Origin of the sequence: Kutzneria sp. NPDC052558 (assembly GCF_044547355.1) — a bacterium.
Classification (GTDB): domain Bacteria; phylum Actinomycetota; class Actinomycetes; order Mycobacteriales; family Pseudonocardiaceae; genus Kutzneria.
In genome coordinates this window covers 30,340-142,606 of the sequence record NZ_JBIUAG010000008.1, presented here as the reverse complement: position 1 = coordinate 142,606, position 112,267 = coordinate 30,340, and the positions used below count along the sequence as shown (strand labels likewise).

The window sequence follows — 112,267 nt, the reverse complement described above, 5'->3', positions numbered from 1 at the left end:
CGGCGGGTTCAAGCTGGCGACCGCTCCCAATCCGGTGCGCCGGGCGATGCTGGTCGCGTTGGGTCTGTTCACAGCCGCGGACGCGGTGGCGTTCATCGGCGGCGTGGCGGACTCGCGGATCTCGGGTGCGGACCGCGGCGCACTGCTGTTCGTGCTCGCGATGGGTGCGGCGTTGCTCGTGTGCGACGGAATCAGCAGCACCCGTGCGTTGCGAGCCGTCTTCGCCGGCGCGGTCGTCGGATTCACGTGCTCATCGATCGCGGCGATCCTCCAGTTCACCAGCGGCACCGACCTCCGCCAGCTGACCGTGCTGCCGGGGCTGGTCACCCAGCCGCTCGCCGGGCTGATCCTGCCCCGAGGCGGCCTCGCTCGTTCGCTCGGCTTCGCGAGTCACCCGATCGAGCTGGCGGCGACCACGGTGGCGATGTTGCCGCTCGCCCTGCACCTCGCACGGTACGGGCGGTTCAAGCTCTTCTGGTGGGCGTGCGCCGTGCTGCTGGTCGGCGGCCCATTGGTGTCGATCTCACGTACCGGCCTGCTCGGCCTGGTCGTGGTCGCGATCTTCATGTTGCCCAGGTACGGCCTGGTGCGGTGGCTGCTCGCCGGGGGGCTGATCACCAGCGCGGTGTTCGGCGCCGGAGTCGTCGAGCCCAAGCTGATCGACGTCCTGGTCAACACGGTCGCCGGGTCGAGCAAGGACAGCAGCATCTGGTCACGGCTGACCAAGTACGAGTACGTGTGGACGCATTTCCTGGCGAAGCCGATCGGCGGTCAGGGCTTCGGCACCTATGTGGCTCCGATCCAGCCGTACCTCGACAACCAGTACCTGCTCACCGCGGTCGAGTCGGGGCTGCCGGGGGTGGTCGGCTTCGTCCTGCTCCTGGTGGTGCCGATGTGGTGGGCCTTCCGGTTCTGGGCGTCCAAGAAGATCGAATGCCCGCCGCAGGTGCGGGACGCGGCCTGGGCGGTCGCGGTGGCCATGCTGGTGTGCACGCTCAGCTTCGGCACCTACGACGGACTTGCCTTCCCGCAGTTCGCCGGCGTCGCACTGCTGCTCGCCGGCTGTGCTGGCGCCTTGTTCAGGATCGCCCATCGAACGGAGGTGCCCGGATGAGTCGGGTGTTGGTCGCGGTCGTGACCTACAACTCCGCCGCCGATCTGCCGCAGCTCGTCGCGAGTCTGCCGGCTGGCCTGGCGGACGTCGATTGGCGCCTCGTCGTGGCCGACAACTGCTCCAGTGACGACACCGTCGAGGTGATCCGACGCATTGCTCCAACGGCGACGGTTGTCGAGACCGGCGCGAACCTGGGGTATGCGGCCGGCATCAACGCCTGCGCCGAGCTGGCCGAGCCTGACGAGGCGCTGCTCGTCCTGAATGCCGACGTCATGCTCGAACGCGGTTGCGTTCGAGCATTGCTGCGGACTTGCTCGAACGGCGAGGTGGGCGTCGCCGTCCCGCGTGTCACCCGATCGGATGGAACTGTCGAGCCGACCTTGCGTCGGCGGCCCACGGCAACGCGAGTGCTGGCTGATGCGGTGCTTGGCGCGCGCTCCGGTCCGTGGGGGGAGCGCGTCGCCGTGCCGGTGCCGCCGCGGACGATCGACGTGGACTGGGCGAACGGCGCTGTGCTGCTGATCCCCGCGGAAGTGCGGTCGCGGGTCGGCAAGTGGCAGGAGGACCTGTTCCTCTACTCGGAGGAGGTCGACTACTGCCGGCGGGTCGTCGACGCCGGTTGGCGGGTGCGGCAATGCTCGAATGCGCGCGCAATGCACCGGGGCGGCGACGTTGCCGCATCGCCGGCGCTCTGGGCTCAGCTCGTCACCAACAAGGTCGTGCACGTCGCCCGGTGGGAGGGGCGCACCGCGGCCGAGGTTGTATGGGCCACCCTGCTGGCGGCCCAGCTCATCCGACTACCGTTGCGCCGGCGCACCCACCGTCGCGCATTGCTCGAGCTGTGGCGCGGACGGCGGGCGCTCGTCACCGGCGTGCCGACCAACCCGGCCGCACCGCCGGAGTTCCGCCGCCGCATCCCGGTGACCGGGGCGATTGGAGGCCGTGCTTGAAGGACTACGCCCTGCTGCCGAGGCCGGTGAAGGACCTGCTCCGGCAGTCGGTCGGCCGGAACGTCGTCGGCGAGAACTGGTGGCGGGTTCGCTTCGCGGCCGAGCGGTTCGACGCCGGACGGGCCGAACACGCCGAAGTGTCGGCGCTGGCGGCCGGACTGGACCGAGTGCCGTCCGCGGCGGTCACCGTCGTCACCCCGACCTACCGCCGGCCGGACCGACTGGTCGCGGCGGTGACCAGCGCGCTCAACCAGACGGAGCGTGACGTCGCGGTGATCGTGGTCGACGACGGAGGCGGCGAAGTCGACGGCCTGCCGGACGACCCGCGGCTGACGGTGCTCCGGCTGTCGCGGAACCACGGAAGCCCGGGGCTTGCGCGCAACGTTGCCCTCAGGCTGAGCCGGTCACCGTACGTAGCCTTCCTCGACGACGACAACACCTGGCGTCCGGACCATCTGGAGCGGTCGCTGGCCGAGCTCCACGCCGGTGCGGGCATGGTCTACACGGCCCTCCGGCGGCTCCGCGAGGACGGCAGCGAGCTCGACGTGCTCAGCCGGCCGTTCGACCGGGCGGCCCACCGCGACGGCGAGTGGGTCGACATCAACGCGGTGGTGCTGCGCCGTTTCGCCGGCATCCGGTTCGATCCGTGGGCCCGGCCCCGTTGGGTTCACCCTCGCGAGGACTGGGAGTTCGTTCACCGCGTTTCCGCCAGGTTACGCGTCCGGCACGTTCCAGTGGCCACTGTGGACTATTCGGTGCACAGTGGCAGCTACTTCACCGACTGGGATGCGACGGCGATCGGAGTCTCCACGTGAGCGAGGTCGTCGAGGACTCGCCGGAATCCGACGGCGCGCTGTCGGGACGGTTCAAGGACGGCCTGCGGTTCAGCCTGATCAACACGGTGTTCTCCAGGCTGGCGACGTTCGCCGTCGGCGTGCTGCTGGCCCGCCTGCTCGTGCCCGAGCAGTTCGGTCTCTACACGACTGCCCTCGTCGTGCAGACGCTTCTGCTGACGTTCAACGACTTCGGCACCGCGACCGCGCTCGTCCGCCACAAGGGCGACGTGCGGCCGATGCTGCCGACGGTGTGGACGATCTCCGTCGGCGGCGCGAGCCTGGTCTACCTGCTGTGCCTGTTCACGGCGCCGGCGCTGGCGACCGGGCTGGGCTCGCCGCAGGCCGCTGATCTGGTCCGGGCCTTGTCGATCAACGTCCTGCTCGACGGGTTCGCGGCCGTGCCGGGCGCGCTGCTGACCAGGAACCTGCGGCAGGCCAGGCGTCTTGTCGCCGACGCGGCCGGGCTGGTGGTCAACCTCGCGCTGACCGCGACGCTCGCGGTGACCGGATTCGGCGCGTGGGCGTTGGTGATCGGCCACGTCAGTGGCACGGCGGTCGTCACCCTGCTACTGCTGATCCTGACAAAGCAGCTGCCGAGATTTGGCATCAATCGGCAGCATGTCAACGAGGTCGTTCGGTACGGCGGCGCCGTTGTGGTGTCATCGGTGGTGATGGTGCTGCTCCAGTACGCCCCGCAGACGATCACCGGGCGGATGCTCGGCGCCACCGCGCTGGGCTTCTTCTACCTCGCGTCGAACGTGTCGAGCTGGCCGGCCTCGGTCATCACAACCACCGTCGAAAGGGTTGGCCTGGCGACGTTCTCGCGCGCCCGGGACGCCGGTGTCGATCTCGACCGCGCTGCTTCGGCGGTGATCGGCATGGTCGCGATGGCCGTGCTGCCGGGAGGTGCGGCCCTGGCGCTACTCGCCCCGCAGATCGTCGAACTGGTCTACGGGGACAAGTGGGCGCCGGCCGCGCCGGTGCTGGCGGGTTTGGCCGTCGCCACCATCGCGCGGGTGCTGGCCGACCTCGTCTTCAACCTCATGATCACCGCCGGCTCGGCGCTGTCGTCGGTGCTGGTTCAGGTGATCTGGCTGGTCGCGCTGGTGCCGACGGCGATCTTCGCGACGGCGAGGTGGGGATTGGTCGGCATGGGCTGGGCGGTTGCCGCGGTGGCCTGTCTGGTCGCGCTTCCCGTGCACGCCTGGGGTTTGTGGCGGGCCGGCGTGCACGTTCCGGCTCTGCTGCGCGGTCTGGCGGTGCCCCTGCTGGCGACCGTGGTGGTCGTGGCCGCGCTGTTGGCCACCGCGCTGGTGCTCAGCCATTCGTTGCTGTACCTGGTGACCGGCTTGCTCATCACGGCCGCCACCGTGGCGGCGGGATGGTTCGGTGGTCGGGACCGGCTGTCTGCGGCGCTCGACACACGTGCGGAGGCCTAGCTTCGTACCAAGTGGACGGCACGATAAGTTCGTGCCGTTACGACGATGTCGATGATCAACGGATAGGGTACGGGCCCATGCGTGCGGGTGTTCCCACCATCACCGTTCTCGGAGTGCCGATCGCCGCGCTCACTGTGCGCGAGGCCCTGGCCGAGGTGTCCCGGCTGCTCGCCGAGCCCGGGCCGCAGACCCTGGTCTACGTCAACGCGCACTCGGTGAACATGGCCAGGTCTCACGTTCGGTACCGCGCCTGCCTGGCCGACGCCGACCTGGTGCTCAACGACGGATCGGGCCTGGCGCTGGCGGCTCGCGTGCGCGGTCGGCGGTTCCCGGCCAACCTCAACGGCACGGACTTCACCCCCGAGGTGCTGAGGCTGGCCGCTCGGCGCGGACTGGGCGTCTACCTGCTCGGCGGCCGCCCGGGAGTGGCCGAGCGCGCCGCCCAACGGTTGACCGACATCGTGCCTGGGCTTCGCGTGGTGGGCCACCACCACGGCTACGTCGCCGACCACCAGGGACACGAGGTCGCCGAGAAGATCAAGCAGACCGGGGCCGATCTGGTGCTGGTGGCGATGGGCAATCCACGCCAGGAGCTGTGGCTGGCCGAGCACCTGCCGGCCACCGGGGCGGAGCTGGGCGTCGCGGTCGGGGCGTTCCTCGATTTCGCCGCCGAACGGGTTCCGCGCGCGCCGAAGTGGATGCGGGACGCCGGAATCGAGTGGCTGTACCGGCTCGGCCGGGAACCGGGGCGTCTGTTCGCCCGTTATGTCGTCGGCAACCCCTTGTTCGTGGCGCGGGTGCTGGCCGATCGCGTCCTGGCGACCAGTCGCTAGTCTGGCCGCCATGTCCGGTCCCAGAATCTGCTTCGTGACCAGCTATCCGTTGTCCCGCCAGGATCTCGGGGGGAGCGGCTGGGTGGACCGGCGGCTGCTCCCGGTGCTCACCGGACTGGCCGACGACATCGAGGTGGTGTGTGTCACCGGCCCCGAGGGGCACTGGTCGGAGCGGGTCGGCGAGCACGAGGTGTCAGCCCGGGCGGCCGGCGCGGTTCCGCTGGAGTTGCGAGGCGATCGTGGCGCCCTGGCTCGGGTCGCCGCGGGTATGTTGATCAGTCCAGAGCCTTATCTGGCTCGCAAGTTCTCGGTGTTTCCCGGCTGGCGCAAGGCGGTCGCGCTGCTGCGCGACCGCGCGGCCGGACGACGGGTGGTGACCAGCGGATGGCCGGGCCTGGTGCTCGGGGCCGCCGCCGGGGTTCCGGTCGCCGCGCACGTGGCGCACAACGTGGAGTCGACGATTGCCGTCGAGCACTCCCCCCGGGCGCTGAGGATGCTCGGCGAGATCCCCCGCCTGCGGCGGATGGAACGGCGGCTGCTCGAGATGCCCGACCACGTGTTCGCACTGTCCCGCCGGGATGCCGCCGAGCTGGACGTGCCTGCCACCGCGCTGCCGGTTCCGCTGTCCACTGCCTCGGCCGGTGTCTCGGCCGGCCGCACGGTCGGGTTCATCGGCAAGGCGAGCTGGCCGCCCAACGAACGAGCCCTGCATGTGCTGTTGGGGCCCGTGCACGATCGGCTGTCCGCCATGAATGTCGACGTGAACTTCGTGCTGGCCGGCAAGGGGACCGAGCAGTACGCCGACCATCCGAGGGTTGTCGCGGCCGGACCGGTGGCCGATGTCGCCGATTTCTACGCCCGGGTCGGCGTCGCGGTGGTGCCCAGGTTCGGCGCCAGCACCGGTGTCAGCGTGAAGGTCTTGGAGGCGGCCGAATTCGGCGTGCCGTCGGTGCTGCCCAGTTCGCTGGCCGAGGCGATCGATCCGGACGGTCCCTGGCTGGTCGCGGAGAGCACCGACGAGGTGTCCGAGGCGATTCGGCAGTGGAGCTCCGGCGAACGGGCGCCCGATGCCGTCGGCTGGGCACGCCGACAGGACGCGGCCCGTACCGCTGCCCTGCTGCGTAACGCCTTTGCCTGATCCCCGTGACGGTCACGTAACGAATTGCGGGGAGCGGAGCGATGCTCACCTCGATGCGTGCGCCGCCGGGAACGTCCGGGGATTTCCTTACGGAAAGTGTTAAACGATCACCCGTAAGGGTTATCTCAACTGTGGTTTGTCATACACGGGGTTGGCTGCGCGATCGGCCCGTATGAGGATGTGCGGCACGGAGGTCGTGTCGACGGTGAGGAGGTCCGGGTGCCCGGTCTGATCCGTCAGGCACTGCGTTTCCGTGTGGCATCACTGAGTTCGGGTGGGCTCGTCACGCTCGGTCCGGTCGTGACCAGGGGAAAGGTGGTCGAGCTGCGGCCCCCGGACGCCGCCGACGCCGTCGAGTGGTCCCGCCTGGTGCGTCCGGAGCGTGAGCGGCTGGAGCCTCGATGGGCGGACAGCGATCTCGATTGGGTGAATCGCACCAGCAAGGATGCCTGGCGCGACCGGTGCGCGCAGCTGCGCCGGTCGGCCAAGGACGGGACAGCACTGCCCTTCCTGATCACCGTCGACGGCAGCATCGCCGGTGAGCTGCTGCTTGACCGGGTCGACCGCGAACGCGGTTCCGCCGAGGTGGAGGTGTGGATCTCTGAGGCACGCGAGGGCGCCTCGATCACCGCCTCGGCGCTGCGGTTGTTGTTGCACCACGCCTTTGGCGAATACGAGCTGCGGCGGTTGACGGCTGCGATCCCCGTCGGCGACCGTAGCGCCGCCGTGCTCTTCAGCCGCGCGGGTTTTCGCCGCGAGGGCCTGCTGCGCGGATACCGGGCAACTGCCGACTACGAGCTGTGGTCGCTGCTGGGGACCGACCGGCCTGAAGAGTCCATTTCGGACTTACCTATAGTGTCGGCGATGGACGTTCCCAGCAGTAGTAGGGGTTTCGAGCGCTCCAGCGCCCTGCAACGGCGGCTGCACGAGTTGGTGCCCGGCGGTGCGCACACCTATGCGCGAGGCTCCGACCAGTATCCGGAAGACATGGCGCCGGTCCTCGTCCGCGGCGATGGCAGCCGGGTCTGGGACGCGGACGGCAACTGCTTCATCGAGTACGGCATGGGCCTCCGGTCGGTCACCCTCGGTCATGGCTACCGTCCGGTGCTGGACGCTGTGCAGCGGGCGCTGGCCGACGGCGTGAACTTCTCCCGGCCGACCCGGCTCGAGGTGGCCGCGGCCGAGGATTTCCTGAGCTTGGTGCCCGGCGCCGACATGGTGAAGTTCGCCAAGAACGGGTCGGACGCCACGACCGCGGCGATCCGACTGGCCCGCGCGGCCACCGGCCGTGACATGGTCGCGGTGTGCGACCAGCCGTTCTTCTCCGCGGACGACTGGTTCATCGGCGCCGTCGAGATGAACGCCGGGATCCCGGAGGCCACCCGCGGCCAGACCGTCCGGTTCCAGTTCAACGACCTCGACTCGTTGCGGCTGCGGTTCGCCGAGAGCGGCGGCCAGATCGCCTGCGTGGTGATGGAGGCGGCGACCGCGCTGGCCGAGCCGGAGCCGGGTTTCCTGGAAGGCGTCCGTGCGCTGTGCGACGCCCACGGGTCGCTGCTCGTCTTCGACGAGATGATCACGGGCTTCCGCTGGTCGGCGAGCGGCGCCCAGTCCGTGTACGGCGTGCGGCCGGATCTGTCCTGCTGGGGCAAGGCCATGGGCAACGGATTCCCGATCTCCGCGCTGGCCGGCCGCCGGGACCTGATGGAGCTGGGCGGCCTGCGGACGGATTCGCCCCGTGTGTTCCTGCTCTCGACGACCCACGGTCCCGAGACCGTGTCGTTGGCGGCGTTCCGTGCGGTGGTCAAGGCGTACACCGAGGGGGACCCGATCGGCGTGATGGAGCGTCGCGGCACGGCGCTGGCGGAGGGCGTGAACGCCGCCGCCCGTGAGCTGGGCCTAGCGGAGTACGTGGCCGCGATCGGCCGGCCGTCGTGCCTGGTGTTCGCCACCCGTGACGAGGACGGCCGCCCATCTCAGCCGTATCGGACGTTGTTCCTCCAGGAACTGCTCCGCCGAGGTGTGCTGGGGCAGTCGTTCGTCATCTCGGCCGCGCACACGGTCGCCGACGTCGAACACACCGTTCAGGCCGTTCGCGAGGCGCTGGCCGTCTACCGCCGCGCACTCGAGGACGGCGGTGTCGATCGCTTTCTCGTGGGACGGCCGGTAGCGCCTGCGCTGCGGTCGCTCGCGTCACCACGTCAGCTGTGATGGACGAACGCCTCGCCTCTGCTTGAGCGCCGAAGCTCTCCTCGAACGCTGCATCTCTGCGCGAGTGCCGCGGCGCTGCTCGAGTGGTGAAGCATTGCTCGAGTGGTGCAGCAATGCTCGAAGGCCGACGCATTGCTCCAAGGTTGACGCGGTGCTCGTACGCCGACGCGGTGCTCGGGTGCCGGTGCTGTGCTCGTGGGCCGACGCAGGGCTCGGTTGGTCGCGCACTCGACCGCGGACAGCAATGAGGGCGCTGATCGATGGCCGGAAGATCCGGTTACGACCAGCGCCCTCGGTTGACCACCGCTGACGGTCCTCCGGCGCTGCCCCTCGTAGTGCCGGAGGAGACGTTCACCGGTAGCCAGGTTTTGGGAGCCCCGACGCCACGGGGGCAACGCGACGCCGGGGCCGGCCCCCGACCTGACCGGGCGCGGTCGGCAGGTCGGGAAGATCCGGGACGTCGGGGGAGGGTCGTCGCCCGCGGCATGACACAACCGGGAGGACGTGCTCGACACGATCGCCATGCGCGGCGGTGACCCACTGTTTGGGGGCATCCCCGGGCCCGGATCAGCTCGGCACGGCCGCGAGAGGGCACAAGGGTGCCCTGCGGCCGTTGGCGCGGTCAGTCAGGTGACGTGCTGGGCAGGCCGGGAACGCCGTCGCTCACGCGCTTGGCGCTGTGCTCGTCGGTCGTGGAGCCGGGGCTGGGGCGGAAGCCGGTGCCCGGCGGTGTGATGTCGGCGATGCCGTTGGCGCTGCCGAGGTCATGGCTGGCGGTGCCGCCGGTGGACGGCGTGGAGACGGGCTGTGAGGCCGGCTGCTGAAGCGGCAGCTCGATGGGATTGCGCGGCAGGTCGGGAACGACACCGGTGGGCGAGCCCATGGACGGCTCGGTCGACTTCGAGGCCTGCTGACCGCCGTCGCGGCTCACCGGCGTCGGGGCCGACTGGGCGACATGGACCGGCGCCGGCGGGACTGCCGGCGGCGGCTCGGGCGCCTGAGGTGTGGTCTTGGTCGGGACGGTGACAGTCGTCGAGCCCGTCCAGGTGTTGTCGCCACCGGAGTCGGAACCGGTACCGGACGCACCCTGCCCGATGGAGACAGAGCTGCCGTCGCCGGACGAGGATGACTGTGGCGGCCCGCCCGGATTCGCGGTGCCGGCGGCGGAGCCGCCGTCGTCCGCGGGCGGCTGGATGACCGAGACGCCGCCCGGCAAACCGACGTGGTGGTGGCCGCCGAGCCCCTGGAGCAGGCTGGTGACCAGGTCGGACATGTCCGTTTGGAGCGTGTTGGCGATCGTGTTCGCCGATGGCGCGTCCGACGAGGTGGCCGCGTTGGCGACGGCGGAGCCGAACACGATCGCCAGCAGCGTCAGACCGCCGGTGACGGCGGCGCGGATGACGGCAGCGCGCAGCGCGGAGCCGGTGCACCGCACCGCACTCGTGCTGGCCACTGTCACCACCACCGTCCGCCCTGTCGGCCGAAAACGTTCACGTTGTCGGACTCGGCGATGAGACATGTTTAGCACCGCGATCTCGATTTGCACATGTGCTCGTCGCCGACCACCCGGTTAGGCGGCAGGTCCGTCGCTGTCCGGGTTCAGTCTCGCACAACGTGGCAACTGTGTGTCGCCATCTGCGGGCCGCCACTCGTTTGAGGGTTTTCGGCCATGCGGTGGATCCGATCCGGCCGCCGCCGCTTCTAACCCTCGACCAACTCGCCTACGGGGAGGACCGAGTGCAAGTCAACACATCGTCGGGGACGTCCGAGGCCGATCTGCTCGCCGCCGCCGAACAAGGGGATCGGGCGGCGTGGAGCGAACTCGTGGCCAGGCACACGCCAACCGTCTGGGCTGTTGCCAGAGCGCATCGGCTGAGTCGCACTGATGCGGCGGACGTCGTGCAGAACACCTGGCTGACATTGATCGAGAATATGAAAGGAATTCACAATCCGGCCCGGCTGTCGGCCTGGTTGTCCACCACCGCTCGTCGGCACTCGCTGCGCGCGCTCGCGGCACGGCGCCGCGAGATACCGGTTGACGAGCCACGATCGGACAGTCTGGTCACCGAGGCGGCCGACGTCGACGTCGTGCAGGAAGGCTGGAACGCCGCGCTGTGGAAGGCGTTCGGTCAGTTGTCCGACCACTGCCAGCGGGTGCTGAGGGTCTTGGTGCACTCGCCGGAACTGTCGTACGAGCAGGTGGCCGCCTCGGTCGGCATTGCGCCGGGCAGCGTCGGTCCGACAAGGGGGAGGTGCCTGAGCGAACTGCGGCGAAAGGCGGCGTTGGCGGGTCTGTTCGAGGAGGGTGTGCGATGAAGCATGTGCATGTGCATGTGTCGGTGTGGGGACTGCTCGGGCAAGCGGATCGCGCCGTGCTGAACCAACTCCGTGTGCTGCTGAGCGGAATCGACCCTGTTCCGCGAGAGGTACTAACGGCCGCTGCTTCACTCGGTCAGCGCATTGCGCCGTGTCGGAGGGTAATGGCGGACGTGAGTTGATCGGCTAACACGGCAATGGGGTCTCGAAACGTGTCGAGACCCCATTGTTACGTGCTGTGCACTCAACCGAGCTTGCGGAGCCGTGCGATCGCCTCGTCGATTACCTCGTCGCGCTTGCAGAACGCAAAGCGCACGAGGTGCTGCCACTGCTCGGGATGATCGGTGAACACCTGCACCGGCACGCCGGCCACGCCGATGCGCTCCGGCAGCTGCCGGCACAGCTCGGCGCCGTCGGCGAAGCCGAGCGGGCGCACGTCCGCGCACACGAAGTAGGTGCCGGCGGCCGACCGGACCTCGAAGCCGGCGTCGGCCAGGCCGGCGGACAGCCGGTCGCGCTTGCGCTGGAGGTCGTCGCGCAGCTGGTTCACCCATGCCATCTCGTTGCGCAGCGCGTACGCGACCGCGGGCTGGAACGGCGCGCCGCCGACGAACGTCAGGAACTGCTTGGCCGCCCGCACGGCCGCGACCAGCTCGGCCGGCCCGCACACCCAGCCGATCTTCCAGCCGGTGCTGTTGAACGTCTTGCCCGAGCTGGAGATGGCCAGGGTGCGCTCGTACATGCCGGGCAGCGCCGACAGCGTGACGTGCTCGCGGCCGTCGAAGATGAGGTGCTCGTACACCTCGTCGGTGATCGCGATGAGGTCGTGCTCCTGGCAGAGCCGGGCGACCTCCTCCATCTCCTGCCTGGTGAACACCGTGCCGGACGGGTTGTGCGGCGAGTTGAGCAGCAGGGCTTTCGTGCGTGGCGTCACCGCTGCTCGAAGGGCGTCGACATCGAGCGCGAAGCGGCCGCCGTCCTCGACCAGCGACACCACCTTGCGGGTCGCGCCGGCCAGCGCGACCGACGCCGCGTACGAGTCGTAGTACGGCTCGACGAGCAACACCTCGTCTCCGGGCTCGACCAGCGCGAGCAGCGACGCGGCAATCGCCTCGGTGGCGCCGACCGTGACGAGCACCTGGCTGTCCGGGTCGTACTCGGTGCCGTAGCGCGTGCGGTGCTCGGCGATCGCCTGCCGCAGCTCCGGCCGGCCGGGGCCGGGCGGGTACTGGTTGACGCCGTCGGCAATGGCGCGCTGGGCGGTCGCGAGCATCTCGGCGGGCCCGTCGGTGTCCGGGAAGCCCTGGCCGAGGTTGACGGCGCCGGTGCGGGTGGCCAGCGCGGTCATCTCCGCGAAGATCGTCGAGGTGAACGGCCGCAGTCGGGGCACGAGAGCAGGTGTACGCACATCCGGATCCTTGCCGATACGTCCCCGAAATGTCACCCGGCCGGTCCCGGATCTCCGCCGTCGCGCAGGGCGTCGACGCTCATGCGCAGGGAGAATGGAGTTGTGGAACGACTCACCGCGGCGGAGGCGGTCAAGCGCCGTGCGCTGCGCCGGATGAAGATGGTGGCCGCCGGGTTCCTCGTCCTGGCGACCGTGGTCTACGTGCTCTCCGGCATCTTCGCGGGACCGGTGTGGCTCGGTTACGTGCACGCTGCCGCCGAGGCCAGCATGGTCGGCGCCCTGGCCGACTGGTTCGCCGTCACGGCCCTGTTCCGGCGACCGCTCGGGCTGCCGATCCCGCACACCGCGCTGATCCCGAACCGGAAGAACCTGCTCGGAGCCAGTCTCGGCGACTTCGTCGGCAACAACTTCCTGTCCGAACAAGTCGTGCGGGGCAGGCTGCGGCGGGCCGAGATCAGCAAGCGGGTCGGGGCGTGGCTGTCGCAGCGGGACAACGCCCTGCGGATCACGTCCGAGCTGGCGAACGTGGCCCGTGGTGTGGTGACCGTACTGCGGGACGAGGACGTGCAGGCCGTGGTCGAGCACGCCGTCGTGCAGCGGCTGATGGCCATTCCGTGGGGGCCTCCGCTGGGCAAACTGCTGGGTCAGGTGCTGACCGACGGTTCGCACCACAAGCTGGTCGACATGCTGTGCGACCGGGCCTACGAGTGGGTCCGCGACAACCATGAGGCCGTGCAGCGGGTCGTGTCGGACCGGTCGCCGTCCTGGTCGCCGAAGTTCGTCGACTCGCTGCTGGCCGACCGTGTCTACAACGAGATCCTCGGGTTCGCCTGGTCGGTCAAGACCGACGTGAACCATCCGATGCGGGAGGCGGTGGACCGCTTCCTGATCGACTTCGCCAGCGACCTCCAGACCGATCCGATCACCATGGAGCGGGCCGAGCAGGTCAAGCACCAGGTGCTGACCCACCCCGAGGTGCAGCACCTGATCGGCACCACGTGGGAGAACGCCAAGCGCATGCTGCTGGACGCCGCCGAGGACCCGTCGAGCGAGCTGCGCAAACGGGTGCTGGAGGGTCTGCTCTCGCTCGGCCGGCGGCTGGAGACCGACGAGGCGACGCAGGACAAGGTGGAAGGCTGGCTGGAGGGTGGGGCGGCCTACGTCGTCACGCACTACCGGGCGGAGATCCTGACCTTGATCACCGACACCGTGGAGCGGTGGGACGCCGAGGAGACGTCCCGGAAGATCGAACTCCAGGTGGGCCGGGACCTCCAGTTCATCCGCATCAACGGCACCGTGGTCGGCGCCCTGGCCGGGCTGGTCATCTACGCCTGCTCCCAGCTTCTGTTCTAGGTATGGCAAGCGTTTGTCCACAGGGTGGTGGGGTTATCCACAGGCTGGTGATCGACGCGATCACCAGCGGTCGGCACCGATAAAATGGAGCTGGGCGCGCCCCCTGAGGTGGGCGGGGCTGTCTAAGTGGGCGGGCGCTGGTCATTCCTCGTAGGCCTGGCGGCTGGGTGTGGCTGTGGCTCGTGCGCCCCGCGGACTAGCCCGCGCTGGACCTTGTCGGAACCCCGCCCGAGGTGAGCTGAGCCGACACGTGAGGGTGCCCCGGGGCTCCGGCGATCAGGTCGGGGTGTCAGGAGGCGGTGCTGCGGGCGCGTTCCCGCCAGTTGCGGGCCTTCTCGCGGTTGCCGCAGACCCGCATCGAACACCAGGTGCGGGAGCGGTTGCGGGAGCGGTCGTAGAACGCCAAGCGGCAGTCGTCGGCGGGGCAGATCTTGATCCGTTCCCAGTAGCCGAGCACGGCGAGGCGGGCGGCGGCGGCGAGTACGGCGCCGAGGGCGTCGCCGGCGGTGAGGACGGGGACGCCGGCGCTGAGCTCGATGCGGATGGAGCCGTGGGGCATGCCCTCGGGGGGCGACATCGCGGCCTGAACACCGTGGTGGGCGAGCGCGACGGCCCGCAATGCGTCTCTGCTCGCCCGTGCCTTGTGAGTCGCCCCGGCGGCGCCCAGTCCACGCTCGGCGGCCCACTGTCGCCAGGTGCGCTCGTCGTCGAGCACGTCGATGGCTTCGGTCATGTTCACGGTGTTCAGGAAGGCGAGCAGCAGTTCGACGTCCCGCTCGGCGTCCCAACCGGTTTCCTGCACGGCGCGAGCGCCGGCGGCCATACCAGTCACCACTCCACTGTATGCGGCAAAGCGGTCGAGGGGGCCGAGCTTGTGTCGGAGATGGCACCTGGAGGAGACAAACGTGGCGATATGTGCAGGTCATGACGTATAACTGCGATGTATAGACCGCAGGTATACACCCGGGGTAGAGTTATCGCATGTCGATCGGACTCACCCTGCTGGGCCTCTTGGAGACGGGGCCGCGGCACGGCTACGACCTCAAGCGGGCCTACGACGAGCACTTCGGGCAGGACCGCCCGCTGCACTACGGCCAGGTGTACTCGACCCTGGCCCGGCTGCTGCGCGACGGACTCGTCGAGGTGGACGGGGTCGAGGCCGGGGAAGGGCCCGAGCGCAAGCGCTACGCGATCACGACGGCCGGCGTCACCGACGTCAACGAGTGGCTGGTCACGCCGGAACGGCCCGAGCCGTACCTGCACAGCAACCTGTACACGAAGGTGGTGCTGGCCCTGATGTCCGGTCGCAGCGCGGCCGAGGTGCTCGACGTGCAGCGGGCCTCACACCTGGAGACGATGCGCGCCCTGACCCGCCGGAAGCTGGCCGGTGATCTCGCGGATCAGCTCATCTGCGATCACGCTTTGTTCCACCTGGAGGCCGACCTGCGCTGGCTCGAGCTCACCGCGGCCCGGCTCGACCAGCTGGCGGAGGAGGTTCGGTGACGGACGCGGGGCTGTTGCTGGAGGCGACGGATCTGCACAAGTCCTTCGGGCCGACGCCGGCGCTGGACGGCGCCGGCATGCGGTTGTGGGCGGGCGAGGTGGTCGCCGTGATGGGCCCGTCCGGCTCGGGCAAGTCGACGCTGCTGCACTGCCTGGCCGGCATCATCCGGCCGGACAGCGGCACCGTGTCCTACCGGGGCGAGGAGTTGAGCTCGTTGCCCGATGTCGCCCGGAGCGAGCTGCGGCGTACGGACTTCGGCTTCGTCTTCCAGTTCGGTCAGCTCGTCCCGGAGCTGACCTGCCTGGAGAACGTGGCGTTGCCGCTGAGGCTGGGCGGAATGCGCCGCCGCGAGGCCGAGCGGTCCGCGACCGAGTGGCTGGCCCGCCTTGAGGTCGCCGAGGTCGCGGACAAGCGACCGGGCGAGACCTCGGGCGGTCAGGGGCAGCGCGTGGCGGTGGCCCGGGCACTGGTCACGGGGCCGAAGGTGGTCTTCGCGGACGAGCCGACGGGCGCCCTCGACTCGCTCAACGGCGAACGTGTGATGAGGCTGCTGGTCAACGCGGCCAAGGAGACGAACGCGGCGGTTGTGCTCGTGACGCATGAGGCCCGCGTCGCCGCCTATTCGGACCGTGAAGTCGTCGTGCGCGACGGCAAGACCCGTCAGGTGGAGCTGGCTCAGTGACCCGACCGCGGTCGCGTCGGAGTCTGCCCAGTCGAATACGCCAGTGGTGGAGCGACCTGATGTTGGGGGCGCGCCTCGCGATCGGCGGGGGCAGGGCAGGGTGGGGCCGGCTGGCGCTGACGGCGGTCGGTGTCGGCCTGGGCGCGGCCGTGCTGCTGGCCGCGACCTCAGTGAGCCACATGCTGCAGGCGCGTGACGATCGTGGCTACGCGAGGGGCATCCCCTCAGGCGAGCTGAAATCGCCGGCTCTCTTGGGCGTCGATCCGGTCTATGCAGCCATGCGGCAAAGCCAGTTCGACGGTCGCAACCTCACCGGGCTCATCGTGCAGAAGACCGGCCCGAACGCGCCGTTGCCGCCTGGGGTCGACCGGCTGCCGGATGCCGGGGAGGTCGTGCTTTCCCCGGCGTTGAAGGAGTTGTTGAGCTCGCCGACCGGCGAGCTGTTGCGGCCGAGGTTCGCCGATCGCGTCGTCGGAACCATCGATCCGGTCGGGTTGGCCGGACCGCACGAGCTGTTCTTCTACGTCGGCGTGCCCACGGTGTCGGGGCAGTTCGGTGCGACCGAGGTGTACCGGTTCGGCGTTCCCAGCTCGCCGAGAACCCTGGATGGGTTGCTGTGGCTGCTGATCGTGCTCGGCACGGCGGCACTGCTCCTGCCAGTGATCGTGTTCGTCGCGACCAGCACCAGACTCGCTGCTGCGGCAAGGGATCGGCGGCTGGCGGCCCTGCGGCTGGTTGGCGCGGACGGGGAACAGGTACGGCGGATCGCCGCCGGCGAGGCCTTCGTTGGCGCAGTTGTCGGGCTGGTCATCGGCATGGCGCTTTTCCTGGCCGGTCGAACGGTTGTGCCCAGCATCGACGTCACCGCGTTGCAGGGTGGCATCTTCGTCGAAGACATTCGTCCTGAATGGACGCTCGTGGCGCTGATCGTCATCGCGGTGCCGTTGCTCGCGGTCGGGATCGCGGTGTTCTCGTTGCGGCGAGTCATGATCGAGCCGTTGGGGGTCGTGCGGCGCGCCCGCGATCAGCGGCGCAAGCTGTGGTGGCGGTTGGCGCCGCCGGTGCTGGGGATCGCATTGCTGGCCACTCAGGGCGGCCGGCTCGGCGGAGGCCTCGAAGGCAGCTCGCAGCTGCCGGTCTCGGCCGGCATCGTGTTGCTTCTGTCTTCGGTGCCGTTGGTGCTGCCGTGGATCGTGGAACGGTTCGTGTCGAAGCTGGGCGGCGGATCGCCCGCTTGGCAGCTCGCGGTCCGACGGCTGCAACTGGATAGCGGAACGCCGGCGCGGGTGGCTGGCGGGGTGGCGGTGGTGCTGGCCGGCGCGATCGCGCTGCAGACGGTGTTCATCCCGGCCGAGAGTCGTTACCAGCCCGCCGACGCACGGCCGCCGTCGGTGTCGGTGAACATGGCCAACGCCGGCCTCGAACAAGCGCTGGCGCTTGGAGCCACGTTGCGCAAGATGCCGGGAGCGGAGACGGTCACCGTCTCCGTCACGGTCCAGTTGGTCAGCGCCGACGGTCGCGACGGGATCGCGATGCAAGTCGGAACCTGTGACGAGCTGGCGCGGCTGACCGCGATCGAGCAGTGTCGTGACGGCGATCTGTTCACCGCCGCCAAGCCGGAGAACGGCGAGTTCGTGCCGACCAGCGGTGAACGTGTCCTGGTCGCCGCCGACGCGCCGGGGCGGAAGCAGTCGAAGTTGGTGGAATGGACGGTGCCGGCCTCCGTCCGACCGACCCACGCGCTCACGAGCGAGACCGGTGCCGTCTACGCCACGCCGGCCGCGCTCGCCGGCATCACGGAGCCCGCGGCCAATGCGTTCGCACACGTGCAGCCGAAGTCGAACGACGCCAACTTCGTGGAGTACGTGCGCAATGCTCTGGTGCCGTTCGGGTGGAGCGCGTACGCGTTCGCGGTCACGGACGGGATCGACAGCACGTTCACGTTGATCGGGCGTGTGCTCATGATCGGCTCGGTGATCACGCTGCTGCTCGCGGCGGCGAGCCTGCTGGTGGTGGCGTTGGAGCAGATCCGTGAACGACGACGAGCGCTCGCGGTCCTCGCGGCGAACGGCGTCCCGCGGATCGTGCTGGCGAGGTCGCTGCTGTGGCAGACGGCAGTGCCGATCGCGATCGCCGTGGTCGTCGCCGTGGCGTCGGGCCTGGTGTTGGCCGGCCTGCTCCTGTACGTCACCGGGCAGCGGCTCGCATTCGACTGGACCACCATCGCGGTCTTCGTGGCCGCCGCGATCGTCGCGGTCCTGGCCAGCGCCGGCTGCACCCTGCCGTCGCTTTGGCAGGCGGCCGCCGCGGAAGGACTGCGCGACGAGTGACGCGGTGGTGGTGCGCCGACGCACTGCACCACCGCGCGATCACCTCACCAGAGCGCGATCGCTGTACGAGCGAGCAATCACTGCGCCACTACGCGAGCAATGCAGCAGCGAGTCACCAGTGGACCAGTGCGCGATCCCTCGAGCATCGCGCAAGCGCTGCTGCATCGCGCAAGCTGTGCAGCAGTGTGCGATCACTCCAGCAGTGCACAAGCGGTGCAGCAATGCGTGAGCATTGGAGCAGTGCGCAAACAATGCACTTTGCGTTCAGCGAAGTGCATTGTTGCGGCTCTGCTCGAGCGCGGAATCCTTGGCGAGGTGATCCTGGATTCGAGCGTGGCGGAACTGGTAGCGAGCGCCGACCTGGCGCAGGACGCCCAGCTTGTGGGCGTCCTCCAGGAACTCCAGCAGCCGGTACGGCAGTCGGCCGCGCATCGCCAGCCACGCCCGCGCCACGGTGAACCACCACCAGTTGCGAGACATCACCGCGAGCACGAACCCGAGCAGTGCGCCGGCGCTGAAGCCGAGCCACACCATTCCGGTACGGCCGGCGCCGAACAGCAGCGCCGCGGCGGAACCGACGCCGACGCCGAACACGAGGCAGACCAGACCGACCAGCGCGCGATCCCGGGACATCGTCGCCTCCGGACTCGGCGGCCGGCTCAGCTCCACCGGGCTGCCGAGCGAGAACCGCAGCGCCGTCGCGATCGCCACGCTGAGCCCGGAGATCAGACCCGGGTCCGCGCCGAACATCGCGCCGAACACCAGGCCGACGGCGGTGCCGCTGACCAGGCTCACCACCAGCATGCTCCGGGCCGCGCCGAACCGGACCGAGGCCGAGGCATTGCGCCCCTTGGATGTCGCGTTCACCAAGGTCCCGACGCTGACCAGGCAGCCGGCGCTGGCCCCGGTCCACGAGGCGACGTCCAGCACCGTCAACTTGTTCACCAGCGCGACCATCATGCCGACGCTCAGGGCCGTGAGCAGTCCCAGCGAGACGGCGCCGAGCACGGTCAGCCAGTAGCGGTGCACCAGCCGACGGAGCTCCCACCACGGGAGTTCACGTTGCTGCATCCGTGCGGCGAGGAACTCCAGCCACATCTTCGCCTGCTCCGGCCGCCAGTGATCGGACGTCATCGGCAGGTGCTCGGCGTCCTCCTCCGGGAACAGCGACGGCACCAGTTCGTCGAGCAGGAACTCCTCGATCGTCGCGCGGTCGGGGAAGCGGTTGGGGTCGAGCAGTTCCGTGGGGTTGGTGGCAACCTCCGCGTACTTGGTCCTGGTGAGCCACACCATCAGCGGACTGCCCAGGGCCGCGGCCAACGGGCCGTTCGGGTCGTGCCGGAGTTGGAGCAGCAGCGGTTCCCAGCGGGACGCCGCGACCCGGCTCGAACTGCCGCGCAGCACCTCGGCGAGCGCTTCCTCGGCGACGGACTCCAACTCGACGACGTGGGCGTTGCGCAGGGGGCCGGTCTTCGCCACGGTCGAGGTGTACGCGCGCCGTCGGGACGTCAGCACCACTGGTGTGGCCGGCGGCATAGCGCGGTCGATGCCTTGCAGTGCCGAGATCCTCAGGTTGGCGGGGACCTCGTCGAAGGCGTCCAGGATCGGCAGGATGCGGCGCTGCTCGATGAGCAGGTCGGCGGCGTAGCTGCCGTACAGCTCGATGTTGCGCAGCGCCGGGTAGTCGTCGCGCAACCGCTGGGTCATCCAGGTGCGCAGGTCGACTCGCGGGTTCCACGCGCCCAACGGCAGCACGAGCGGCAGCGGGTCGTTCGGCGCGGCGTCCTCGAGCAGACCGAGCGCGAGCAGCGTCGCGAACGAGCTCTTGCCCGAGCCCGCCGGACCGAGCACCACCAGCCGCCGGCTCGGTAGACGCCGGTACCACGGAACGAGCTCGTCGATCGAGCCGCTCAACGACGCCGGCTGGCACTTCGGGTCGGCGAGCTCGGACGCCGCCGCCGACCACGTCACGTTCAGCTGGCACGGCCGCAGCAGCTCCCGCAGCTCCGCCTCGACCCGGAGCTGGCTGATGGTCGCGGTGGCGAGCGCGCGGGTGGCGGTCGCGAGCTGGTCGGTCGTGCTCGGCGCGGTCGCGCCGGAATGCCGCAGCCACGGGTCGAGCAGTCCGATCAACACGATGAACAGCACCACCACCGCGCCCAGCCAGGTGGTCGGGTTCACGCCGTCCTGCGTCCACACCAGGCCGACCGTCGCCAGCAGGGCGATCAGCACACAGGCGACGACGACGGCACGCTGCCGGTAGATGGACACGACAGCATCATGACCGACCTGCCGTTACCCCGTGTCCGGATCTGGTGGCGCGTCGTCACCTCTCATGCTGAATTGTTAGGCACTCACGGTGATTTCGGCCCTCGTGTGATCAGCTCCGCCCGATCTCCGCGACGTGGTCGATGCTGGCCAGGTCGTCCTCGTCGTCGGTGACGTCGGCGGCGAACCACGCGTCGAGAATCTCGTCGAGCAGCGGCAGCGAAGTCGTGCGCAGGCTCAGCGCCAGCACGTTGGCGTCGTTCCAGCGGCGGGCGCCCTGCGCTGTGTACGAGTCGGTGCACAGCGCCGCGCGCACGCCGGCGACTTTGTTCGCGGCGATCGACGCGCCGGTGCCGGTCCAGCAGCACACCACGCCCTGATCAGCGCGGCCCTCGGCCACGTCGCGGGCCGCCGCCTCGCTGGCGCGGGCCCAGTCGTTGGACTCGTCGTCGTTGAGCGCGCCGTGCACGAGCACCTCGTGGCCACGCTTGCGCAGTTCCTCGGCGATGTCGGCGCCGATCCCGTCGAGCATGTCCGCGGAAACCGAGATCTTCACCGGGCACACGCTACTCACCCCGCCACACGCCGGGAACGTGTCCCGCTAGTCCAACGGCCACCGGTGCGGAGAGTCGGGACGGTCCAGCCAGAACTCCTGCCCCTCCGGGCCGACGGTCAACCCGAAGCGCTCGCGCGGCGGCTGGTCGAGAGCGCGCCACTGTTCGTGCGCTGCTTCCGCAATGCTCCAAAGTTCACGCGGTCCTCCTTCGCGCACGCTGTGCCGCGAGTAGCACGCCCACGAGCCGTCGGGATGCGCCAGCCAGGTGTCGCCGTGCGCGCCCGACCATGCGATGACGTGCGGCAGCATCAGTCCGGCGAAGAACTCGAACTGTTCGGCGGACCGCAACAGCCGGGTCGCCGTCAGGTCGGTCGGCCGTTGCGGCGCTTGGGCACCGCGCACCCGGTCGACGAGATCGTTCACGTTCGGGCCGCGATGCGCGCGCAGTGGCATGAAGCGACCGTCCTCGGCGAGCACCCGGCCGGTGGCGTGGCGTTCGCCGTCCGGCACGAGTTTGATCAGCCCGGCGCCGATCTGCCGGTTGAGCGTTGTCACGATGTGCCCGCCGGGCGCCGTCTGTTCCACCCACGCCAGCGGAATCGTCGACACCGAGCAGGTGCCCAGAACCCGGTCGTAGGGGGCGTTGGCCGGGTAGCCGCGCGCGCCGTCGGCGGCCGCGCAGGTCGGGTGGAATCCGCATGCCGCAAGGTGTTTCGCCGCGCGGGCGGCAATCGCCGGGTCGACGTCGATGGTCGTGACGCGGTGCTCGCCGAGCCGGTGGCACATCAGCGCGGCGTTGTAGCCGGTGCCGGCGCCGATCTCCAGCACGCTGTCGCCGGTGCGGACGTCCAGCGCGTCCAGCATGATCGCCATGATCGCCGGCATGCTGGACGAGCAGGTCGGGGTGCCGACGACAGGGCCGGCCCGAGCGGATTCCCGCCGCGACTCGTCGCCGTCGAGCTGGGTGACCGCGACCCGATTGCGGTAGACGGTCCGCAGCCATTCCGGGTCGTCCTCGGTGATCAGCGTCCACCTGCCGTTGGTCAGCTGCTCGAACAGCCAGGGCAGGAACGCGTGTCGCGGCACGTCCTCGAACGCGGCGCGCCAGCCGGGATCGAGCGGCAGACCGTCGTCGACCAGCTGGTCCACCAGGCGGCCGCGAAGCCTGCGCGCCTCGCGTTCGAGGTCGGCACGCACAGGTCGACACGGTAGTCGGGTGTGACAGCAAGCACGCGGCAACTGCAAGCACTGCGCTTGCAGTAGCTAGCACTCGGGCGTAGCGTTGGTCGTGCAGGGAGGCGGGATGGACAAGAAGAGCAGCGTCGACCAGGCCGTGGAAGCGGTCGCCGACCTGGGACGGGACATCGGCGACTACATCCGCGAGCAACGCAACAACGCACAGATCTCGTTGCGCCAGTTGGCCAAGCTCGCCGGCGTGTCCAACCCCTACCTGAGCCAGATCGAACGGGGCCTGCGCAAGCCCAGCGCGGAGATCCTGCAACAGATCGCCAAGGGGCTGCGGATCTCGGCCGAGGCACTGTACGTGCAGGCCGGAATCCTTGAGCAGCGCGTCGGCGGCGCGGTGGTGGACGCCGTGCTCGCCGATGCCGAGCTCACCGAGCGGCAGAAGCAGGTGCTGCTCGACGTCTACGAGACCTTCCGGCGGGAGAACGCCAGCAGGCGAGCCGCCGACGTAACCGAGGACACCGAGGAGTGATCCAGATGCCGACCCTTCCCACTACCGAGGACGTCCGCAAGGCGGGCGAGCAGGTTTCCGCCGCCCTCACCGCCGTCCTGGAGCAGGCCAAGACGCCGCTGCTGGCCGCGCTCGGCGCCGGCGACCTCGCCGGCAAGGCGCTGACCGAGGCCCTGGCCAAGGCCCGCACCCAGGTCAACGAGCGCGCCGAGGCCGCCCGCACCGCCGCTGACGACCTGTCGGGCCTGCGCGAGAAGCTGGACCCGTCCGAGCTGCGCAAGCTGGTGGAGACCTACACGACCGCCGCCTCGAACCTGTACACCTACCTGGCCGAGCACGGCGAGGAGACGCTGGAGAAGCTGCGCGAGCAGCCGCAGGTCAAGATCGTGCTGGACCAGGTCGGCGACCTGCAGAACCGCGCCGACGACGTGCTGGGCCAGATCGCCCGCCGCACCCGCTCGGTCGGCGAGAAGGCCGCCGAGGACGTGGAGCAGGCGGCCGAGGACATCGCCGAGGCCGTGGTCGAGGCCGGTGGCGACGTCGCCGCCGAGACCCGCAGCGTGACCCGCAAGGCCGCCAACAAGGTGTCCGCGCCGCGCAAGCCCGCCGCCGAGAAGGCCGAGAAGCCGGCCGACGAGACGCCCGAGGCCTGATTCGACACCGTAGCCGGGCACGTCCGACCGGGCGTGACCCGGCTACGTCATTCCCGAGGATCCCCTCCGGGACGTAGGGTGGCAGCGTGACGCACGGGCTCGACTTCTGGATCCTGTTCGCGATCTGGTGCGCAGGCATGCCGGTCGGCGCCTTCGCATTCCTGCATGCGCTGGTCCAGCGCGCGGACGCCTACACGGCAGCGGATCGCATGACCAAGCTCGCCTGGTCGCTGATCACCGGCGGCGGCCTGGCTGCGCTTTACCTGTTCCAGCCGCAGGGCAGCACCTTCATCCTGTGGATGGCGGCGCTGGTCGCGGTGCTGGTCTACATCGTGGACGTGCGGCCGAAGCTGAACGAGGTCCAGCGCGGCAACCGGTGGTGACCGGCTCGCTGCCTAGCGGCCTGCGCTGGCAGGGCTACGGCAGTGGGACCCCGGTCACACTCGTGGCGCCCGGTCTGGGTGCCACTCCCGGCGAGGCCCGCATCCCGGCGTCAGGTTTGTCCGGTACGAGGGTGGTTGTCACGTTTCCCTCGCACGGCGAGGCGGCGGATGCGCCGGCCGGCTACTGGACGTATCCCACCATCAGCGCCGACCTGGAGCGTGTCGCCGACGAGGTCGGCGCCCGCCGAGCGGTGGGTGTGTCGATGGGCGCCGGCGGTCTCACCGCGTTGTTGACACGGCGACCTGACCGCTTCGACCGCATCGCCCTGCTGCTGCCAGCGGCCCTCGACAAGCCGAGGGCGACGCCGGCGATGTGGGCGTTCGAGCAGCTCGCCGACGCCGTGGAGGCCGGCGACGTGGACGGCTTGCGTGAACTCGTCGCCGCCGAGATGCCCGCCGGCTTTGGCGTGGGGGAGCACATTTCGAGCAGAGCTGACGCATTGCTCCGGCTCGGCGGCGCCCTGCGAACCCTCCCGGAGCAGACGCCGACGAATGATGCGGCATTGCTCCATCGCGTCAGCGCTGCGGCATTGGTCATCGGCGCCGTCGGCGATCCGATGCATCCCGAGCAGGTCGCCCGCGATGTCGCGGCGGCGCTGCCGAACGGCCGGCTGGAACTCATCGACTCGCCCGCGCCGCTGATCACGCACCGTCGCGAGGTGCGGTCGCTGCTCGCCGACTTCCTCGCTGACTAATGTGACGCCATGACGCAGTGGAGCATTGCCGGCACATTGCTCGTGGAGCCCGTCCTTGCTCGACCGGAGCTGCTCGCCGAGCCGGTACTGGCCGCGGTCCGGGCGATGGACGCCGCCGACGTCGAGCGCGTCGGCGTTACGGAAATCGATCCGGAGCTGGCCGACACTGCGGCGTTCTGCGAGCACTACGGCGCGTCCCTGGCGGCGTCGGCCAACTGCGTGGTCGTCGCCGGCAAACGGGCCGGGGAGCTCCGGTACGCCGCCTGCATGATCTTGGCGACGACGCGGGCCGACGTGAACGGCGTGGTCAAGCGCCGTCTCGACGTGCGCAAGGCATCGTTCGCGCCGATGGACGACGCCGTCGGTCTGACCGGCATGCAGTACGGCGGGATCACGCCGATCGGGCTGCCCTCCGACTGGCCACTGCTGGTGGACACCCGTGTGGCGGCCGCGCCGGAACTGATCATCGGTAGCGGCATCCGCGGCGGCAAGCTGCTCGTCCCGGGCGACCTGCTGGCCAAGCTCGCCGGCGCCGAGGTGATCGAGGATCTGGCCGGTTGACCCGGCGCTGCTCCTGATCAAGGGTCCGGCCGGCTGACGCGGCGTCCACCCCGGTCGGGGCCAGGCTGACCGACTCGGTGACGCTCCTGGTCGAGGGCGTGGCCGCCTGGTCCAGCGCCGCTTCTGATTGAAGGCGTGGCCGAGTGGTCCACGCCGTCCCCTGGTTCGGAGGGCTGATCGGTGCCGCTCAGAACACGACCGTGCGGTTGCCATGCACGAGGACCCGGTCCTCCAGATGCCAGCGCAGCCCGCGGGCCAGCACCACCTTCTCGATGTCCCGGCCCTTGCGGACCATGTCCCGGTCCGAGTCGCTGTGACTGACCCTGATCACGTCCTGCTCGATGATCGGCCCCGCGTCCAGCTCCGCGGTCACGTAGTGGCAGGTCGCGCCGACCAGCTTCACGCCGCGGGTGTGGGCCTGGTGGTAAGGCTTCGCGCCGACGAACGACGGCAGGAAGCTGTGGTGGATGTTCACCGCGCGGCCGGCCCAGGCCATGCACAGCTCGTGCGGCAGGACCTGCATGAACCGGGCCAGCACGATGGCGTGCGGCTGGTGGGTGTCGACCAGTTGGCGCAGCTGCGCGAACGCGCCGGCCTTGCTCTCCGGGTCGCCGACCGGGAAGGGCACGTGGTGGAACGGGATGCCGTGGGCCTCGGTGATGCCGGCGAGGTCCCGGTGGTTGCCGATCACCGAGGTGATGTTGACGTCCAGCTCGCCGGAGGCCACCCGGCCGAGCAGGTCGTACAGGCAGTGGCCCTCCTTCGACACCAGGACCACGGCCCGCTTGCGCTCGCCGGTGTCGGTGACCCGCCAGTCGACCCGCGGCCCTAGCTCGCGCGCCACCCCGGCGAACCGGGCACTGAGCTCCCGCACGTCGAACGGCATCGAGGAGGCCAGCACCTCCTGCCTGGTGAAGAACCAGTTCGTGCTCGGGTCCGTGTGGTAGGCGGCTTCCACGATCCAGCCGCCGAACTCGGCCAGGAAACCGGCGATCTTGGCGACGATGCCGGTGCGGTCGGGGCAGCCGAGGCTGATCACGTAGCGGCGTTCGGTGGAGGACACAACCGTTGATTCTGGCAGAGACCACGGGGAAACGACGGCGGCCGGAAATCGACGGGTCGATGGTGGCGACAACACTGGTCGTCGGTGACGACGGCGATGCCCGGCCGGTCCCGAACCGACAGGCACACGGCGTCGGCGGCACCGGCGACCGCGGCACGGGCTCGGTGCCCAGAGGCACTCAGCCCAGGTCATCGGCGTGCACATTGCTCAACGGTGTGTGCCTTGCTGGACGGTGTGTGCGTTACTCGACTGCGTGCGCTCTGCTGAAGGGCGTGCGCATTGCTCGACCGCTTGCGCTCTGCTCATCGGCGCGCGCCTTGCTCAACGGTGTGTGCCTTGCTGAACCGCGTGTGCCTTGCTCAAGCGCGTGCGCATTGCTCGACGGCGTGCGCACTGCTCGAGTGCGTGCGTTGCTGATCGGCGCGCGCCTTGCTCGGCCGTGTGTGCATTGCTCGTGTGCCAACGCGGTGGTCCAAAGATGCGTCCCCCCGCGATCGGCGACATCCGTCCATGCACTCGAGGAGGGCTCGAACGAGGGCGTCGCGCGCTAGCCCATCTCGGCCGGGGCCACCGCTGACCAGGGGAACGTGATCTCGCCGAGCCGCCAACGCCGCCGGCCGTCGAGCACCGGCCAGCCACGCTCGGCCATCAGTCGGCAGGTCTCGACCCAGCGAGCGCGCGGTCCGAAGGGCGCGTACGGAGCGGCGGTCGCCCAGTTGTCGTCCAGGGCGGTGAGCAGCTCGTACACCCGCTCACCGGGCACGTTGCGGTGGATCAAGGACTTGGGCAGCCGCTCGGCGACGTCCGAGGGGGTCGTGATGTCCGAGGGCTTGCACGCGATCGTGAACGTCAGCGGCCCGGTCTCGTCGAGCAGCACCCAGCAGCACCGGCGGCCGATCTCGTCGCAGGTGCCCTCGACGAGCAGCCCACCGGGCGCGAGCCGGCCGCGAAGGCCGTCCCACGCCTGGAGCGCGTCCGCCTCCGAGTACTGCCGCAGCACGTTGAACGCGCGCACCAGCACCGGACGGAGGCCGGCGAGCTCGAAGCCGCCGCGCCGAAACGTGAGCAGCGGCGGATCGGCGGCGTACTCGGCCGCCGCGACCCGCTCCGGATCCAGTTCGAGGCCGACCATCCGCAGGTCGGGGCGCACGACCCGGAGCCGTGCCGCCATCTCGACGGTCGTCACCGGCGTTGCTCCGTAGCCGAGGTCCACGAGCAATGCGTCAGCATTGCTGGAGAGCGCGCGCCGAACAGCAGCGCTGCCGACCATCCAGCGGTCGACGCGGCGCAGCCGGTTCGGGTTGGTCGTGCCGCGGGTCGGCAGCCCCAGCGCGCGGGCGCGGCCGGCCGCCAGCCGTGGTTGCTTGGCCATCTGACCGGTCAGCCCTCGTGCTCGGCCAGCCACTCCGTGATGTGCTCGAACTCCCGTGAGAGCAGCTTCACGATCTGGCCGGAGACGACCTCCTCGACCTTGCCGCCGACGAACGGGATGTTGACCGCCACCTCGCCGCGCATCAGCATCGTGCTGCCGCCGGCCGGCTCGTCGGACAGCCGCATCGCGCCCTTGATGTGACCCGGAACACCCGGGATGCCGGCCTGCACGCGGCCGAGCCAGCCACCGTCGCCGTTGCGGTCCCACTCCTCTGTGCGCTCGATCACGAGATCGCCCTTGAGGAAGGCGCGGACCGCCGAGGGCAGCTCGGTCGCCGGCACCCCGTGCCGCAGTCGCAGGTTCACCTTCTCCCCGTCGACCCGGTGCTCGAGCAGGGTGGCGTTGGTGCCGCCGAGCTTGCTCAAGCGGTCGCGCAGGTAGGTCGGATCCACCAGGGCAGCGTGGACCTGATCCGCGGCCCAACGGGTAGTCGCCTGGTGCTCAATGCGGCGTGCCATGTCGCGGAGGCTACCGTTGACGTCCGTGACCACCCCCCTGTCCAGCACCGAAGTGCGCACGTCCGTCCCGCTGCGCGGGCACACGACGCTGCGTCTGGGCGGTCCGGCTGCCCGTTTCCTGCCGGCCACCAGCGCATCCGACGTCGTCGACGCGGTGCGGGCCGCCGATCAGGCCGGCGAGCCGCTGCTGCTGCTCGGCGGCGGGTCCAACCTGGTCATCGCGGACGAGGGCTTCGACGGCCTGGTGGTGCGGGTCGCGACCGAGGGACGGTCGTTCGACCGGCTCGCCGACGGTCGGGTGGAGCTGACCATCGAGGCCGGCGAGGACTGGGACCGGACGGTCGCGTTCTCCGTCGAGCAGGGGCTGGGCGGCCTGGAGTGCCTGTCCGGCATTCCCGGTCAGGTCGGCGCGACGCCGGTGCAGAACGTCGGCGCGTACGGCGTGGAAATCGCCGACCTGCTGACCTCGGTCGACCTGCTCGACCGCCGCAGCGGCCGGGTGCACCAGGTGCAGGCCGAGGACCTCGGGCTGACCTACCGGTCGAGCATGCTCAAGGGGACCGACTCCGCGGTGGTGCTGCGGGCACGGTTCGGACTGCAGGACGGCGGCCAGTCCGCGCCGATCCGGTACGCGGAACTGGCTCGCCTGCTCGGTGTCGAGCTCGGCGCCCGGGTGCCGGTCGCGGCGGCTCGCGAGGGCGTGCTCGAACTGCGTCGCGGCAAGGGCATGGTGCTGGACGTCGACGACCACGACACGTGGAGCGCTGGTTCGTTCTTCACCAACCCGATCGTCGATGACGAACAGTTGCCGGGCGTGCTGGCCAAGGTCGCCGAGCGGGTCGGCGCGGACGCGACGGTGCCTCAGTACCCGGGCGGTCCGGGGCGGACCAAGTTGTCGGCGGCGTGGCTGATCGAGCGTGCCGGGTTCGGCCGGGGCTACCAGGCCGCCGACGGGCGGGTTTCGCTGTCCGGCAAGCACACGCTCGCGCTGACCAACCGAGGCGAGGCGACCACCGCGGACCTGTTGGAACTGGCCCGTGAGGTGCGGGACGGCGTGCTGACGGCGTTCGGCGTGCGGCTCGTCGCGGAACCGGTGATGGTCGGCTGCCGGCTCTGACCTGGAACAACCCGTTCGGCCGCAGCTGAACGAGTGACAATGAGTCATCTGACACTCACCCCGCGTGTTTTCATGAGTTGTAGGGCAATACGCGCGGAGGAGGTCGCCATGACCAGCGCGGACGAGTTGGTGCGGTCCGGGATCCGGCCGGTCAAGCGGCGTGTCGAGGTCGATCTGCTGTCCCGTCGCGGTGTTGTCGGCGTCGACATCGGTGAGAAGGTGACCGCCGGCCGGCGCACCGGACAGGTCGGGATCGTCGTGTACGTCCGGCAGAAGCACCCCGTCGGCCGGGTGCGGCCGGCGGACCTGGTGCCGTCGGAGATCGAGGGCATCGCCACGGACGTCGTCGCCGATGACGTTGTGCTGCACCGGGCTCTATTGGCCCGGGACGCGGAGTTCCCGCCGGCGCGCGGTGCTGAGCGACATCGCGACGTGCTTGGTGGCATCAGCATGGGCCCGTGGCGCACGGTGTTGCTCGCGCCGCCGGACGCGCCACGTCCCGGCGAGTACGCGATTGTCGGCACCCTGGGCGCCCTGGTCACCGATCGGACCGGCAACGGCCAGGTGATGGGGTTGACCACTTTTCACGCCGCGTGCGTCGACGACGCGTGGTCGGTCGGTGACGAGATGGTGCATCCGTCCCGTGTGGACAGTGGAGTTGGTCCGGATGATGTGGTCGGCGCCCTGTGTCGCGCGGCGCTGTCCGGTTCCGTCGATGGCGCCGCGGTGTTGTTGACGCCAAGGCGTTTACATCGACCATCCATTGTGGACATAGGAGCGGTGACCGGCGCCGCGGCCGCCAGGCGGGGAACCGTTGTGCGCAAACGCGGTCGTACCAGCGGGTTGACGACCGGGCGCGTCACGTCCGTCGACACCACAGTGCTGATGGACTACCGCGACGGCCTCGGCGTGCGCGTGCTGCGGGACCAGTTGCGTATCGAAGCCGTCGGCGGCGGGCTGATGGGCGACTACGGCGATTCCGGATCCGCCGTAGTCGATCCCGACAACCAGGTGATCGGCCTCTACGTGGCCGGCAATCCCTCGGGCACGGTCGCTTTCGCCAGTCCCATCGGCAAAGTGCTCGACGAGCTGGACGTCGACCTGATCACCGACTAGGCCGGTGCGTCAGTCGCGGTGGGCCCGCGTCGCCGAGGCCTGCGCCCGCGGCTTCATGACGATCTGGTCGAGGTTGACGTGCCACGGCCGGGTCACCGCGAAGGCGATGACGTCGGCGACGTCATCGGCCACCAACGGCTTCAGGCCCTGGTAGACGTTCGCCGCGCGCTCGGCGTCGCCCTCGAAGCGGACGACCGAGAACTCCGTCTCGACCATGCCCGGCAGTACCTCGGTGAACCGGACGGGCTGGCCCAGCTCCTCGGTGCGCAGGGTGCGGTGCAGCGCCGACTGCGCGTGCTTGGCCGAGGTGTAGCCGGCTCCGCCGTCGTAGAGCTCCTGCGCCGCGATCGACGTGACTGTCACCACGTGACCGTTGCCGGAGGCGATCAGCTTGGGCAGCAACGCCTTCGTCAGCCGCAGCGTGCCCAGCACGTTGGTCTCCCACATGCGGCGCCAGTTGTCCTCGTCCGCCGCGTCGACGCGCTCCAGGCCGAACGCTCCGCCCGCGTTGTTCACCAGGACGTTGGCCTCGGCGATGGCGTCGGTGAACGCTGCCACGGACTCGGCGTCGGTCACGTCCAGGGCGAGCGGCGTGCCGTCGATCTCGGCGGCGATCGCCTTGATCCGGTCGAACCGGCGTGCGCCGAGCACGACGTGGAAACCCTCGGTAGCGAGGCGGCGGGCGGTGGCCTCGCCGATGCCGGAGCTCGCGCCGGTGACGACGGCGATGGGGGACTGACTGATGGGGGCCTGGGTGCTCACGGCCCGATCCTCTCGCCTGTCCGCGCCCGGCCGCCACTGTTGGTCGGTGAGCAAGGTCACAGGCTTTGGCTGTTACCTCCTCACCGGGTTGGACGTCGTCAAGTAGAGGAGCAACGTCAGGAGGCGATGGTGGCAACGGGGACCCGCTTGAAGGCGGGGTTGGTGATCACGGCGGCGCTGGTGCTCGCCGGGTGTTCGGGCGGCGGCCTGACGCCCATCGGCGGCACTACGACGTCCGCCAAACCAGCGGCTCCCGCCGCCAAGCTGACCGGTGCCCCGATCAACGGCACCAAGGACGTGACCGTCAACATGCCGGTGACCCTCACCGCCGACGGCGGCACCATCAAGGACGTCGCCCTGGTGGACGGGACCGGCAAGCCCGTCGCCGGCAAGCCGGGGGCGGACGGCAAGACGTGGAGCAGCACCGGCCAGTTGGACTTCGGGCAGACGTACACCTACGACGCCAAGGCGCTCAACGCCGACGGCAAGGCCACCGACCTGCACGGCAGCTTCAGCACCGTCCCGCCGGGCACACTCGTCCGCGGCATGCTCAACATCGACGACGGCGGCGAGGTCGGTGTGGCCGCGCCGATCGTCCTCCAGTTCAGCGGGCACATCGATGAGAAGGCCCGGGCCGCGGTGGAAAAGGCGCTGTCCGTGCAGTCGGATCCGCCCAACACCGGTTCGTGGGGCTGGCTGCCCGACAGCGACCAGGGCTCGCGGATCCACTACCGGACGAAGGACTACTGGACGCCCGGCAGCAAGGTCAACGTGATCGCCAACCTGTACGGGGTGCCCTACGGCGGCACCGCCTACGGCAAGGCCAACTTGACGCTCGCGTTCACCATCGGCCGGTCGCAGATCGTCCGGGCCGACGTGAACACGCACAAGATGACCGTGCTGCGGGACGGCAAGGTGGTCGCCACCTACGACGCCAGCATGGGGTCCGGGGCCAGCCAGGACCGGGTGACCCGCTCGGGCACGCACGTGGTGACCGAGAAGTGGCAGGACAAGGACATGTCCAACCCGCCGTACTACGAGCACGCCCACGAGCGTTGGGCGGTGCGGATCTCCAACAACGGCGAGTTCATCCACGCCAACCCCAACACGGTCGGCGACCAGGGCAACAGCAACGTCACCCACGGCTGTATCAACCTGTCGACCGCGGACGCCCAGGCCTACTTCGGCACCGCCATGTACGGAGACCCGGTCGAGGTCACCGGCTCCGACGTGGCCCTGTCCTCCGCCGACGGCGACCTCTACGACTGGGCGATGGGCTGGGACCAGTGGCAGGCCCTCTCCGCACTGCACTGACCGTCGTCGACGGCGGCACCACTGTTTGACAGTCTTGGCCCGCATGTAAAGCGCCGACGCTGCCGGAGAGCTGTCGCCTTGCTTGACAGCATCGACCGTCGTGTAAAGCGGGAGCGCTGTTGGAGTGCGTCCGCATCGCTCGAATGCTGCCGCGCTGCTGGAGAGTCGCCGCATTGCTCGACTGCCGCAGCGCTGGTTGATCGCCACCGCGCTGCTGGAATGACGCCGCGTCGTTGCAATGCGGCGCTCTTCTGCAGTGCTGCGGCGTTGCTCGAATGCTGCTGCGTTGTTGGAGCGCCGGTGCGGTACGGGAGCGGTGTCGGGCTCGAGCAGAGTAGCGGCGGTGCTCGAATGCGGTAGCGGTGCAGGAGTGCTGAGGCGTTGTTCTGGTGTGGGGGTCGTGGCTGTTGGGGAACGCGCTGGTGGGGGGACTGGTCACTGGTGGCGGGAAGAGGCGCGGCCGGTGGGATGTTGACGACGTTGTGAGGGTGACGGCTGCGGACGGGACCGAGCTCGCCTGCCACGTGTCGGGACCGGAGGATGCGCCACCTGTGGCGCTGGTCCACGGCTGGGCGGCAGCGGCGAGTAGCTGGGGCGATGTCGGCGCCGGGCGGTTGCGAACGATTGCAGTCGACTTGAGGGGACATGGCGACTCCGGCCGGTCGGCCGAGGGGCACCGCTCCGGTCGGCCGGTGGGCGGTTACCGCGATTCGGAAACCTGGGCGGGGGACGTCGCGGCGGTGCTCGAGAGTGTCGGCGCACCGGTGGTGCTGGTGGGCTGGTCGTATGGCGGGCTGGTCATCACCGACTACCTGCGTCATTACGGGACTGCCGGGGTCGCCGGCATCGTGTTGGTCGGGGCGATCACGGAGATCGGACGCGGCCACCCGGGAGGGCGGGTTGGGCCGGCCATGCGGGCGGCCGTGCCGGCGGCGTTGTCGGAGGACGCGGACGTCGCCGTTCCGGCGTTGCTGGAGCTGACGAGGAGGATGACCGCCACGCCGATGGAGGGCGCAATGCTGCAATGCGCGCTCGCTGCTCCATTGCGTGTGCCGCCGAGCGTGCGGTCGGCGATGTTCCAGCGCGACGTCGACAGTGCCGAGGTGCTGCGCTCGATCGACGTGCCGACGCTGCTGGTCCACGGCACCGCCGACGCGGTGGTGGATCCGCGGGCCACCGAGTACGCCGCCGGCCTCATCGCCGGCGCCGAGGTGCGCTGGTACGAGGGCATCGGGCATATGCCCTTCCAGGAACGTGTCGAGGATTTCACCGTCGACCTGGTCACTTTCGCGCAGTCCGTGGCAACGACGAAGGCAGGATCCTGACGTGACCCCAGAGCGAGCACCGCGCAGGGTGGCAGTCCTCTCCGTGCACACGTCGCCGCTGGAGCAGCCGGGAACCGGCGACGCCGGCGGCATGAACGTCTACATCGCCCAGACGGCCAAGCGCATGGCCGACCGGGGCATCGCGGTCGAGGTGTTCACCCGGGCGACGTCCTCGGACCTGCCGCCGGTCGCCGAGCTGGCGCCGGGGGTCACCGTCCGGCACATCGGCGCCGGCCCCTTCGAGGGCCTGGCCAAGGACGAGTTGCCGGGCCAGCTCTGTGCGTTCACGGCGGGCGTGCTGCGGGCCGAGGCCCACCACGAGCCCGGCTACTACGACGTGGTCCACTCCCACTACTGGCTGTCCGGCCAGGTCGGCTGGCTGGCGCGGGAGCGCTGGGGCGTGCCGCTGGTGCACACGGCGCACACCCTGGCCAAGGTCAAGAATGCGGCGCTCGCGGAGGGCGACACCCCGGAGCCGCGGATGCGGGTCATCGGCGAGGAACAGGTGGTCGCCGAGGCGGACCGGCTGGTGGCCAACACCGATGTCGAGGCGGCCGAGCTGGTCTCTCTCTACGACGCCGACCCGACGAAGATCCTCACCGTCCCGCCGGGCGTCGACCTCGGCCGGTTCACACCCGGTAGCCAGGCCGCCGCCCGGGAGGCGCTGGGCCTGCCGCTCGACGCGGTGGTGCTGACCTTCGTCGGCCGGATTCAGCCGCTCAAGGCGCCGGACGTGCTGCTCCGCGCGGCCGCCGAGCTCCTGGTCGAGCACCCGGAGCTGCGCTCGAAGCTGGTGGTGGTCGTGGTCGGCGGCCCGTCCGGATCGGGCCTGGAGCAGCCCAAGGCGCTCCAGGAACTGGCGGTCGAGCTGGGCATTCTCGACGTCGTGCTGTTCATGCCGCCGCAGCGGGGCGAGGCGCTGGCGCGGGTGTACCGGGCGGCGGACGTGGTGGTGGTGCCGAGCCACAACGAGTCGTTCGGCCTGGTGGCGCTGGAGGCTCAGGCCTGCGGGACGCCGGTGGTGGCGGCAGCGGTCGGCGGGCTGCCGATCGCGGTGGTCGACAACGTGACCGGCCGGTTGGTGGGGGACCACAACCCGGCGAACTGGGCGCGCGTGCTCGGGGACGTGGCGCTGCATCCGTCGTTACGTGAGGAGCTCGCGCGCAATGCGGTCGGCCATGCTCGACGGTTCTCGTGGGACCGGACGACCGACGCCCTCCTGGACGGGTACGCCAATGCGTGGCGTGATTTCCTGTCGGAGGTGCGACGACGGGAGGTGACGGTGTGACCGCCACGCTGGACGAGCTGGATGGCCTGATCGCCGGGACGCTGCGGGACAACGAGATCTCCTACGACCGCCGCGGGCCGGGGCGCTACTTCCTGTCGTTGCCGGGCACGAAGAAGCTGCAGACCAACTGCTGGCTGATCGTCACCGAGCACGCGCTGCTGGTCGAGGCGTTCGTCTGCCGAAAGCCGGACGAGGCCTTCGAGGAGGTCTACCGCTTTCTGCTGCGGCGCAACGCCCGGCTCTACGGCGTGCACTACACCCTGGACGACCGCGGCGACATCTACCTCGTCGGCCGCATCGGCCTGCACGCCGTGACCCCGGACGAGCTGGACCGGCTGCTCGGGCAGGTGCTCGAGGCGGCGGACGGCGACTTCAACCCGCTGCTGGAGATCGGCTTCGCCGGCGCTATCCGCCGCGAGTGGGACTGGCGGGTCTCGCGGGGCGAGTCGCTGGCCAATCTCAGCGCCTTCCAGCATCTCGTCGGCTCTGCGGGCGATCGGCCGGCTGTCGCCGACGAGTCCTGATCGTGACGTTCTGACCGCAACGCCCGTCGCGTCCCCTCCCGTCCTTCGGACGAATCCGAGATGGGGAGGCGCGGGGATGACACGCTCACGCACACGAACAACGCTGACGCTCATCACCATTGCGTGCGCATTGCTCGCGGGGTGCTCCGCTGGTGCGAACAGCTCGTCCACGTCGGCGGTCGCGCCCGGTGCGCAGGGCAACGGCGTTGTGCCAGGGGCGGCGGGCGGCGCGAACGGGGCGGACCTGGGCAAGACGCCGCAGGTCAGCGGGGCCCCGGCGAACGGGCAGTCCGCGTCGACGCCCGCGGCCAACGGTCGGCAGATCGTGCGCACGGCGACGGTCAACCTCAAGGCAGCCGACGTTCCCGATGCGGTGACGAAAATCAGGAAGGCGGCGACCGACGTCGGCGGCTACTCCAGTGACGAGAACGCCGGCGACGACCATGGCGCGCTCACGCTGAAGGTGCCGGCCGACAAGCTGGAGCCGGTCCTCGACAAGATCGGCTCATACGGTCGGGTCGCATCGAGGGTCGAGCACGCCGAGGACGTCACCGACGAGATGGTCGACGTGACCAGCCGGCTGGCCACGCAGCGGGCCAGCGTCGACCGGGTGCGGGCGCTGATGGACAAGGCGTCGTCACTGGGCGAAGTCACCCAGATCGAGAGCGAGCTGACCAAGCGCGAGGCCGATCTCGAATCGCTCGAACAGCGCCACGACGCCCTGGCCGCTCAGATCGCGATGTCCACGATCACGGTCGACGTGAGCAAGACCGACGCCCCGCCGCCTCCGCAGGAGGAGCAGGCGAGCTTCCTCAGCGCCCTCGGCGCGGGCTGGCGGGCGCTGGTCGCCACGATCAACGGCATCGGGGTGGGCCTGGGCGCCGTGTTGCCGTTTGCGCTGGTCATCGGCATTCCGGCGGCTGCGGTGTATGTGCTGATCCGGCGGCGAAAGGCCCGACCGGAGACGCCCTGAGAGCGAACCGTGGGACGGTCCCGGGTCGAAGGGGAGTCGAGGCCCCGGGCCGTCCCACGTCGATTCGCCCGCCGCGGCGGTGGTCCTGGGCGAGGGGGTGCCGCAGGGGGCCGTAGCGGGACCGGCGGTTCGACGGGGGGACGAACCGCACTTGACTCGCCGGATCGGGGAGTGTGTGAGAGCCGATCCGGTGGGCGATGACAACTTCGCAGACCGATAATGCCCACCACAAGTAGATTCGATACTCCATAAGAGTGAATCACGATGGGGTGTCGTAACGACGGTCCTTGCCGGGACAACATCACGGTCGACTCGCGTGTGGGCTCGCTCGCCGGCGGTGTGGCGTGGCATCGTCCACTGGGTCGCAGGTACCGAAGCGAGCAAGGCAGGGTCGCCATGGTGTTTCGCAGTTCCTTCCCCGACGTCGACATCCCCGCGCTGCCGGCGCACGAGCTGATCTTCCGGGGACTGGCCGAGAAGGCGGACCGACCCGCCCTGATCGACGGCATCAGCGGCCTGACCATCACCTACGGCGAGTTCGCGGCCGCCGTCGACCGCCTCGCGGCGGCGCTGGCCGAGCGCGGCGTCGTCAAGGGCGACGTGATCGGCATCTTCGCCCCCAACACGCCCGCGTACGCCATCACCCTGCACGGCGTGCTCCGCGCCGGCGCGGTCGCCACCACCGCCAACGCCCTCTACACCGCCGAGGAAGTCGCGAGCCAGCTGACCGACGCCGGCGCGAAGATGCTGTTCACGGTGTCGGCGTTCCTCGACCGCGCGACCGCTGCGGCAAAGCTCGCGGGCATCTCGGACGTGTTCGTGTTCGACAAGGCCGACGGCCACACCAGCCTCTCCGACCTGCTGGCCAGCACCGCCCCGGCGCCGGAGATCGAGTTCGACACGGCCGAGGACCTGGCCGTGCTGCCGTACTCCTCGGGCACCACCGGGCGGGCCAAGGGCGTCATGCTCACGCACCGCGCGCTGGTGGCGAACATCGTGCAGACCGACTCGATGATGGACAGCGCGAACCTCAACCGCGTGCTGGCGGTGCTGCCGTTCTTCCACATCTACGGGATGCAGGTCACCCTCAACCACGCGCTGGCCCTGGGCGCGACCGTGGTCACCATGCCCAAGTTCGACCTGCCCGAGTTCCTGCGGATCATCGCCGAGCACCGCACCGACCGGGTCTACATCGCGCCGCCGATCGCCGTCGCGCTGGCCAAGCACCCGATCGTCGACTCCTACGACCTGTCCGCGCTGAAGGTGTTGTTCTCCGGGGCCGCGCCGCTGGACGAGGAGCTGGCCGAGGCCGTGCACAAGCGGCTGGGCTGCAAGGTCAAGCAGGGCTACGGCATGACCGAGATGAGCCCGGTCAGCCACACCATTCCCGACCATCGCGACGACATCGCCATCGGCACCGTCGGCCTGATCGTGCCGAACATGGAGAACAAGATCGTCGACCTCGCCACCGGCGAGGAGCTCGGCGTCGGCGAGCGCGGCGAGCTGTGGTGCAAGGGCCCCAACATGATGAAGGGCTACCTGAACAACCCCGAGGCCACCGCCGCCACCCTCGACGAGGACGGCTTCCTGCACACCGGCGACGTCGCCGTGATCGACGAGGACGGCGTGGTCAGCATCGTCGACCGGGTCAAGGAGCTGATCAAGTACAAGGGCTACCAGGTGCCGCCGGCCGAGCTGGAGGCGCTGCTGCTCACCCACCCGCGGATCGCCGACGCCGCCGTCATCGGCGTGCACGACGCCGAGGGCGAGGAGGTCCCGAAGGCGTTCGTCGTCCGCCAGGCCGGCGCCGACGACGTCACCGCGGACGACGTGATGACCTTCGTCGCCGAGCGGGTCGCCCCGCACAAGAAGGTCCGCGTGGTGGAATTCCTCGACGCGATCCCGAAATCCGCCTCCGGCAAGATCCTGCGCAAGGACCTGAGGGCCCGGGAGGCCGCCGCCAAGTAGCAGACCGACGCGCAGAACGGCCCCCGGCGCCATGCCGGGGGCCGTTCTGCGCGCGGACCGAGTCGCGCTGCCGACCCGGAGAAAGAGGACTGCCCCGGACCAGGGGGGTGGGTGCCGGGGCAGTCGGTGCACGCCTCCGTCAAGGGGGGAGAGACGGGGCGTACGCCACCAAGGGTACGACGTTCACCGGATCGGCGCGCGGTTGCCGGTATCGCTGCTGATCAACACGTTGTACGGTGCCGTGCATGGGCGGCGACGAGGACGAAGAGGAGCTGCCGGACTACCGCGAACCGCGCACGGTGTGCCACCTCTGTGGCGGCGTGGGCGAGATCGCGCACCCGGTGCTCGGAGTCCTCGGCGGCGTGCCGCGAACGGTGAACGCCGGCCGGGTCTGTTACCTGTGCGAGGGCGACTCGGCGCTGCCGGGGTTGTGCCCGCCCCTTTAGAAGACGTCGGCGGAGAACAGCCGGGGCGCGTGCTCGGGGATGGCGGAGCCGATCTTGGTCGGCTGACCGCTGCCCAGGTCCAGGGCCTGCAACTGGGTGGTCACGGGCTGGTGGATGCTGATCGGGTGGCTGTGCCGCAGCAGGTAGAGCCGCCCGGAGTGCCGCACGGAATAGGCGAGCCCGGCGACGGACGGCAGCGTGACGTCGAGCAGCGAGTAGGTCCGCCGGGCGCCGGAGGACAGGTCGACGGTGATCACCTGGGTCGGCACGGACGGCGAGGGCGCCGAGATGCCGAAGGCGAAGGAGCGGCCGCCGGGCGACAGGGCGCCGCCCGCGAGGCTGAGGCCGTCGAACCAGCCGTCGGGCAGCAGGGTGAACTGACCGCACTTGAGCAGCCAGTAGCCGGCGAAGGTGTGCACCAGGGCGACGCCGTCGGCGCTGAGCTGCATCCCGTCGGCGATGCTGCCGTCGGGGGCCTGCAACGGCGAGAACTGGCCGCCGCGAACAGCGGAGACGATGGTGCCGGACTCGGTCACGGAGTAGAGCCGGTCATCGCCGTAGGCCAGGGGGAACCCGATGTCGGAGGCGCCGAACCGCAGGGCACCCTCGTACTGGAGCGCCGGCAGGGAGCCGAGGCCGCCGAGGGCGGCGGGATAGGTGGCCAGGACGTGCGGCCGGGTGAAGGGCAACGCCGGGTAACCGCGGAGCACGAAGCCGACGCCGTCGACCTGCTCCATGGTGATGATCTCGGCGCCGGACGGGCTGAGGTCGACGGGCACCTCGGCGTGGTGCACGGTCAGCCGCAGCGGAGCCACCCAGGACGCCTCGGCCGCGCCGATGCCGAGGGTGAGAGTCCTTGTCCCGTCGGCATTGTCGACGTCCAGGTCGATCCCGTCGAACAGGAACCGGGAGCCGGCCCGGGAAGCGCCGCTGACCATGGTCGCCGTGCTGACCGCGGTCCCGAAGCGCAAGGTGCGGGGCACTCGGTTGTCCTCGACGGCGACGCTGCCGTCGGCGCCGTAGACACGGAGCGTGGTGCCGCCGACCTCGTAGTGCTCGGCGGTGCCGAGCACGTGTTCGTCGGCCACGGGAGTGCCCTGCGCGACGCCCGCACCCACCAGCAGCAGCGCCGCGACAACCGGCACAAGCCTCATGATTCCCCCGTCTCCCCGGATGTCCGAGGTGACCGTAGCGGATCATCGACAGGCGTCTGGCAGGCTTGCCGGCATGAGCCTTGTCCTGCTGCGTCACGGTGAGAGCGTCTGGAACGCCGAGAACCTGTTCACCGGTTGGGTGGACGTCCCCCTGTCCGAGAAGGGGCTCGCGGAGGCGAACAGGGGCGGTGAGCTGCTGAAGGACGCCGGCCTGCTGCCGGACGTGCTGCACACCTCGCTGCTGCGCCGCGCGATCTCCACCGCCAACATCGCGCTGGACGCCGCCGACCGGCACTGGATCCCGGTCCGCCGCGACTGGCGTCTCAACGAGCGCCACTACGGCGCGCTCCAGGGCAAGAACAAGAAGCAGACCCTGGAGCAGTACGGCGAGGAGCAGTTCATGCTCTGGCGCCGCTCGTACGACACCCCGCCGCCGGAGATCGAGCTGGGCAGCGAGTTCAGCCAGGACTCCGACCCGCGCTACGCCGACCTCGGCCCGACCGCGCCGCGCACGGAGTGCCTCAAGGACGTCGTCACCCGGCTGCTGCCGTACTGGGAGTCGGCGATCGTGCCGGACCTCAAGGCCGGCAAGACCGTGCTGGTCGCCGCGCACGGCAACTCGCTGCGCGCCCTGGTCAAGCACCTGGACGGCGTCTCGGACGAGGCGATCGCCAAGCTGAACATCCCGACCGGCATCCCGCTGCGCTACGACCTGGACGAGAACCTGAAGCCGATCACGCCCGGCGGCACCTACCTCGACCCGAACGCGGCCGCGGACGCCATCCAGGCCGTGGCCAACCAGGGACGCTGATCACCAAAGCTGATCGACACGGGCCGCCAACGGCGTCGGCCCCAACGCCCTACCGCACCCCCAGGTCACGGGCTCGCAGCCCGGCCTGGAACCGGGATTCGGCCGCCAGCAGCTCCATCAGCTCGGCCACCCGCCGCCGGTAGGTCCGCAGCGACAGGCCGAGCTTGCGCGCCGCGGCCTCGTCGGTCAGCCCGCTGCCCAGCATCCGCGCCACCTCGCGGTTGCGCTCGTCCAGCGACGGTCCGTCGAACTCCAGGAGATCGGTCGCGGCGTCCCAGCTGACCTCGAACAGCATGGCCAGCCCGGCCACGACGTCCGGCGCCTGCACGACCGTGTAGCTGCGCACGCCGTCGACCGGCGGACCGGCGGTGATCGCGGTCTTCCGGTCGATGATGATCGTCTCGGTCGGCAGCGGCGTGTGGCACAGCCGCACCCCGAGACCGAGCTCGGCCAGCGCGGTCAGCCGCCTGGCCGTCGCCGGGTCGTCGAGGATGCCGGCGTTGTAGACCTTGCGCACGCGCACGCCGGCCTCGATCCGGGCCCGCATCCGCTCGGCCATGCCCTCGGCCGCCTCGACGGCGGCCCAGGTCACGATGTCCGACGCGGCGCAGGTGAACTCGCGTTGCGGCACGAACAGGTGCAGCGCCCGGGCGCGAAGCTCACGCTCACCGCGAAGGACGACGACTTGCTCCACGGCGCAAAGTCTCCGCCATCGTGGACACTTCTGGCCAACCATGGGCGTTCGCCCGGCGCGAAGACGAGGCTGGGGTCATGACATCGAACATCTCCGCGGCGAAGTCGGGGCACTGGGACTTCGGCGGCCGCCAGGTGGCGCGCCTCGGCTACGGCACCATGCAGCTCACCGGCCCGGGGGTGATGGGTCCGCCGAAGGACCGCGCCGCGGCGGTCGCCGTGCTGCGCCGCGCCGTCGAGCTGGGCGTCAACCACATCGACACCAGCGACTACTACGGCCCGTACGTGGCCAACGAGATCCTCCGCGAGGCGCTGCACCCGTACGCCGACGACCTGGTGCTGGTCACCAAGGTCGGCGCGCGGCGCACTCCGGACGGCGGCTGGCCGGAGGCGCTGAGCCCGGACGAGCTGCGCGAGGCCGTGCACGACAACCTCACCCGGCTGGGGGTCGAGCAGATCGGCGTGGTCAACCTCCGCATGCCGGGCTTCGCCGCCCCGGAGGACCGCTCGGTCGAGGAGCCGTTCACCGTGCTGGCCGAGCTCCGCGAGCAGGGCCTGATCGGACAGCTCGGTGTGAGTAATGTCACAGCGGACATGCTCGACGAAGCGCAGAAGATCGCGCCCGTCGTCTGCGTACAGAACCTCTACAACATCGTCCACCGGGAGGACGAGGCGTTGGTCCGCATCTGCGCCGAGCAGGACATCGCCTACGTGCCGTTCTTCCCGCTCGGCGGCTTCGAGCTGGTGGACGACCCGCGCATCAAGGCGATCGCCGACCAGCACAACGCCACCGTGCCGCAGGTCGCGCTGGCCTGGCTGCTCCAGCGCTCGCCCAACCTGCTGGCCATCCCCGGCACGTCGTCGGTCGCGCACCTCGAGGAGAACGTCGCCGGAGCATCGCTGCGGCTTTCCTCGGAGGATGTCGCCGCCCTCGACGCCATCGCCTGACGTTCGTCCCCCGCCGGTGACCTCGTTGTCACATGCGCTCCGCACATCGCCACCCGTGGAGCGCATGTGGCACTCCAAGGACACGACTGGGTGAACGGGAGCTGACGCGGCGTGGAACAGTGCCCGGTGGAGGTGTCACCGGTGTCACGGTTGCCGGTCGAGGGGTAGGCCGGCAGGCCCCTGACCTGCTTACGATGCGTGGCGTGACCGCATCGGGCTATCTCGCCCTGTCGATCGGCCTACTGGTGATCGGCTTGCTGGTTGGTTCCCTGATCGGCCGGGCCACGGCCAGACGGGCCGCGTCGCAGCCGGTTGTCCTCACCGTTTCCGATCTCGTCCAGCGCGTGGTGCACTCCTCGCACAACGGCGTCGTCGTGCTCAACCACTTCGGCGACGTGGTGCTGCACAACCCGCGCGCCGCCGCCCTCGGCGTGGTGCGGGGCACGCAGGTCGACGACCGCGCGCGCAAGGCCGCCGAGCTGGTCGCCGCCTCCGGCGAGGTGATGGAGGTCGACCTCTCGCCGCTCCAGTCGCGCGGCGGCCGCCAGCCCGAGGCCGTGCGCGGCGAGGTGCGGCCGCTCGGCGACGGCTTCACCGTGGTCGACGCCAACGACGAGTCCGAGGCCGTCCGGCTGGAGGCGATCCGCCGCGACTTCGTGGCCAACGTCAGCCACGAGCTCAAGACCCCGGTCGGCGCGCTCGCGCTGCTGGCCGAGGCCGTCCTGGACGCCGCCGACGACCAGGTCGAGGTGCGCCGGTTCAGCAGCAAGATCCTGCACGAGGCGACCCGGCTGGGCCGGCTGGTCACCGAGCTGATCGCGCTGTCCCGGCTCCAGGGGGCCGAGCAGCTGCCGGAGATGACCCCGCTGGCCGTGGACGAGGTGGTGCGCGAGGCGCTGGGCCGCAGCCGGCTGGCCGCCGAGTCCGCCGGCATCGAGATCACCGTGGACGACACCAGCGACCTGGTCGTCGACGGCGACCGGACGCTGCTGGTCACGGCCCTGAGCAACCTGCTGGACAACGCCATCGCCTACTCGCAGCCGGGCAGCCCGGTGTCGGTCAGCCGCCGCACCGAGGACGGCTTCGTGGAGATCGCGGTGACCGACCGCGGCATGGGCATCGCCCCCGACCAGCAGCACCGCGTGTTCGAGCGGTTCTACCGGGCCGACCCGGCGCGCTCGCGCATGACCGGCGGCACCGGCCTGGGGCTGGCCATCGTCAAGCATGTCGCCGCCAACCACGGCGGCGAGGTGACGCTGTGGAGTCAGCCCGGCACCGGGTCGACCTTCACCCTGCGGATTCCGGCCCACGGCGCGCCCGCGCCGCGGTCGGGTGACGAACCGGAAGGGACGCGGCCCGAGGCCGTGACCGACAGGAACAACGGGCATGTCCCGACCGGAGACACCAGACTCGTCCCGACCGGGGCGGATGGTGCGGATGCCGTTGACGGCGATCATGGAGGAAAACTGTGACCGAGTTCGCGAGGGCGTCATTGGGCGCGGAGACCCGGGTCGCAGACACGCCGAGCGCCAGCGAGGTGGGTCGGTGACGAGGGTGCTGATCGTCGAGGACGAGGAGTCCTTCGCCGACCCGCTGGCCTTCCTGCTGCGCAAGGAGGGCTTCACCGCCGCGCTGGCCGGCACCGGCCAGGAGGCGCTCGAGGAGTTCGACCGCAACGGCGCCGACATCGTGCTGCTCGACCTGATGCTGCCCGGCATGAGCGGCACCGACGTGTGCAAGGCGCTGCGCCAGCGCTCGGCGGTGCCCGTGATCATGGTCACGGCCCGGGACAGCGAGATCGACAAGGTGGTCGGCCTGGAGCTGGGCGCCGACGACTACGTCACCAAGCCGTACTCGGCCCGCGAGCTGATCGCCCGCATCCGCGCCGTGTTGCGCCGCGGCGGCGAGTCCGAGGAGCTGTTGCCGCAGGTCCTGGAGGCCGGGCCGGTCCGCATGGACGTGGAGCGGCACGTGGTCACCGTGGACGGCGGCGAGGTGTCGCTGCCGCTCAAGGAGTTCGACCTGCTGGAGTACCTGCTGCGCAACGTGGGGCGGGTGCTGACCAGGGGCCAGCTCATCGACCGGGTGTGGGGCGCGGACTACGTCGGCGACACGAAGACGCTGGACGTGCACGTCAAGCGGCTGCGGTCCAAGATCGAGCCGGATCCGTCCGCCCCGCAGCACCTGGTGACCGTGCGCGGGCTCGGCTACAAGTTCGAGTCCTGAGCCCGACACGTGCCCCATCCGGTGGAAGCACTTCACCGGATGGGGGATTACGGGATTGTCACGCCCGCCAGGTACGGTGCTCCGCGTGCGCCTAGGGGTGCTTGACGTCGGGTCGAACACTGTCCACCTGTTGGTGGTGGACGCGCATCGTGGTGCCCATCCGACGCCGATGAGCTCGGAGAAGTCGGTGCTGCGACTGGCCGAGCAGCTCACCGGCAACGGCCAGCTGTCCAAGCACGGGTCCGACTCGCTGGTGCGGGCGGTCGCCGACGGCAAGGCCTCGGCCCAGCAGTTCGGCTGCGAGGACCTGATGGCCTTCGCCACCTCGGCGGTGCGCGAGGCGCGCAACTCGGCCGCGGTGCTCGAGCGCGTGCGCAAGGAGACCGGCGTCGAGCTGGACGTGCTCAGCGGCGAGGACGAGGCCCGGTACACCTTTCTCGCGGTGCGCCGCTGGTACGGCTGGTCGGCCGGCCGGCTGCTGAACCTGGACATCGGCGGCGGCTCGCTGGAGATCGCCGTCGGCCGGGACGAGAGCCCGGACCTGGCGTGTTCGATCCCGCTGGGCGCCGGCCGCGTCACCAGGACCCGGTTCAAGCACGACCCGCCGAGCCGGCACGAGCTGCGCGACACCGTGGAGTGGATCGACGAGCAGATCGCGCCGGTGGCCAAGCGGGTGCTGCGGCTGGGCGAGCCGGAACTGGTCGCCGCCACCTCCAAGACGTTCCGCACGCTGGCCCGGCTGACCGGCGCCGCCCCGTCCGGCCAGGGGCCGCGGGTGCGCCGGGTGCTCACCCACACCGGCCTGCGCCAGCTGATCGCGTTCATTTCCCGGATGTCCGCCGCGGACATCGCCGAACTGGAGGGCGTCAGCGCCGGCCGTTCGGCGCAACTGGTCGCCGGCGCACTCGTGGCGGAGGCCACCATGCGAGCGTTGTCACTCACAGAACTCGAGATCTGTCCCTGGGCGCTGCGCGAAGGTGTCATCCTTCGTCGACTGGACCACACGGACGGCGCTGCGCCGCCCGGCGAGACTGGACGGACGGCGCACTTCGGGGCACGGTGGAATCAATGAGTCGAGAAAGCGGTTCCGAGCGCAGTCAGCGCACGGTCGCGGAGTTGCTCGCCCAGTACGGGGCCAACTCCGAGGACAGTGCGCCCAGACGTCGTCGGCGCCGGGCCGACGAGCCGGCCGACACGTCGCCCCAGACGATCATCGACCGGGTGCTGTCGGACAGCGGCAGCATGCGGGCCATCCGGGACGACGCCGAGGAGACCACGGTCGGCGGCCAGCCGCCGGTGCGCCCGCAGCCTCCGACGCCGCAGCCTCCGACGCCGCCGGCCGCGACCTCTCAGCAGCTGCCCAAGCGTCCGGTGCAGCAGCCGCCGCAGGCCGGGCCCCAGGCGGGCCCGCAGCAGCCGCCGCCCGTGCCGCCGGCCGCCCCCCAGCCGCAGGGACCACAGCAACAGCCACCGCCGGTGCCGCCCGTGGCCGCCGCGCAGTCGACCGCCACGGGCATGCGCCCGCCGCCGGTGCGCCCCGGCGGGCCCGCCGCCGGCCGCACGCCGCCGCCCCCGCCGCGCATCGAGTCGTCCCGCACCAACCTGTCGCGGGCGGATCTGCCGCGGCCCACGCAGCAGCAGCCGCAGCCCACCGGCTACTTCCGTCCGGTGCCGCCCGGCACGCCGCCGCCCGTGGACGCCACCGCGGACACCACACACATGCGGCCGATCACCCCGGACACGCCGCCGCCCGGCAACCCGCTGACCAACCGCCTGGCCGGCGCGCCGCCGCAGGAGGGCGTCACCGAGCAGCTGCCGCGCATCCCGGCCGCCGTCGGTGAGAGCACGCAGGCGCACCCGGGTCCGCTGGTCGACGACGATGACGGCTTCGGGGGCCCGCGCACGGCCATGTCGGCGCCGGCCATCGAGAGCACCCAGGCCCATTCCGGCCCGTACGTCGACGATGACGACGACGAGTACGCGTACGACAACAACTTCTCGTACTCGGTGGACCACGACGCGGCGCCCGCCGGCGTCGGCGGCGCGCTCGAGGTCGATGAGGAGGACGCGGCCGAGGAGGTCGAGGGCTCCCCGGGCAAGCAGTGGCTGATGATGATCGCCCAGCTGGCGATCGGCGTCGTCGGCGGCGCCGCGCTCTGGCTGGGCTTCCAGTGGCTGTGGAACGCGCTGCCGGCGGCCGCGCTGGCCGCCGCGGTCGCGGTCATCGTCGCGCTGGTGATCGTCGTGCGGCGCATCCGCAAGGCCGACGACCTGCAGACCATGGTGCTCGCCGTGCTCGTCGGCCTGATCGTGACGGTGTCGCCTGCCGCGCTGCGGCTGATCGGGCACTAGTTGTCCACTCGACGCATCCCGGTCGGGTTGTCCACGGCCTCGGTGTACCCGGAACCCGTCGGCACGGCCTTCGAGCTGGCCGGCGAGCTCGGCTACGACGGCGTCGAGGTCATGGTCTGGGCCGACCCGGTCAGCCAGGACATGGACGCCCTGCTCGACCTGTCCGACCGGCACGGCGTGCCGGTGCTGGCCGTGCACGCGCCGTGCCTGCTGATCAGCCAGCGGGTGTGGTCGCCCGACCCGGTGATCCGCCTGCGCCGCGCCGTGACCGCCGCGCAGGTGCTGGACGCCCCGACCGTCGTGGTGCACCCGCCGTTCCGCTGGCAGCGCCGCTACGCCGAGCGCTTCACCGACCTCGTGGCCGAGCTGGACGCGGCCAGCGGCGTGGCGATCGCCGTGGAGAACATGTTTCCGGTGCGGCTGCGCGGCACCGAACTGTCGGCGTTCAAGCCGTCCGTGGACCCGACCGACGTCGGGCACTCCCACTACACGCTGGACCTGTCGCACACCGCCGCCGCGCAGATGGATCCGTTCGAGATGGCGCAGCGCATGGGCAAGGGGCTCACGCACATCCACCTGGCCGACGGCAGCGGCGCCGCGCGCGACGAACACCTCGTCCCCGGTCGGGGGACGCAGCCCTGCGCGAGGTTCTGCGAACAGCTCGCCGCCTCCGACTTCGCCGGGCAGGTCGTGCTCGAGGTGAACACCCGCCGTGCTCGTGGTCCGGGCGAGCGCGCGGCCGAACTGGCCGAGGCTCTGCTGTTCGCGCGGCTCAACCTTGGACAGAACTGATCGGTAACTTCGGTAACCGTGATCGTCCGCTGGGACGTAGAGTCACGCCGTGCATCCCCTGCGAACCCTGATCCTCGCGGCCGGCGCGAACGACGCCGTCCGCAGGCTCGTGGCGACCGCGCCGGTGAGCCGGGACGTGGTGCGCCGGTTCGTCGCGGGTGAGAGCACCGACGACGTCGTCGCCGTCACCTCCCGACTGGTGGGCGACGGGCTGTCCGTCTCGCTGGACTACCTGGGCGAGGACACCACCGACGAGCTGATCGCCGAGCAGACCGTGCAGGCCTACCTGCGCCTGCTCGACCGTCTGCACGCCGAGGGGCTGGCCGCGCACGCCGAAGCAAGTGTGAAGCTCTCCGCCATTGGTCAAGCACTCGACGAGCGCCTCGCACTCGACAACGCGTCGCGCATCGCCGCGGCGGCGGAGCAGTGCGGCACCACGATCACGTTGGACATGGAGGACCACACCACCACCGACTCCACGCTGCGGGTGCTCGCCGAACTGCGGCGGACCTGGCCGTGGGTCGGCGCCGTGCTCCAGGCCTACCTTCGCCGAACCCTCGACGACTGCGTGGCGCTGGCCGGCAGCGGGTCCCGGGTTCGGCTGTGCAAAGGGGCATACGCGGAGCCGTCGTCGGTGGCGTTCGCGTACCCGCACGAGGTCGATCTCAGCTACGTGCGCTGCGTGAACGCGCTGCTGGCCGGCCGCGGATACCCCATGTTCGCGACCCACGATCCGAGACTTGTGGCCGTGATCGCCGAACGCGCGCTGTGGTACGGCCGTAAACCAGGTAGCTACGAATATCAGATGCTGTACGGAATCCGACCCGACGAGCAGCTACGGCTCGTCAACTCAGGTGAGGCGGTGCGTGTCTACGTGCCCTACGGCGAACAGTGGTATGGCTACCTGATGCGGCGGCTGGCCGAACGCCCCGCGAACACGGCGTTCTTCCTCCGGTCCCTGGCCGGGCGGTCATGAGCGCCGGCCAGGCGGCGGCGATCCGGCTGTTCTCGGCCGCGTCCGCCGTGCGCCCGCTCGGCGACGGCACCGCCATCGCGGACCTGCCGTCCGACTGGACGGTCGGCACCAAACCCCACGGCGGCTTCCTGCTCGCGCTGCTGGCCAGAGCGGCCGTGCAGGTGCTCGAAGGCTCCGGCAGCGAACTGCTCGACCCGCTCGCCGTCAGCGCCCAGTTCCTGCGCGCGCCCTCGGTCGGGCCGGTCATGCTCAAGACCGAGGTCCGCAAGACCGGGCGCACCGTCGTGGTCGTTCGCGTCAGCCTCGAACAGCGGGGCTCGGCCTGCGTCGAGGCCATGGTCACCGTCGGCCGGCTGCCCGAGGAGCGGCCCGCCTGGCGCGACCTGCCCGAGCTGCCCGTGCTGCCGCCGGCCAACGCCATCGACCTCGGCTCCCTGCCCAACGCCGTCGGCGTGTTCAAGCTCGCCCGCGCCTGCGAGGTCCTCGTCGACCCCCAGGGCGCCGGCTTCCTCGAACGCCGCACCGGCGACCCCCTGCGCCTGCGCATGTGGGTCCGCCCCCGCGGCGGCGAGCAGCCCGACCCCTTCTTCGCCCTGGTCGCCGGTGACATCGCCATGCCCCTGACCTTCAACCTCGGCCGCTTCGGCTGGTCCCCCACCGTCCAGCTCACCGGCCTCGTCCGGGCCCGCCCCGAGCCCGGCTGGCTCCGCGCCCAGGTCGAGTCCCGCGCCGTGCACGGCCAGTGGTTCGACCAGGACGCCACCATCCTCGACGCCTCCGGCCGCCTCGTCTGCCAGGCCCGCCAGCTGGCCCTGAGCCCCCAGGAGACCAACAGCAGCTGAAGCAGTGCACTGCTACAGCTGGTACAGTCGCAAGTGATGCTGAGCGGTCTGCGGACGCGCTCGGAAGTGAGCCCGGGATCGTGCCCGCGTTGTCGTGGGACCCCGGGCTTCGCGCTATCTGGAGCATCTGAGCACGTCGATCGCGTGCGCCCGGTTCAGGATCTCCCACGCGGTCGGATCGTCGTGCAGCTCGGCGCAGACGTAGGCTCCGATCACGAAATCGGCGATCCAGGTCAACGGCGCCGCTGCTTTCGACGCGTGGTTCAGCCGTAGCCCACGGGTGATCTGATGGGAGCGCCGGAGCCGGTCCACGGTCCTGCGGTCATGCTTGTCGCCGCAGCCGCCCGCCGCCTTCGTCCAGGTGTGCGAAGAACTCCACTGGCCCTTTCCTTTGTGTCGGGAAAGGACAGAGTAAGTCGGCTAACCGATCGGGTGATGAGACGGCCCGGCTGAGCGCGGACCTGCTGTCGTGGTCACGGTGCCAACAGGTGCCGCACGCGGGCGGCCTCCCGGGTGAGGTGGTCGCGTTCCGGCACGCTGGTGGCGGCGCGGGCGGCGTCGGCGTAGAGGTCGGCGGCTTGCTTCAGGTCGCCGGCGCGTTCGTGGAGGTAGGCGGTGACGGCGGCGTAGCGGGGCAGGCCGGGGTCGAGGTCGGTCAGGGCCGCCAGCCCGGCCTGGGGACCGTCGGCCTCACCGACGGCCACGGCGCGGTTGAGCCGCACCACGGGGCTGTCGGTGATGAGCAGGAGCTCGTCGTACCACTCGACGATCTGCACCCAGTCGGTCTCGCCGGTGCTGGGGGCGTCGGCGTGCAGGGCGGCGATCGCGGCCTGGGCCTGGTACTCGCCGAGACGGTCGCGGGCCAGCGCGGCCTGCAGGATCGCGACTCCTTCGGCGATGACGGCGGTGTCCCAGCGCGAGCGGTCCTGCTCGGCCAGCGGGATCAGGCGGCCGCCGGGCCCGGTGCGAGACGCGCGGCGGGCGTGGTGCAGCAGCATGAGCGCGAGCAGGCCGGCGACCTCGGGCTCGTCGGTCAGGGCGGCGAGCTGGCGGGTCAGGCGGATCGCCTCGGCGGCCAGGTCCACGTCACCGCCGTAGCCCTCGTTGAAGACGAGATAGAGCACCCGCAGCACGGTGCCGAGGTCGCCGGGCTGGTCCAGCCGCTGCCCCTCGATCTTCTTCTTGGCCCGGCTGATGCGCTGCGCCATGGTCGCCTCGGGCACGAGGTACGCGCTGGCGATCTGCCGCGTGGTCAGACCGCCCACGGCGCGCAGCGTCAGGGCGACGGCCGCGGCCGGGGGCAAGGTCGGGTGGGAGCACAGGAAGTAGAGCCGGAGCGTGTCGTCCTCGGCCGGCGCCGGGCCGGCCGCCGGCTCGACGTCGACGGCCTGCTCCCGCTCCCGGCGGGCGGAGGCCGACCGCACGGCGTCGAGGAACTTCCGCCACGCGGCCGCGACGAGCCAGGCCTTCGGATCCCGCGGCGGATCGTCGGGCCAGGTCTCCAACGCCCTGATCAGGGCCTCCTGCACGGCGTCCTCGGCCGACGCGAAATCCGCCCCGCGCCGGACGAGGACGCCGATCACCGCGGGCACGAGCTCCCGCAGCAGCGACTCGTTCACTCGGTCACCGTGGTCGGCTCGCCCAGGAACGGCCGGACCTCCAGCCACTCGTTGATCGGCTCCCCGTTGGGGCCGGGCGCGGCCGACAGCTCCGCGGCCAGCTCCGCCGCCCGGTCCCACGACTCCACGTCGATGATCATCCAGCCGGCGATGAGGTCCTTGGTCTCGGCGAACGGCCCGTCGGTCACCGCCGGCTGCCCCTCGCCGCCGTGCCGCACCCACGAACCCTCCGGCGCCAGCGCCTGCCCGTCCACGTACTCGCCGGTCTTCTCCAGCTTCGCGGCGAAGTCCCGCATGTACTGGATGTGCGCGTCCACCTCGGCCGGCGTCCACTGGTCCATCGGCGCGCAGTCGAAGGTCGGCATCGTGGCGCTGCGGTAGTGCTTGAGCAGCAGGTACTTCATGGCGGTTCTCCTTCGTTCGGTCCGTCCTGTGCCCCTGGGACGGAGCCGACGGGCCGTTCTCGACAACCGGGGCGAGGAAATTTTCGTGGCGCGTGCTGGCAGGCTGTCAGCATGACGACGATCGCGGTACTGGGGGCAGGCAAGATCGGTGAGGCGCTGCTGTCCGGGCTGCTCGACGCCGGCTGGGCGCCGGGCGACCTGATGTTCACGGAGCGCTACGAGCAGCGCTGCCGGGAGCTGACGCAGCGGTACGGCGTGCGGGCGGTCCAGGTGGCCGAGGCGGCCGAGGGGGCCGATGTGCTGGTGGTGGCGGTCAAGCCGCAGGACATCGACCCGCTGCTGACCGAGCTGAGCCCGCTGCTCAAGCCGGAGGCCCTGATCGTCTCGCTGTGCGCGGGCCTGCCGACCGCCCTCTACGAACGCGAGCTGCCGGCCGGCACGGCCGTGGTGCGGGTGATGCCCAACACCCCGATGCTGGTCGGCCAGGCGATGAGCGCGATCTCCGCCGGCGCCCACGCCACGCCGGAGCACATGGACCTGGTGGAGAAGCTGCTCGGCAGCGTGGGCAAGGTGCTGCGGGTGCCGGAGTCGCAGCAGGATGCCGTCACGGCGCTGTCCGGCTCCGGGCCTGCGTACTTCTTCTTCCTGGTCGAGGCCATGATCGACGCCGGCATCCTGCTCGGCCTGCCCCGGGCCACGGCGGCGCAGCTGATCATCCAGTCGGCCGTCGGCGCGGCCACCATGCTGGCCGACTCCGGCGAGCACCCGGTGACGCTGCGTGAGGCCGTCACCTCCCCGGCCGGCACCACGATCATGGCGATCCGCGAACTGGAGAAGCACGGCGTGCGGGCCGCCCTGCTGGCCGCCATCGAGGCCGCCCGGGACCGGTCGGCCGAGCTCGGACGGGCCCACGACGCCTGACCAGCGGCCGGCCCGCGGCGCCACGCCGCCCGGTTCGCCGAGCTCAGGGCGCCCTGTGGGGTCGATCCGATCGGTGAGCGACCGCGTCGACCGGCCGAATGGTCGAACCGGGGCGGCGGCGTGGTGCCTTCGGGTGGATCCCGCCACCACTGGGCGCACAGGCCGGCTCGGACGTCGCAGCAGCCCCATGCGTCCCGCTACGCTCGGGTGAGCACGTGCGTGTCGATACCGCCGGTGGGGAAGCCGACGGCGCGACACGTGTTTAAGGACGCGGTGACGTATGCCGGCGCAGCAGAAGGAGACACATCCCGGACTCGCACAGGTCCAGTTCCTGACCATCGCCGAGGTGGCGAAGGTGATGCGGGTCTCGAAGATGACCGTGTACCGCCTCGTGCACTCGGGCGAACTGCCTGCCGTGAGGGTGGGCAAGTCGTTCCGGGTGACCGAGAACGCGGTGCAGGACTACCTGGAGAACGCGTACTACGACGCGGGATGACACGGCCGATCGAGCGCCCGGCTGGTACCTGTGCCAGCCGGGCTCGGCCATGCGGGTAAAGTGATAGGTCGTTCGTGCTCGGTGCCATGGCCGCGTCCCCTCGCGGCGGCAGGGGCTCGGCAGCCCTGCGCAGCACGAGGGCACACCAACGACCACACCGTCTACACCTAAGGATCCCGTATGGGCTCGGTCATCAAGAAGCGCCGCAAGCGCATGTCGAAGAAGAAGCACCGCAAGTTGCTCCGCAAGACCCGGGTGCAGCGACGCAAGCGCGGCAAGTGAGGCGCTCGGCCTGAAGCCCGTACGGCACCCGCCCGGTCGCCTCGCGATCGCGCGGGTGCCGTCGTGCGTTACGGGTGCGCCGCCAGATCCCGCCGATCGGGTGAGGCCGCTGTAAAACCCACGTGACCTGCGTCAATGCGGCGTGCCTGGCCCCTGTCGCGGGCCGTCACGACGAGTAGCATCGCTCGCGTCGCCGCCTTTGCAGGGAGTCGCATGGCGCCCAATGTCGTCCTTGTCACCGGAGTGAGCCGCTTCCTCGGCGGCCATCTCGCCGCGCGCCTGGCCGCCGACCCTTCGATCGAACGGGTGCTCGGCGTGGACACCGTGCCGCCGCCGCGCGACCTGCTCCGGCGGATGGGCCGGGCCGAGTTCGTCCGGGCCGACATCCGCAACCCGCTGATCACCAAGGTGATCGCGAGCGCCAAGGTGGACACCGTGGTGCACGCCTCCGTCACCGCCAACCCGGCCGGACCCACCGGCCGCACGGCGATGAAGGAGATGAACGTCATCGGCACCATGCAGCTGCTGGCCGCCTGCCAGCGGTCCGCCGTGGTGCGCAGGCTGGTGGTGAAGTCCACCAGCGCCGTGTACGGGGCCAGCTCGCGGGACCCGGCCATGTTCACCGAGGACATGGCGCCCAAGGAGCTGCCCTCCAGCGGCTACGCCAAGGACGCCGTCGAGGTCGAGGGCTACGTCCGCGGCTTCTCGCGACGCCGGCCCGACGTCGCGGTGACCACGCTCCGTTTCACCAACTTCATCGGCCCGCGCATCGACACCGTGCTGACCAGGTATTTCGCCCTGCCAGTGGTGCCGACCGTGCTCGGCTACGACGCCCGGATGCAGCTGCTGCACTCCGAGGACGCGCTGGCCGTGATGGAGCGGGCCACGCTGCACGACCTGCCCGGCGTGTTCAACGTCGGCGGCGACGGCGTGCTCATGCTGTCGCAGGCGATCCGGCGGGCCGGCCGGGTCGCGCTGCCCGTGCCGAGCGTGGCCGTGCCCACCGTGGGGCGGCTGGTGCGCAGCGCTCGTCTGGTCGACTTCTCGCCCGACCAGATGCGGTTCCTGAACTTCGGCCGCGTCGTGGACACCACGCTGCTCCAGCGCGACTTCGGGTTCACCCCGCGGTGGACCACCACGCAGGCGTTCGACGACTACGTCAGTGGGCGGGCGCTGCGCCCGACCATCGACGTGGACACCCTGGAGGCGGCGGAGCGGGGCATTCTCGGTCTCGCCGCCCGGATTCCGATCAGGTGAGTGAGGAGGTGGAACCCATGCCCGACGCACGCGTGATCCCGTTGCACGGCGCCGACCGACCAGCGCCCAGAACCGCGCCGCCGTCCCGCCCCCGGATGGAGCAGGTGCCGCCACCCGCGGACACGGCCGAGCCGTCGGCCGTCCCGGAATCCCCGCAGTGGGAGCGCCGGCTGGCCGACGCCCTGGCGTTCCTGCGTCGCCGCATCACCGGCGACTACCAGGTCGACGAGTTCGGCTTCGACAAGGAACTCACCGACAACGTGATGATGCCGCTGCTGCGGCCGCTGTACGAGAAGTGGTTCCGGGTGGAGACCATCGGCCTGCACAACGTGCCGTCCGACAGCGGCGCGCTGCTGGTCGCGAACCACTCGGGCACGCTGCCGATGGATTCGGTGATGACCGCCGTCGCGGTGCACGAGCACCACCCGGCCAACCGTCACCTGCGCATGCTCGGCGCCGATCTCGTGTTCCGCACGCCGATGCTCAGCTCCATCGCCCGCAAGACCGGGCAGACCCTGGCCTGCAACCCCGACGCCGAGCGGCTGCTGCGCGGCGGCGAGCTGGTCGGTGTGTGGCCGGAGGGCTTCAAGGGCGTCGGCAAGCCGTACAAGGACCGGTACAAGCTGCAGCGGTTCGGCCGCGGCGGCTTCGTGTCGGCGGCGCTGCGCACCCGGACGCCGATCATCCCGGTGTCGATCGTGGGGGCCGAGGAGATCTACCCCAAGATCGGCGAGATCAAGCTGATCGCCCGGCTGTTCGGGCTGCCGTACTTCCCGGTCACCCCGACCTGGCCGCTGCTCGGGCCGCTGGGGGCGGTGCCGCTGCCGTCCAAGTGGTACATCGAGTTCGGCGAGCCGATCCGGACCGACCAGTACGAGCCCGGGGCTGCCGAGGACCCGATGCTGGTGTTCAACCTCACCGACCAGGTGCGGGAGACCATTCAGCAGACCCTCTACCGGCTGCTCACCCAGCGTCGCAACGTCTGGCTCGGCTGACTCGCCTCACCCGAACGTGGGCTCTGACCTGCGTCGACGAGTCGCGGTGCTTACCGTGGTCGGATGGCGCTGTGGTCACGCAGATCCGCATTGCTCGCGGCGCCGGCGATGGCCGCCGGCGGGCTGGTCGTCGTCGGCGCCTCCCCCGCGTCGGCGACGACGGCGGACACCGTCACCTTCGTCGCCTCCCGGGCCACCAGCTCATCCCTTGACAACGCCGTCGTCGGCACCACCTTCGCCGCGCTGCTCACCCTGTTCGACTCCACCTCGGCCGCCGCCGGCGACGGCTCCATGATCGGCACCGTGGTCAACCTGACCGTGGACAACCCGGCCAAGCTCATCGTCCAGATGAAGCTGGTGCTGCGCCTCTCCGCGGCCGCCAAGGGCGAGCTGCATCTCAGCTCCATGCACGCCATGGTCGTGCCGTCCCCGGTGCAGAACCCCCTCGCCATCGTCGGCGGCACCGGCCAGTACGCCACCGCCCGCGGCGACGGCACGATCACCTACCCGACCCCCGACCGCATCAACCTCACCCTCAACATCAACACCTGAGCTCCGCCCCTCGCCCCCCGACGAGTGCCCTCGCGCCCGCCGACCGCGTCCGCACCCGACCAGCGCGCCCGCGCCCGCGAAATGCCGCGCCCCACGTGCAGCGCTTCACCCTTCGAGCAATGCTTCACCGTTCGAGCATTGCCGCCGCCCTGGAGCAATGCGCAAGCTTTGGAGCAATGCGCACGCACTGGAGCAGCGCGCGAGCACTGGAGCAATGCGCACGTGTTGGAGCGGCGCGTACGCGCTGGAGCATTGCGCGAGCTTTGGAGCATTGCGCGCGCGTTCGAGCAATGCTGTGGCGGTGGAGCAATGCGGCGGTGTTCGAGGGGCGCCGGGGATTTCGAGCGGAGCTCAGATCAGGTCGGCGGCCAGCTCAGCGGTCTCGCGGGCGCAGCCCCAGGAGAGGGTGACGCCGAGGCTGCCGTGGCCGTAGCAATGGACGATGGGGCGGCCGGCGACTTCGCGGGCTTCGAGACGGATGGGGGTGCGTTCGGGACGTAGGCCGACGCGGTGTTCGAGGATGGGCGCGCCGGCGAGGAGGGGTTCGACGGCGGCGCAGCGGTCGAGGATGCCTTCGGCGATGGCGGCGTCGGGTTCGAGACGCCAGTCGCCGACCACGGACACGCCGCCGAGCACGACCTGGTCGCCGTGGGGGAAGTAGCTGGTGGACTCCGCCTCGTTGGTGATCTCGACGAAGAACTCCTCGACACCGGGATTGGCCACGACGACGAGCTGGCCACGGGAGGCCCGCACGGTGAGGTCCGGCACGAGGCGGCGGGCGCCCATGCCGCTGCAGTTGACCAGCACGGGGGCCTCGTCGACGGTCTCGCTGAGGCGGGAGACGCTCCTGATGTCCAGGCGACCGCCGGCCGCGGTCAGGCGGCCGGTGAGGTAGCCGAGGTAGCGGGGCATGTCGACCAGCGGCACGCGGCCCCACTGACCGCTGGCGAAGCCGGGTGGCAGTTCGGCGCGGCCGCAGTTGACCAGGCCGGGGACCATGGTCACCTGGGGCGGCAGGTCGTTGAGGGGCAACGGGGTGCGGCTGGCCATCCGGCCCCGGGTGAGGCGGACGCCGGTGGCGGGGTCGCGGGCCAGGGCGGTGAACTCGTCGAGGCTCCGACGGCTCCAGCGCAGCACCTGCTCGGCGGGTTCGGCGAAGGCCGGGCCCCACATCGCGCCGGCCATCGCGGAGGTGGTCTGCCGCGGCAGGTCGGTGCTCATCACCCTGGTCCGCACGCCGGCTTCCGCCAGGCACACCGCGGTGGTCAGGCCGATCACGCCGGCCCCGATGACGAGCACGTCGTCACTCACGTTCGTCACGGTAGGGCATCGGGCACGGATTACCGAGTCCGAAAGGGACGGTGCGGCTACGATTCGCGGACATGTCCCAGCCAAGCGCACCCCCGCAGTTCCCCATCCTGATCTCGACCATGAACGACGTCCCCGGCTGCCGGGTCACGCACGTGTTCGGCGAGGTCTTCGGCCTGACCGTGCGCAGCCGCGCGATCGGCGTGAACTTCATGGCCGGCCTCAAGTCCCTGGGCGGCGGCGAGGTGACCCAGTACACCCAGATGCTCACCGACTCCCGCAACGAGGCGATCGGCCGGCTCTGCCAGATGGCCATGGGCTACGGCGCGAACGCCGTGCTGGCCATGCGCTTCGACTGCAACGAGATCGCGCAGACGATGAGCGAGGTCGCGGCCTACGGCACGGCCGTCTTCATCGTGCCGAACGACCAGCCGGCCCAGCAGCACGCGGCGCAGGCCCATCAGCCCCCTGCCCAGCAGCAGCAGTACGCCCCGCAGCAGCAGAGCCAACAGCAGCCGCAGCGCTGACGACCCCAACCGCCACCTGGTGAACGGACCATTCCTCGACGGAGTGGTCCGTTTTGCGTTGGACCGAGCGGGGCGGAGGTAAGGCAGCAGGTCGGGTAGGACGGGCCGACGGCAGGGGCTGAAGCCGGCGAGTCCGGAGGCGGCGCCTGGGGAGCAAGGGCTCGAAGAAGCAACGCCAGCGGGAGGGCCGGAAGCGGTGGAGCCGCGTACGGAGAGGCCGCGGAAGGGATCGGGCCGGAGAGATCGGGCTGGAGAGATCGGGCTGGAGAGATCGGGCTGAAGGGATCGGGCTGAAGGGATCGGGCTGAAGGGATCGGGCTGAAGGGATCGGGCTGGAGAGATCGGGCTGGGGCCGAAGGGAGAGGACCGGCAGGAGAGCGGAGCTGGTAAGGCCGAAGGCGGCGGGCAGGGACCCGGGAAGGCGGGGCCTTTCCAGGTGTCAGGAGGAGCGGCGGCGGTAGGCGATGCCGGCGGCGACGGCTCCGGCTAGGGCGCCGGCGCCGAGGACGGTGGGGACGCCGATGCGGGCGGCCTTGCGGCCGGTGCGGAAGTCGCGGATCTCCCAGCCGCGGCGACGGGCGAGGTCGCGGAGGGCAGGGTCGGGGTTGACGGCCACGGCGGTGCCGGCGGTGGAGAGCATGGGCACGTCGTTGATGGAGTCCGAGTAGGCCGTGCAGCGGCGGAGGTCGAGGCCTTCACGGGCGGCGAGGGCGCGGACGGCGTGGGCCTTGGCCTTGCCATGGAGCAGATCGCCGACGAGGCGGCCGGTGTAGACGCCGTCCTTGGACTCGGCGACGGTGCCGAGGGCGCCGGTCAGGCCGAGGCGGCGGGCGATGATGGAGGCGAGCTCGACGGGGGTGGCGGTGACGAGCCAGACCCGCTGCCCGGCGTCCTGGTGCATCTGGGCCAGGGCCCGGGTGCCGGACCAGATCTTGGCGGCCATCAGCTCGTCGTAGATCTCCTCGCCGAGGTCGACGAGCTCCTGCACGGACCGCCCGGCGACGAAGCCGAGGGCCTGTTCGCGGCTGGCCCGCACGCTCTCGGGGTTCTCCTTGCCCCCGAGCCGGAAGCGGAGCTGCTTCCAGGCGAAGCCGGCCAGGTCGGCGGTGGTGAAGTACTTCCGGCTGGCCAGGCCGCGGGCGAAGTGGAAGATCGACGCGCCCATCATCATCGTGTTGTCGACGTCGAAGAACGCGGCGGCGGTCAGGTCCGGCGGCACGGCGAGGGCGGCCTCGAGGTCGGCGGCGGCCGCCACGGCCGCGTCCGCCGACGCCTCGCCGGCCAGCTCGGCCATCCGGTCGAGTTCCGCGTGCTCCGCCCCGTCACGCCAGCGTGGCACCGCCGCGCCTCCCGATCCGCTCCAGCCCGGTCCTCATCGTGCAAGCGTAGCGATCAGCCACCAAGGACAATGCTAGGCAGTCCGGGCAGCAGCGGCGGCAGGCTGCCGAGCGGCACGGGCAGCGGCACGGTGACGCCGGCGGGCCGATCGCTGGTGGTGGTGGGCGACGACCCCTTGGAGCCGGTGGTGGCGGGCGGGGCGGCGGTCGGCGTGGTGAACGTGACGGTCGGCGTGCTGGTGGTGGGCGTCATCGCACCGCCACCGTTCGCGCCGCCGTTGGGTGCGGAGCCGTTGGAGCGTTGCGTCGGCGTTGGAGCAGTGCTGAAGCTTTGCTCGACGGGCGGACGCGTGGCGCAGGGCCCGGTCGCCGGCAGGGCGCCGACGTCGTCGGTGGTGCCGGCGGTGATCGTGTAGCAGTTGAGCCGTGAGATCAGGGCGTTGGCCCGGTCGGTGATGGCGGTGAGCAGTTCGGCGCTGGTGTCGGCCCGCGCGGGCAGCGACGGGCGCAGTGCCTTGAGCCGCTGGGCCTGGGATTTGGCCCAGTCCCGCAGGTAGGTCAGGCCGGAGCCGTCGCCGTTGGTGCTGAGCACGGTGAGCAGCCGCGAGCCGGCGGCGGCGTCGGCGTCGAAGTCGGTGAGCGCGGTGAGGTAGGAGCCGATCGGCGTGTTGCCGCGGGCCGCCATGCCGTCCATCTCGTCGATGCGGGCGGTGGCGAAGTCGAGGTGCTTGCGGGCCTTGGCGGCGTCGTCGAAGGCGAGGCCGAAGGAGGCGGATTCGGCGGTCCGCTTGATCGCGTAGAGCGGGTCGCCGGGCAGGGCGTCCCGGCTGAGCAGCAGGCTCATCGCGCCGAGGCTGAGGATCAGGCACAGGGCGGCGGCCAGGGCCACCATGAGGCGGCCGGGTGCGGTGGACCGGCCGGCTAAGTTCCGGACCGGGCCGCCCGGGCCAGGGGGCGCCTCGAAGTCCATGGCTTCGAACTCGGCGAGCACCCGCAGCCGCATGCGTTCCCGCTCACGGGGGGTCGGCCCCACCGCGTCGGCCGAGCGCCGCAGCAGATCCGCGACGCGTTCGTGCTCCATCCGGGTCTCCACCTCACCACCTGTCCGTTCCCATTCCAGGAAACGACGGCGGCACTGCATCGGTTACGCGTAAGAGCATTGCGTCAGCGATCGAGCACAGCTAGCGCAGTTCGGCCGGCAGCAGTTGGGCCAGCCGGCGTACGGCGCGATGCTGCAAAGCCTTGATCGCGCCCTCGTTCCGGCCCATCTGCTGCGCCGTCTCGGCCACCGACAGACCGTGCAGGAAGCGCAACACGATGCACTCCCGTTGGTCGTCGTTGAGCTCGCTCACGCAGCGCAACAACTCATGGCTGGTCGCCTCGTCCAGCACCGCCTGTTCGGGACCGGCCGTGACCTGGCGATTGTCGTCCAACTCGGCGGTGGTGACCTCCAGCCGGTACCGGCTCGACTTCACGTGGTCGAGCACGAGGTTGCGGGCGATGGTGACGAACCAGGCACCGACGTCACGCCCCTGGTAACTGACCGTGGTGATCCGGCGCAGCGCCCGCAGGAAGGTCTCGGACGTCACGTCCTCGGCCAGCGAGCGGTCGCCGACGCGGAACAGCACATACCGGAACACCTGGTCGACGTACCGGTCGTAGAGCAGGCCGAACGCCTCGATGTCGCCGCTCTGCGCCTTGTCCACGAGCTGCCACGCCTCGGCGTGCTCGTCGGGCGGCGGGGTGGGGCCACTGGGCTGTTTGGAGCGGGCAGGGCTGCTCATAGGTCCAGCAGCACCTCCCTTGGTCGGCGTAGCGGCAGCATACGTGTTGTTACTTGCAAGTAGGTAGCGCTCACGGGCGGACCTTGGTGAGACGGAGACACCAGGTCCTGCGTGACGCCGGACCACCGTGACAAAATCCTGCGATCGGCTCGATGGGGAGGTCTCGCATGACCGGTGTCAGCAACGTGGCGGATCTGGTCCGGACCGCCGCGGTCCGTGGGCCGGATCACCCCGCGTTCATCGACGCGGCCACCGGGGACACGCTGACCTGGGCCGAGGTGGACGCCGCGACCGACGTGGAGGCCCACCGGCTGCGCGAGGCCGGCCTCCAGCCGGGTGACCGGGTGGCCGTGCGGCTGCCCACGTCCGCCGAGTTCGCGGTGGCCGTGTTCGGCACGCTGCGCGCGGGCGGCGTGGTGGTGCCGGTGAGCAATGGCGGCCCGACCCGTGAGCTGACCCGCGTGCTCAACGACAGCGGTGCGGCGCTGATCGTCGGCGACGGCAGCGGCGCCGCGACGACGGCGCTGGCCGCGCCGAAGCTGCGGGTCGACGGCGGCCTCACCGGCGAGTCGGTGCGCGGCGGCGAGGACGTGGCGGTGCTCGCGTACACGTCGGGTACCTCCGGTGTGCCGCGCGGGGCGATGCTGTCGCACCGCGCGTTGCTGGCGAACGTGGCGCAGTGCGCGGCGCTGCGCCCGGCGCCGGTGACCGCCGCCGACCGCGTGCTGCTCGCCTTGCCGCTGTTCCACTCCTACGGGCTTGGACCAGGACTGTTCCAGGTCGCGGCCGCCGGCGCGACCGCTGTTCTGCTGCAACGTTTCGACGCCGAGGCAGCAGTTGACGCCATTGAGCAGCACAGGGTGACGACGTTGGTCGGCGTGCCCCCCATGTATCAGGCGCTGTTGCACGTGGACGCCGCGCGGCTGCGTGATGCGCTGGTGACGGTGCGGCTGCTCACCTCGGGCGCGGCGCCGCTGAGCCCCTCGCTGCTGGCAGCCGTGCAGCAGGCGACGAGCCTGCCGGTGTTCGAGGGCTACGGCCTCACCGAGACGGCCCCGGTGCTCACCTCCACGCTGGTGGGCGGCCAGGTCAAGCCGGGCTCGGTGGGCCGTCCGCTGCCGGGCGTCGAGCTGCGGCTGGTGGACACCGACGGGCAGCCCTTCGCCGACGACGAGGACTTCGTGCTGCCCGACGACGACGCCGGCCTGGTGTCGGTGCGCGGCGCGAACCTGTTCAGCGGCTACTGGCCGGACGGCGCGCACGGCCCCGACGCCGAGGGCTGGTTCCGCACCGGCGACGTGGGCTACCTGGACGACGAGGGCGACCTGCACCTGGTCGACCGCGCGGGCGACCTCATCATCGTGAACGGCTTCAACGTCTACCCGCACGAGGTGGAGCAGGTGATCGCCGAGCTGCCGCAGGTCGCCGAGGCGGCGGTGGTGGGGGTGCCGAGCGAGACCACGGGCGAGGGCGTGAAGGCGGTGCTGGTGCTGGGTCAGGGCGCCGAGCTCACGGAGGACGCCGTGGTGGCGCACTGCGCGGAGCGGCTGGCGAAGTTCAAGGTGCCGGTGACCGTGGAGTTCACGGACGTGCTGCCGCACTCCCCGACGGGCAAGCTGGTGCGCAGCCGGCTGCGCCTGCCGCAGGCGTAGGTTGACGCCGTGAGCCACACCGTGACCGTGATGACGAGGGTCGGCTGCGACCACTGCGTGCAGGCCGAGGCCGACGTCCGACGCATCTGCGACGAGTTGGGCGTGGCGTGGTCGGCCGAGGACGTGGACGCCGACGCGGAGCTGCGCGCGGAGTACGGCGACCGGGTGCCGGTGATCCTGGTCGACGGCCGCGAGCACGGCTACTGGACGGTCGAGGAGCCGCGCTTGCGGGCGGCCCTGGCGCGCTGACCGTCCGGCCTCCTCCTCGGGTGTGAGCAACTACCTTTTTGTGCGGCAGGCAAGCGCTGAGGGCCGATTCAGTGCTTACTTGGAACCATGACCCGCGAGATGTTCACGGCGCAGTACTTCGCGCACGTGCACGAGTTCATGGCGACGGCCCGTGCCGAGGAGCCGGTGTTCCTGACCCGGCAGTTGAGCGGCGTGCCGACCTGGGTCGTCACGCGCTACGACGACGTGCGCGCCCTGCTGACCGACGAGCGGCTGCGCAAGGACTCCGCGCAGCTGCGCGAGATCCTCAAGGTCAAGCTGGCCGAGGCCGGGCACCAGCCGCAGGTGGGCAGCCTGTTCGGCCCGAACATGCTCAACGCCGACCCGCCCGACCACTCCCGGCTGCGGCTGCTGCTGGCCAAGGAGTTCACCGTGCGGCGGGTGGCGCGCCTGCGGCCGTTCACCGAGCGCCTGACCGACGAGCTGCTGGCCGCCTACGAGGGCCAGGACGGCCCGGTGGACCTGGTCGACGGGTTCGCCGTCGCGCTGCCGGCGCTGGTGATCAGCGAGCTGCTGGGCGTGCCCGGGGCCGACCGGCACCAGTTCCAGGCCTGGACCGGGGATTTGCTCAGCGGTGACCTGGCGGTGTCGATGCCGGCCAACGACGCGATCGAGGCGTACTTCAAGGAGCTGATCAAGGCCAAGTCCGAGCGGCCCGGCGACGACCTGCTGTCGGCCATGACGCTGGCCAGCGAGCAGAGCGACCGGCTGTCGCCGGAGGAGTTGCTGGCGGCGGCGGTGCTGCTGCTGGTCGCCGGGCACGAGACCACGGCCAACCTGATCAGCGCGGGCATCCGGCGGCTGCTGACCGAGCCGGACCTGTCCGGCCGGCTGCTGGCCGACGCCCCGGCGGTGGTGGAGGAGCTGCTGCGCCTGGACTCGCCGGTGATGCTGGCGACCTCGCGGTTCGCCGCCGAGGACATCGAGGTCGGCGGGGTCACGATCCCCAAGGGCGAGCTCGTGCAGCTGTCGGTCGGCTCGGCCAACCGGGACGGTGAGCGGTTCGAGCACGGCGACGAGTTCGACCTCGACCGCGGCTCGCGCGGGCACATCGCGTTCGGGCACGGTATGCACCACTGCCTCGGCGCCCCGCTGGCCCGGCTGGAGGGCGAGGTGGCGCTGACCGCGCTGGCCCGGCAGTTCCCGGACGCGCGGCTGGCGACACCGGTCGACCAGCTGCCGCACCGCCGCGCGACGATCATGAACGGCTACGCGGAAATGCCCGTTTTCCTGGGCGAGCGGGCGGCCGTCACGAATTCGTAAGCCCCGGCGGCTTGAACCTTCGCCGCCCGCGGAACGAATCTGTGGTGTGGGTGCGCCAACGACTACCGCCACGCCCGGGTCCGCTCAGCACAGCGCCGGGGTGAGAATCCCGGACGGCATCGCGATGCTGATCGGGATTCTCGGCGTCGCCGCGGCGCTGGCCGCCGGCCATCTCGTCGCCGCGTTCATCGACCCGAACGCGTCGCCGTTCCTGGCCGTCGGCAACGCCGCGATCGACCTGACGCCCTCGTGGCTGAAGGAGTTCGCGGTCAGCGCCTTCGGCACCGCCGACAAGCTGGTGCTGCTCACCGTCATGGCGGTGTTCCTGCTCGTGGTCGCCGGCGTCGCCGGGTTGCTGTCGCGTCGCAGCCCGATCCCGGGCACGGTGCTCGCGGTGGTGCTCGGCGGCGCGGCGATCGGCGCCGTGTTCAGCCGCACCGACCTCGGCCAGCTGGCGACCCTCGCGCCGCTGGCCAGCCTGGTCGCCGGCGTGATGACCTTCCGCCGCCTGCACGCCGTCGCCCTGCGGGCCCAGGAGGCCGGCAACGCCCCGGACAGCCCCGAACGGCGGGTCTTCCTGCTCGGCTCGGTGGGCGTGGCGGCCGGGGCCGGCGTCGCCGGGTTGGCCGGCCAGCTCATCGGCAACCGCGTCGACGTCGAGGCATCCCGCGCGCTGGTGACGCAACGGCTGGCCAAGTACCGGGACCAGACCACGGCCCCCGGCGCCGACTTCGCCCAGGACGGCACACCGACGTACCTGACGTCCAACGAGAACTTCTACCGGATCGACACCGCGCTGTCGGTGCCCCGACTGCGGGCCGAGGACTGGACGCTGCGCATCCACGGACTGGTCGACCGGGAGCTCACGCTCACCTTCGACGACGTGATGGGCATGGACCTGATCACCCGGACGGTGACCATGACCTGCGTGTCCGACGACGTCGGCGGCCCGTACATCTCCACCGCGCCGTTCACCGGCGTGCTGCTGCGGGACCTGCTGGCCAAGGTCGGCGTCAAGCCCGGCGCCGATCAGGTGTTCTCCACCAGCGTCGACGGCTACACCGCGGGCAGCCCGCTCGGCGTGATCATGGACAAGGGCCGCAACGCCATGCTGGCCGTGGGCATGAACGGCGAGGCGCTGCCGCCCGAGCACGGCTTCCCGGCCCGGCTGGTCGTGCCCGGCCTGTACGGCTACGTCTCGGCGACCAAGTGGGTCGCCGACATCGAGCTGACCACGTTCGCCGCCAGGACCCAGTACTGGGTGCCCCGCGGCTACTCGGAGAAGGCCCCGATCAAGACCGAGTCCCGCATCGACAGCCCCCGGGGCCGGTCGTCGGTGCCGGCCGGCCAGGTCACCGTGGCCGGCATCGCCTGGGCGCAGACCAAGGGCATCGCCAAGGTCGAGCTCCAGCTGGACGGCGGCCCGTGGCAGGAGGCCGACCTGGCCGCCGAGCCGACCAAGGAGGCGTGGCGGATGTGGCGGCGCAGCTTCGACGTGCGGCCGGGCACCCACACCGTGGTGGTGCGGGCCACCGACACGACCGGCTACACGCAGACCGAGGACGTCGTCGGTCCGGTCCCGGACGGGGCCACCGGCCTGCACTCCGTGGTGTTCACCGCCGCCTGAGCCGAGCCGGGGCACCCGAACGGGCGAGGCGGCGCGGACGCCGACCGGCCGACTTTGTGCACACGTTCACAAGCGCTACGGTTGAGGCATCACACCAATCGAGGGAGCTACCAGCGTGGGTGCACGGCGGGGTGAGGACGTCGAGGTCGTGACCGCCCCTGGCCGGCTTCCCGGTGGCGACGAGCCGGCCGTGCGCGAGCGGGCCCGGGCCATTCCCGAGGCCGCCGTCGCCCGCCTCGCGGTCTACCTGCGGGTGCTGTCGGGACTGGCCGAGCAGGACGTGACCACCATCTCCAGCGAGGAGCTGTCCGCCGCCGCCGGGGTCAACTCGGCCAAGTTGCGCAAGGACCTGTCCTACATCGGCTCGTACGGCACCCGCGGCGTCGGGTACGAGGTGGAAGTCCTCGTCGACCAGATCGAGCGAATCCTCGGACTCACCCGGAAACACTCGGTCTGCGTGGTCGGGATCGGTAACCTTGGTCACGCCCTCGCCAACTACGCGGGCTTCCCCGGCCGGGGTTTCCCGGTGTCGGCGCTGTTCGACGTGGACGAGGACCTGATCGGCGTGCCGGTCGGAGGAATCCTGGTCAGCCATGTCGACGACATCCCCCGGGTGTGCGCCGAGCGGGAGGTGTCGATAGGGGTGATCGCCACGCCGCCACCCGCCGCGCAGGCGGTCTGCGACCGTTTGGTATCCGCGGGCGTGCAATGCATCCTGAACTTCGCACCCGTCGTGCTCCAGGTCCCCGACCACGTCGAGGTGCGCAAGGTCGACTTGGCGGTGGAGATGCAGATCTTGTCGTTCCACGTGGCGCGCCGCGCCGACGAGGCGGCGAACGCGGAGGACAGCGGAATGGTGGTGCCCGGGTGAACTCGAAGGCCGGGTCGACCGTTCTACCTGGGGGGTGGTCGGAATGAGCCTGCTCGCGGTAGGTGTGTCCCACCGCACGGCCGAGGTGCGCACGCTGGAGCGGCTGGCGGTGTCCTCGGACGGCGCCGCCAAGCTGCTCGACGAGCTGCTCGGCCAGGAGAACGTGACCGAGGCGCTGCTGCTGTCCACGTGCAACCGGATCGAGGTGTACGCGGTCGTCGACGCCTTCCACGGCGGTCTGGCCGACGTCACCTCGGTGCTCTCGCGGCACTCCGGCATCGAGGTCAACGAGCTGTGCGAGCACTTCTACGTGCACTACGCCGCGGCCGCGGTGGAGCACCTGTTCTCGGTGGCCGCCGGGCTGGACTCGATGGTCGTGGGCGAGGCCCAGATCCTCGGCCAGCTGCGCGGCGCGTACACCGACGCCGACCGGGCCGGCACCGTCGGCAAGACGCTGCACGAGCTGGCCCAGCAGGCGCTGCGGGTCGGCAAGCGGGTGCACAGCGAGACCGGCATCGACCACGCGGGCGCGTCGGTGGTGTCCGAGGCGCTGGCCGACGCCGAGCGCGTGCTCGACGGCCTGGCCGGGCGCCGGGCGCTGCTGGTCGGCGCCGGCTCGATGGGAGGCCTGGCCGCCGCGCACCTGCGCCGCGCCGGCATCGGCGAGATCGTCATCGCCAACCGCACCCCGGCCAACGGGGACCGTCTGGCCGCCTCGCTGGCCGCCGAGGGCGTGCCGGCTCGCGCGGTCGGCCTCGACCGGCTCGAGGATGAGATCTCCGCCACGGACGTGCTGCTCGCCTGCACCGGCGCGATGGACGCGGTAATCGGGGTGGATCGATTCAGCGAGGGCGCCCGGCGCGGCCCGCTGGTCGTCTGCGACCTCGGCCTGCCCCGCGACGTGGACCCCGCGGTCGGCGACATCGACGGCGTCACGCTGGTCGATCTGGAGACGTTGCAGCACCGCCTGGCGGCCACGCCGTCGGCGCTGGACACCGAGCGGGCCCGGCGCATCGTGGCCGACGGCGTGCGCGACTACCTGGCCGGCCAGCGCTCGGCCGCGGTCACCCCGACGGTCACCGCGCTGCGCCGCCGGGCCGCCGAGGTCGTGGACGCCGAACTGTTGCGATTGGACTCACGGCTCCCGGACCTGGATGATTCCATCCGTGCGGAGCTGGCCCGGACGGTCCGCAGGGTGGTGGACAAGCTGCTGCACACCCCGACCGTCCGCGTCAAGGAACTGGCTTCGTCGCCCGGCGGGGCCGGCTACGCGGACGCGTTGCGGGAGCTCTTCGAGCTCGACCCGCAGGCGCCGAGGGTGGTCAGCTCGCCACGCACAGTAGAGACCGAACACGGCGGTGGAGATCGGTGAACCGGACGTTGAGGATCGGCACCCGAGGCAGTGCCCTCGCACTGGCGCAGACCGGCATGATGGCCGAGCGGCTGGAGCGCGCGGGAGCCACGGTGGAGATCGTCACCGTGACCACCCCGGGCGACCGTTCGCACGCGCCCATCGCGGAGATCGGCGTCGGGGTCTTCACCTCGGCGCTGCGCGACGCGCTGGCCAACGACGAGGTGGACATCGCGGTCCACTCGTACAAGGACCTGCCCACGGCGCCCGACCCGCGGCTCGTGCTGGCGGCCGTGCCCACCCGCGAGGACCCCAGGGACGCCCTGGTCGCGCGGGACGGCATGGTGCTGGGCGAGCTGCCCGCCGGCTCCCGGGTCGGCACCGGCGCGGCCCGGCGGGTCGCCCAGCTCGAGGCCCTCGGCCTCGGGCTGGAGATGGTGCCGATCCGCGGCAACGTGGACACCCGCATCCGCAAGGTGCTCGACGGCGAGCTCGACGCCGTCGTGGTGGCCGCCGCGGGTCTGTCCCGGCTCGGTCGGCTCGACGTGGTGACCGAGTTGCTCGACCCGATCCAGATGCTGCCCGCCCCCGCGCAGGGGGCGCTGGCGGTGGAGTGCCGGGTCGACGACTTCGACACCGAACACCTGCTCCGCTCCTGCCTGGATGATCAGGCCAGTAGGGCCGCTGTCACCGCCGAGCGCGCGATGCTTGCCGCGCTGGAGGCCGGGTGCAGCGCGCCCGTCGGCGCACTGGCCGATGTGGTGGAAGACCTCGACGACGACGGAAGCACCGTGCTGCGGCTGTCGTTGCGCGGGGTCGCCGCGACGCCGCAGAACGAGCTGCTGCGCGCGTCGGCCACCGGTGACTTGACCACAGCAGAGCAGTTGGGCCGGGCGCTCGCGGCCGAACTGCTTGATCTCGGCGCCACCGTGCTCAGTGGGCCGGGGAGCAAGTGATGGGGAGTGCCCTGATGACGACCCGCGCACGTAAGACCCCCGGACGCGTCGCGTTCGTGGGTTCCGGCCCCGGCGACGCCGGGCTGCTGACCGTCCGGGCCACCGAGTTGCTAGCCAGGGCCGAGCTGGTGGTGACCGACCCGGACGTGCCGAGCGACGTTGTCGCCCTGGCCCAGGGCGCCGAGGTGCGACCGGCCGTCGGCGACGCCGGAGACGTGGCCAAGGACCTGGTGAACGAGGCGCGCAACGGCCGCAGCGTGGTCCGGCTGGTCGCCGGCGACCCGCTGACGCTGGACGCGGTCGTGAGCGAGGCTCAGTGCGTTGCCAAGTCCACTGTGGACTTCGACGTGGTGCCCGGCGTGGCCAGCGGCACCGCCGTGCCGGCCTATGCCGGCGTCGCGCTCGGCGCCGTGCACACCGAGGCCGACGTCCGGTCCACTGTGGACTGGGCCGGGCTGGCGTCCGCGCCCGGCACGCTCGTGTTGCACGCCACCGGTTCCCACCTCGCCGAGGCGGCGTCCTCGTTGGTGGAGAACGGTTTGGCCCCGCAGACCCCGGTCGCGGTGACCGCCGGCGGCACCGCCTTCGGGCAGCGCACCGTGGACACCTCGCTGGCCTCGCTGGCCGCCGACGCCGGTGACCTGGGCGGGCAGCTCGTGGTCACCGTGGGCAGCGCCGTCGCCGGCCGGTCCAAGCTGTCCTGGTGGGAGTCGCGGGCCCTGTACGGCTGGCGGGTGCTGGTGCCGCGGACCAAGGAGCAGGCCGGCGCGATGAGCGAGCGGCTGCGGGAGCACGGCGCGATCCCGGTCGAGGTGCCCACCATCTCGGTCGAGCCGCCGCGCAGCCCGGCCCAGATGGAGCGCTCGGTCAAGGGCCTGGTCGACGGCCGCTACCAGTGGGTCATCTTCACCTCCACCAACGCGGTGCGCGCGGTGTGGGAGAAGTTCCGCGAGTTCGGCCTGGACGCCCGCGCCTTCTCCGGCGTGAAGATCGCCTGCGTCGGCGAGAGCACCGCGGCCAAGGTGCGGTCCTTCGGCATCATTCCCGAGCTGATCCCGTCCGGGGAGCAGTCCAGCGAGGGCCTGCTGGCCGACTTCCCGCCCTACGACGACATCCTCGACCCGGTGGACCGGGTGCTGCTGCCGCGGGCCGACATCGCCACCGAGACCCTGGCGGCCGGGCTGCGCGAGCGCGGCTGGGAGATCGACGACGTGACGGCGTACCGCACCGTGCGGGCCGCGCCGCCGCCCGCCGACACCCGCGAGATGATCAAGTCCGGCGGCTTCGACGCGGTCTGCTTCACGTCCTCGTCCACCGTGCGCAACCTGGTCGGCATCGCCGGCAAGCCGCACACCCGGACCCTGGTGGCGTGCATCGGCCCGCAGACCGCCGAGACCGCCCGCGAGTTCGGCCTGCGCGTGGACGTGCAGCCCGAGTTCGCCACCGTGCCCGCCCTGGTGGACGCGCTGGCTCAGCACGCGGCCCGGCTCCGCGCCGAGGGCGCGCTGCCGCCGCCGCGCAAGACCAAGCGCCTGCGCCGGTCGTGATGTCTTAGTGCAGTGACAGGGGGCATCCCGGCTTCTCGGGGTGCCCCCTTATCGCTTTTCGGCCCACAAAAGGGAGTACTGGTCGTGTTCCCCACCCACCGTCCCCGTCGGCTGCGCCAGACGCCGGCGATGCGCCGACTGGTCAGCGAGACCAGCGTCGAGCCGCGACAGCTGATCCTGCCGATGTTCGTCAAGGAAGGCGCCGCCGAGCCGATCCCGATCGCCTCCATGCCCGGCGTCGTCCAGCACACCCGCGACACCCTGCGCAAGGCCGCGGTCGAGGCCGTGCAGGCCGGCGTCGGCGGGCTGATGGTGTTCGGCGTGCCGCTGACCCACGACGCCGTCGGCTCCGGCGCGACCGACCCCAACGGCATTCTCAACGTGGCCCTGCGGGACCTGCGCTCCGAGCTCGGCGACGACACCGTGCTGATGTCCGACCTGTGCCTGGACGAGTTCACCGACCACGGCCACTGCGGCGTGCTCGACTCCGACGGCGCCGTGGACAACGACGCCACCCTGCGGGTCTACGCCGACATGGCCATCGAGCAGGCCCGCTCCGGCGCCCACATGGTCGGCACCAGCGGCATGATGGACGGCCAGGTCGGCGTCGTGCGCGAGGCGTTGGACGAGGCCGGCTACCTGGACACCGCGATCCTGGCCTACACCGCCAAGTACGCGTCGTCCTTCTACGGTCCGTTCCGCGAGGCCGTCGGGTCCCAGCTCAAGGGCGACCGCAAGACCTACCAGCAGGACCCGGCCAACGCCCGCGAGGCGCTGCGCGAGCTGTCGCTCGACCTGGCCGAGGGCGCGGACATCGTGATGGTCAAGCCCGGGCTGCCCTACCTGGACGTCCTGCGGGTCGTCGCCGACAACTCCGAGGTGCCGGTCGCGGCCTACCAGGTGTCCGGCGAGTACGCGATGGTCGAGGCCGCCGCGGCCAACGGCTGGCTGGACCGGCAGCGCACCATCCTGGAGACGCTGACCTCGTTCCGCCGGGCCGGCGCCGACATGATCCTCACCTACTGGGCCGCCGAGGCCGCGCACTGGCTGTCCGCGTGACCCCTCCCCGGGCCGTCGACGTGGCGCGCTGGCTGTGGATCGCCAGCGCGCTGCTGTCGGCCGTGCGCACCTACTTCGTGCTCGCCGACCGGCAGGGCCTGCGCGACCAGGTCACCGCCATTGAGCCGAACCTGCCCCTCCAACAGGTCGAGGCCGTGGTCAACGGCGAGATCATCCTCGCGGTCCTGGTCAGCGCCGCCATCGTCGGCCTGTACGTGCTGGTGGCCAACAAGATGCTCGCCGGCCGGGCCTGGGCCCGAGTCCTGCTCACCTTCTTCGGGGTGATCTTCGTGCTGCTCGGCGGCCTCGGCATGCTCGGCGTCGCCGACGGCCTCGCCGCCAGCCAGGGCCTCACCGTCGACCCCACCGAGGTGGCCCTGTCCGCCCTCGGCCTCGTCGTCGACGTCGCCGCCCTGGTCGCGATGTGGCTGCCCCCGTCCAACGCCTACTTCCGCACCGCCGCCGCCCAGTTCGTGCTGCCCCCGCCCCGCCAGAACCAGTTCCCCCGCTGAGCTCGCGCCAGCCGTCAACGCAGCGGCGTGCCGTCGCGCGTGTACCGTGCCGCCCGTGACCATTGACGAATCGGACGAGCAGGACGTCGTCGTCCGACCAAGGCTCGTCACCATCTCCATCGTGTTGTGGGCGCTGGACGCGATCGCCTACCTGGCCGGCGCCGCTCTGGTGATGAGCACCCACAGCGCCATCGTCGACTCGCTGCTCAAGACCGCGCCGAAGGACATCACCCGAGACCAGATCAACGGGCAGCTCACCTTCGAGGAGTTCACCGCCCTGGGTGTCGGTGTGCTGACCGCGGTGATCGTGTACCTGCTGATGCGGGGCAACCGCTGGGCGCGGATCCTGCTCGTGGTGGTCGCGCTGATCCAGCTCGCCTGCCAGCTGGCGTTCGGCATCGGCATCGTGCCCGTCGCCGCCGGCACCCTGCTCGGGCTCGTCGGCTTGGCCTTGCTGTACCTGCCCTCCTCCAACGCGTACTTCGCCGGGCTCAAACGACAGGCGTGACTGTGCGCTACGCCGAGCCTGGGTCGTCGTTCTGGCCCGTTCTCTGGGCGCCCGGCTTCGCCTTGGTCGGTGGCGGCGTCGAGGCCTTGAGCGGTTCCGTCCACGTGCTCGGCTGGCTCCTCGCCGCCCTCGTCCTCGCCGCCATCTGGGCCTTGTGGGTGCTGGCCCGTCGGCGGCTGCGGTCCGTCCTGCTCACCGACGAGACCCTTCGCCTTGGTGAGGAGGAGCTGCCCGTCTCCAGCATCGCCGCCGTCGAGGACGACGAGCCCGATGCCGCCCGCGTCCTCGGTGGCGGCTGGACCACCCCCAAGGGCACCCGCGCCGTCCCCCTACGCCTGGCCGACGGCCACCTCGTCCTGGCCTGGGCCCGCCACCCCGACGCCCTGGCCTCCGCCCTCCGCGCCCTCCTCTCCACCTGACCTCCGCCGCCGCACCCGAGCAATGCGCGAACCTTGGAGCATTGCGCACGCACTCGAGCAGCGCCGCAACCTTCGAGCACCGATCGAGCTCCGGAGCAGCGCCGCAGCCCTGCTGGAGTGCGCGAGCTTTCGAGCATTGCGCGCGCGTTGGAGCAATGCGCACGCACTGGTGCAGCGCTGCCGCACTGGTGCAGCGCTGCCGCGCTGGAGCATTGCGCACGCGTTGCTCCACCGCTGGGGCGTTCGAGCATCCCGGAGGCATTGGAGCGGAGGCATTGGAGCAGTGCTGCGGCGTTGCTGGAGGGCGTGAGCATTGGAGCATTGCGCACGCGGTCGAGTGGGAGCGCGGCAGTCGAGCGAGGCTTCGGCGGTCGGGGTGGGGAGCGGCGGAGGTGGATAGGCGTCGGGTTGGGGGCGGTTGCCGACGGTGGAGGTGGGCGGCGTGAGAAGGTGGAGGGCATGAGCAGCCCCCGGTTGAACCAGCCGTGGCGGGCCGCGGTGGCGGGCGGCCTGGTGGTCGTCGCGGTGCTGGCGGTGTTCGCGGCGGTGTGGAGCTGGCAGCACGGCATCATCCGATACGACATCCCGGCCAGTGACGGCACGCCGGAGTTGGTGTCGACCCGGTTCGTGGGCAGCTGGATGGCCATCGCCATCGGCCTGGGCACGCTGGCGGCGCTGCTGCTCGTGGGGGCGGGCCGGCAGGTGCTGCTGGCGGTGCGCACCCGGGACAGCAACCCGCTGCCGCCGATCCAGACGGCCGAGCCGCCGCCCGCCGTCTGACCCTCGGGGCACCAGGCCGTCCGGGCCCCCGGGGGACCAGGCCGTCCCGGGCCGGCTAGAGCTGGGGGAGGGCGGGCCAGGTTGGCGGGGCGGCGGGATGGCCGGCCATGCGGAGGGCCAGCTCGATGTAGCGGCGGTGCATCTCGACGGGGGTGAGGGCGCCGTCGTCGCGGAACCACTCGCTGATGAGGCCGCACATGTCCAGGACGGCGCGGGCGGTGCCGGAGGGGGAGTCGCCGACGAGGTGGAAGGCGCCGGAGCGCTGGCCGCCGGCGAGGACGTCGGCCAGCTGGTCGCGGAGGCGGCGGCGGATGGCGAGGACGTGGGCCAGGCGCTCGCCGGTGAGGGAGCGGTATTCGTGGTTGCCGACGCGGGAGCGCTCCCGGAACTGGGAGTGCGCGGCGGCGTGCACGGCGACGAGGGCGGCGAACTGGGCGACGGGGTCGGGGCCGGCGGTGGAGCGGGCGTCGAGGGCGTGGCGTTCGAGCTCGGTGTGGATGTCGAGCACGAGTTCGTAGAGCAGCTCGTCCTTGGACGAGAAGTGGTTGTACAGCGCGCCCTGGGTGAAACCGCAGGCCTGGGTGATCTCTTTCACTGAGGTGGCGCGAAAGCCGCGTTCGTAGAACAGCGTGGTGGCCGCCGCCAGCAGTCTGTCCCGGGAACGGGCCTCGACGCTTGTCATCCGTCAATACTCGCCCACTTGACCGCGGCGGCCGACAGGCGGTAGGACACGCGGGGGTATATGAACGGTCATTTACCGTACGAACGTGAAAGGCCCGAGTTGTCCTCCTCCCGGCTCGCCGTCCTGACCGCCGTGCTCGCCCTCGCGCTGACCGCCTGCTCCGGACTGACCGGCACACCGGCGCCGACCAAGTCGGCGGTGGACTACAGCGCCCAGGCGATGCAAGCCACCCAGGCCGCGATCAGCGGCACCTACCACGAACCGGCGTTGCAGCCCCGGCCGGCGGCCCCGAACAAGAAGCTGGCGGTCATCTCGTCGGGCCAGAACGCGATCAGCTCGCTGGTGCCGGCGAACGCGGTGATGGAGGCGGCCAAGGCGATCGGCTGGGACGCCCAGCTCTACGACGGCAAGCTGGACCCGAAGGCCTGGCCGGCGCTGGTGTCCCAGGCGGTGGCGAGTGGGGCGGCGGGCATCGTGCTGGTGGCGGTGGACTGTCCGGCGGTGGCCCAGCCGCTGGCCGAGGCCAAGGCCAAGGGCATCAAGATCGTCGGGATCTTCGCGTTCGACTGCAACGACCCGCTGTTCGGCGGCAACGGCCCGGCGCTGTTCAGCTCCTACGTCGACTTCGGCCCGCCGGTGAACCGCAACATCGACGACTTCTCCGATCTCTACGGCGCCGACCAGGCCAACACGGTGGTGGCGCAGACCAATGGCAAGGCCAAGGTCATCCTGGTCACCGACAACGAGTTCACCTCGATCCGGCACGTGATCGAGGGCTTCCGGCAGACGATCGCCAAGTGCGCCACCTGCTCGATCGTCGGCGAGATCGACATCAAGGCGGCCGACCTGGCCACGTCGAACGCGGCGGCGCAGGTGGCGAAGGTGTTGCAGGAGCATCCGGAGGCCAATGCGGTGAAGAGCCCTTACACCGCGGCGACGCTGGCGGCGGTGAGCCCGGCGGTGATGAAGGCCAATCGGGCGGCCTCCCTCTATGTCATGGGTGGTGAGGGATACGAGCCGGAGCTGGACCTGATCCGCAAGCACCAGGGCGTCTCGGCGGTCACCATCATCCCGTCCGACTGGTACGGCTGGGCGGCGGTGGACACGGTGAACAGTCTGTTCATCGGCCAGGAGCCGGCCGATTCGGGACTGGGCTGGCAACTCATCGACGACGAGGTGAACCCGCCGTCGAACAACGCCTACAAACCGGCAATCGACTTCCGGACGGCATATCGGACGGCCTGGGGAAGGACCGGCTGATCCGCCTTCAGGTAACTCACAGGCTGCGTCCAGTGTGATGACAGGCTGACCACAGAGGATTCGGGGTGTACACAACCGCCCTGGGGCCTTGAGGCTGCCGCGCTCCCCCCAGGCCAGGGATGCGAGCAGAGTGAGGACCCTGTGTTGTCGAGAATTCGACTGCGCCTGACCAGACGGCGGGTGATCATCATCGCGGCCGCCGTGGTGGTGGCCACCGGTGGTGGTGTCGCCTGGGCGGCGACCCGCCCGGCCGCCGACGCCCAGACCACGTCGTTCGCCACGGCCACCACCGCGACGCTGAAGCAGACGGTCTCCTCGTCCGGCACGATCCAGCCGGCCCAGCAGGAGAACCTGAACTTCGCGGTGTCGGGCCAGGTCACCGGCGTCACGGCCACGGTGGGCCAGCAGGTCACCGCCGGCCAGGCGCTGGCCACGGTGAACTCGGCGGCCCTGGCCGCCAGCGTGGCGGAGGCGCAGGCCACGCTGTCCACGGACCAGGCCCGGCTGAGCTCGGACCAGACGGCGGGCGCCTCCAGCGCGCAGATCACCGCCGACCAGGCCGCGGTCACCGCGGCCCAGAACTCCCTGACCAACGCCCAGACGGCGTTGAGCGAGGCCACGCTGACCTCGCCGATCGACGGCACGGTGGCGTCGGTGAACCTGGCCGTGGGCCAGCAGGTGTCGGCCGGCAGCACGTCGACCAGCAGCGGCTCCAGCGGCGGCGGTGGCGGTGGCGGCGCGGGTGGCGGCGGTGGGGCCACCGGCGGCACGGGGTCGACCGGCTCGTCGAGCTCCTCCAGCACGTCCAGCACCGCGCAGGTGGTCGTGATCTCCACCAACACCTACGTCGTCAACGCCAGCGTGGACGACACCGAGGTGGGCCTGATCAAGAACGGCGAGCAGGCGACGATCACCGCGAACGGCAGCACCGAGCCGGCCTACGGCACGGTCACCTCGGTGGCGATGCTGGCCAGTTCCTCCTCCACGGTCCCGAGCTACCCGGTGACGATCGGCGTCACGGGCACGCCGACCGGCCTGCACCCGGGGGCCAGCGCGACGGTGGCGATCACGGTCAAGCAGGTCACCGACGCCGTGGTGGTGCCGACGGCGGCGATCCACTACGAGAACGGCAACGCGGTCGTCTACCAGATGTCGGACGGCAAGCAGGTCTCCAAGCCGGTCACCACCGGCATGACCTCGGGCGGCCAGACGCAGATCGTCAGCGGCCTGGCCGACGGCGACCAGGTGGTCATTCCCACCCGCAACACCGGCACCGGCACCGGCGGCACCGGAACGACCGGCCGCGGTGGCACCGGCGGCTTCGGTGGTGGCACAGGCGGGTTCGGCGGTGGAACCGGCGGCTTCGGTGGCGGCGCGGGCGGGTTCGGTGGCGGCGCCGGAGGAGGCGGCGGGGGCCGAACCGGTGGCGGGGCTTCCCCGGGCGGCACGGCGAACGGCGGCTGAGCGATGAGTCTCGACATGACCACGCCGATTCCCCCGGTGATCGGCGGCCCGCAGACGGTCATCGGCATCCAGGACGTCACCAAGATCTACAAGACCGGCTCGGTGGAGGTGGCCGCGCTCGGCGGCGTGTCGCTGCGCATCGACGAGGGCGAGTACGTGGCGATCATGGGTCCGTCCGGCTCGGGCAAGTCCACGCTGATGCACATCATCGGCTGCCTGGACGTGGCCACGGCCGGCAGCTACTTCCTGGCCGGCGACGACGTCAGCGGGCTGACCGAGAACGAGCTGGCGGTGATCCGCAACCAGCGGATCGGCTTCGTGTTCCAGCAGTTCAACCTGCTGACCTCGCTGACCGCGTGGCGCAACGTGGAGCTGCCGCTGTGCTACGCCGGCGTGGCCAGGGCGGAGCGCAAGCAGCGGGCGATCGAGGAGCTGGAGCGGGTCGGCCTCGGCGACCGCGTCGAGCACAAGCCCACGGAGCTGTCCGGCGGCCAGCAGTCCCGCGTGGCGCTGGCCCGGGCCCTGGTGAACAGGCCGGCGCTGATCCTGGCCGACGAGCCGACGGGCGCCCTGGACTCCAAGGCCACCGCGGACGTGCTGGGCGTCTTCGACGAACTGAACAAGGCGGGCCACACCATCGTGCTCATCACCCACGAGGAGGACGTCGCCGCGCACGCGCACCGCGTGGTGCGGCTGCGGGACGGGCTCATCGAGTCGGACACCGTGAATGTGGGGGTGGCGCGCGCGAGCGAGCTTGCGAGCTCGCCATCCAACACAGGGTTGCGCCAGCTCGTCGTGCCGACGAACCCTGGCGAGGAGGCACGATGAGCTGGCTCGAAACGCTTAGAACTTCTTGGGACGCAATCAGATCGCATCGCCTGCGGTCCGGCCTGACCATGCTCGGCATCCTGATCGGCATCGCGGCGGTCATCCTCACGGTCGGCCTCGGTGAGGGCGCCTCGCAGTCGGTCAGCAGCGCCATCAACGCCCTGGGCACGAACCTGCTCGTCGTCACGCCGGGCAGCACCACGACCGCGGGCGTGCGCGGCGGTTCCGGCACGGCGTCCTCGCTGACGGCGAGCGACGCGACGGCGTTGGGCGACAAGTCGGTCGCGCCGGACATCCAGGCGGTGGCCCCGAGCAACAGCCGCTCCGAGGCGCTGACCGCCGGCTCCACGAACTGGACGACCTCGGTGGTCGGCACCACCCCGGACTGGCTGGGAGTGCGGGCCCGCACCATCTCCGAGGGCCGCTTCCTGTCCAATCAGGACATCAGCGGTGAAGCAGCCAACGTGGTGCTGGGCACGACCACCGCGCAGGAGCTGTTCGGCGGGGCCGACCCGGTCGGCCGCACGGTGACGATCAGCAGCATCCCGTTCACCGTGGTCGGCGTGCTGGCCTCGGAGGGCACCTCCTCGGCGCAGAACCAGGACGACCAGGCGGTGGTGCCGATCAGCACGGCCTCCGACCGGCTGTTCGGCGGCACCACCCGCACCTCGGTGCAGTCGATCTACGTGGAGGCCACCTCGGCCGACACCCTGTCGGCCGCCTACCAGGAGGCCAACCAGGAACTGCTGACGCTGCACCACGTCACCGACCCGACGGCGGCCGACTTCACCATCGCCAGCCAGGAGTCGCTGCTGTCCACCGCGACCTCGGTCAGCCGCACGCTGACCATCCTGCTCGGCGGCGTCGCCGCGCTGTCGCTGCTGGTCGGCGGCATCGGCGTCATGAACATCATGCTGGTGTCGGTGACCGAGCGGATCCGGGAGATCGGCCTGCGCAAGGCCCTGGGCGCGAGCCCGACGGTGATCCGCCGGCAGTTCCTGGTGGAGGCGTCGGTGCTGGGACTGTCCGGAGGCATACTGGGCGCGCTGCTGGGGATCGTGGGCGCGCTGGTGCTGCCGGGGCTGATCTCGTCCACCATCACCGTGTCGCCGACGGCCACCGCCCTGGCCATCCTGACCTCGATCGCCATCGGCATGGCGTTCGGCGTGTACCCGGCCAGCCGGGCCGCCCGACTCGCCCCGATCGACGCTCTCCGAAGCGAATGAGCTGGAGCCCAACGATGTCCGTGCAGATCCGCAAAGCCGCCGCTCTCGGCCTGATGGCCGGCGGGCTGGCCTTCACGCTGGCCGCGTGCGGCGGCTCGACGCCCGCGCCGCCGGCCAACAACAGTGGCGGCGGCCAGACCAGCGGGACCAACCGGCCCGCCGGCGCCCCGCCCGGGGTGTTCGGCAGCATCGCCGCGATCTCCGGCCAGACGCTGCAGGTGCAGAACCCGCAGAGCGGCCAGACCGCGGTCAGCTACGACGGCTCGACGAAGATCACCAACTCGGTGGCCGGCACGCTCGCCGACGTCACCACCGGCGCGTGCGTGACGGTGAACGGCACCTCCACCGCCGAGGGGCAGCCGGTCAGCGCCACGGCCGTGACGATCACCCAGGCCGGCGCGAACGGGTGCAGCTTCGGCAACGGCGACACCCGGCCGTCCGGCTCGAACGCGCCGCGCCCGTCGGGCTCGAACCGGCCGCGGCCCAGCGGCAGCAACAGTCCCCGGCCCAGCACCGGCGCCAACCCGGCCGGCGGCCCGCGGGCCTTCGGCGCGGTGACGGCGGTGTCCGCCACCGGCTTCACCGTGCACTCGACGTTCGGCACGAACGCCTCCGACGTCACGGTGAACGTCACGTCGGCGACCACGTACACCAAGACCGTGCCGGCCGACGCGAGCGCGCTCGTGGTCGGCGCATGTGTTGCGGCGCAAGGCAAGGCCGATGACACGGGCGCGGTGGCGGCCACCTCGATCGCGGTCAGCAAGGCCGGCCCGAACGGCTGCACCGGCGGCTTCCGCGGCGGTCGCGGCGGCGGCTTCGGTGGCGGCACCGGCGGCGGGACCGGGAACGGCGGCGGCAATGGCTGAGCGCAGGAAAGACGCCCGTAGAAGGGGATTGCGCCGCTCCAGAGTGGTGATCGGCGTTGTGGTGCTGGTCCTGCTCGGCGGTGGGGCGGCGGCGTTCGCCGCGACCCAGAACACCAGTCCCTCGTACCGCACGGCGACCGCCGGCCCGGCCTCGGTGACCTCGGTGCTCAACGGCATCGGCACCGTGCAGCCGATCTCCCAGGCGACGGTCACCTTCCCGGTCGCCGGGCAGGTCGCGACGGTCACGGTGAAGCAGGGCGACCAGGTGACCGCCGGCCAGGTGCTGGCCGAGCTGAACACCACGGCCCTGGCCGGGCAGGTCAGCGCGGCCCAGTCCACGCTGGCCACGGCGCAGGCCAAGCTGGCCGCCGACCAGAGCAGCCAGACCTCCGCGGTCTCCACGCCCACGCAGACGTCCTCGTCGTCATCGTCGTCGAGCAGCGGCAGCAAGTCCTCGGCCAGCACGGCCAAGCTCACCGAGCTGCTGAAGTCCATCTCCGCCGGGCAGAACGCGGTGCGGGGCGCGCAGCAGAAGGTGGACGCCGACCTCCAGCTGGCCGGCGCGGCGCTGAAGCAGGCCCAGTCGACCTGCCCGGACATCATCAAGCAGCTCGGCAACCCGCCGGCGACCACCACGGACCCGTCGCCGACGACCACGTCCGAGCCGCCGCCGACCACCACGCCGCCGGTCGACGTCACCACCTGCACGGACCTGTTGCAGCAGGTCCAGGACGCGCAGGCGAAGACCGCGGCCGACGAGACGGCGCTGAGCCAGGCCGAGGCGGCCCTGTCGACCGCGCTGGGCCAGGCGGCGGCCGCCGTGCAGCAGGCGTCGACCTCGTCTTCGACGCCGAGCAGCAGCGGCTCCACGTCCACCCCGCAGACGTCCAGCGGGACCAGCAGCCGCGGCGGCGCCGGCGGTGGCAGCTCGACCCCGCCGTCGGCCGACCAGATCGCCGCCGACCAGGCCTCGGTGGACGCGGCCACCGCGCAGCTGGCCGCCAACCAGCAGAACATGGCGGCGGCCAGCCTGGTCAGCCCGATCGACGGCACGATCGCCCAGGTCGACGTGGTGGCCGGGCAGAACGCGTCGGCCAACTCGAGCACCGCCAAGATCGTGGTCATCGGCCCCGGCGGCAACCAGGTCACCACCGCCGTCAACGACAACCAGGTCGGCAACGTCAAGCCGGGCCAGTCGGCCACCGTCACGCCGGACGGCGCGGGCAAGCCGCTGACCGGCAAGGTCGTCTCGATCGGCGCGCTGGCCAGCACCACCTCCGGAGGCTCGTCCAGCTTCCCGGTGACGATCTCGCTCGACGGCGGCGGCACCGGCCTGTTCGCCGGCTCGACCGCGTCGGTGGCGGTCATCCTGGGCAACGCCAAGGCCGCCGTCACGGTGCCGACCTCGGCGGTGCACACCGTCGGCGCGAACAGCTTCGTGAACGCCCTGGTGGACGGCAAGCCGGCCGCCAAGCGGGTCACGGTGGGCGTGATCGGCGCGACCGTCACGCAGATCACCAACGGTCTCAGCGCCGGCGACGAGGTCGTGCTGGCCAACCTGAGCGATCCCCTGCCGTCCTCGACGAGCGGGGCCGGCGCCCGCGGCTTGACAGGCGGCGGCGGGACCTTCCGCCCAGGTGGGACCGGGGGTGCGGCCGGCGGCGGCGCGACGGGAGGCCGGACCGGCGGGTGACGGCCGACACGATCGGCCCCGGTGTGGAGGACTATGTCCCTATGCCCGAGCCAACCAAGCGCAGCCGGCTGCTCGTCGTCGAGGACGAGCCGAGCATCCGTGAGCTGCTGGCGGCCAGCCTCCGGTTCGCCGGCTTCGACGTGGACACCGCGTCGACCGGGACCGACGCGCTGCGCAGCGTCGAGCGGGAGCGGCCGGACCTGATCCTGCTCGACGTGATGCTGCCCGACCGCGACGGCTTCGAGGTGGTGCGCCGGCTGCGCTCGGGCGGCCTCGGCGTGCCGGTGCTGTTCCTGACCGCGCGCGACGGGGCCGAGGACAAGATCACCGGGCTGACCATCGGCGGCGACGACTACGTCACCAAGCCGTTCAGCCTGGAGGAGGTCATCGCCCGGGTGAACGCGGTGCTGCGGCGGACCAAGGCGCAGCCGGAGCCCCCGGACAACCGGCTGCGCTACGCCGACCTGGAGCTGGAGGTGGACAGCCATGAGGTGCGGCGGGCCGGCCGGCTGGTGCAGCTGTCGCCGACCGAGTTCAAGCTGCTGCACTACCTGCTGCGCAACGCCGGCCGGGTGCTGTCCAAGGCCCAGATCCTGGACCAGGTGTGGCACTACGACTTCAACGGCGAGGCCGGCGTCGTCGAGTCGTACATCTCCTACCTGCGGCGCAAGGTGGACGACGTGGAGCCACGGCTGATCCACACCGTCCGCGGCGTCGGCTACGTGCTGCGGCAGTCCACAACGTGAAGCGGGCGAGGTCGTGAAGCCGGTGCGGTGGGTCCGGGAGTGGGTCGGCCGGATGCCGCTGCGGGTGCACCTGGTCTCCGGCCTGGTGCTGCTGGTGGCGGTGGCGCTGTTCGGGGCGTGGTTCATCACCTCGGCCGTGCTGGAGAACTACCTGGTCGGGCAGGCCGACAACCGGCTGCACACCATGCTGCTGGCCACCCAGCGGCAGGTGCAGGCCGGCATCGACCGGCCATGGCCCACTCCCCGCGGGCAGCCGTTCCGCCTGCCCGGGCGCAGCCTGGTCATGGTGCGCACGGCCACCCAGAGCCATGAGCTCAGCCTGCCCACCGACGACGGTGACTTCCGGCCGGCGCTGCCGCCGATGGGGCAGCTGGCCTCGGGCTCGTCGGTGACGCTGCCGTCGCAGGGCGGCTCCGGGCCGCGGTGGCGGGTGCAGGTGCTGCGGCTGGACGGCGTGGAGATCGTGGCCGCCACCGACCAGCGCGACCTGGACGCCGCCGTGACCGACATGCGGATCCGGTCGCTGGTGATCTGCCTGGGCGCGCTGGTGCTGGTGGCCGGGCTGGGCTACGCGCTCGTGCGCAGCAGCATGCGGCCGCTGGAGGAGGTCGAGCAGACCGCCGACGTGATCGCCACCGGCGAGCTGTCCCGGCGGGTGCCGGTGCGCCGGCCGGGCAGCGAGGTCGGGCGGCTGGCCAACTCGCTGAACGTGATGCTGGGCCGGATCGAGGAGGCCTTCGACGACCGGCGCAAGTCGGAGGAGGCGGCGCGGCGCTCGGAGAACCGGATGCGGCAGTTCGTCGCCGACGCCTCGCACGAGCTGCGCACCCCGCTGACCTCGATCCGCGGCTACGCCGAGCTGTACCGGCAGGGCGCGGTCACCTCACCGGGCGAGGTCTCCGAGGTGCTCGGCCGGATCGAGGACCAGGCCGCCCGGATGGGGCTGCTGGTCGAGGACCTCTTACTGCTGGCCCGGCTGGACCAGCAGCGCCCGCTGGAGCAGCGGGAGGTGGACCTGACCGTGATCGCGGTGGACGCCGTGCACGACGCCCGGGTGCTCGACCCCGACCGCAAGATCGGGCTGCACCTGGACCTGGCCATGGACCTCGACGGGGACGAGGACGACGGCAGCGCGCTGGCCGTGCTCGGCGACGAGGCCCGGCTGCGGCAGGTGGTCAGCAACCTGGTCGGCAACGCCATCACCCACACCCCGGCCGGCACCCCGGTCGACGTCCGGCTCTCGCACCGCGAGGAGGACGGCCAGCCGCTGGCCGTGCTGGAGGTCAGCGACCAGGGGCCGGGGCTGACCGGCGAGCAGAGCGAGCGGATCTTCGAGCGGTTCTACCGGGCCGACGCGGTGCGCAGCCGGGAGAACGGCGGCACCGGCCTGGGCCTGGCCATCGTCGCCGCCTTGGTGGCCGCGCACGGCGGCCGGGTGGAACTGGACACCGCGCCCGGCGACGGGGCGACGTTCCGGGTGCTGCTCCCGCAACAGGCGTGACCGCTGGCGTGAACACCGGTGAGCTGGCGATGAAGGCGGCCGGTGGCACGTGACGGCGGCCACGCGCGGTCACCTGTAAGACTGGGGGTCGTGACGATCGAGCAGGCAGCCAGTGTTGACACCTCGCGCGCGCTGTTCGACCGAGCGGCCAAGGCCACGCCGGGCGGGGTCAACTCGCCGGTGCGGGCGTTCCACTCGGTCGGCGGCACGCCTCGATTCATGGTCCGCGGCGAGGGCCCGCACCTGTGGGACGCCGACGGCAACCGCTATGTCGACCTGGTCAGCTCGTGGGGCCCGATGATCCTGGGCCACGCCCATCCCGAGGTGGTCGCGGCCGTGCAGCGGGCGGCCCAGCACGGCCTGTCCTTCGGCACGCCGACCGAGGGCGAGGTGCTGCTGGCCGAGGAGCTCATCGCCCGGGTCGAGCCGGTCGAGCAGGTGCGGCTGGTCAACTCCGGCACCGAGGCGACGATGAGCGCCATCCGGCTGGCCCGGGGCTTCACCGGCCGCCGCAAGATCGTCAAGTTCGCCGGCTGCTACCACGGCCACGTGGACGCGCTGCTGGCCCAGGCCGGCTCGGGCGTGGCGACGCTGGGCCTGCCGACCACGCCGGGCGTCACCGGCGCGCAGGCGGCCGACACGATCGTGCTGCCCTACAACGACCTCGCCGCCGTGAAGGCGGCCTTCGAGGCCAACCCGGGCGAGATCGCCGCGATCATCACCGAGGCCGCGGCCGGCAACATGGGCGCGGTGGCCCCGGATCCGGGCTTCAACGCGGCGCTGCGCGAGGCCTGCCACGCCGACGGCGCGCTGCTGGTCATCGACGAGGTGATGACCGGCTTCCGCGTCTCCAAGGCCGGGTGGTACGGCCTGGAGCACGTGCCCGGCGACCTCTACACGTTCGGCAAGGTGATGTCCGGCGGCCTGCCGGCGGCGGCCTTCGGCGGCCGCGCCGACGTGATGGCCCGGCTGGCCCCGAGCGGCCCGGTCTACCAGGCCGGCACTCTGTCCGGGAACCCGGTGGCGGTGGCCGCCGGCCTCACCCAGCTCAAGCTGGCCGACGACGAGGTGTACCGCAAGCTGGACCGCAACGCCCGGCTGCTGGGCGAGCTGTTCGGCGACGCGCTGACCGCCGAGGGCGTGGCCCACCAGGTGCAGTACGCCGGCAACCTGGTCAGCGTCTTCTTCGGCGAGCACCCGGTGCGCGACTACGCCGGCGCGCAGGCCACCCAGACCTGGCGGTTCCCGCCGTTCTTCCACGCGTTGCTGGAGCGCGGCGTCTATCCGCCGCCGAGCGCGTACGAGGCGTGGTTCGTCAACGCCGCCATGGACGACGCCTCGTTCGAGGTCATCGAGCAGGCCCTGCCGCACGCCGCCGCCGCGGCCGCGGCGGCCAAGGAGGACGGGCAGTGACCGAGCTTGCGAGGGCGCCATTCAGCACGGTGACCCGGGTCGCGGACCCGGCGAGCGCTAGCGAGGCGGGACTGTGACGCGAACGTTGGTGCACCTGATGCGCCACGGCGAGGTGCACAACCCGACCGGCGTCCTCTACGGCCGGCTGCCCGGCTTCCGGCTGTCCGCGCAGGGCGAGAAGCAGGCGCTGCGGGTGGCCGAGCACCTGGCCGACCGCGACATCGTGCACGTCGTCGCGTCGCCGCTGGAGCGGGCCCAGCAGACCGCCGGACCGATCGTCGACTCGCACCGGCTGGAGCTGGTGACCGACGACCGGCTGATCGAGGCCGACAACAAGTTCGAGGGCCTGAAGGTGGCCGTGGGCGACGGCGCGCTGCGGTCGCCGCAGCACTGGCCCAAGCTGTGGAACCCGTTCGAGCCGTCCTGGGGCGAGCCGTACCTGAAGATCGCCCACCGGATGCTCGGCGCGGTGCAGCGGGCCCGCGCGGCCGCCGCCGGGCACGAGGCGGTGTGCGTCTCCCACCAGCTGCCGGTGTGGACCGTCCGCCGGTTCCTGGAGGGCAAGCGCATGTGGCACGACCCGCGCAAGCGGCAGTGCTCGCTGGCCTCGCTGACCACGCTGACGTTCGAGGACGAGATGCTGGTGCGGATCAGCTACGCCGAGCCGGCCGGCGGCACCGACCCGAGGGTGACGGGCGCATGAACCTCAAGCGCGTGGCCGTCGCCGCCGCCATGCTCGTCGGCCTCACGGCCTGCTCCACCGGCAAGGACGCGGTCATCCAGGGCCAGGGCACGTTCCAGTTCACCGCGCCCGGCGGGCAGACCCACATCGACTACACCGGCCAGCAGCGCCAGCCGCTCAAGGAACTCGAGGGCGACAGCCTGCTCCAGGACGGCCAGCAGGTGAAGCTGAGCTCGTTCGCCGGCAAGATCGTCGTGATCAACATCTGGGGCGCCTGGTGCGGGCCGTGCCGGACCGAGGCCCCGCAGCTCCAGCAGGTCTACGACGAGACCAAGGACCAGGGCGTCCAGGTGATGGGGGTGGACGTGCGCGACGACAAGTCGGCGGCGATCGACTTCTATCACAACGCGAAACTGGACTATCCGTCTATTTTCGACCCGCCCGGCCGGTCGCTGCTGGTGTTGCAGGGCTATCCGCGCACGACAACGCCGTCCACGCTGGTGCTCGACCGCCAACACCGGGTGGCCTGGGTGTCCCTTTTGCCGGTTGAGAAGGACGAATTGCTGTCCAAGGTGAAGCAACTCATCGCCGAGAAGTAGGGTCGAGTTCACCACCAGTTTCCGTTCGTATGACGGGTGTTCCGCGCGCTTTTGCTCAATTAACCTCGCGTGCGGTCCCGCCCACCACGGATGGAGCACGCGTCATGGCCGACTCGAACTCTGGACTCACCCGTCGCCGCTTCCTCGGCGCCGCCGGTGGCGCCGTCGCGGCCGCCGGCGCCCTCGGCGCGCTGCCGCCGGGCATGGCCGAGGCGCTGGCCGAGCCGCGCCGCCGGGGCCGGATCGGCGACGTCGAGCACGTGGTCGTCCTGATGCAGGAGAACCGGTCGTTCGACCACTACTACGGCACCATGCGCGGCGTGCGCGGCTTCGCCGACCGGACCGCGGTGATCCAGCCCAACGGCAAGGACATCTACCACCAGTTCGACCTGCTGCGCACCGACGGCAACGCGCTGCTGCCGTTCCACGTGGACACGTCCACAGTGGACGGGCAGGACCTCGGCGACCTGGGCCACGGCTGGGACGACCAGCACCTGGCCATGAACGGCGGCGCCAACAACTCGTGGATCACCGCCAAGGGCGAGATGACCATGGGTTTCTTCACCGAGCAGGACATCCCGTTCCACCGGGCGCTGGCCGACGCCTTCACGCTGTGCGACGCCTACCACTGCTCGGTGCAGGGCCCGACCACGCCCAACCGGCTCTACCTGTTCACCGGCACCATCGACGCCGACGGCAAGTACGGCGGCCCGGTCAACTACAACCCGGCCGACTACAAGGGCGTGCTGCGCTGGACCACCTACCCGGAGCGCCTCCAGGACGCCGGCGTGTCCTGGAAGGTGTACGCCAACAAGGAGGTCGGCGACGACGGGGCGCACCCGTTCGTCGGCGACTACGGCGACAACCCGCTGTGGCTGTTCGAGAACTACCACAAGGACTACAGCAGCGAGCTGTCCAAGCGGGCCAGCGTCTTCGAGACCTGGCAGCCGGATTCGGGGCAGGGCAAGGACGTCAACCACGTGCTGTCGGAGTTCATCGCCGACTGCGCGGCCGGCACGCTGCCCAAGGTGTCCTGGGTCGTGGCCCCCTACGGCTACTGCGAGCACCCCGAAGCCCGCCCGGTCGACGGCGCCGCCTACACCCAGGCCGTGCTAAACGCCCTGTGGGCCAACAAGAAGCTGTGGGACAACACCGTCGTCCTGATCAACTACGACGAGAACGACGGCTTCTTCGACCACGTGCCGCCGGCGATGGCCCCGGCCGGCACGCCCGGCGAGTTCATCTCCGGCAAGTCCATCGGCCTGGGCGCGCGGGTGCCGATGACGGTGATCTCGCCGTGGAGCCGCGGCGGCTGGATCAACTCCGAGGTCTGCGACCACACCTCGGTGATCCGCTTCCTCGAGCAGTGGACCGGCGTGCGCGAGCCGAACATCACCGACTGGCGCCGGGCCGTCTGCGGCGACCTGACCAGCGCCTTCGACTTCGGCGTGAAGAACGTGACGATCCCGCTGCTGCCGGACACGGCCACGCTGCGCAAGATCGCCGACAACACCCAGACCAAGCTGCCCAAGCCGGCCCCGCCGGCCACCGGCAAGCAGGTCACGCCGTTGCAGGACCAGGGCACGCGCCCGGCCCGGCCGCTGCCCTACCAGCCGGCCGTCACCACCTCGCTGTCGGCCGACCAGGGCACGCTGACCACCACGTTCGCCAACTACGGCGCCGGCCAGCTCCAGCTGTGGGCGTTCCGCGCCGACGGCAAGCTGGACGGCCCGTGGCCCTACGACGTGCCGGCCGGCCAGCAGGTCAGCGACCAGTGGAAGATCTGGAGCTACGGCTACAAGTACAACATCGCCGTGCACGGCCCGAACCGCTTCCTGTGGCAGTTCGCCGCCGACGTCAACGCCGCCGGCGCGATCGACGCCCCGGCCGCCTACACCAGCGACTTCAAGCTCAAGCTGGCGCTGACCAACCCGTCGGCCAAGGCGGTCAAGTTCACCGTCACCACCAACCACTACGGCAACGGCAGGACCAGCGTCACCGTCGCCGCCGGCAAGACCGTGGACTACACCTTCACGCCGACCGAGGGCTGGTACGACCTGAGCGTCACCATCGACGCCGACCCGGTCTTCCTGCGCCGCTACACCGGCCACATCGAGAACGGCCGCCCCAGCGTCACCGGCTGACCCCGCTTTTTCGCCACATGTGGACCACATTCGACGCTGGAAGTCGAATGTGGTCCACATGTGGCGTCAGGTGAGGGAGTGTAGGTAGCGGTCGGTGAGGAGGTTCTGGGTCAGGTGGCCGACGGGGCCGCCGAGGCGAGCCAGCAGGGTCGCCGGCCGGGAGAAGGCCGTCACCGTGAACGACACCGAGCCGTCGGCGTTGCGGTCGACCACGAACGCCTCCTCGCCGCTGACCGGGTGCCCGGGCAGCGTGCCGTAAGCGAAGCCTCGCCGCGCGGGCTCGTCGAGCACGTGCACGACCCGGCACGGCACCTCCACCGGCCCCAGCCGCAGCACCACCACCGAGGACGGCTCCACCCGGGCCGACGAGGCCAGAACCCGCAGGCCGGTGGCCAGCTGGGCCCGCCAGCCGAACAGCCGGTCCATGGCCTCGTCGAAGCCGGTGGACAGCCGCACCCGCCGGCTGATGGTCCGGTAGCCGGCCGGCAGCGCGCCCCGGGTCGCGCCGACCTCGGCGTAGGTGAACGGGGCCGACCGCAGCGCGGTGGCACGGGCGGGATCCAGCAGTTCCACGGTCACCGGCCCATTGTCCCGGCCCCGATCGCCGACAGCAGCATCGGCAGGGACCGGTGCAGCTCCTGCTGCCAGTACGGCCAGGAGTGGCGGCCGCCGGGATAGAAGTCGGTGGTGACCGGGATGCCGGCCTTGCGCAGCCGATCCACCACCGCCTCGGACTCGTCCCGGACGACCTTCTCGACGGCGTCGTCGGTGGACCGGCCGTCGCCGGCCGACATGAACAACGACTTGCCGCGCAGGCCGGACAGGTCCGGCGCCGGCGAGTGCGCCCGCCACATCCCCACCTCGTCCGGCCGGGCCGGATCGCCCCACAGGTTGTGCCAGTCGGTGCCGGGGCACAGCAGCCACATCGCCTCGGTGACGTCCGGGCGGGCCAGCGGGTCGACGGCCCCACTGTAGGTCGCGACGGCTTGGAACAGATCGGGATGCGTTGCGGCGTAATGCATCGCGCCCAGACCACCCATGGAAATGCCGGCCACCGCCCGCTGCCGTCCGGCGTGGTAGCGGGTCTCCAGCAGCTCCCGCAGCTGGGTCAGATGGAAGGTCTCCCAGTCCGGCCCGCCGCCGCGACCCTGATTCCACCAGTCGGAGTAGTTGCCGCAGTGCCCGCCGTCCGGCATCACGACGATCGCCTCGACCTTGGACACCAGCGCCGCCACGTCGGTGTGGTCGGTCCACGCCGCGTGGTCGTCGCCGGAGCCGTGCAGCAGGTACAACACGGGCCAGGTGCGGGTGGCGTCCCGGGACCAGTCCGGCGGCAGCAGCAGGCGGGTGGTCGCCTCGCCGTCGACCAGCGGCGAGCGCATCGTCACGTCGACCTCGCGGTCGCCGAGCCAGTGCTCGGCCAGGCCGGCGTCGCCGGCGTGCTCCGGCGGCCCGGTCAGCAGGACCGCCAGGACGAGCACCGCGAGCAGCGCCTTCACCTGGTCATCGTAGGGGCGGCGAGCCGGCGGTAGACGCTGACGAGCCATTCCGGATCGTGCCGGAAGTCGTGCTCGATCCACCAGCCCAGCAGCCCGATGATGCCGCTGGCGTGGAACTCGGCGACGACGTCGGCCGGCAGGTCGCCGTCGGTCGACTGGGTCCGGAGCACCTCGGTCAGCAGCTTGTGCAGGTGCCGGATGACGAGGGCGCCGCCCTGTCGGTTGGCCAGCGCGCGATAGACCCGCTGGTGCTCGTAGGCGTGCTCGAACAGCAGCGCCGCCGGCCGGTCCGGGGCGGCGTCGATGCCCGAGCGCAGCTGCTCGCGCATGTCGTCGAAGCTGGTCAGCAGCAGCGCCTCCTTGTCCCGGAAGTGGGCGTAGAAGGTGGACCGGCCGACATCGGCGCGATCGAGGATGTCCTGCACGGTGACGCGCTCGTAGCCGCGCTCCAGCACCAGCTCGATGAGCGCGTCGTGCAGCGCCCGGCGGGTGCGCCGGACCCGGCGGTCCTGCACGGCCATCGCCGCTCCTTCCCGAACACCTCGCCGCCGCTGTCCGGTACCGGACGGACGGCCGGCATTGGTTGTTGTGGACGGCGAGCGTAACCGAACACTGTGTTCTGGAACGAACACTATGTTCGAGAAGGGAGCCTGTCATGCCGGACTACATCTGGGCGCTGGTGCTGATCGGCGCCATCGGCCTCCCCACCACCACGTCCGCCTTGCTGTACCGACGCGCACCGAAGGTCGCCCTCGCGGCCGGCGCGCTGCTGCTCGCGTGGCTCGTCGGCAGCGCGCTGCTGGCGGCGGCCGGGTTCTATCGACAGGACCCGACGGTCGTGACGCCGTGGATCGGGGTCACGGTCGTCGTGGTGCTCGCCGCGCTGCTCGCGGCCACCCGGATCCCGGCCGTGCGGCAAGCGCTTGCGGGGCCGGACATCCCGGCCCGGCTGGCGGCGGTGCAGACCGTGCGGTTGGTCGGCGTGATGTTCCTGCTGGCGATGGTCCTTGGCCGGCTGCCGGCGGTGTTCGCCCTGCCGGCCGCGTTCGGCGACATGGCGATCGGCGCGGCCGCCCCGTTCATCGCGCGGCGGCTGCGCAACGGGTCGGACCGGGGCGCGGTGTGGTTCAACGTGCTCGGCATCGTCGATCACGTCGTCGCCATCGTCATCGGCTTCCTGGCCGCCGTCGGGCCGACGCAGCTGCTGTTCGTGACGCCGTCGACCGGGGAGATCGGACTGCTGCCGTTGGTGCTGATCCCGACCGTGGCCGTGCCGCTGGCGATGACGCTGCACGTGATCTCGCTGGCCCGGCTGCGCGGCACACGCGGAACACATGTCGCACAAGGACGGCAAACGGGGCCGCAGGCCGACCCGGTTGCTCGGTGACTTGGGCCACTACCTACTCTCGGTCGAGTGAACCCGCTGGCAGAGCTAGCCGCGTCGGGGCCGCTTCTGCTGGCCGCGGCGGTTGCCCTGCTCGCCGGCGCGGTGTCCTTCGCCTCCCCGTGCTGCCTGCCGCTGGTCCCCGGCTACCTGGCCTATCTGGCCGGCCTGGTCGGCGCGGACGCGCCCGCGGTCAGCCCGAGCGAGCCGGTCAAGGCCGGCCGCTGGCGGGTGGTCGGGGCGTCGGGGCTGTTCGTGCTCGGCTTCACCGTGGTGTTCACCATCGGCACCGTCACCCTGTTCGGCCTGACCGACCTGCTGCTGCTCAACCAGGAGCTGTTGCAGCGCATCGGCGGCGTCGTGACGATCCTGATGGGACTGGTGTTCCTCGGCCTCGTGCCGGCGTTGCAGAAGGACCTGCGGCTGCATCGCAAGCCCCGGGTCGGCCTGCTCGGCGCGCCGGTGCTGGGCGCGGTGTTCGGGTTGGGCTGGTCCCCGTGCGTCGGCCCGACGCTGGGCGGCGTGCTGTCGCTGACCGCGGGCACCCCCGTCGGCTCCATCGCCCTGCGCGGCATCTTCCTGATGCTGGTCTTCTGCCTCGGTCTCGGCGTGCCGTTCGTGCTGATCGCGATGGGCGCGCGCTGGGCGGTGCGGGTCACCGGCTGGCTGCGCCGGCACGTCCGCGCGGTCCAGCTGACCGGCGGCGGGCTGCTCATCGTCGTCGGCGTGCTGCTGGTCACCGGGTTGTGGGGCCAGCTGCTCGCGATCATCCAGGAGCACTTCGTGACGAACGCGCCGGTGCCGTTGTGAGCACTGTTCTCGCCTATCTGCGCAACACCTGGCGCGGCCTGACCGCCATGCGCACGGCGCTGATCCTGCTGGCGCTGCTGGCCCTGGGCGCGCTGCCCGGGGCGCTGCTGCCGCAGCGGCAGCTCAACGCCGGCAAGGTCAGCGACTACATCACCCAGCACGGCTGGTGGGGCCAGCTGCTGGACAAGCTCCAGTTCTACGACGTGTACTCCAGCGTCTGGTTCTCCGCGATCTACGTGCTGCTGTTCATCTCGCTGGTCGGCTGCCTGACGCCGCGGATGTTCGAGTACGCCAAGCAGTCCCGCCAGCAGCCGGTGATCACCCCGCGCAACCTGGCCCGGCTGCCGCACCACGCGTCGTCCACTGTGGACGTGCCCGTGGACGACGTGGTCGAGGCCGCCGGCAAGCGGTTGCGGGGCTGGCGGATGGTCGTGCGGGACGAGGAGGACGGCGCCCGCACCATCAGCGCCGAGCGGGGCTACCTGCGCGAGACCGGCAACCTGCTGTTCCACTTCGCGCTGCTGGGCCTGATCGTCGCCATCGCCTTCGGCAAGCTGTTCGGCTACTCCGGCCAGGTCGCGGTGATCGCCGACGGCTCGCAGTTCTGCAACTCCGGCCTGTTCGCCTACGACAGCTTCACGCCCGGCCTCAAGGTCGACGGCACCGAGCTGGATCCGTTCTGCATCAAGGTGAACAGCTTCAAGGCCACCTATCTCGCCGACGGGCAGGCCAACAGCTTCGACACCGACGTGCAGTACCAGTCCGGCGATGCCCTGAGCTCCGACCAGTGGCAGCACTACAACCTGCAGTCCAACCACCCGCTGCGCATCGCCGGCGACAGCGTCTACCTGCTGGGCCACGGCTACGCCCCGCAGTTCACGGTCACCTTCCCCAACGGCCAGACCCGCACCAAGGCCATCCAGTGGAACCCCAGTGACCTGACCACGATGCTGTCCAGCGGCACCACCACGTTCGACCCGCCGGACACCACCGACGAGACCGAGCTGCGCAAGCACCAGATCGCCATCACCGGCCTGTTCGCGCCGACCGCGGTGTTCGACGGCACGCTGATGTCCTCGATCTTCCCGGCCCCGAACGACCCGGCGGTCGCCGTCCAGGTGTACGTGGGCGACCTGGGCAACAACTCCGGCTACGCGCACAACCTGTTCACCATCGACCAGTCCATGGTGGACCAGGGCCGGCTGGTGCAGAAGGCGATGCGCAACCTCAAGCTGGGCCAGGAGATCACGCTCGACGACGGCACCAGGATCAGGTTCGACAAGGCGCTGGAGTTCACCGGCCTTCAGGTCACGCACGACCCCAGCGAGGGCTACGTGCTGGTGTTCGCGATCCTGCTGCTGGTCGGCCTGATGGGCTCGCTGAGCATCAAGCGCCGCCGGCTGTGGCTGCGGGTGACCCCGTCGGGTGACGGTACGGTTGTCGAGGTCGGTGGCCTGGCCCGCACGGACCAAGCCGGCTACGGCGAGGAATTCACCAGGCTTTCGGCTGGACTGCTGACAGGGAAGGACACCTGATGCCGGTCAACGAGACGCTGGCCCGCTACAGCGACTGGAGCTACGTCTCCGCGGTCTCGATCTACGTGCTGGCCATCCTGTTCTACCTGGTCGAGCAGTTGATGACCAAGAGCAAGCGCGAGGTCGCCCGCGAGCTGGCCGCGGTCGGCGGCGGGGCCGACGCCCCGACCGAGGCCCCGGCCCGGATCGTCGTCACCACCTCGCCGCGGGCCGAGCGCATCGGCCGCATGGGCTTCGCCCTCAACGTGCTCGGCGTGCTGCTGCACGCCGTCGCCGTGGTCCTGCGCGGCCTGGCCACGGACCGGGTGCCGTGGGGCAACATGTACGAGTACGGCTCGGCGGTGTGCCTGTTCGCCGTGATTGGCTGGCTGTACCTGGCCAAGCGCTTCGACATCCGCCGGCTGGGCATGTGGGTGCTGATGCCCATCGTGATCCTGCTCTTCCTCGGCGGCACCGTGCTCTACACCGCGGCCGCCCCGGTGCAGCCGGCGTTGCAGTCGTACTGGCTGGCCATCCACGTCACCGCGGTGTCCATCGCCTCCGGCCTGCTGCTGCTGCCCGGCGTGGCCAGCCTGCTCTACCTGTTCCGCGCGGCGTATGAGAAGGACAACAGCCGGTTCGCCAAGTTCGCCGCCCGGCTGCCCAAGGCCGAGGTGCTCGACCGGCTGGCCTACCGGGTCACCATCGTCGGCTTCCCGCTGTTCACCTTCGCCATCATCTGCGGCGCGATCTGGGCCGAGTCGGCCTGGGGCCGGTTCTGGGGCTGGGACCCCAAGGAGACCACCGCCTTCGTGGCCTGGGTGATCTACGCCGTCTACCTGCACGCCCGGGCCACCGCCGGCTGGCGCGGCAGCCGGGCCGCGGTGATCAACGTTCTCGGCTTCGCGGCGATGGTGTTCAACCTGTTCTTCATCAACCTGGTGACATCGGGCCTGCACTCCTACGCCGGGGTGGCCTGACCCCGTGTCGACCCGGCGGAGCAGGCCTACTACCTTCGTCAACGGACGGGGAGGTCTCGATCCTCTAGCGCAGGGAGGACCCCAGCGGTGACCGGTCGTTTTGATGAGCCCGAGGGCTGGAAGTCGCCCGCCCAGGATCAGGCCGTCCAGTCCGGTCCGCACCCGGTGGATCCGTCGGCCTCGGGGTCGCACCAGGTCAGCGGGGGTCCGTCCGGTCCCTATCCGGTAGGCGGCGGCCAGTCCGGGCCGTACCCGGTCGGGGGCAACCAGTCCGGGCCCTACCCGGTGGACCCGGCGTCATCGGGCTCGTACTACGTGGACCCGGCCCAGCAGCAGCAACAGCAGCAACAGCCGCAACAGCCGCCGCAGCAGGCCTACCCGCAGCAGCCCTACGCCCAGCCGGGTGGTTATGGCCAGCAGCAGCCGTACGGCCAGCAGCCCTACGGCCAGCAGCCGCCGCCGCAACAGCAGCAGCCGGGCCAGCCCAACGCGCTGTCCCCGCAGGAGCTGATCAAGCAGAACAAGCGGCCGCCGCAGACCGGCTGGCGCCGCAGCCTGCACCAGCTGTCCGGCGGTCTGGTCAACCTGGGCGAGAGCCCGGCCGACGTGCGCCGCCGCGAGCTGATCACGCGGATCAACCAGCCGCTGCGGGGCTGCTACAAGATCGCGATGCTGAGCCTGAAGGGCGGCGTGGGCAAGACCACCACCACGACCACGCTCGGCTCCACCTTCTCCTCGCTGCGCGGCGACCGCGTGATCGCGGTGGACGCCAACCCCGACCGCGGCACGCTGAGCCAGAAGATCCCGCTGGAGACCACCGCGACCGTGCGGCACCTGCTGCGCGACGCCAAGCGGATCACCCGCTACAGCGACGTGCGGGCCTACACCTCGCAGGGACCGAGCCGGCTGGAAGTCCTGGCCAGCGAACAGGATCCGGCGGTCTCGGAGGCGTTCAGCGAGGACGACTACCGGCGCGTGGTCGACCTGCTGGAGCACTTCTACAACATCGTGCTGACCGACTGCGGGACCGGCCTGATGCACTCGGCCATGGCCGGCGTGCTCGACCTGGCCGACTCGCTGGTGATCGTGTCCTCCGGCTCGGTGGACGGGGCCAACAGCGCCTCGGCGACCATCGACTGGCTGGAGGCGCACGGCTACCGGGACCTGATCCGGCGCTCGGTGGCCGTGATCAACTCGGTGCGGCCGCGGGCCGGCAAGGTGGACCTGGACAAGCTGTCCCAGCACTTCGCCAGCCGCTGCCGGGCGGTCGTGCGCATCCCGTTCGACCCGCACCTGGAAGAGGGCGCGGAGATCGAGCTGGACCGGCTCAGCCCGGACACCAGGCTGGCCCTGCTGGAGCTGGCGGCCACGGTCGCCGACGACTTCCCCACGCGCTGAGCTGCTCGCGCCGGCTCGACCTCGTCGGGCCGGCGCGGTTGTCGTGGCGGTGCGGCGGATCGGACTCGACGCCGCGCGGCCAGCACGGTGGCGGGCGCGACCGGATCGGTCGTCACCCGGCTCGCCGTACTCGCCGCGGTGGTGCTGCTGGCAGCCGCCGGTCAGCCCGGCGGGTTGCCGTCCTCGCGATGACGCTTGGCCTGCTCGGCCAGTTTGCGCAGGAACTCCGGGTCGTCATCGGGCCCGACGCCCTTCTTGGCGCGGCTGCCCACATGGACCCGATCGGGCCCGAACGCGCGCCAGAGCAGGTAGGCCACGGCTATCGCCCCGATCACCGCGAGCAGGTAGACCATTCGGCACCTCCGGTCAACTGCCCCGAGACTATCTCGTGAACAGTGGGTTCGGGGTGTGCCGCTCAGGCGTTACGCACCGGCTCCGTGGCCTCGGTGGTCAGCTCGGCCAGCAGGGTCTTCACCTCGGACTCCCGGAACCGCCGGTGGCCGCCCGGGGTGCGGATGGAGCCGATCCGGCCGGCGGTCGCCCAACGGGTCACCGTCTTGGGGTCGACGCGGAACAGGGTGGCCACTTCGCCGGGGGTGAGCAGACGCTCTCCGGCGTGCTGGCGGGGGTGCGGCACGGTCGCGGTCACTCTCGACCTCCCAAGTCACTGGTTCGGGCGTTCCGGTCGCATCGTGGCATCTCACCCGCCGGGTACTCGAACGCTTGGGTGGAGGTAAAGAGGTAGTAAGGCGCAAAAGGTGTGAAAACGGGCACCGGTGCATTCGTTTGCACAGGCGGGCCCGGCAAGGCGCGGCGGACCGTGCGCCAATGGTCATCCGTTGTACGCCGCGAGGAGTGCGAGCGCGGTGAAGTCCGGAGAGTGCTCGGCCGCGGTCACGAGCGGCCGAGCCCCGCGCGGGACGCGCGGCACAAACACAGTTCTAGGATTTGCCGATGGACGCCCTGGATCGTCAGATCATCGCCGCCCTGCGCGCCAACGGGCGGGCGACCTACGCCGACCTCGGCCGGCAGGTGGGCCTGTCGGCCTCGGCCGTGCACGAGCGGGTCGGCAAGCTGGAGTCTTCCGGCGTGATCACCGGCTACCACGCGGTTGTCGACCCCCGGCTGGTCGGGCTGGACGTGACCTCGCTGGTCGGCATCCACGTGTCCGACACCGGCGACGACGACGAGGTCGCGGCGGCCCTGGCCCGGCTGCCCGAGGTGGAGTCCTGCTACGCGGTCGCCGGCGACGAGGCGTTCGTGGTGAAGGTGCGGGTGGCCACCGTCGAGGACCTGGAGCGCACGCTGCGGCGGCTGCGCCGGATCGACGGCGTGGCCAGGACCAACACCACCGTGGTGCTGTCCACCCGGTTCGAGGGCCGGCCCAACAGCCCGGAGGAGATGGCGGCCCGGGCCGAGTAACCTGGGCAGCCGTGGAGACCAGCACTTTCGGCCGCGACATCGCGCTGTACACGGGGGCCCGGATCGGGCTGCTCGCCGTCATCGCGTTCCTGCTCACGCTTGCGCACGTGCCGCTGCTGATCGCGATCGCGGTCGGGCTGGTGCTGGCCTGGCCGCTGTCCCTGGTGCTGCTGCGCGGGCTGAACGCCCGGATCGCCGCCGCCCTCACCGAGCGCAGGGCCGAGCGCCTGAAGATGCGGGCCGAACTGCGCGGCGAGGGGTCCGAGTGAGTGTCGACACGACCCGCGGCTGGGTCCGCGAGGCGGTCCGCATCATCGAGGCCGACGCCAACCGCAGCGCCGACACGCACCTGCTCACCTTCCCGCTGCCGCGGGAGTGGGGCGTGGACCTCTATCTCAAGGACGAGTCAACTCATCCGACCGGTTCTCTCAAGCACCGCCTGGCCCGATCGCTGTTCCTGTACGCGATCTGCAACGGTTGGGTGACCAAGGGCACACCGGTGATCGAGGCGTCGTCCGGTTCGACCGCCGTGTCCGAGGCCTACTTCGCGCGGCTGCTGGGGCTGCCGTTCATCGCCGTGATGCCCCGCTCGACCAGCACCGAGAAGATCGCCCTGATCGAGCGGCAGGACGGGCGCTGTCACTTCGTGGACGAGCCCTCGGCCATCTACGACGAGTCGCGCCGGCTGGCCGCCGAGCTGGGCGGCCACTACATGGACCAGTTCACCCACGCCGAGCGGGCCACCGACTGGCGCGGCAACAACAACATCGCCGAGTCGATCTTCGACCAGATGGCCGCCGAGTCGCACCCCGAGCCGGCCTGGGTGGTCGTCGGGGCCGGCACCGGCGGCACCAGCGCCACCATCGGCCGCTACGTCCGCTACCGGCGGCTGTGCACCCGGCTGGCCGTCGTCGACCCCGAGCACTCGGTCTTCTACGACGCGTGGCAGTCCGTCTCGCCCGCCCTGACCGGCTGCAAGGGCTCCCGCATCGAGGGCATCGGCCGGCCACGGGTGGAGCCCTCCTTCGTCGGCGACGTCATCGACCACATGATCAAGGTCCCGGACGCCGCCTCCATCGCCACCATCCGCTTCGCCGCCGACCTGCTCGGCCGCCGCGTCGGCGGCTCCACCGGCACCAACCTGTGGGGCGCGTTCCAGATCATCGCCGGCATGCGCCGCCACGACCGCCCCGGCAGCGTCGTCTCCCTGCTCTGCGACGGCGGCGAGCGCTACGCCCACACCTACTACGACGACGACTGGGTCGCCGCCCAGGGCCTCGACCTGCGCCCGCACACCCAGACCCTGGAGAAGTTCTTCGCCACCGGCGAATGGACGTCCTGAGCTGACGGTCGCACCCGATGTCCTACCCGAGGTAGCGTTCGGGGTGTGAAGATCAGTGTGAGCCTGCCCGACGAGGACGTCGGCTTCGTTGACGAGTACCTGGAGCGCACCGGCGGCTCGTCCCGTTCGGCGGCGATCCACGACGCGATCGTGTTGCTGCGTAACGCGAGTCTCGAAGACGCCTACCTCGTCGCCTGGGAGGAGTGGGAGTCCAGCGGCGAAGCCGAGGTCTGGGAGGTCACGGCCGCGAACGGGGTCGCCGATGCGCAGGGGTGACCTCTACTGGGTCGATCTCGAGCCGGTGCGGGGCTCGGAGGCGAACAAGGTCGGGCCGGCTGTGATCGTGAGCAATGACGCGGCGAACCGTGCGGCCGACCGGAACGGACGGGGTCTCGTGACCATCGCGCCGATCACGTCCAACATCAGCCGGATCCTGCCGTTCCAGGTGCTGCTGCTCGCCGGCGTGAGTGGGCTGACGGCTGACTCCAAGGTGCAGGCGGAACAGGTTCGGGCGTTGTCGACCGATCGGTTGCGCAACCGGATCGGGGAGCTCCCGTTCGATGCCATGAAGCAGATCGACGACGCCATTCGCCTGCACCTGGCGCTGTAGAACCGAACAGGCCCTAGTCCTGCTCCGGTCCGTTGTCCGGGCCGGGGTCGCCGCCTTCGGCGCGGGTGAGCAGGCGGTCCATGTAGTGGTTCCAGCCGAGGCCGTGGGACTGGAACAGCTCCAGGGGCAGGCCGCGGTGGGTGAGGGTGAGCACGGTGCCGGCGCCGTCGGGGCGCAGGGTGATGTCCACTGTGGAGCCGCCGGGCGGCAGCGGGTTGCCGGGCATCTCCCAGCCCCAGGTGAACACGATGCGGTGATACGGCTCGATGGTGACGAAGCGGCCGCTGGCGACGTTGCCCTCCCGCACGTTCATCCGGAGCACACCGCCGGGACGGGGATCGATCTCGGCGTCCTCGCCCTGCCAGGACATCCAGCGGCCGGCGTCGGTGAAGAACGAGAAGACGGTCGGCGGCAGGGCGTTGATGCGCCGTTGCACGACCAGTTCGGGCGCCGGCGTCGACGGCTCGGTCATGCCGTCCGTCCCTCCTGATCGGCGTTGTCCCGCTCGGCCTGCTCGGCCAGCGCGGCGAGGGTGTCCAGCTCGGCGGACCACATCGACTCCAGCCAGGCGGCCAGGGGCCCGAGCGCGGCGCGGTCGGCGCGGTAGAGCCGCCGGTTGCCGTCCTTGCGCACGCTGACCAGCCCGGCCTTGCGCAGCACGGCCAGGTGCTGGGACACGGCGCCGAACGTCACGTCGAAGTGGGCGGCGACGTCGCCGGCCGAGCGCTCGGCGTCCCACACCAGGCGCAGGATCTCCCTCCGGCGCGGCTCGGCCACCGCGTGCAACGCGTCCACCCCGGCAGTTTAGCCCCGACTAAAGCTTGCGGGCGAGCGGCGCCGGCGCTAGCTTTAGCGGCGACTAAAATAGATGGGAGAGCGAGATGGACGTGGATGTGAGCGTGCCGGTGCCGGTGGACGTCGACGAGGCCTACGCCTGGCTGACCGAGCCGGCCCGGCTGCGCCGGTGGCAGCTGATCGCCGGCCGTACGGACCCGCGGGCCGGAGGCGGGTTCCGGTGGCTGATCGCGCCGGGGCACACCGCGGTCGGCACCATCACGGCGGCCGAGCCGGGCCGGCGGCTGGCCTTCGCCTGGGGATGGGAGGGCGACGGGGAGGCGCCGCCTGGATCGTCCACCATGGACATCACCTTGGAACCGACGGCCGAAGGCGCCACGGTTCGCCTTGTGCACCAAGGACTTTCCGACGAGCAGGCCAAGGGGCATCGCGAGGGCTGGCAGCATTTCCTGCAACGCCTGCGCGTCGTGACGACCGAGGGCGACGCCGGCCCCGACGAGTTCTCCCGGCTCGGCGAGCCGGATCCGTTGGCGGCGGCCGAGGCGTCGCTGGCCATCTGCCTGCGCGTGCTGCGGAAGATGGGCGCCGATCGCGGCAATGCGCAGACACCGTGCAAGAAGTTCACTGTGGACGATCTGCTCGACCACCTGCTGGGCACTCTCACCACTGTCGCCGCAATGGCCGGCCAGCAGTTGGAGACGACCGCCGGCTCGCCTGAGGAACGGGTCGCCCACGCCGGCCTGCGCGCGATCGAGGCGTGGCGGGCCCGTGGCCTCGACGGCACGGTCGTCTCCCGCGTCGGCGAGATCCCGGCGGACCTGGCGTCCTCCATCCTCTCCGTCGAATTCCTCGTGCACGCCTGGGATTTCGCCACCGCCACCGGCCTGGACGTCACCGTCGACGACAAGCTCGGCGCCTACGTCCTTGAGCTCGCCGGACGGCTGATCACGCCGCAGGTCCGCGACGGCGAGCAGTTCGCCGCCGAGGTGCCGACCGGCCCCGGAGCGAGCACGCTGGACCGGCTTATCGCCTTCACGGGGAGGGTCGCCTGAGATGCGACACACGAACCTGACCGAGACCGACGAGTACACCAAGGCCCGCGAAGAGTTGCGGCTGGCCGAGATCGAGCTGATGCGGCACCGCGAACGCGTCGCCCAGCAGCGCCGCGACCTGCCGCCCGGCCCGGTGCTGCCCGACTACGTCTTCCGTAGCGGCGACGGCCCGGTGACGTTCGAGGAGCTCGTCACCGACCGGCCGCTGATCGTCTACCACCTGATGTACGGCAAGAAACAGACCACGCCCTGCCCGATGTGCACGATGTGGATCGACGGCTTCAACGGCGTCGCCCAGCACATCGCCCGCAACGTCGACTTCGCCGTGGTCGCCGCGGCCGAGCCGGACGACCTGCGACGCTTCGGCCGGGAGCGCGGCTGGGACCAGCTGCGGCTGCTGTCGGCCGGCGACAGCACGTTCAAGCTCGACCTGCGCAGCGAGGACGAGGAGGGCAACCAGGACTCCACGGTCTCGGTGTTCGCCCGGGACGCCGAGGGCCGGATCCGGCACCACTACACCGCCCACCCGCGCATGGCCGAGGACATCCAGGAGCGCGGGATCGACCTGCTGGCCCCGGTCTGGCACCTGTTGGACCTGTCACCGGCCGGACGGGGCGACTGGTACGCCGGGCTCGACTACGGTCGTCTCGTCAGCGGGAGCCGAACCTGAGACGAGGGCACGCGCGGTGGGCAATCCGGTGCGGTGGGGAATCATGGGCACGGGCGGGATCGCGGCGACCTTCGCGACCGACCTGAAGCTGACCGACTCCGGCACGGTGGTCGCCGTCGGATCGCGCGGCCAGGCCTCGGCCGACGCGTTCGCCGACCGCCTCGACATCCAGCGCCGGCACGCCTCCTACGAGGACCTGGCCGCCGATCCCGAGATCGACGCCGTGTACGTGGCCACGCCGCATCCCATGCACCATGGCAACGCCTTGCTCGCGCTGCGGGCCGGCAAGGCGGTGCTGGTGGAGAAGCCGTTCACCATGAACGCCGACGAGGCCCGTGAGCTGGTGAAGGTGGCGCGGGACAACAACGTCTTCCTGATGGAGGCCATGTGGACGCGGTTCCTGCCCAACGTGCGGCGGCTGCGTGAGCTGGTCGGCGGCATCGGCGAGATCGTCACCGTGACCGCCGACCACGGGCAGTGGTTCGCCGAGGACGCCGAGCACCGCCTGTTCGCGCCGGCACTCGGCGGCGGCGCGCTGCTCGACCTCGGCGTCTACGTGGTGTCGTTCGCGTCCATGGTGCTCGGGCCGCCGAGCCGGATCGTCGCCATGGTCGACCCGGCCTTCACCGGCGTCGACGGCCAGACCTCGATGATCTTCGGCTACGAGTCCGGCGCGCAGGCCGTGCTGACCTGCACGCTGCGGGCCAAGAGCCCGACCCGGGCGGCCATCGTCGGCGCCGAGGGCCGCATCGAGATCGACGGCCCGTTCTACGGCCCGGCGGCGGTGACCCTGACCCCGCGCGAGGGCGAGCCGACCGTGATCCCGTCCGAGCACGAGGGCAGCGGCCTGCGGCACGAGGCCGACGAGGTGGCGCTGCGCCTGGCCGCCGGCGAGACCGAGAGCCCCCTGATGCCCCTGGACGAAACCGTCTCGATCATGGCCACCATGGACACCGTCCTCGCCACCTCTTAACAAACGCAAACCCCACAGAAAAGGGGGAGCGGAGGAGAGGCGGGCGGAGGAGGGGAGGAAGGGGTCAGGCGCCGCCGAGGACGAGTGCGACGGCGGTGGTGACAGCCCACACCAGCATGGCCAGACCGGTGTCGCGCAGCACCGGGATCAGCGCCTTGCCGGTCGCGCCCTTGATCATCTTGCGGGCGCTGTTGACCAGCAGCGGCAGCGCAAGGAAGCCCAGCAGCAGGTAGCCGTCGCGGAAGCTGCCGACGATGCTGACCAGGAACGGCACCACGATCAGGCCCAGGTACAGGTTGCGGGTGTCCTGGTCGCCGATCAGCACGGCCAGCGTGCGCTTGCCCGACTCGGTGTCGGTGGGGATGTCCCGCAGGTTGTTGGCCACCAGCACGGCGCTGGAGAAGCAGCCGATGGCCACCGCGCCGCCGATGCCGTAGCCGCTGAACTGGCCGGCCTGCACGTACAGCGTGCCGAGCACGGCGACCAGGCCGAAGCAGACGAACACGGCCAGCTCGCCCAGGCCGGCGTAGCCGTACGGGCGCTTGCCGCCGGTGTAGAACCACGCCGCCGCGATGCACAGCGCGCCCACCGCGATCAGCCAGTACGAGCCGCTCAGCACCGTCACGACCAGGCCGGCGACCGCGGCGATGCCGAAGCACGCGAACGCCGCCAGCCGCACCGTCTTCGGCTCGGCGACCTTGGAGCCGACCAGCCGCAGTGGCCCGACGCGCACGTCGTCGGTGCCGCGCACGCCGTCGGAGTAGTCGTTGGCGAAGTTCACGCCGATGATCAGCGCGAGCGCCACCACCAGCGTCAGCACGCCGCGCGTCGGGTCGAACCCGCCCAGCGCGAACGCGGCGCCGTTGCCCACCAGCACCGGGGCGATGGCGTTGGGCAGGGTGCGCGGTCGGGCACCCTCGATCCACTGTGCGACCGTGGCCATGCCGCCATCTTCCGACACGGCCACGGCCGCCCGTCAACCAGGGGCTATGTCCACAAATAGGTGACGGTCACCCAGGCGTTGTCGGTGAGCTTGAGCCCGTCCAGGAAGGTGCCGTCGGCCAGGTCGATGCCGGCCGGGTTGGACACCTTGCGGCCGAACTGGTCCTTGCCGCCGTTGTAGCCGCTCTGGTACGCCGCCTGCGCCTCCGGCCTGCCCTGCGGCAGGTCCTTCCAGGACTGTCGGCTGGCCTTGGGGTTCCAGTAGTCGTCCTTGGTGTTCCACGGGCCGACGTCCCACACCGGGGCCGTCTCGCAGCGGCCGTTGGCCGCGCACACCTTCACCTGGTAGGTCTTCTTCCCGTTGGGGGACAAGGCCTTGCCCGAGGGCAGGGCGACGAAGTGGTCACGCGAGACGATCTTGTGGCCGTTGGCCGTGGTGCCGCCGACCAGTCCCTCGCGGGTGGCGAAGACCTTGTACGAACGGGCGGCCGATGGGGCGGCGGCCGGGGCCAATGCCGCCCCGGCGGACAGCGTCAGCCGGCGGGCCTGGAGGCCGGTCGAGCCGGCCGGGGCGGTCAGCGTCATGCGGACCTGGACGGTCGCGCTGGCCTCGGGCAGCACCGCCGGGGCGTCCGGAGTCGCCTCCGTCCACTCGGTCCACTGGCCGTCGGCCTTGAGCCCTCGGACGTCCACGGCCAGCTCGGAATCGGCCGGCACGCTGCTGTCCACAGTGGCCGCCACGGAGTCGGCCTTGGCCGGCAGCTGATGGGGATCGAACATGATGATCCCGGTCTCCAGGTCCGGCTGGTCGGTCGCGGCATGGGCCGGGCCGCCGGCCAGCCGGACCACGCCGTCGGCGTTGGCGATGTTGCTGTTGTCCTCGTTGTGCGAGGCCAGGTCGGCGGTCCAGGTGGTGGTCGCCGCCGACGCCGGGACGGCCGCCGCCAGGGGAAGGACGGTGGCCGCCGCCAGCAGCAGCGCCGCATGCAGTGGTGTTTTTCGCAGGGGTGTGTTTCGCATGCGACGTAGCGAAACGGCGGTTTCGTGACTCCTCAACGCGATAAAGCGATGTGCACGTTAATTGCTCACATTGCCGCCGCGTCGGGCCGCCGGTCAGTCGAGTGCCCCGATCGCCGGCGGCTCGGGGCGCAGCTGGGGTGAGAGCTCCTCACTCAGCCGCCGGATGATCCAGATCTTCTTGTAGCCGGTCTTGATGTAGCCGTCCTCGCGCAGCCGGCGCAGGGCCTCGTCGACCGCGGCGTCGGAGGCGCCGATGGCCGCCCCGATGTCGCCGCGGTTGAGCCCCATGTCGATCAGGTCGCCCTGGGTGGTCATCACGCCGTAGAAGACCTGCTGCCGGTTCAGGAACGCGACCAGCCGCTCCCGCACGTCGTGCCGCGAGTAGGCCAGCGCGGCCTCCCGCTGGCGCACGCGGTGGGCGAAGGTCACCATCAGCTGCAACGACACCGCCGGGTGCCGGCCGAGGTGCTCCAGGAACTGGTGCTGGGGCACGACGTAGGCGGTGACGTCCTGTGTGGTCACGAAGTCGACGTGGGCGAACTTGTTGGCGTACATGGCTTCCGCGCCGAGCACGTCACCAGGGCCGTAGACGTCGACGATGGCCGGGTGGCTGCCCCGCAGCGCCCGGCGCACCGCCTTGATGAAGCCCGACCGCAACAGCAGCAGCGGCGGCAGGTTGCGGCCCTGCCGCACGATCGTGTGGTCGGCCGGATAGGTCGCCGGGTGGCCCACGGCGAACAGTTCCCGGATCTGGTCCGGGGTGAGGCGGGAGAGAAAGCTGCCGCGGGAGTACACGACGGGCTTCGTCCGCGCGGGTGCGCTCATCGGTTCACCGCCACGAGCGCGGTGTTTCTGGCTGGCACTGTGTTCGTGGACCTTTCTCTTGCCGAGTGGCAGGGGAGAGACACACGGGCGGCGAGGGGGCGGTGATAGTCGCGACGCCCGGTGGTGGGAAGGACCATACGGGCGGTTTCCAACGTGAGAAAGGGCAGCGGTTGGGTGATGTCGCGGTCCTGATTACGCCGACCGGTCTAATTTCGCGGCACTGGTTGGTCGGATTGGACGCGCAGCGTGACCGTTGTCCCCGATCGGCGGGTCGGTGTCGTGATCCGTGTTCACCGGCCGTCGGCGCTGGTCGGGCCAATTGTCGCGGTGAATACCCCAGAATCGGGGTTGTTGCCGGACCGTCGGTGCGGAATCCTGTGATTCTGGTGGTTTGTGGTCGCAGGTCGAGCTCGTTGCCGCAGGTGGAGGCCGGCGGGGCAGGTCGGGGGTGGTAGCCCGATTTGTCCCCTTGTCGGGGCGACGTTGGTTGATTTTATTGATTCTGGTAATAAATCGCCGTGACGGACGGTGAGCGGTTCGGTGAGTTGGTCGCTATCTTGGTGATGTGCGTCACAGTGTTTTGTGGAACCTTCGTCGCTTTCCCTCGTAATAGGGATACGGCCGCCGCGGCGGGCGTTCCTAGCGAATCGGTCTCGGAAATCAACGGTTGAACGCCTTTCGCACGGCCGCCCGGTCCACCTTGCCCGGCCCGAGCAGCGGCAGCGCCGCCACGAAACGGATCAGCTTCGGCACGGCGGCCCGCCCGGCGGCGGCCCGCACGGCCGCGCGCAGCTGCTCCTCGGCGGGCCGGTCCTCGGCGACCACCGCCGCCGCCACGACCTGACCCCACTCCGGATCCGGCAGGCCGACCACGCAGGCGTCGGTGACGCCCTCGACCGCGGTCAAGGCCCGCTCCACCAGCAGCGGAGGCACCTTCACTCCGCCGGTGTTGATCACGTCGTCGAGCCGGCCGATCACCTCCAGCCGGCCGTCCTCGAGCCGGCGGCCCAGGTCGCTGGTGTGGAACCAGCCGTCCACGAACGGCGACTCGCCGTCGAAATTGCGGTAGCCGTCGGCCAGCATGGGGCCCCGGATGTCGATCCGCCCGTCGCTGAGCCGGATCTCCACGCCGTCCAGCGGCACGCCGTCGTACACGCAGCCGCTGGCCGTCTCGCTCATGCCGTACGAGGGGATGGCGTTGACGCCCTCGTCCCGGCAGCGCTGCCGCAGCGCCTCGGGCATGGCCGCGCCGCCCATCACGATGGCGTCGAAGCCGCGCAGCGCCCCCAACGCGTCGCCGGTCATCAGCCGGCCCAGCTGGGTCGGCACCAGGGCGGTGTAGTGCCGCCCCGGCGCCTCCAGTGCAGCGAAGGCCGCCTTGGTGAAGGTCTCCGCACGGAAACCCTCGGTCAGGTCGGCCACCGCCGGTTCGGTGCCCGCGAGCAGCGAGCGGATCAGCACCTGAAGGCCGCCGATGTAGCGGGCGGACATCGCCAGCAGCCACGTGCCCGGCCCGCCCAGCCGGGCGTGCGTGGCCACGGCGGACGCCTTGACGGCCTCCGACGCCAGCAAGGCGCCCTTCGGTGCGCCGGTCGACCCGGAGGTGCCGATCACCAGCGCGATCCGGTCGGCCACCGGCCGGTCCACGCCCAGCGCCGCCGGCAGGCCCGGCTCCTGGTCGGTGACCGGCAGCAGCGCCGGGCCCTCGCCGGCCAGCGTCGCCGCCAACGTCGGCAGCAGCGCCAGCACCTCGGCCGGCCGGGTCGGGACGGGCAGCGCCCGCAGCTCGCGGCTCACCGTCAGAAGTAGTGCGGGTAGTCGGACCAGTCCGGGGCGCGCTTCTCCAGGAAGGCGTTGCGGCCCTCCACCGCCTCGTCGGTCATGTAGGCCAGCCGGGTCGTCTCGCCGGCGAAGATCTGCTGGCCGACCAGGCCGTCGTCGATCATGTTGAAGGCGTACTTGAGCATGCGCTGCGCGGTCGGCGACTTGCCGTTGACCTCGCGGGCCCACTCCAGCGCGGTGGCCTCCAGCTCGGCGTGCGGCACCACGGCGTTGACCGCGCCCATCTGGTGGGCCTGCTCGGCGGTGTAGGAGCGGCCGAGGAAGAAGATCTCGCGGGCGAACTTCTGGCCGGTCTGGCGGGCCAGGTAGGCCGAGCCGTAGCCGGCGTCGAAACTGCCCACGTCGGCGTCGGTCTGCTTGAAGCGGGCGTGCTCGGCGCTGGCCAGCGTGAGATCGCACACCACGTGCAGGCTGTGCCCGCCGCCGGCGGCCCAGCCCGGCACCACCGCGATGACCACCTTCGGCATGAACCGGATCAGCCGCTGGCACTCCAGGATGTGCAGCCGGCCGGCCCGGGCCCTGTCGACCGTGTCCGCGGTGTCGCCGCTGGCGTACTGGTAGCCGTCGCGGCCGCGGATGCGCTGGTCGCCGCCGGAGCAGAAGGCCCAGCCGCCGTCCTTGGGGGACGGTCCGTTGCCGGTCAGCAGCACGCAGCCGACGTCGCTGGACATGCGGGCGTGGTCCAGGGCCACGTACAGCTCGTCCACGGTGTGCGGGCGGAAGGCGTTGCGCACCTCGGGCCGGTTGAAGGCGATGCGCACCGTTCCCTGGTCCACCGCGCGGTGGTAGGTGATGTCGGTGAACTCGAAGCCCTCGACGGCGCGCCACGCGGTCGGGTCGAACAAGTCGGACACGTGTTCATCAGGCACGCCTGGGAGAATAGGCGGGTGAACCCGTCCACCGCGCAGGCCCGTGTCCTGGTCGACGAACTCGTGCGTCACGACGTGCGGCAGGTCGTGCTGTGTCCTGGGTCACGCAATGCCGCGCTGGCCATGGCCCTGCACCGGGTTTGCGTGGCCGGACGGCTCACGCTGCACGTGCGCGTCGACGAGCGGTCGGCCGGGTTCTTCGCCCTCGGCCTGGTCCGGGGCAGCGGCCGGCCGGTGGCCGTCGTCTGCACGTCCGGGACCGGCGTGGCCAACCTGCACCCGGCGATGCTGGAGGCCGCGCACAGCCACCTGCCGCTGATCGCGCTGACCGCCGACCGGCCGGTCGAGCTGGTCGGTTCCGGCGCGAGCCAGACCACCGTGCAGCACGGGATCTTCGGCGCCCTGGTGTCCACCGTGGACTTTCCGATGGCCGAGCGCCGGGCCGGGCAGAACGCGGTGTGGCGGGGCATGATCGGCCGCTCGCTGCGGGCCGACGGGCCGGTGCACCTCAACGTGCCGTTCCGGGAGCCGCTGGTGCCCGACGAGGGCGAGGACTGGCCAGAGGACCTCGCCGGCCGGGACGGCGACCGGCCGTGGACGGTGGTCGCCCCGCTGGCGGAAAGCCGTTGCGGGGCAACGGAAATCGGGCATCTCGGCCGGCGCACCCTGGTCGTGATCGGCGATGCTTCTCCCGAGCTCGCCCGGTCGACGGCGTCGTTCGCGTCCGCCGCCGGCTGGCCGGTGATCGTCGAGCCGCTGGGTTTCGCCGCCGGGGACACCGTCGCCACCGGCTCGCTCATGCTGGCCGCCGGCCTGCCCGAGTCGCTGCGGCCCGAGTCGCTGCTGGTCGTCGGGCATCCGTCGCTCAGCCGTGGCGTGCAGCGGGTCATCCGGGAAACCCCGGTCGTGCACGTGGTGTCCGAGCATCCACAGTGGACTGATCCGCAGGGCCAGGCCGACCATGTCACCGGTCCGCTGGCCGTCGAGCCCCCGCGTTTCGACGGCACATGGCTGTCCCGGTGGCAGGACGCCGACGCCAGCTTGAAGTCCATTGTGGACAAATTCCTGGCCGACGAGCCGTGGCCGACCGGCCTGCACGTGGCCTCCGTCCTTGTGGACGCTCTGCCTTATGGGGCAACACTTTTCCTCGGTTCGTCCAACCCTGTCCGAGATGTCGACCTCGTCGCGCCGCACCGGACCGACCTGCGGATCCTGGCCAATCGGGGGCTGGCCGGCATCGACGGCACCCTGTCCAGCGCCGCCGGGGCCAGCATGGCCGCCGAGCGGGGCTACGCCCTGGTCGGCGACCTGACCTTTCTCCATGACATCAACGGGTTGCTGATCGGGCCGGGCGAGATTCGGCCCAACCTGGCCATTGTCGTGCTCAACGACGACGGTGGCGGCATCTTCTCGTTGCTGGAGCAGGGATCCCCCGAGCACGCCGACTCGTTCGAGCGGGTTTTCGGCACCCCGCACGGGGCCGACCTCGCCGCGCTGTGCGCCGGCTACGGCGTGCCGCACACGCTCGTGCCCGACGCCGCCGCGCTGCGAGAAGCCCTCGTCCCGGCCGACGGCATCCGGGTCATCGAGGTCCGGGCCGACCGCTCTCGGTTGCGGGACCTGCATTCGCGGCTGCGCAGTGTAGCCGCCGAGGCATGGTGATCTCGTTCCGTAGGAACCTACTAACGTTGGGTAGTGCCGCCCTGGTGACTCTCCTAGGTTCGGGCCTCTAGGCCTGATTGGGAGGTTTGCCTTGAGATCGACCGCGCTCGTCGCTCTGGCCACCACTGTCGCCGGGCTGCTGCTGGCCGGCACCGCGGCCGCCGGCACCGGAAGCCCCGGCGGCCAGACCGTCGGCGACCCGTACTACCCCACCGACGGCAACACCGGTTACGACGTCGGCCACTACGACTTACGCCTGCAGTACCAACCTTCCACCGACAAGCTCAGCGGCACCGCGACCATTCTGGCCACCGCCACCCAGGACCTGTCGCAGTTCTCCTTCGACTTCGGCCTGCACACCGATTCCGTGCTGGTCAACAACTTCCCGGCCGCCTACACCAGCACCGGCTCGAAGCTGGTGATCACCCCGGCCGCGACGCTGCCCAAGGGCAGCCCCATCACCGTGGTCGTGCAGTACGACGGGATTCCCTCGCAGGTCACCATCAACGGCGAGAAGGACTGGAAGCGCACCCCCGACGGCGCGCAGGCCGTGCAGGAACCGCACATCGCCGCGTTCTGGTATCCCGCCAACGACCATCCGACCGACAAGGCCACCTATGACGTGTCCGTGGCCGTGCCCGACGGGACCCAGGTGGTGTCCAACGGCGTGCTGGTCAGCTCCAGCAGCCGGCTCGGGCTGACCCGGTGGAACTGGCGCAGCACCAAGCCGCAGGCCACGTACCTGACGTTCATCGCCATCGGCAAGTACGACATCCGCTCGGCCGTCGGCCCCGACGGCGAGCCCGTGATCACCGCCTACGGCACCAACATCGGGGCCAACCACGACGCCGCCGTCGCCAGCGTCGAACGCACCCCCGAGGTGCTGGCCTGGGAGTCCACCCTGTTCGGGCCCTTCCCGTTCGAGGCCCAGGGCGGCGTCGTGCCGTCCGCCGAATTCGGCTTCGCGCTGGAGAACCAGACCCGGCCCGTCTACACGCCACGGTTCTTCCGGGCCGGCGCCAACCTGTCCGTGATCGTGCACGAGAACGCCCACCAGTGGTTCGGCGACGCCGTGTCCGTGCACCGCTGGAGCGACATCTGGCTCAACGAGGGCTTCGCCAGCTACGCCGAGTGGCTGTGGTCGGAGAAGCAGGGCGAGGGCACCGCCCAGCAGCTTTTCGACTACTACTACAACTCCGTGCCCGCCTCCGACCCGTCGTGGGCCGCCCTCACCGGCGACCCCGGGGCCGACAACCAGTTCAGCGACTTCGCTGTCTACACCCGCGGCGCGCTCACCCTGCACGCCCTGCGCACCGCCGTCGGCGACGACGCCTTCTTCGCCATCCTCAAGGCCTGGGTCTCCGCCCGGAAGTACAGCGACGGCACCACCGACCAGTTCATCGGCATCGCCGAGAAGGTGTCCGGCAAGCCCCTGCACGACCTGTTCCAGCAGTGGCTGTTCACCCCTTCCCGCCCTGCCCTCCCCGCCGCTGCGGCCGCCGCGCACGCTGCCCCCGTCACCCCCAAGTCCGTGGCCGAGATCGACCGCACCAACGCCCTCCTGGCCCAGTCCCGGCACTGATGCCCGCGGCGCGCGCCCCGCCGGCGGGCCCCGGCGCGCGCCCCCCCCACCACCCGGGATCCACACGATTCGGACGTGTCCACACCCTTGT

The 112,267-nt window shown here is 70.9% G+C and carries 114 protein-coding genes and 1 pseudogene (1 of these 115 cut by a window edge); 83 read left to right on the top strand and 32 right to left on the bottom strand.

Annotated elements, in window-relative coordinates; genetic code table 11:
- The 8 genes and pseudogenes from ACIG5F_RS16805 to ACIG5F_RS16770 form a co-directional block, all read left to right on the top strand.
- On the top strand, positions 1-1,114 hold the 3' portion of the coding sequence (locus tag ACIG5F_RS16805; protein WP_396518597.1) for an O-antigen ligase family protein. The gene continues 212 nt to the left of window position 1, outside the view; the window shows 1,114 of its 1,326 coding nt (coding positions 213-1,326); its start codon lies off the left edge, out of view; its stop codon occupies positions 1,112-1,114.
- Positions 1,111-2,064: a glycosyltransferase family 2 protein gene (locus ACIG5F_RS16800; protein ID WP_396518596.1), complete on the top strand. Its 954-nt coding sequence runs from the start codon at positions 1,111-1,113 to the stop codon at positions 2,062-2,064. The genes ACIG5F_RS16805 and ACIG5F_RS16800 overlap by 4 nt, the downstream gene beginning before the upstream one ends.
- Entirely contained in the window at positions 2,061-2,879 is an 819-nt protein-coding gene (locus ACIG5F_RS16795) for a glycosyltransferase family 2 protein (RefSeq protein WP_396518595.1), read from the top strand. The genes ACIG5F_RS16800 and ACIG5F_RS16795 overlap by 4 nt, the downstream gene beginning before the upstream one ends.
- Positions 2,876-4,339: a lipopolysaccharide biosynthesis protein gene (locus ACIG5F_RS16790; protein ID WP_396518594.1), complete on the top strand. Its 1,464-nt coding sequence runs from the start codon at positions 2,876-2,878 to the stop codon at positions 4,337-4,339. Before ACIG5F_RS16795 ends, ACIG5F_RS16790 begins: the two co-directional genes overlap by 4 nt.
- Before the next feature lie 77 nt (positions 4,340-4,416).
- Positions 4,417-5,172 (top strand): WecB/TagA/CpsF family glycosyltransferase, encoded by a 756-nt coding sequence (locus tag ACIG5F_RS16785; protein WP_396518593.1) that lies wholly within the window; start codon positions 4,417-4,419, stop codon positions 5,170-5,172.
- Between the two features lie 10 nt (positions 5,173-5,182).
- Complete coding sequence (locus ACIG5F_RS16780; protein WP_396518592.1) at positions 5,183-6,310, top strand: glycosyltransferase; 1,128 nt, start codon at positions 5,183-5,185, stop codon at positions 6,308-6,310.
- 180 nt (positions 6,311-6,490) lie between these two features.
- Positions 6,491-7,081 (top strand): annotated as a pseudogene (locus ACIG5F_RS16775) (GNAT family N-acetyltransferase); the annotation flags it as partial.
- A gap of 93 nt (positions 7,082-7,174) precedes the next feature.
- Positions 7,175-8,521, top strand: a complete 1,347-nt coding sequence (locus ACIG5F_RS16770) for a glutamate-1-semialdehyde 2,1-aminomutase (RefSeq protein ID WP_396518811.1) — start codon at positions 7,175-7,177, stop codon at positions 8,519-8,521.
- 622 nt (positions 8,522-9,143) lie between these two features.
- On the opposite strand, the gene ACIG5F_RS16765 is transcribed toward ACIG5F_RS16770, so the two are convergent.
- Positions 9,144-9,974 carry a hypothetical protein gene (locus ACIG5F_RS16765; RefSeq protein WP_396518591.1) on the bottom strand — a complete coding sequence of 277 codons (831 nt, stop codon included), beginning with the start codon at positions 9,972-9,974 and terminating at the stop codon, positions 9,144-9,146.
- 284 nt (positions 9,975-10,258) lie between these two features.
- Here ACIG5F_RS16765 and ACIG5F_RS16760 point away from each other — a divergent pair, with 284 nt between their 5' ends.
- On the top strand, positions 10,259-10,837 hold the full coding sequence (locus ACIG5F_RS16760; RefSeq protein ID WP_396518590.1) for an RNA polymerase sigma factor: 579 nt from the start codon (positions 10,259-10,261) through the stop codon (positions 10,835-10,837).
- Between the two features lie 244 nt (positions 10,838-11,081).
- Here ACIG5F_RS16760 and ACIG5F_RS16755 read toward each other — a convergent pair whose 3' ends face one another.
- Complete coding sequence (locus tag ACIG5F_RS16755) at positions 11,082-12,245, bottom strand: pyridoxal phosphate-dependent aminotransferase (RefSeq protein ID WP_396518589.1); 1,164 nt, start codon at positions 12,243-12,245, stop codon at positions 11,082-11,084.
- An 81-nt stretch (positions 12,246-12,326) separates the two neighbouring features.
- Between ACIG5F_RS16755 and ACIG5F_RS16750 the strand changes: the two genes are divergently transcribed.
- On the top strand, positions 12,327-13,598 hold the full coding sequence (locus ACIG5F_RS16750) for a DUF445 domain-containing protein (RefSeq protein ID WP_396518588.1): 1,272 nt from the start codon (positions 12,327-12,329) through the stop codon (positions 13,596-13,598).
- Between the two features lie 289 nt (positions 13,599-13,887).
- Here the strand turns inward: ACIG5F_RS16750 and ACIG5F_RS16745 are convergent, their stop codons facing one another.
- Entirely contained in the window at positions 13,888-14,421 is a 534-nt protein-coding gene (locus ACIG5F_RS16745) for a CGNR zinc finger domain-containing protein (RefSeq protein ID WP_396518810.1), read from the bottom strand.
- A 158-nt stretch (positions 14,422-14,579) separates the two neighbouring features.
- Between ACIG5F_RS16745 and ACIG5F_RS16740 the strand changes: the two genes are divergently transcribed.
- The 3 genes from ACIG5F_RS16740 to ACIG5F_RS16730 are packed head-to-tail and all read left to right on the top strand — an operon-like array spanning position 14,580 to position 18,114.
- Positions 14,580-15,101: a PadR family transcriptional regulator gene (locus ACIG5F_RS16740; RefSeq protein WP_396518587.1), complete on the top strand. Its 522-nt coding sequence runs from the start codon at positions 14,580-14,582 to the stop codon at positions 15,099-15,101.
- Positions 15,098-15,784 (top strand): ABC transporter ATP-binding protein, encoded by a 687-nt coding sequence (locus ACIG5F_RS16735; protein ID WP_396518586.1) that lies wholly within the window; start codon positions 15,098-15,100, stop codon positions 15,782-15,784. Before ACIG5F_RS16740 ends, ACIG5F_RS16735 begins: the two co-directional genes overlap by 4 nt.
- A 59-nt stretch (positions 15,785-15,843) precedes the next feature.
- Positions 15,844-18,114, top strand: coding sequence for an FtsX-like permease family protein (locus tag ACIG5F_RS16730; RefSeq protein WP_396518585.1), 2,271 nt, complete (start codon positions 15,844-15,846; stop codon positions 18,112-18,114).
- Between the two features lie 264 nt (positions 18,115-18,378).
- Here ACIG5F_RS16730 and ACIG5F_RS16725 read toward each other — a convergent pair whose 3' ends face one another.
- The 3 genes from ACIG5F_RS16725 to ACIG5F_RS16715 all read right to left on the bottom strand — a co-directional run bounded on the left by ACIG5F_RS16725 (position 18,379) and on the right by ACIG5F_RS16715 (position 22,135).
- Entirely contained in the window at positions 18,379-20,385 is a 2,007-nt protein-coding gene (locus ACIG5F_RS16725; protein WP_396518584.1) for an NACHT domain-containing protein, read from the bottom strand.
- A 109-nt stretch (positions 20,386-20,494) separates the two neighbouring features.
- Positions 20,495-20,938 carry an RpiB/LacA/LacB family sugar-phosphate isomerase gene (locus tag ACIG5F_RS16720; RefSeq protein WP_396518583.1) on the bottom strand — a complete coding sequence of 148 codons (444 nt, stop codon included), beginning with the start codon at positions 20,936-20,938 and terminating at the stop codon, positions 20,495-20,497.
- 45 nt (positions 20,939-20,983) lie between these two features.
- Entirely contained in the window at positions 20,984-22,135 is a 1,152-nt protein-coding gene (locus tag ACIG5F_RS16715) for a methyltransferase domain-containing protein (protein ID WP_396518582.1), read from the bottom strand.
- Between the two features lie 106 nt (positions 22,136-22,241).
- Between ACIG5F_RS16715 and ACIG5F_RS16710 the strand changes: the two genes are divergently transcribed.
- The 5 genes from ACIG5F_RS16710 (at position 22,242) to ACIG5F_RS16690 (ending at position 24,986) form a co-directional block, all read left to right on the top strand.
- Positions 22,242-22,655 (top strand): helix-turn-helix domain-containing protein, encoded by a 414-nt coding sequence (locus ACIG5F_RS16710; RefSeq protein WP_396518581.1) that lies wholly within the window; start codon positions 22,242-22,244, stop codon positions 22,653-22,655.
- Between the two features lie 5 nt (positions 22,656-22,660).
- Positions 22,661-23,287, top strand: a complete 627-nt coding sequence (locus tag ACIG5F_RS16705; protein ID WP_396518580.1) for a hypothetical protein — start codon at positions 22,661-22,663, stop codon at positions 23,285-23,287.
- An 86-nt stretch (positions 23,288-23,373) separates the two neighbouring features.
- The gene (locus ACIG5F_RS16700) at positions 23,374-23,670 is read left to right on the top strand and encodes a DUF2516 family protein (RefSeq protein ID WP_396518579.1); all 297 of its coding nucleotides are present in this window, start codon (positions 23,374-23,376) and stop codon (positions 23,668-23,670) included.
- 131 nt (positions 23,671-23,801) lie between these two features.
- Complete coding sequence (locus ACIG5F_RS16695; RefSeq protein ID WP_396518578.1) at positions 23,802-24,425, top strand: alpha/beta fold hydrolase; 624 nt, start codon at positions 23,802-23,804, stop codon at positions 24,423-24,425.
- Positions 24,426-24,434: 9 nt separating this feature from the next.
- Positions 24,435-24,986: a YbaK/EbsC family protein gene (locus ACIG5F_RS16690; protein WP_396518577.1), complete on the top strand. Its 552-nt coding sequence runs from the start codon at positions 24,435-24,437 to the stop codon at positions 24,984-24,986.
- A gap of 187 nt (positions 24,987-25,173) precedes the next feature.
- On the opposite strand, the gene purU is transcribed toward ACIG5F_RS16690, so the two are convergent.
- The 3 genes from purU to ACIG5F_RS16675 all read right to left on the bottom strand — a co-directional run bounded on the left by purU (position 25,174) and on the right by ACIG5F_RS16675 (position 27,939).
- Complete coding sequence (gene purU, locus ACIG5F_RS16685) at positions 25,174-26,049, bottom strand: formyltetrahydrofolate deformylase (protein ID WP_396518576.1); 876 nt, start codon at positions 26,047-26,049, stop codon at positions 25,174-25,176.
- A gap of 547 nt (positions 26,050-26,596) precedes the next feature.
- Complete coding sequence (locus tag ACIG5F_RS16680; RefSeq protein WP_396518575.1) at positions 26,597-27,421, bottom strand: class I SAM-dependent methyltransferase; 825 nt, start codon at positions 27,419-27,421, stop codon at positions 26,597-26,599.
- Between the two features lie 8 nt (positions 27,422-27,429).
- Positions 27,430-27,939 carry a DUF2505 domain-containing protein gene (locus tag ACIG5F_RS16675; protein WP_396518574.1) on the bottom strand — a complete coding sequence of 170 codons (510 nt, stop codon included), beginning with the start codon at positions 27,937-27,939 and terminating at the stop codon, positions 27,430-27,432.
- Here ACIG5F_RS16675 and ACIG5F_RS16670 point away from each other — a divergent pair.
- Together ACIG5F_RS16670 and ACIG5F_RS16665 are read left to right on the top strand one after the other, a co-directional pair.
- Positions 27,926-29,056 (top strand): UDP-N-acetylmuramate dehydrogenase, encoded by a 1,131-nt coding sequence (locus ACIG5F_RS16670; RefSeq protein WP_396518573.1) that lies wholly within the window; start codon positions 27,926-27,928, stop codon positions 29,054-29,056. The genes ACIG5F_RS16675 and ACIG5F_RS16670 overlap by 14 nt on opposite strands.
- A 39-nt stretch (positions 29,057-29,095) precedes the next feature.
- Complete coding sequence (locus tag ACIG5F_RS16665) at positions 29,096-30,172, top strand: hypothetical protein (protein WP_396518572.1); 1,077 nt, start codon at positions 29,096-29,098, stop codon at positions 30,170-30,172.
- 9 nt (positions 30,173-30,181) lie between these two features.
- On the opposite strand, the gene ACIG5F_RS16660 is transcribed toward ACIG5F_RS16665, so the two are convergent.
- Positions 30,182-30,934: an SDR family NAD(P)-dependent oxidoreductase gene (locus ACIG5F_RS16660; RefSeq protein ID WP_396518571.1), complete on the bottom strand. Its 753-nt coding sequence runs from the start codon at positions 30,932-30,934 to the stop codon at positions 30,182-30,184.
- Positions 30,935-31,060: 126 nt separating this feature from the next.
- On the opposite strand from ACIG5F_RS16660, the gene ACIG5F_RS16655 reads away from it, so the two are divergent.
- The 7 genes from ACIG5F_RS16655 to ACIG5F_RS16625 all read left to right on the top strand — a co-directional run bounded on the left by ACIG5F_RS16655 (position 31,061) and on the right by ACIG5F_RS16625 (position 38,772).
- Complete coding sequence (locus ACIG5F_RS16655) at positions 31,061-32,248, top strand: Ig-like domain-containing protein (protein WP_396518570.1); 1,188 nt, start codon at positions 31,061-31,063, stop codon at positions 32,246-32,248.
- A 389-nt stretch (positions 32,249-32,637) separates the two neighbouring features.
- A complete protein-coding gene (locus ACIG5F_RS16650) occupies positions 32,638-33,573 on the top strand; it encodes an alpha/beta fold hydrolase (RefSeq protein WP_396518569.1) in 936 nt (311 codons plus the stop codon).
- Position 33,574: 1 nt separating this feature from the next.
- Positions 33,575-34,861 carry a D-inositol-3-phosphate glycosyltransferase gene (gene mshA, locus ACIG5F_RS16645; RefSeq protein ID WP_396518568.1) on the top strand — a complete coding sequence of 429 codons (1,287 nt, stop codon included), beginning with the start codon at positions 33,575-33,577 and terminating at the stop codon, positions 34,859-34,861.
- 8 nt (positions 34,862-34,869) lie between these two features.
- Complete coding sequence (locus tag ACIG5F_RS16640; protein WP_116172822.1) at positions 34,870-35,385, top strand: YbjN domain-containing protein; 516 nt, start codon at positions 34,870-34,872, stop codon at positions 35,383-35,385.
- 208 nt (positions 35,386-35,593) lie between these two features.
- A complete protein-coding gene (locus ACIG5F_RS16635) occupies positions 35,594-36,358 on the top strand; it encodes a DUF4349 domain-containing protein (protein ID WP_396518567.1) in 765 nt (254 codons plus the stop codon).
- A 396-nt stretch (positions 36,359-36,754) separates the two neighbouring features.
- Entirely contained in the window at positions 36,755-38,326 is a 1,572-nt protein-coding gene (locus ACIG5F_RS16630) for an AMP-binding protein (protein ID WP_396518566.1), read from the top strand.
- 245 nt (positions 38,327-38,571) lie between these two features.
- A complete protein-coding gene (locus ACIG5F_RS16625) occupies positions 38,572-38,772 on the top strand; it encodes a hypothetical protein (protein WP_396518565.1) in 201 nt (66 codons plus the stop codon).
- Here the strand turns inward: ACIG5F_RS16625 and ACIG5F_RS16620 are convergent.
- A complete protein-coding gene (locus ACIG5F_RS16620) occupies positions 38,769-39,926 on the bottom strand; it encodes a hypothetical protein (RefSeq protein WP_396518564.1) in 1,158 nt (385 codons plus the stop codon). The genes ACIG5F_RS16625 and ACIG5F_RS16620 overlap by 4 nt on opposite strands.
- A gap of 73 nt (positions 39,927-39,999) precedes the next feature.
- Here ACIG5F_RS16620 and ACIG5F_RS16615 point away from each other — a divergent pair, with 73 nt between their 5' ends.
- Positions 40,000-40,737: a phosphoglyceromutase gene (locus ACIG5F_RS16615; protein ID WP_396518563.1), complete on the top strand. Its 738-nt coding sequence runs from the start codon at positions 40,000-40,002 to the stop codon at positions 40,735-40,737.
- Positions 40,738-40,786: 49 nt separating this feature from the next.
- Here the strand turns inward: ACIG5F_RS16615 and ACIG5F_RS16610 are convergent, their stop codons facing one another.
- Positions 40,787-41,431, bottom strand: coding sequence for a DNA-binding response regulator (locus ACIG5F_RS16610; protein ID WP_396518562.1), 645 nt, complete (start codon positions 41,429-41,431; stop codon positions 40,787-40,789).
- 77 nt (positions 41,432-41,508) lie between these two features.
- Here ACIG5F_RS16610 and ACIG5F_RS16605 point away from each other — a divergent pair, with 77 nt between their 5' ends.
- The 8 genes from ACIG5F_RS16605 (at position 41,509) to ACIG5F_RS16570 (ending at position 49,566) form a co-directional block, all read left to right on the top strand.
- Complete coding sequence (locus tag ACIG5F_RS16605; protein ID WP_396518561.1) at positions 41,509-42,378, top strand: oxidoreductase; 870 nt, start codon at positions 41,509-41,511, stop codon at positions 42,376-42,378.
- Positions 42,379-42,581: 203 nt separating this feature from the next.
- The gene (locus tag ACIG5F_RS16600; protein WP_396518560.1) at positions 42,582-43,850 is read left to right on the top strand and encodes a sensor histidine kinase; all 1,269 of its coding nucleotides are present in this window, start codon (positions 42,582-42,584) and stop codon (positions 43,848-43,850) included.
- Between the two features lie 73 nt (positions 43,851-43,923).
- Positions 43,924-44,604 carry a response regulator transcription factor gene (locus ACIG5F_RS16595; protein ID WP_211764874.1) on the top strand — a complete coding sequence of 227 codons (681 nt, stop codon included), beginning with the start codon at positions 43,924-43,926 and terminating at the stop codon, positions 44,602-44,604.
- A gap of 85 nt (positions 44,605-44,689) precedes the next feature.
- Positions 44,690-45,676 carry a hypothetical protein gene (locus tag ACIG5F_RS16590; protein WP_396518559.1) on the top strand — a complete coding sequence of 329 codons (987 nt, stop codon included), beginning with the start codon at positions 44,690-44,692 and terminating at the stop codon, positions 45,674-45,676.
- Positions 45,673-46,956 (top strand): hypothetical protein, encoded by a 1,284-nt coding sequence (locus ACIG5F_RS16585; RefSeq protein ID WP_396518558.1) that lies wholly within the window; start codon positions 45,673-45,675, stop codon positions 46,954-46,956. Before ACIG5F_RS16590 ends, ACIG5F_RS16585 begins: the two co-directional genes overlap by 4 nt.
- Positions 46,957-47,748, top strand: coding sequence for a sugar phosphate isomerase/epimerase family protein (locus ACIG5F_RS16580; protein WP_396518557.1), 792 nt, complete (start codon positions 46,957-46,959; stop codon positions 47,746-47,748).
- A gap of 49 nt (positions 47,749-47,797) precedes the next feature.
- Entirely contained in the window at positions 47,798-48,724 is a 927-nt protein-coding gene (locus ACIG5F_RS16575) for a proline dehydrogenase family protein (RefSeq protein WP_396518556.1), read from the top strand.
- Positions 48,721-49,566 carry a thioesterase family protein gene (locus ACIG5F_RS16570; protein ID WP_396518555.1) on the top strand — a complete coding sequence of 282 codons (846 nt, stop codon included), beginning with the start codon at positions 48,721-48,723 and terminating at the stop codon, positions 49,564-49,566. Before ACIG5F_RS16575 ends, ACIG5F_RS16570 begins: the two co-directional genes overlap by 4 nt.
- A 114-nt stretch (positions 49,567-49,680) precedes the next feature.
- Here the strand turns inward: ACIG5F_RS16570 and ACIG5F_RS16565 are convergent, their stop codons facing one another.
- From ACIG5F_RS16565 to ACIG5F_RS16555, 3 genes are all read right to left on the bottom strand, one after another.
- Positions 49,681-49,803 carry a hypothetical protein gene (locus ACIG5F_RS16565; protein ID WP_396518554.1) on the bottom strand — a complete coding sequence of 41 codons (123 nt, stop codon included), beginning with the start codon at positions 49,801-49,803 and terminating at the stop codon, positions 49,681-49,683.
- 236 nt (positions 49,804-50,039) lie between these two features.
- Complete coding sequence (locus ACIG5F_RS16560) at positions 50,040-51,185, bottom strand: RNA polymerase sigma factor (RefSeq protein WP_396518553.1); 1,146 nt, start codon at positions 51,183-51,185, stop codon at positions 50,040-50,042.
- A complete protein-coding gene (locus ACIG5F_RS16555; RefSeq protein WP_396518552.1) occupies positions 51,182-51,589 on the bottom strand; it encodes a YciI family protein in 408 nt (135 codons plus the stop codon). Before ACIG5F_RS16555 ends, ACIG5F_RS16560 begins: the two co-directional genes overlap by 4 nt.
- 111 nt (positions 51,590-51,700) lie before the next feature.
- On the opposite strand from ACIG5F_RS16555, the gene proC reads away from it, so the two are divergent.
- The 6 genes from proC to ACIG5F_RS16525 all read left to right on the top strand — a co-directional run bounded on the left by proC (position 51,701) and on the right by ACIG5F_RS16525 (position 56,092).
- Complete coding sequence (gene proC, locus ACIG5F_RS16550; RefSeq protein WP_396518551.1) at positions 51,701-52,510, top strand: pyrroline-5-carboxylate reductase; 810 nt, start codon at positions 51,701-51,703, stop codon at positions 52,508-52,510.
- Positions 52,511-52,790: 280 nt separating this feature from the next.
- Positions 52,791-53,006 (top strand): helix-turn-helix domain-containing protein, encoded by a 216-nt coding sequence (locus ACIG5F_RS16545; protein WP_396518550.1) that lies wholly within the window; start codon positions 52,791-52,793, stop codon positions 53,004-53,006.
- Between the two features lie 180 nt (positions 53,007-53,186).
- A complete protein-coding gene (locus ACIG5F_RS16540) occupies positions 53,187-53,288 on the top strand; it encodes a 30S ribosomal protein bS22 (protein WP_015105422.1) in 102 nt (33 codons plus the stop codon).
- A 213-nt stretch (positions 53,289-53,501) separates the two neighbouring features.
- Positions 53,502-54,545 carry an NAD-dependent epimerase/dehydratase family protein gene (locus ACIG5F_RS16535; RefSeq protein ID WP_396518549.1) on the top strand — a complete coding sequence of 348 codons (1,044 nt, stop codon included), beginning with the start codon at positions 53,502-53,504 and terminating at the stop codon, positions 54,543-54,545.
- Between the two features lie 17 nt (positions 54,546-54,562).
- Positions 54,563-55,540: a lysophospholipid acyltransferase family protein gene (locus tag ACIG5F_RS16530; protein WP_396518548.1), complete on the top strand. Its 978-nt coding sequence runs from the start codon at positions 54,563-54,565 to the stop codon at positions 55,538-55,540.
- A gap of 63 nt (positions 55,541-55,603) precedes the next feature.
- Positions 55,604-56,092, top strand: coding sequence for a hypothetical protein (locus ACIG5F_RS16525; RefSeq protein WP_396518547.1), 489 nt, complete (start codon positions 55,604-55,606; stop codon positions 56,090-56,092).
- Between the two features lie 351 nt (positions 56,093-56,443).
- Here the strand turns inward: ACIG5F_RS16525 and ACIG5F_RS16520 are convergent, their stop codons facing one another.
- Entirely contained in the window at positions 56,444-57,403 is a 960-nt protein-coding gene (locus ACIG5F_RS16520) for an FAD-dependent oxidoreductase (protein ID WP_396518546.1), read from the bottom strand.
- Between the two features lie 71 nt (positions 57,404-57,474).
- Between ACIG5F_RS16520 and ACIG5F_RS16515 the strand changes: the two genes are divergently transcribed.
- Positions 57,475-57,927 (top strand): YbjQ family protein, encoded by a 453-nt coding sequence (locus ACIG5F_RS16515; protein WP_396518545.1) that lies wholly within the window; start codon positions 57,475-57,477, stop codon positions 57,925-57,927.
- A gap of 439 nt (positions 57,928-58,366) precedes the next feature.
- Here ACIG5F_RS16515 and ACIG5F_RS16510 read toward each other — a convergent pair whose 3' ends face one another.
- The 3 genes from ACIG5F_RS16510 to ACIG5F_RS16500 form a co-directional block, all read right to left on the bottom strand.
- Positions 58,367-59,221, bottom strand: a complete 855-nt coding sequence (locus ACIG5F_RS16510; protein WP_211772042.1) for an HAD family phosphatase — start codon at positions 59,219-59,221, stop codon at positions 58,367-58,369.
- Positions 59,222-59,319: 98 nt separating this feature from the next.
- Entirely contained in the window at positions 59,320-60,345 is a 1,026-nt protein-coding gene (locus ACIG5F_RS16505) for a DUF5667 domain-containing protein (RefSeq protein ID WP_396518544.1), read from the bottom strand.
- A 100-nt stretch (positions 60,346-60,445) separates the two neighbouring features.
- Positions 60,446-61,048 (bottom strand): sigma-70 family RNA polymerase sigma factor, encoded by a 603-nt coding sequence (locus tag ACIG5F_RS16500; RefSeq protein ID WP_396518543.1) that lies wholly within the window; start codon positions 61,046-61,048, stop codon positions 60,446-60,448.
- A 167-nt stretch (positions 61,049-61,215) separates the two neighbouring features.
- Between ACIG5F_RS16500 and ACIG5F_RS16495 the strand changes: the two genes are divergently transcribed.
- The 13 genes from ACIG5F_RS16495 (at position 61,216) to ACIG5F_RS16435 (ending at position 73,881) form a co-directional block, all read left to right on the top strand.
- Entirely contained in the window at positions 61,216-62,700 is a 1,485-nt protein-coding gene (locus tag ACIG5F_RS16495) for an AMP-binding protein (RefSeq protein ID WP_396518542.1), read from the top strand.
- A gap of 9 nt (positions 62,701-62,709) precedes the next feature.
- Complete coding sequence (locus ACIG5F_RS16490; RefSeq protein ID WP_396518541.1) at positions 62,710-62,949, top strand: glutaredoxin family protein; 240 nt, start codon at positions 62,710-62,712, stop codon at positions 62,947-62,949.
- Positions 62,950-63,036: 87 nt separating this feature from the next.
- Positions 63,037-64,251, top strand: coding sequence for a cytochrome P450 (locus ACIG5F_RS16485; RefSeq protein ID WP_396518540.1), 1,215 nt, complete (start codon positions 63,037-63,039; stop codon positions 64,249-64,251).
- A gap of 124 nt (positions 64,252-64,375) precedes the next feature.
- On the top strand, positions 64,376-65,878 hold the full coding sequence (locus ACIG5F_RS16480) for a molybdopterin-dependent oxidoreductase (RefSeq protein WP_396518809.1): 1,503 nt from the start codon (positions 64,376-64,378) through the stop codon (positions 65,876-65,878).
- Positions 65,879-66,026: 148 nt separating this feature from the next.
- Entirely contained in the window at positions 66,027-66,749 is a 723-nt protein-coding gene (locus ACIG5F_RS16475) for a redox-sensing transcriptional repressor Rex (protein WP_396518808.1), read from the top strand.
- Between the two features lie 43 nt (positions 66,750-66,792).
- On the top strand, positions 66,793-68,121 hold the full coding sequence (locus ACIG5F_RS16470; protein ID WP_396518539.1) for a glutamyl-tRNA reductase: 1,329 nt from the start codon (positions 66,793-66,795) through the stop codon (positions 68,119-68,121).
- Positions 68,118-69,056 (top strand): hydroxymethylbilane synthase, encoded by a 939-nt coding sequence (hemC, locus tag ACIG5F_RS16465; RefSeq protein ID WP_396518538.1) that lies wholly within the window; start codon positions 68,118-68,120, stop codon positions 69,054-69,056. The genes ACIG5F_RS16470 and hemC overlap by 4 nt, the downstream gene beginning before the upstream one ends.
- A gap of 14 nt (positions 69,057-69,070) precedes the next feature.
- Complete coding sequence (locus ACIG5F_RS16460; RefSeq protein ID WP_396518537.1) at positions 69,071-70,603, top strand: uroporphyrinogen-III synthase; 1,533 nt, start codon at positions 69,071-69,073, stop codon at positions 70,601-70,603.
- Between the two features lie 84 nt (positions 70,604-70,687).
- On the top strand, positions 70,688-71,662 hold the full coding sequence (hemB, locus tag ACIG5F_RS16455; protein WP_396518536.1) for a porphobilinogen synthase: 975 nt from the start codon (positions 70,688-70,690) through the stop codon (positions 71,660-71,662).
- Positions 71,659-72,174, top strand: coding sequence for a hypothetical protein (locus ACIG5F_RS16450; RefSeq protein ID WP_396518535.1), 516 nt, complete (start codon positions 71,659-71,661; stop codon positions 72,172-72,174). Before hemB ends, ACIG5F_RS16450 begins: the two co-directional genes overlap by 4 nt.
- 55 nt (positions 72,175-72,229) lie before the next feature.
- The gene (locus ACIG5F_RS16445) at positions 72,230-72,682 is read left to right on the top strand and encodes a hypothetical protein (RefSeq protein WP_396518534.1); all 453 of its coding nucleotides are present in this window, start codon (positions 72,230-72,232) and stop codon (positions 72,680-72,682) included.
- Positions 72,679-73,101 carry a DUF3093 family protein gene (locus ACIG5F_RS16440; RefSeq protein ID WP_396518533.1) on the top strand — a complete coding sequence of 141 codons (423 nt, stop codon included), beginning with the start codon at positions 72,679-72,681 and terminating at the stop codon, positions 73,099-73,101. The genes ACIG5F_RS16445 and ACIG5F_RS16440 overlap by 4 nt, the downstream gene beginning before the upstream one ends.
- A 459-nt stretch (positions 73,102-73,560) precedes the next feature.
- Entirely contained in the window at positions 73,561-73,881 is a 321-nt protein-coding gene (locus ACIG5F_RS16435) for a hypothetical protein (RefSeq protein ID WP_396518532.1), read from the top strand.
- Between the two features lie 55 nt (positions 73,882-73,936).
- On the opposite strand, the gene ACIG5F_RS16430 is transcribed toward ACIG5F_RS16435, so the two are convergent.
- Entirely contained in the window at positions 73,937-74,563 is a 627-nt protein-coding gene (locus tag ACIG5F_RS16430; protein WP_396518531.1) for a TetR/AcrR family transcriptional regulator, read from the bottom strand.
- 99 nt (positions 74,564-74,662) lie between these two features.
- On the opposite strand from ACIG5F_RS16430, the gene ACIG5F_RS16425 reads away from it, so the two are divergent.
- From ACIG5F_RS16425 to ACIG5F_RS16370, 12 genes are all read left to right on the top strand, one after another.
- Positions 74,663-75,823, top strand: coding sequence for a substrate-binding domain-containing protein (locus tag ACIG5F_RS16425; protein ID WP_396518530.1), 1,161 nt, complete (start codon positions 74,663-74,665; stop codon positions 75,821-75,823).
- Between the two features lie 144 nt (positions 75,824-75,967).
- The gene (locus ACIG5F_RS16420) at positions 75,968-77,287 is read left to right on the top strand and encodes an efflux RND transporter periplasmic adaptor subunit (RefSeq protein ID WP_396518529.1); all 1,320 of its coding nucleotides are present in this window, start codon (positions 75,968-75,970) and stop codon (positions 77,285-77,287) included.
- A gap of 15 nt (positions 77,288-77,302) precedes the next feature.
- Complete coding sequence (locus ACIG5F_RS16415) at positions 77,303-78,115, top strand: ABC transporter ATP-binding protein (RefSeq protein WP_396518528.1); 813 nt, start codon at positions 77,303-77,305, stop codon at positions 78,113-78,115.
- Positions 78,112-79,341 (top strand): ABC transporter permease, encoded by a 1,230-nt coding sequence (locus ACIG5F_RS16410; protein WP_396518527.1) that lies wholly within the window; start codon positions 78,112-78,114, stop codon positions 79,339-79,341. The genes ACIG5F_RS16415 and ACIG5F_RS16410 overlap by 4 nt, the downstream gene beginning before the upstream one ends.
- A gap of 14 nt (positions 79,342-79,355) precedes the next feature.
- Positions 79,356-80,207, top strand: coding sequence for a DUF5666 domain-containing protein (locus ACIG5F_RS16405; RefSeq protein WP_396518526.1), 852 nt, complete (start codon positions 79,356-79,358; stop codon positions 80,205-80,207).
- Positions 80,208-80,235: 28 nt separating this feature from the next.
- Positions 80,236-81,900: an efflux RND transporter periplasmic adaptor subunit gene (locus tag ACIG5F_RS16400; protein ID WP_396518525.1), complete on the top strand. Its 1,665-nt coding sequence runs from the start codon at positions 80,236-80,238 to the stop codon at positions 81,898-81,900.
- 41 nt (positions 81,901-81,941) lie between these two features.
- The gene (locus tag ACIG5F_RS16395) at positions 81,942-82,646 is read left to right on the top strand and encodes a response regulator transcription factor (protein WP_396518524.1); all 705 of its coding nucleotides are present in this window, start codon (positions 81,942-81,944) and stop codon (positions 82,644-82,646) included.
- Positions 82,647-82,659: 13 nt separating this feature from the next.
- Positions 82,660-84,147 (top strand): sensor histidine kinase, encoded by a 1,488-nt coding sequence (locus ACIG5F_RS16390; protein WP_396518523.1) that lies wholly within the window; start codon positions 82,660-82,662, stop codon positions 84,145-84,147.
- A gap of 90 nt (positions 84,148-84,237) precedes the next feature.
- Complete coding sequence (gene hemL, locus ACIG5F_RS16385) at positions 84,238-85,560, top strand: glutamate-1-semialdehyde 2,1-aminomutase (RefSeq protein ID WP_396518522.1); 1,323 nt, start codon at positions 84,238-84,240, stop codon at positions 85,558-85,560.
- Positions 85,561-85,657: 97 nt separating this feature from the next.
- Entirely contained in the window at positions 85,658-86,263 is a 606-nt protein-coding gene (locus tag ACIG5F_RS16380; RefSeq protein WP_396518807.1) for a histidine phosphatase family protein, read from the top strand.
- Positions 86,260-86,841, top strand: a complete 582-nt coding sequence (locus ACIG5F_RS16375) for a redoxin domain-containing protein (RefSeq protein ID WP_396518521.1) — start codon at positions 86,260-86,262, stop codon at positions 86,839-86,841. The genes ACIG5F_RS16380 and ACIG5F_RS16375 overlap by 4 nt, the downstream gene beginning before the upstream one ends.
- A 104-nt stretch (positions 86,842-86,945) precedes the next feature.
- The gene (locus ACIG5F_RS16370) at positions 86,946-88,985 is read left to right on the top strand and encodes a phosphocholine-specific phospholipase C (RefSeq protein WP_396518520.1); all 2,040 of its coding nucleotides are present in this window, start codon (positions 86,946-86,948) and stop codon (positions 88,983-88,985) included.
- A gap of 66 nt (positions 88,986-89,051) precedes the next feature.
- On the opposite strand, the gene ACIG5F_RS16365 is transcribed toward ACIG5F_RS16370, so the two are convergent.
- The 3 genes from ACIG5F_RS16365 to ACIG5F_RS16355 are packed head-to-tail and all read right to left on the bottom strand — an operon-like array spanning position 89,052 to position 91,005.
- Complete coding sequence (locus tag ACIG5F_RS16365; protein ID WP_396518519.1) at positions 89,052-89,564, bottom strand: DUF1990 family protein; 513 nt, start codon at positions 89,562-89,564, stop codon at positions 89,052-89,054.
- Positions 89,561-90,484, bottom strand: a complete 924-nt coding sequence (locus tag ACIG5F_RS16360; protein WP_396518518.1) for an alpha/beta hydrolase — start codon at positions 90,482-90,484, stop codon at positions 89,561-89,563. Before ACIG5F_RS16360 ends, ACIG5F_RS16365 begins: the two co-directional genes overlap by 4 nt.
- Positions 90,481-91,005 (bottom strand): TetR/AcrR family transcriptional regulator, encoded by a 525-nt coding sequence (locus ACIG5F_RS16355; protein ID WP_396518517.1) that lies wholly within the window; start codon positions 91,003-91,005, stop codon positions 90,481-90,483. The genes ACIG5F_RS16360 and ACIG5F_RS16355 overlap by 4 nt, the downstream gene beginning before the upstream one ends.
- 134 nt (positions 91,006-91,139) lie before the next feature.
- Here ACIG5F_RS16355 and ACIG5F_RS16350 point away from each other — a divergent pair, with 134 nt between their 5' ends.
- From ACIG5F_RS16350 to ACIG5F_RS16330, 5 genes are all read left to right on the top strand, one after another.
- Entirely contained in the window at positions 91,140-91,871 is a 732-nt protein-coding gene (locus tag ACIG5F_RS16350) for a hypothetical protein (RefSeq protein WP_396518516.1), read from the top strand.
- A 27-nt stretch (positions 91,872-91,898) separates the two neighbouring features.
- Positions 91,899-92,678: a cytochrome c biogenesis CcdA family protein gene (locus tag ACIG5F_RS16345; protein WP_396518515.1), complete on the top strand. Its 780-nt coding sequence runs from the start codon at positions 91,899-91,901 to the stop codon at positions 92,676-92,678.
- Between the two features lie 47 nt (positions 92,679-92,725).
- Positions 92,726-94,213 carry a cytochrome c biogenesis protein ResB gene (locus tag ACIG5F_RS16340; protein ID WP_396518806.1) on the top strand — a complete coding sequence of 496 codons (1,488 nt, stop codon included), beginning with the start codon at positions 92,726-92,728 and terminating at the stop codon, positions 94,211-94,213.
- A complete protein-coding gene (gene ccsB, locus ACIG5F_RS16335; protein WP_396518514.1) occupies positions 94,213-95,172 on the top strand; it encodes a c-type cytochrome biogenesis protein CcsB in 960 nt (319 codons plus the stop codon). The genes ACIG5F_RS16340 and ccsB overlap by 1 nt, the downstream gene beginning before the upstream one ends.
- An 87-nt stretch (positions 95,173-95,259) precedes the next feature.
- Positions 95,260-96,570, top strand: a complete 1,311-nt coding sequence (locus tag ACIG5F_RS16330; protein WP_396518513.1) for an AAA family ATPase — start codon at positions 95,260-95,262, stop codon at positions 96,568-96,570.
- Between the two features lie 161 nt (positions 96,571-96,731).
- On the opposite strand, the gene ACIG5F_RS16325 is transcribed toward ACIG5F_RS16330, so the two are convergent.
- Both ACIG5F_RS16325 and ACIG5F_RS16320 read right to left on the bottom strand, forming a co-directional pair.
- Positions 96,732-96,923: a hypothetical protein gene (locus tag ACIG5F_RS16325; protein ID WP_396518512.1), complete on the bottom strand. Its 192-nt coding sequence runs from the start codon at positions 96,921-96,923 to the stop codon at positions 96,732-96,734.
- Positions 96,924-96,985: 62 nt separating this feature from the next.
- A complete protein-coding gene (locus ACIG5F_RS16320; RefSeq protein ID WP_043721356.1) occupies positions 96,986-97,219 on the bottom strand; it encodes a BldC family transcriptional regulator in 234 nt (77 codons plus the stop codon).
- Between the two features lie 305 nt (positions 97,220-97,524).
- On the opposite strand from ACIG5F_RS16320, the gene ACIG5F_RS16315 reads away from it, so the two are divergent.
- Genes ACIG5F_RS16315 through ACIG5F_RS16295 form a run of 5 tightly spaced genes read left to right on the top strand, consistent with a single transcriptional unit; the run spans position 97,525 to position 99,944 of the window.
- A complete protein-coding gene (locus ACIG5F_RS16315) occupies positions 97,525-97,992 on the top strand; it encodes an Lrp/AsnC family transcriptional regulator (RefSeq protein ID WP_396518511.1) in 468 nt (155 codons plus the stop codon).
- Between the two features lie 11 nt (positions 97,993-98,003).
- Positions 98,004-98,261: a DUF4229 domain-containing protein gene (locus ACIG5F_RS16310; RefSeq protein WP_249227352.1), complete on the top strand. Its 258-nt coding sequence runs from the start codon at positions 98,004-98,006 to the stop codon at positions 98,259-98,261.
- Positions 98,258-99,334 (top strand): PLP-dependent cysteine synthase family protein, encoded by a 1,077-nt coding sequence (locus ACIG5F_RS16305; protein ID WP_396518510.1) that lies wholly within the window; start codon positions 98,258-98,260, stop codon positions 99,332-99,334. The genes ACIG5F_RS16310 and ACIG5F_RS16305 overlap by 4 nt, the downstream gene beginning before the upstream one ends.
- Before the next feature lie 45 nt (positions 99,335-99,379).
- Positions 99,380-99,610 (top strand): ribbon-helix-helix domain-containing protein, encoded by a 231-nt coding sequence (locus tag ACIG5F_RS16300; protein ID WP_396518509.1) that lies wholly within the window; start codon positions 99,380-99,382, stop codon positions 99,608-99,610.
- Positions 99,597-99,944, top strand: coding sequence for a type II toxin-antitoxin system PemK/MazF family toxin (locus ACIG5F_RS16295; RefSeq protein WP_396518508.1), 348 nt, complete (start codon positions 99,597-99,599; stop codon positions 99,942-99,944). Before ACIG5F_RS16300 ends, ACIG5F_RS16295 begins: the two co-directional genes overlap by 14 nt.
- Positions 99,945-99,957: 13 nt before the next feature.
- On the opposite strand, the gene ACIG5F_RS16290 is transcribed toward ACIG5F_RS16295, so the two are convergent.
- Together ACIG5F_RS16290 and ACIG5F_RS16285 are read right to left on the bottom strand one after the other, a co-directional pair.
- Complete coding sequence (locus ACIG5F_RS16290; protein ID WP_396518507.1) at positions 99,958-100,416, bottom strand: SRPBCC domain-containing protein; 459 nt, start codon at positions 100,414-100,416, stop codon at positions 99,958-99,960.
- Positions 100,413-100,739 carry an ArsR/SmtB family transcription factor gene (locus ACIG5F_RS16285; protein ID WP_396518506.1) on the bottom strand — a complete coding sequence of 109 codons (327 nt, stop codon included), beginning with the start codon at positions 100,737-100,739 and terminating at the stop codon, positions 100,413-100,415. Before ACIG5F_RS16285 ends, ACIG5F_RS16290 begins: the two co-directional genes overlap by 4 nt.
- Positions 100,740-100,825: 86 nt before the next feature.
- Between ACIG5F_RS16285 and ACIG5F_RS16280 the strand changes: the two genes are divergently transcribed.
- Genes ACIG5F_RS16280 through ACIG5F_RS16270 form a run of 3 tightly spaced genes read left to right on the top strand, consistent with a single transcriptional unit; the run spans position 100,826 to position 103,434 of the window.
- On the top strand, positions 100,826-101,791 hold the full coding sequence (locus ACIG5F_RS16280; protein ID WP_396518505.1) for a TIGR03086 family metal-binding protein: 966 nt from the start codon (positions 100,826-100,828) through the stop codon (positions 101,789-101,791).
- 1 nt (position 101,792) lies between these two features.
- The gene (locus ACIG5F_RS16275; RefSeq protein WP_396518504.1) at positions 101,793-102,461 is read left to right on the top strand and encodes a DUF899 family protein; all 669 of its coding nucleotides are present in this window, start codon (positions 101,793-101,795) and stop codon (positions 102,459-102,461) included.
- 16 nt (positions 102,462-102,477) lie between these two features.
- Positions 102,478-103,434 carry a Gfo/Idh/MocA family protein gene (locus ACIG5F_RS16270; protein WP_396518503.1) on the top strand — a complete coding sequence of 319 codons (957 nt, stop codon included), beginning with the start codon at positions 102,478-102,480 and terminating at the stop codon, positions 103,432-103,434.
- 64 nt (positions 103,435-103,498) lie between these two features.
- On the opposite strand, the gene ACIG5F_RS16265 is transcribed toward ACIG5F_RS16270, so the two are convergent.
- The 5 genes from ACIG5F_RS16265 to ACIG5F_RS16245 all read right to left on the bottom strand — a co-directional run bounded on the left by ACIG5F_RS16265 (position 103,499) and on the right by ACIG5F_RS16245 (position 108,932).
- Positions 103,499-104,377, bottom strand: a complete 879-nt coding sequence (locus tag ACIG5F_RS16265; RefSeq protein WP_396518502.1) for a 1,4-dihydroxy-2-naphthoate polyprenyltransferase — start codon at positions 104,375-104,377, stop codon at positions 103,499-103,501.
- A 44-nt stretch (positions 104,378-104,421) separates the two neighbouring features.
- Positions 104,422-105,396 (bottom strand): hypothetical protein, encoded by a 975-nt coding sequence (locus tag ACIG5F_RS16260; protein WP_396518501.1) that lies wholly within the window; start codon positions 105,394-105,396, stop codon positions 104,422-104,424.
- A 93-nt stretch (positions 105,397-105,489) separates the two neighbouring features.
- Positions 105,490-106,221, bottom strand: coding sequence for a Crp/Fnr family transcriptional regulator (locus ACIG5F_RS16255; RefSeq protein WP_396518500.1), 732 nt, complete (start codon positions 106,219-106,221; stop codon positions 105,490-105,492).
- 660 nt (positions 106,222-106,881) lie between these two features.
- The gene (menE, locus tag ACIG5F_RS16250; RefSeq protein ID WP_396518805.1) at positions 106,882-108,006 is read right to left on the bottom strand and encodes an o-succinylbenzoate--CoA ligase; all 1,125 of its coding nucleotides are present in this window, start codon (positions 108,004-108,006) and stop codon (positions 106,882-106,884) included.
- A 14-nt stretch (positions 108,007-108,020) separates the two neighbouring features.
- Entirely contained in the window at positions 108,021-108,932 is a 912-nt protein-coding gene (locus tag ACIG5F_RS16245; protein WP_396518499.1) for a 1,4-dihydroxy-2-naphthoyl-CoA synthase, read from the bottom strand.
- A gap of 18 nt (positions 108,933-108,950) precedes the next feature.
- On the opposite strand from ACIG5F_RS16245, the gene menD reads away from it, so the two are divergent.
- Positions 108,951-110,594, top strand: coding sequence for a 2-succinyl-5-enolpyruvyl-6-hydroxy-3-cyclohexene-1-carboxylic-acid synthase (gene menD / locus ACIG5F_RS16240; RefSeq protein ID WP_396518498.1), 1,644 nt, complete (start codon positions 108,951-108,953; stop codon positions 110,592-110,594).
- A gap of 91 nt (positions 110,595-110,685) precedes the next feature.
- Complete coding sequence (locus ACIG5F_RS16235) at positions 110,686-112,176, top strand: M1 family metallopeptidase (RefSeq protein ID WP_396518497.1); 1,491 nt, start codon at positions 110,686-110,688, stop codon at positions 112,174-112,176.
- Positions 112,177-112,267: the final 91 nt, after the last annotated feature.

Coding starts and splice junctions, on each gene's coding strand:
- ACIG5F_RS16800 (WP_396518596.1), top strand. CDS start 1,111: ATGAGTCGGGTGTTGGTCGCGGTCGTGACCTACAACTCCGCCGCCGAT.
- ACIG5F_RS16785 (WP_396518593.1), top strand. CDS start 4,417: ATGCGTGCGGGTGTTCCCACCATCACCGTTCTCGGAGTGCCGATCGCC.
- ACIG5F_RS16780 (WP_396518592.1), top strand. CDS start 5,183: ATGTCCGGTCCCAGAATCTGCTTCGTGACCAGCTATCCGTTGTCCCGC.
- ACIG5F_RS16770 (WP_396518811.1), top strand. CDS start 7,175: ATGGACGTTCCCAGCAGTAGTAGGGGTTTCGAGCGCTCCAGCGCCCTG.
- ACIG5F_RS16750 (WP_396518588.1), top strand. CDS start 12,327: ATGCGCAGGGAGAATGGAGTTGTGGAACGACTCACCGCGGCGGAGGCG.
- ACIG5F_RS16745 (WP_396518810.1), bottom strand. CDS start 14,421: ATGGCCGCCGGCGCTCGCGCCGTGCAGGAAACCGGTTGGGACGCCGAG.
- ACIG5F_RS16740 (WP_396518587.1), top strand. CDS start 14,580: ATGTCGATCGGACTCACCCTGCTGGGCCTCTTGGAGACGGGGCCGCGG.
- ACIG5F_RS16730 (WP_396518585.1), top strand. CDS start 15,844: ATGTTGGGGGCGCGCCTCGCGATCGGCGGGGGCAGGGCAGGGTGGGGC.
- ACIG5F_RS16710 (WP_396518581.1), top strand. CDS start 22,242: ATGGACAAGAAGAGCAGCGTCGACCAGGCCGTGGAAGCGGTCGCCGAC.
- ACIG5F_RS16705 (WP_396518580.1), top strand. CDS start 22,661: ATGCCGACCCTTCCCACTACCGAGGACGTCCGCAAGGCGGGCGAGCAG.
- ACIG5F_RS16690 (WP_396518577.1), top strand. CDS start 24,435: ATGACGCAGTGGAGCATTGCCGGCACATTGCTCGTGGAGCCCGTCCTT.
- ACIG5F_RS16680 (WP_396518575.1), bottom strand. CDS start 27,421: ATGGCCAAGCAACCACGGCTGGCGGCCGGCCGCGCCCGCGCGCTGGGG.
- ACIG5F_RS16670 (WP_396518573.1), top strand. CDS start 27,926: ATGCGGCGTGCCATGTCGCGGAGGCTACCGTTGACGTCCGTGACCACC.
- ACIG5F_RS16675 (WP_396518574.1), bottom strand. CDS start 27,939: ATGGCACGCCGCATTGAGCACCAGGCGACTACCCGTTGGGCCGCGGAT.
- ACIG5F_RS16665 (WP_396518572.1), top strand. CDS start 29,096: ATGAGTCATCTGACACTCACCCCGCGTGTTTTCATGAGTTGTAGGGCA.
- ACIG5F_RS16655 (WP_396518570.1), top strand. CDS start 31,061: ATGGTGGCAACGGGGACCCGCTTGAAGGCGGGGTTGGTGATCACGGCG.
- ACIG5F_RS16630 (WP_396518566.1), top strand. CDS start 36,755: ATGGTGTTTCGCAGTTCCTTCCCCGACGTCGACATCCCCGCGCTGCCG.
- ACIG5F_RS16625 (WP_396518565.1), top strand. CDS start 38,572: ATGGGCGGCGACGAGGACGAAGAGGAGCTGCCGGACTACCGCGAACCG.
- ACIG5F_RS16620 (WP_396518564.1), bottom strand. CDS start 39,926: ATGAGGCTTGTGCCGGTTGTCGCGGCGCTGCTGCTGGTGGGTGCGGGC.
- ACIG5F_RS16615 (WP_396518563.1), top strand. CDS start 40,000: ATGAGCCTTGTCCTGCTGCGTCACGGTGAGAGCGTCTGGAACGCCGAG.
- ACIG5F_RS16605 (WP_396518561.1), top strand. CDS start 41,509: ATGACATCGAACATCTCCGCGGCGAAGTCGGGGCACTGGGACTTCGGC.
- ACIG5F_RS16585 (WP_396518558.1), top strand. CDS start 45,673: ATGAGTCGAGAAAGCGGTTCCGAGCGCAGTCAGCGCACGGTCGCGGAG.
- ACIG5F_RS16570 (WP_396518555.1), top strand. CDS start 48,721: ATGAGCGCCGGCCAGGCGGCGGCGATCCGGCTGTTCTCGGCCGCGTCC.
- ACIG5F_RS16555 (WP_396518552.1), bottom strand. CDS start 51,589: ATGAAGTACCTGCTGCTCAAGCACTACCGCAGCGCCACGATGCCGACC.
- proC (WP_396518551.1), top strand. CDS start 51,701: ATGACGACGATCGCGGTACTGGGGGCAGGCAAGATCGGTGAGGCGCTG.
- ACIG5F_RS16545 (WP_396518550.1), top strand. CDS start 52,791: ATGCCGGCGCAGCAGAAGGAGACACATCCCGGACTCGCACAGGTCCAG.
- ACIG5F_RS16540 (WP_015105422.1), top strand. CDS start 53,187: ATGGGCTCGGTCATCAAGAAGCGCCGCAAGCGCATGTCGAAGAAGAAG.
- ACIG5F_RS16535 (WP_396518549.1), top strand. CDS start 53,502: ATGGCGCCCAATGTCGTCCTTGTCACCGGAGTGAGCCGCTTCCTCGGC.
- ACIG5F_RS16530 (WP_396518548.1), top strand. CDS start 54,563: ATGCCCGACGCACGCGTGATCCCGTTGCACGGCGCCGACCGACCAGCG.
- ACIG5F_RS16525 (WP_396518547.1), top strand. CDS start 55,604: ATGGCGCTGTGGTCACGCAGATCCGCATTGCTCGCGGCGCCGGCGATG.
- ACIG5F_RS16515 (WP_396518545.1), top strand. CDS start 57,475: ATGTCCCAGCCAAGCGCACCCCCGCAGTTCCCCATCCTGATCTCGACC.
- ACIG5F_RS16510 (WP_211772042.1), bottom strand. CDS start 59,221: ATGGCCGAGCTGGCCGGCGAGGCGTCGGCGGACGCGGCCGTGGCGGCC.
- ACIG5F_RS16505 (WP_396518544.1), bottom strand. CDS start 60,345: ATGGAGCACGAACGCGTCGCGGATCTGCTGCGGCGCTCGGCCGACGCG.
- ACIG5F_RS16500 (WP_396518543.1), bottom strand. CDS start 61,048: ATGAGCAGCCCTGCCCGCTCCAAACAGCCCAGTGGCCCCACCCCGCCG.
- ACIG5F_RS16495 (WP_396518542.1), top strand. CDS start 61,216: ATGACCGGTGTCAGCAACGTGGCGGATCTGGTCCGGACCGCCGCGGTC.
- ACIG5F_RS16485 (WP_396518540.1), top strand. CDS start 63,037: ATGACCCGCGAGATGTTCACGGCGCAGTACTTCGCGCACGTGCACGAG.
- ACIG5F_RS16480 (WP_396518809.1), top strand. CDS start 64,376: ATGCTGATCGGGATTCTCGGCGTCGCCGCGGCGCTGGCCGCCGGCCAT.
- ACIG5F_RS16470 (WP_396518539.1), top strand. CDS start 66,793: ATGAGCCTGCTCGCGGTAGGTGTGTCCCACCGCACGGCCGAGGTGCGC.
- ACIG5F_RS16460 (WP_396518537.1), top strand. CDS start 69,071: ATGACGACCCGCGCACGTAAGACCCCCGGACGCGTCGCGTTCGTGGGT.
- ACIG5F_RS16435 (WP_396518532.1), top strand. CDS start 73,561: ATGAGCAGCCCCCGGTTGAACCAGCCGTGGCGGGCCGCGGTGGCGGGC.
- ACIG5F_RS16430 (WP_396518531.1), bottom strand. CDS start 74,563: ATGACAAGCGTCGAGGCCCGTTCCCGGGACAGACTGCTGGCGGCGGCC.
- ACIG5F_RS16415 (WP_396518528.1), top strand. CDS start 77,303: ATGACCACGCCGATTCCCCCGGTGATCGGCGGCCCGCAGACGGTCATC.
- ACIG5F_RS16410 (WP_396518527.1), top strand. CDS start 78,112: ATGAGCTGGCTCGAAACGCTTAGAACTTCTTGGGACGCAATCAGATCG.
- ACIG5F_RS16405 (WP_396518526.1), top strand. CDS start 79,356: ATGTCCGTGCAGATCCGCAAAGCCGCCGCTCTCGGCCTGATGGCCGGC.
- ACIG5F_RS16395 (WP_396518524.1), top strand. CDS start 81,942: ATGCCCGAGCCAACCAAGCGCAGCCGGCTGCTCGTCGTCGAGGACGAG.
- ACIG5F_RS16380 (WP_396518807.1), top strand. CDS start 85,658: ATGCGCCACGGCGAGGTGCACAACCCGACCGGCGTCCTCTACGGCCGG.
- ACIG5F_RS16375 (WP_396518521.1), top strand. CDS start 86,260: ATGAACCTCAAGCGCGTGGCCGTCGCCGCCGCCATGCTCGTCGGCCTC.
- ACIG5F_RS16370 (WP_396518520.1), top strand. CDS start 86,946: ATGGCCGACTCGAACTCTGGACTCACCCGTCGCCGCTTCCTCGGCGCC.
- ACIG5F_RS16355 (WP_396518517.1), bottom strand. CDS start 91,005: ATGGCCGTGCAGGACCGCCGGGTCCGGCGCACCCGCCGGGCGCTGCAC.
- ACIG5F_RS16350 (WP_396518516.1), top strand. CDS start 91,140: ATGCCGGACTACATCTGGGCGCTGGTGCTGATCGGCGCCATCGGCCTC.
- ACIG5F_RS16340 (WP_396518806.1), top strand. CDS start 92,726: ATGCGCACGGCGCTGATCCTGCTGGCGCTGCTGGCCCTGGGCGCGCTG.
- ccsB (WP_396518514.1), top strand. CDS start 94,213: ATGCCGGTCAACGAGACGCTGGCCCGCTACAGCGACTGGAGCTACGTC.
- ACIG5F_RS16325 (WP_396518512.1), bottom strand. CDS start 96,923: ATGGTCTACCTGCTCGCGGTGATCGGGGCGATAGCCGTGGCCTACCTG.
- ACIG5F_RS16315 (WP_396518511.1), top strand. CDS start 97,525: ATGGACGCCCTGGATCGTCAGATCATCGCCGCCCTGCGCGCCAACGGG.
- ACIG5F_RS16295 (WP_396518508.1), top strand. CDS start 99,597: ATGCGCAGGGGTGACCTCTACTGGGTCGATCTCGAGCCGGTGCGGGGC.
- ACIG5F_RS16290 (WP_396518507.1), bottom strand. CDS start 100,416: ATGACCGAGCCGTCGACGCCGGCGCCCGAACTGGTCGTGCAACGGCGC.
- ACIG5F_RS16280 (WP_396518505.1), top strand. CDS start 100,826: ATGGACGTGGATGTGAGCGTGCCGGTGCCGGTGGACGTCGACGAGGCC.
- ACIG5F_RS16275 (WP_396518504.1), top strand. CDS start 101,793: ATGCGACACACGAACCTGACCGAGACCGACGAGTACACCAAGGCCCGC.
- ACIG5F_RS16265 (WP_396518502.1), bottom strand. CDS start 104,377: ATGGCCACGGTCGCACAGTGGATCGAGGGTGCCCGACCGCGCACCCTG.
- ACIG5F_RS16260 (WP_396518501.1), bottom strand. CDS start 105,396: ATGCGAAACACACCCCTGCGAAAAACACCACTGCATGCGGCGCTGCTG.
- ACIG5F_RS16255 (WP_396518500.1), bottom strand. CDS start 106,221: ATGAGCGCACCCGCGCGGACGAAGCCCGTCGTGTACTCCCGCGGCAGC.